Genomic DNA, 114,402 nt, shown 5'->3' with positions numbered 1-114,402 from the left:
GCCCGCGGCGACCCCGGTGACCTTGAGCGGGGCCACGTCGGGCAGCCGGAGGGGGTCGCTGGGGGCGGCGGGGCCGTCGACGAGGCCGAGGTCACAGTCCCCGGCGGCGGCGAGGGTGACCCGGCCGGGCGGGGCGGCGGCCAGGCGCAGCACGTCGGGGCGGGCGGCGTCGAGCCGCAGCAGGAGGGGGCCGGCGTGGGCGCAGCCGGGGGCGCTCGCGGAGTCCGTGCTCACCGCGCACGGACCGCGGCTGTCGGGCCGCGACGAGGAGGGACAGGTGCGGATGGCGGCCGGAGCTCGCCGGGGACGGATCGCGGCCGCAGCCGGTGGTGCGGGCCCTGGCCGGCGGCCGTCACGCCCGGCCGCGAGCCTGGCCGGCGGCCGGGCCGCCGGATATGGCGTCGCGGAACCACCCATCTGATCGGCTATGCTGTGCTTGCACGACGAACGGGTGGTCCGCCGCCCTTCGTGGTGGGTGTAGCTCAGTTGGTAGAGCACCTGGTTGTGGTCCAGGTGGCCGCGGGTTCGAGTCCCGTCACTCACCCTTCCGTTCCCGTAGGGGGTACGAGGTCCGCCTCGTACCCCCTACGGGCGTTCCCGGAGCCCGCCCCGCTCATCCGCGGAGGAAGGCCTCCACCTCCGTGACGAAGGCCACGGGGGTCTCGTGGGGCGGGTAGTGGCCGGCGCCGGGGATCGTGACGACCGTGCAGTCCGGGTACCAGACCTGCCAGGTGGCGCGCATCACATCGGCCGTGAGGGCGAGGTCGTACTCCCCGACGAGGACGAGGACCGGGACGGTGTTGCCCTTGACGGCGGAGGCCAGGTCGCGGGGCTGCCAGTCGGCGAGGTAGCCGGCGAAGGCCTCGGGGCGGGAGACGGCCTGGGAGTGGGCCACCATCCGGTCCAGCCAGTGGCGGCTCGCGCGGTGTCCGGTCACGAGGTCGAGGATCGCGCGGCGCTTGCCGGGGTCCTCGGCGGCGCCGTAGAAGAGGGTGTGGGTGGCGTCGTCCATCTCGTAGGGCGCCGCCGGGACGGGACAGAGCCCGATCAGCTTCTCGATCCGCTCGGGTGCGCGGACCAGGACCTGCTGGACGGCCTTGCCGCCCATGGAGTGGCCGAGCAGGGAGAAGGTGTCCCAGCCGAGTTCGTCGGCGAGTTCGAGGACGTCGTCGGCGATCTCGGGGAGGGTGTGGCGGCCGGGGACGTCGCGGCGTGCGCCGTAGCCGCGGTAGTCGAGGAAGGCGTACGAGAACCCTTCGGGGTCGAGGTAGTCGAGCACGGAGCCCCAGTTGGCGGAGGTCCCGAACCAGTCGTGCAGCACGATGACGCGGACGGGACCGGTGCCGATCCTGCGGTGGGCGATGGCCATGCGTTCTCCCTCGGTGACGGTGACGATGACGGTGACGGGGGAACCGCCGCCGTTCGTTCTGCCCACCGCGCCTACGATCACACCGCCCGACGTCACGCCACCGTGTACTCGGTGTCGCCGAAGTCCGCCACGACGCGCAGGTGTCCGCCGATCGCCTCCACGTAGGACCTCAACGTGGCGACCTCGGTCCGATCCATGTCGCCGTTCTCGATCGCCGACACCCGCGGCGCGGAAACACCCATGGTCTCGGCCACGTCCCGCTGTGTCAGTGCCTGTTCCTGCCGGATCTCGGCCAGCCGGTACGCCCGGACCTCGGCCAGGAGCCGGTCCATCGCCGCCCGCTTCTCGGCGGCAGACCTGACGGGCAGCCCCTCGGCGGCCCGACGCTCGCGCACCTGACGCTTCGCTTCCTCCCACCCGATGCCGTTCATTCGTACTCCCTGGTGTCGAGCTCGGCGAGGTGAGCCTGGTACCGCTTCTCCGCGAGCGGGATGTTCACCTCGTACCACCTCTGCCAGTTTCCCGCCCTGTCCCCGCATGTGGTGCTGCTCCGCGCTGTCCCAGTCCGTCCGCGCCAATTCGTCGAACCATGCGGCCACCTCGCCCACGAGGATCACTTCCCATTGCGCGACGCCCGCGAAGTTAACGCAAGCGTTAACCGCGCGGGCGCGATGCGGGCGGGTTCACCCGGAAGGGTCAGACGGTCTTGATCGCCGGGTCCGAGACGCCCGTGGCGCCCGTTTCGACGTGGCCCGCGAAGCGGCGCAGGAAGGTGGTGTCCGCGTCGGAGACCACCGTGACGTCGTACCAGCGGCCCGAGGCGCGCAGGTCGACCGTATAGGGGACGGTGGCGCCCGGGTTGACCTTGAAGGTCTGGGCGGCGCCGCCGTAGGCGTTGGTGACCGTGAGGTTGACGGCGGTGGTGCCGCCGTTGGTCATGCTCAGGGTCAGGTTGCCGGTGGCGTCCGCGTGGCGGGCCGTGACCTCGGGGCCGGCCTTCTTCGCCGGGCCCTTCCAGGTGCGCAGGAAGCCGTTGGGGCCCCAGACCGTGAGGTCGATCTTGTTGCCGGTGGAGCTGCTGGTGCTCCAGGTGTCCGACAGGGTCTTGCCCGCCTCGACCGAGTAGGGCCAGGGGCCGTCCGTGCGGTTGCCGGAGGTGCTGTGGAAGTGGGCGCCGAGCTTCGGGCCGGAGGAGAAGGTCAGCGTGAACTTGCCGGTGGAGACGGTGCGCGCGCCGTCCACGTAGGGGCTGTAGCCCAGGGCGCGGGTGGGCTTGGAGCCGGCCTCCTGCTTGGGCAGGGTGCCCGTGGCCGGCGGGACCGGGTGGTAGGAGGGGTGCGTGTTGTGGTCCGCCGGGACGTAGGCGCTGGTGGAGGGCAGGGACGCGGGGGTGGCGTCGGCCTGGGTGAAGTCGAACGCCGAGGTCAGGTCGCCGCAGACGGCCCGGCGCCAGGGCGAGATGTTGGGCTCCTGCACCCCGAAGCGCTTCTCCATGAACCGGATCACCGAGGTGTGGTCGAAGGTCTCGGAGCAGACGTAGCCGCCCTTGCTCCAGGGGGAGACCACGATCATCGGGACCCGGGGGCCCAGGCCGTACGGGCCGGCGGCGTAGCCGGCGCTCCCGGCGTACAGGTCGCGGGTGACGTCGGCGGTGGACAGGCCCCACGCGGAGGAGGCCGGCGGGTACGGGGGCACGACGTGGTCGAAGAAGCCGTCGTTCTCGTCGTAGGTGATGAAGAACGCCGTCTTCGCCCACACCGCCGGGTTGGCGGTCAGCGCGTCCAGGACCTGGGAGATGTACCAGGCGCCGAAGTTGACCGGCCAGTTCGGGTGCTCGCTGAACGCCTCGGGGGCGGCGATCCAGGAGACCTGCGGCAGGGTGCCGTTCACGACGTCCGCGCGCAGCTTGTCGAAGTAGCCCTCGCCCGCCTTGGCGTTCGTGCCGGTGCGCGCCTTCTCGTACAGGGCGTCGCCGGGCTGGGCGTTGCGGTAGCTGTTGAAGTAGAGGAGCGAGTTGTCGCCGTAGTTGCCGCGGAAGGCGTCGCCGATCCAGCCCCAGCCGCCGGCGGCGTTCAGGCCGTCGCCGATGTCCTGGTAGATCTTCCAGGAGACCCCCGCCGCCTCCAGGCGCTCCGGGTAGGTCTTCCAGCCGTAGCCCGCCTCCTGATTGCCGAGGACGGGACCGCCGCCGGTGCCGTCGTTGCCGGTGTGGCCCGTCCACAGGTAGTAGCGGTTGGGGTCGGTGGCGCCGATGAAGGAGCAGTGGTAGGCGTCGCACACGGTGAAGGCGTCGGCGAGGGCGTAGTGGAAGGGGATGTCGTCCCGCGTCATGTACGCCATCGTCGTGGTCGTCTTGGCGGGGACCCACTTGTCGTACTTGCCGTTGTTGTAGGCCTGGTGGCCGCCGGCCCAGTCGTGGTTGAGGCCCTCGACGAACTGCATGCCGAGGTCGTTGACCTGCGGGTGGAAGGGGAGGATGTCCTTCGTCCCGTTGGACTGGTAGAAGACCGACTTTCCGTTGTCCTGGAGCACGGGCCGCGGGTCCCCGAAGCCGCGGACGCCCTTCATCGAGCCGAAGTACTGGTCGAAGGACCGGTTCTCCTGCATGAGGACGACGATGTGCTCGATGTCCTGGATGGTTCCGGTGCTGCCCTGCGCCGGTATGGAGGCGGCGCGGGCGATGCTCTCGTTCAGCATCGCGGCGGCGGCGGTGCCGCCGGCGATCTGGAGGAACCTGCGTCGGTTCAGTTCAGCCATGGTGTGACGACCTCTGGGGGTGGAGGGGGGAGTCGGGCGCCCCAAGGACAGCGGCCCCGGGGTACCGGACGGAGATCCCTGTCTGACGTCGGGCCGTACAGCGGGCGAACGGAAGCCGCCGGCGGCGGAACTCCCGAACGGCCCGCACATCTGGTGGAATGACCTCCCACACACAGCACGGGGGGCGCGGGGCATGGCGGGGAACGGGGCCGGTCATACCGTGCGCTCCGGGGGCGGAACGGTTCTGGCAGCGGTTCGGGGAACGACGGTACGGGGAAGCGGGCCTCCCGCAACAGTCCCTGACGGACCGTCAATGGCCGGAACCCGCGGGACGGAGGGGGACGCGTGAGCCTTCCGCAGTTCCACTACGAGGGCGGGCCGGGCTTCGCCGCGGTGACGCCCGGGGTGTCCGAGGCGCTGCTGCGCGAGGCGGAGCCGCTCCTGGCGTACGAACCGCCGCCGGGCCCCGGGTGTCCCGAGGCGCTGAGCCTGAGCCTGCTCTCGGACGGCAGCCGGCTGCTGGCCCGGGCCGGGCGCACCGCCTCCGGGTTCCACACACACGCCGTCCACCTCCCCGGAGAGGCCACGACGGGCGCGCTCCCGGTCACCGCCTGGGGTTCGGCGGGGTGGCGGGAGCGGACCCCGGCGGACGGGCCGCCGCCGGCGCTCGACCGGATACCGCCGCCGGGGCCGTACGACCGGGCCGCCATGGCGGAGTTCGTCGCGGCCCGGGGGGCGTGGCTCGCCGCGTTCTTCGACGACGTGCGCCGGGTGGCGGAGGAGCCGGGCGCGCCGCGGGTCGTGCTGGTGGAGGCGGACCCCGCGGACGTGGCCCGCTGGGTCATGCTGGCGTGCGGGGTGCTGCCGCACGCGCGCGGGCGGCGGCTGAGCTTCACCACGTACACGCGGCGCCCGCTGTCCACCCCGCAGCAGCTGGTCGGGGTGCTGCCGGAGGACGCCGGTGTACTGGCCGGCGGGGGGCGGCGGCACCGGGTGTACGAGGCCGGCCGCGGGCCCGCCCCCGAGGCGCCGCGCGGTCCGGCGGCGCTGTGGGCGCGTACGGCCGCCGCCGTCTGGCGGGCCGGGCGGCCGGAGCTGTTCGCGGAGGTGCGCCGGCTGCCCGGGGAGCCGTACGGGGCGGGCCCGCTGGCCGCGCTGGCGCTGGCGGCCGGGATCCCGCTGGGGTCGGCGGCCCGGGCGGCGGCCGCCGAATGGGCGGCGGGGCGTCCGGACGCGCTGGACGGGATACGGCTGCACGCGCTGGCCGGGGTGCTGGTGCGGCCGGGCGGGGAGCCACGCGGGGCGGCGGAGGCGGCCGCGTCGCAGCGGCTGCTGGCGGCCCTGGACGCGGGGGCGCGGGGGGCGCTCGCGGCGGAGCTGGAGCCGGAGCTGCGGGCCGCGCTGGCCGACGCGGAGGCCGAACCCGCCGCTCTGGCGGGGCTGTTGTCGGGGGCCACCGCCCTCGGCGCCGACACCGCGGGGCTGCTGCCGCAGGCGGCCGGGAAGCTGGCGCGGGGCCTGCTCGCGGACCCGGAGGGGACGTACGGGGAGGAGATACGGGCGGCGCTGGCCCAGCTGCCGGCGCTGCGGGCCCTCGTACTCGACCGGCTGGACGCCCTCGCGGCGGGCGATCCGGCCGCCGGGGCCCGGCTGTTCGCCCGGACCGGGCTGCGCCTGGGCACGGCGGAGGCCCTGCCGCACCTGCGCATGTGCGCCCTGGGGCGGCCGGCGGGCGACGCGGTCGTCGCGCTGGACACCCTGCTGCGGGAGGCGGGCGTCTCCCCGTACGCGGAGCCGCTGGTCCTGCGGACCGGGATGCGCCTGGTGTGGGACGGGGCGCCCCCCACCCCGGTGGAGGCCCGGCTGCTCCTGGCCACGACCGGCGCCCCGGTCCACGGCCGGGCGGGCACCTGGCCCCTCCTGGCCCGGGCGGCCACCGAGGCGCCGCCCGGCGACCCGGACGCCCCGGAACTGGCGGCGGAACTCCTGCGCCACGCCGGGGAGGACCTCCCCCCGGACCTCCGGACCCGACTCCGCACCCGTGCGGACGCGCCCCTGGCGGCGGGCGCAGAACCCCCGGCGGCAAGCGCGGACGCGCCCCTGGCGGCCGACGCGGCTCCCCCGGCGGACCTCAGTGCCCGGCCGGAGGGCCCCGCGGCGGCTCACGAGGGGCTTCCGGAGTGGCTCTCGGACGGTTCCGCTTCCGACCCCGGCCGGGAACGGCCCGCCGAGGGGAAGCGTGACCCGGAGCCGGGCGCCTCCGGCATCATGGCCCGCCTGCGGAACCGCTTCGGCCCACGCCCGCGGGCCTGACCCGGGTCGCGACCGCCGCCCCGCGCAGCGGCAGCAGTGGCGGCGCCTGGGGCGTGGTACCGGGGGCCTACTCAGCACCCCCGCAAGGGATCTGAGCATCCGTACTCAGGCCCGCCCGCCGCCCGGGGGCCATCGTGGACGCATGCCCATACAGTCCTGCCAGCCGCAGCCGCAGCCGCAACCCCGCATCGGCATCACCGCCGTCGGCACCCTGTTGCCCGAGGACGTGCTGTCCTCCGACGACCTCCAGCGCGAGGTGACCCGGCGCAGCGGCATCGCGCTGCCCGACCGGATGCTGACCCTCGCCACCGGGATCGTCTCGCGCCGGGTCGCGGCCGAGGGGGTGTACGCGTCCACCCTCGCGGTGGGTGCCGCCCGCCGCGCGCTGGACGCGGCCGGGCTGGACCCGCTCGACGTGGACCTGCTGGTCTTCGCCTCCGCCTCGCGGGACCTCGTCGAGCCCGCCACCGCGCACATCGTGCAGGCGGAGCTCGGCTCCCGGGCGCACGCCCTCGACGTCACGAACGCCTGCAACAGCTTCGTCAACGGCATCGACCTCGCCCGGAGCATGCTCCTCGCCGGCCGCGCCCGCCGGGCGCTCGTCGTCACCGGGGAGACCCCGAGCCGCGCGGTGCGCAAGGACCCCGCCGACTTCGCGGAGTTCCGCGGCACCTTCGCCGGCTACACCTTCGGCGACGCGGGCGCGGCCGTCGTCCTCGAACCGGTGGAGCGCGGCGGGATCCTGGACGTGGACGGTGAGACGTACTCGGAGCACTGGGAGGTCGGCGGTATCCCGGGCGGCGGGTCGCGGCATCCGCGCGGGGACTCGTTCACCTACTTCCGGGGGGACGGGCACGAGCTGCGCGGGGTCTTCGAGAAGGCGGGCACCGCCGTCGTCGACCGGACGCTGCACCGCGCCGGGACGGGCTGGGAGGGTTTCGCGAAGGTGCTGGTGCACCAGGTGACGGTGCCCTACCTGGAGCGGTTCGCCGAGCTGACCGGGGTGCCGGAGGACAAGCTGGTGGTGACGGTGCCCGAGCTGGGCAACGTGGCGAGCGCGAGCATCGGCGTGCAGCTGGACCGTGTCTTCGATGAACTGGCTCCGGGCGAGCGGGTGTTGTTCGTCGGGCTGGGCGGAGGCATCAGCGTCATGACGATGGTCTGGGAGAAGTCGTGAGCGGGCCGCGCCTGTGGGTGGTGGTGCCCGCGCACGAGGAGGAGGCACGGCTCGGCGGGACGCTGCGGGCGCTGGCCGCGCAGCGGGACCGGGACTTCACCCTGCTGGTCGTCGACAACGCCTCGGCGGACGCGACGGGCGCCGTCGCGCGGGAGTTCGCGGCCGGGGCGCCGTTCCCGGTGGAGGTGATCGAGGAGCCGGAGAAGGGGGTCGGTTCGGCGGTGGACACCGGTTTCCGGTACGCCATCGCCCGCGGTGCGACCCTGCTGGCCCGGACGGACGCCGACTGTCTGCCGGGGCCCGGCTGGGCGGGGGCGGCGCGGGCCGCGCTGCTGGCGCGGCCGGGGCTGGTGTGCGGGCGGATCACGGCACGGCGCGACGAGCACGGGCCGCTGGGCCGGGCTGCGTTCACCGCACTGGTGGGGCTGGCCGCACTGTTCGGGCGGCTGCGGCCGCAGCACGCGCGGCGGCACGGCTACCGGGCCCCGTACCGGATGCACGCGGGGAACAACATGGCGATCACCGCCGAGCTGTACCTGGCGGTGGGCGGGATGCCGCGGCGGCCCTCCCCCACGGACCGGCTGTTCCTGAACGCGGTGCGCCGCCACACCGACCGGATCTCCCGCTGCCGGGGCATGGTCGTGGAGAACTCCACCCGGCGGCTGCGCGCCTACGGGCTCGCCGGAACCGCCCGCTGGTACCTGGACCAGGGCTGCGGCACGCACGGAACGGACGACCCCCGCTGATGCTGGACCGACTCGAACACGCGCTGCGCGCCCGGCCGGAGCGGCCGGCCGTGCTCACCGCCTCTCGCGGCGGGGCCACCCGGGTGCGTGCCACCGGGGGTGAACTCGTGGAGCTGGCCGACGCGTTCGCCGCCGCCCTGGACGCGCGCGGGCTGCGGGCCGGGGACACCGTCGGGGTGGCGGTGCGGCCGGGGCCGCGGGCGCTGGCGGTGCTGCTGGCGCTGTGGCGGCTGGGGCTGCGCGGGGCGGTGCTGGACCCCGGGGCCGGGGCCGAGGTGCTGCGGGCCCGGCTGGAGCTGGCCCGGCCGGCGCTGGTGCTGGCCGACGCGGCCGCGCAGGCGGTGGCGGGGTGGGCGGCGCCGCTGGCCCGGCGGGCCCGGCTGGAGCTGCCGGAGCTGGCCGCGCTGGGCCCGGTGGCCACCGTCGGGCCCCGGCTGCCGGGCTGTGCGCCCGCGCTGGACCTCGGGGCTTCGCGGGCGGGGGTGCCGGCGGGGTTCGAGGGGGACGGGGACGCGGTGGTGGTGTTCACCTCCGGGACCACCTCCCGGCCGCGTGCGGTGGTGCACACCCGGGCGGGGCTGGCGGCCGGGATGGAGACGGTGGCCTCCCTCTTCGACGCCCGCGGGGGCGCGCCCGTGCTGGGCGGGACCTTCTTCGTGCTGGTGCCCTCGCTGGCGCAGGGCGCGCCGGTGGCGCTGCCGGCCCGCTCCCCGGCCGTGCTGGCCCGGCAGCTGGCGCGGCTGGCGCCCCGGGACACGTACCTGACGCCGCCGCAGCTGCGGGACGCGCTCGGGGCGGGTGCGCGTTTCGGGGGCCGCGTGTGGACGGGTTCGGCCCCGGCGAGCGCGGAGCTGTTGGGGCGGGTGCGGGCGGCGGGGGCGCGGGAGGCGTGGGGGGTGTACGCGCTGACCGAGCTGTTCCCGGCGGCCGCCGTGGAGTCCCGGGAGAAGGCCGCCTTCGACGCGGCCGGGGACCTGGTGGGCGCCCCGCTGCCCGGGGTGCGTACGGCAGTGGACGCGCAGGGGCAGCTGCTGCTGACCGGCCCGGCCGCCCGGGACCGCTACCTGGGCGAGGAGCCCGACCCGTGGGTGCGTACCGGTGACCGGGCGCGGCTGGACGGGGCGGGGCGGATCGTGCTGGAGGGGCGGTGCAAGGACATGGTGCTGCGGCGGGCGGAGAACATCTACCCGGGGCTGTACGAGCCGGGCCTGCAGGTGCCGGGCGTGGAGCTGGGCGTGCTCGTCGGGGTGCCGGCGGGCGACGGGGACGAACGGCTCGTCGCGGTGGTGCAGCCGCGGCGCGGGGTGTCCGAACCGGCGTTGCGCGCGGCCCTGTCGGAGCCGCTGCGGGCGATGGGCGCGGCCCGGCCGGACGCGTTGCTGTTCGCGCGGATCCCGCTGTCGGGGCGCTCGCGCAAACCGGACCGGGCGGCGGTGTCGGCGCTGGCGGCGGCCCGGCTGGGCGGCGGTGAGCGGTGAGCCTGTGGGTGGTGGTCCCGGCGTACGACGAGGCGGGGTCGATCGGGGCGACCCTGGCGGCGCTGGCCGCGCAGGAGGACGCGGACTTCCGGCTGGTGGTCGTCGACAACGCCTCGACGGACGGCACGGCCGAGGTCGTGGCGGAGTTCGCGCGTGCGGCGCCGTTCCCGGTCGAGCTGGTCCACGAGCCCGAACCGGGGGCGGGGACGGCGGCCGACACGGGCTTCCGGTACGCGGCGGCCGCCGGGGCGACGCTGCTGCTGCGCACGGATGCGGACTGCCTGCCGGCCCGGGACTGGACGGCCGTGGCCCGGGCGGAGTTCTCGCGGGGGGCGCAGATGCTGTGCGGGCGGAGCGTGCCGCGCCGGGACGAGGGGCCCGGGTTCGCGGAGGCCCGGCTGCTGCCGGCGCTGGTGCGGCTGTCGGCGCTGTACGGCCGGTGGCGGCCCGCGCACCGCGACCCCCGCTTCCGGGCCCCGTACGTGCTGTGCCACGGCCACAACCTCGGCATCACGGCCGAGCTGTACCTCCGCTGCGGCGGGGCGCCGCGGGAGCGGCTGGAGGAGGGCTCGGAGGACGTCACCCTGCTCAACCGGGCGCGTGAGCACAGCGCGCGCGTCGTGCGCTGCGAACGGCTGGTGGCGGAGAGCAGCCTGCGGCGGCTGCGTTCCTGGGGTGCCCGGCGCACCCTGCTCTGGTACTGGGACCGGCGTTACCGGCCGGTCGACTCGAAGGAGGTCCACGTCCGATGACCACCCCCCGACCCCACCCGCACGCCCGCGCCCGCAGACGGGACCGGCGGGTCTACCTGGACGCCCATCCCCTCCTCTTCGGGCTGCTGGCCGCGACGCGCGGGCGCGGTGTGCGGCGGCTCGGCGGGACGGTGCTGGTGCACGACGCGGACGCGTTCCGGCAGGCGCTGACCCGGCTGCCGCTGGACCGGACGGCGGCGGGCACGACGGGCGGGGCGGCGCGGGAGGCGCTGGGCGGCGCCGGGGGCGTGCTGTTCGACCAGGAGGGCGGCGGGCACCGGACCGGCCGGCGGGGGCTCGCCGAGGGGCTGGGCGCGGCCGGGGTGGAACGGCTGCGGGAGGTGTGGCGGCCGCTGCTGGAACGGGGGCTGGCGCCGCTGGGGCGGGGCGGGGAGGTGGAGGTGGTGGCGCTGGCGCGGGAGTTGGCGGGGTCGGTGGTGTGCGCCCTGCTGGACTGCGCGGCCGATCCGCTGGTCCTCGCGCGGGCTTCGGCCGAGGCGGCGGCGGCCTCGGTACGGGACCACCTGCCGGGCCTTCGCCGGCCGGGCGCGGCGGCGGAGTCGGCGCGGGCGGCGGAGCGGCTGCGCGCGCTGCTGCCCGACGGGGACCCCCTGGCGGCGATGCTCGCGGTGGCGGCGGTGAACACGACGGTGGCGGCGCTGCCGCGGGCGGTGGCGTGGTGCGCGGACGCCGGGCTGTGGGGGCAGGCCGGGGACGCGGAGCTGCGGCCCCGGCTGGCGGAGGAGCTGCTGCGGGTGACGGCGGCCTCGCCGGTGCTGCCCCGGGTGGCGGCGGCGGACGGGGTGGTCGGGGGGTGCCCGGTGCGGGGCGGGGACCGGCTGCTGCTGGTGGCCCGGCACGCGGCGCAGGCCCACGGGCGCGACCCGGACGGCCGTCGCCCGGCGGGGCCGGGGGTGGCCCGGCTGGTCTTCGGCGCGGGCCCGCACGCCTGCCCGGGCGCCCGGCTGGCGACCGCCCAGCTGACCGACGTCCTGGAGGCCCTGGCCCCGTACCGCCCGGCGGTGACCCGCTCCCGCGCGGACCGGGGGGCGGCGCTGCCGGGCTGGCGCGAGCTGCGGCTGCGGGCGGGGGCCAAGGCCGCACCCCCGGACCCGGGCGCCTTCCGCCCCGGCCCCGCCACCGGCGCCCGTTCCCCGGCCGCGTCCGGGCCCGCGGCGGGTTGCCCGTACCGGACCGGAGCGGCGACGGGGGCCGGCGCATGAGGATCGCGATCACGGGTGCGAGCGGCTTCTGCGGCGGCCACGTCGCCCGCGCGGCCGTGGCGGCCGGCGCCTCGGTGGTGTGCCTGGGGCGCAGGCCGGGCCCGCTGGGCGAGCACCGGTTCTGGGACGCGGCGTCGGCCGTGCCGGACCTGTCGGGGGTGGACGCGGTGGTGCACTGCGCGGCGGCGGTGGGTGATCCGGCGCCGGGTTCGCGGGCGGAGGCGCAGATGCGCGCCGTGAACGTGGACGGTACGGCCCGGCTGCTGCGGGCGGCGGCGGGGCGGCCGGTGGTGTGGGTGAGCAGCGCGAGCGTCTACGACCCGCGCCGCGACCGGTCCCGGGTCACGGAGGACCATCCCCGTGCGCACCACCTCAACGCCTACGGGCGCACGAAGGCGGAGGGCGAGTCCCTGGCCCTGGCCGCGGGCGCGGTGGTGCTGCGCCCCAGGGCGGTCTACGGGCCGGGCGACACCCAGCTGCTGCTGCGGCTGCTGTCCCGGGTCCGGGCGGGCACCCTGTTCCTGCCGGGCCCGGACGTCCGCCTCAGCCTGACGGCGGTGGAGAACCTGGCGGCGGCCTGCCTGGCGGCGCCGGGCTGGCCGCCGGGCGCGTACAACGTGGCGGACGCCGTCCCGTACGGCCGGGACGCGGCGGTCACGGCGGTCCTGCGCGCCCACGGGGTGCGGGCCCGCATCCGCCACCTGCCGCTCCCGCTCGCCGTCGCGGCGGCCCGCGCGGCGGAGTCGGCGGCCCGGCTCACGGGCTCGGAGCCGGCCCTCAGCCGTTACGCGGTGGACCAGCTGGCCCACCCGGTGGTCCTGGACCTGGCCAGGGCCCGGTCCCGGGGCTGGACCCCGGACCGGACCCTGGAGGACTACCTGGCGGCCGAAAGCACGTTCAACTCCCGCTGCTGATGCTGCAGTTCCCGTCAGGTGCGTGTCCGGCCGGCCAGGCGATCCGGTCGAACGCCGCGGTCTTGGTCGCCGGGTCGAGATGGACGATGGGCACGGCCTTGTTGTGCGGGTTGCCGTACTGGTCGAGGCAGATCCAGCCGCTGGCGCCGTCGACCCGGTTGGTGCCGTGCAGCCGCAGCCAGCTGTCGCGGACGTCGGTGAGGCCGGGCATCTTCACGGCGCCGACCGTGTCGTTGCGGATGCCCGCGACGGCGGTGGTGACCGAGTCGTACGTGATCATGACGCGGCCGTCGGACAGCGAGGCGGGGCCGATCGAGGGCCCGGACGCGGGCTGGGCGTCGTGGAGGAGGGAGGCGAGTTCCCGCAGGGCGGCCTTGGAGCCGCCGGTCGCCTCGGTGCTCCCCTCGCCCCACGCGTCGGGGTGGGCGAGCGCCGCGTAGCGCACGGTGATGCCGGCGCCGTTGGTGAGGGCGGTCCACTGGTCCGCGAACTTCTCGTCGACGGTCAGTGTGGAGGCGTGCGAGCCGGTGATCACCGTGTAGTGCTTGTCGCAGTTGCGGTTGCCCAGCTCGACGAGGAACTGCCGCAGCTGGACGGGCCGGCCGGCGAAGTAGACGGTCTTCGCGTTGGACGAGCAGATGTCCGGGACCATCTGGTGGAAGTCGTTGGCGAGGTTGCCCTCTTCGGTGAAGTCCTGCGGCGAGCGGAAGGTCTCCGGGGCGTTGGGCGCGCCCGTGGCGAGCTTCTCGAAGGTCTCGCGCAGGGTGGTCAGGTAGTTGTCGCCCTCCCGGATGTCCTCGACGACCATGGTCTCGGCGGGTTTGATGTCCGCCCCGTACGAGCCGAGGGCCTTCGCCTGGTCGGTGTTGCTGGGGGCGATGCGGGCGAGTCCGGGGTAGGCGTTGTCGGCGCCGTTCTTGATGTCGTCGGCGGTCATGGGCCCGGCGACGACCGGGATGCCCTTGTCGCGGGTGAGGTAGCGGACGGTCTCCGCGGTTTCCTTGAGGCTGATGTTGATGCCCGCGACGGCCCTCAGGTTCTCCTTCTCGGAGGCCGCGGCCTTGGCCAGGGCGTCGGCGACGGGCCGCCAGTACGCGTAGTTCCGACCGGGGTTGGCGAGCAGCAGCCGGATCGGCGGCTGCTTGCCGTTGGCCCGGTGGTTGGCGCGGTACTGCGCGAGATAGGCGCCCTGGACCTGCTCGACGAACTCGCGCTGCTCGGCGGCGTTGTCGGAGGTCATCGGGATCATCAGGGCGATGGTGGCGGGGTTCTTGCCCGCGACGGCGTCGTTCTCCGCCTTGATGCGGCCGAAGACGGGGGCGAGGGTCTTGGCGAAGGAGTAGGCGCCGTCGGTGATGCCGGTGCACTCCTGGCGGGGTCCGCGCCGCTCGACTCCGGTGGCGCAGGACGGGTCGTCCCTGATGACTCCGGTGTAGACGAAGTAGCCGCCGGTGCCCAAGGCGACGGCGAGGGCGGCGATCACCAGGGCCTTGTAGAGCGGGCCGTCGGGAAGCAGCTTCATGGGGCGGACTCTCCGTAGGTGGGCAGGTGGGGCGCCTGGTGCCAGTGCCCCAGGAGCGTCGGCCACTCCTCGTGCGCCCGGTAGAAGATCTTTTGTGCCGCGGGGGCGCCGCTCTGGGCCATGGCCAGGGTGAGCAGTTGGAGCCTGACGGTGCCGATCGCGTCCGGCTGGGGTGCCACGAGGGGCGGGGACTGCGCCCACAGGGCGGACACGAGGAGCCGTACGGCCCGGTGGACCGGGTCGTTCTCGGGCGCGCAGGCCCGGCAGGCCGCGGTGAACTCGGGCGGCGGGGGCAGGGTCCGCGGGGGGTGGGGCGCGGCGCAGACCAGGTTGAGCGCGGCGAGCCAGTCGGGGGCGTCCTGCTCCGCGAAGCGGCGGTGCAGGGCGTGGACGACGAACTCCTTCTCGCCGAGGGCGAGCGAGTGGTGCAGGAACCGGGCGTCGGGCCGCTCCGCCGCGGTACCGCGCCCGTGGGGGTCGTAGAAGGACCGCAGCCGCAGGTGGAGGTGTTTCCACTGCTCGGCGTCGGGCGTCCGCTGGGTGAGGGCGGTGAGTTCGTGCAGGAGCAGGGCGCGCAGGACGGGGTCGCCGACGAAGGGGCCGTCCGTGCCGGGCCAGGGGTGGCGCCCCCAGCAGCCGTCCCGCAGCTCGGCCTCGGCCTCCAGTACGGGTACGCCGCCGGGGTCGCCCGGCGGGTAGGCGGCGCCGAGCCGGTGCACGGCCTCGTTGTCGAGGGCGGGAGAGTAGTACGTCAGGCGCCGCCGGGCGACTTCCCCGGGGAGCTGTGTCGCGAGGATCCGCTCGTTCACGGTCGTGGCGGACTCGGCGTCGGCCGGCAGGGCGAGCAGGTCGACCGGGTCGACGGTGCCGGCCCCGTCTTGGAGGCGCGGGTGCAGCCGGGCCGCCTGGACGAGGGCGTGGGCGATCCCGGCCCGTCCTGCGCTGATCCGGTGGATCACCTGGGCCGTCCGGGGGGCCGGTCTGTCCTCGCCGAACATCGCCTTGACCTCGTCGAGGGTCAGCGGCGCGAGGGGCAGGTGCGCCAGCCATCCGGCCGGCGCCGCCGGTCTGCCGACCCGCCAGAACGCGCCGGGGGCGCTGCGGGTGGAGGGCTCGGTGTCCTCGGGATCCGGAACCGGCGGGTCCTGGCTCAGCGCGGTGGCGACGACGGCCGGGCGCAGGGCCCGCTCCCCGGCGGCCTCCTCGTGCCAGACCCGCGCCAGCTCGTCCAGGAAGGCGGCACCGGTGGGGGTGTGGGCGTTGTCGAGGAGCAGCAGGGGGCGCGGCACCCGGTTCATCGTGTTCAGCCAGCCGTAGTGGTCCGCGATGTCCGCGAGGAGGGCCGCCAGCAGGTGCCGCTCCGCGTGCTCGCGGTCCTCCGGCTCGCCCCGGAAGCCCATGGCCAGCTCGGTCAGCTGGGCGAGCCCGTCCCCCTGGCGTCCCACCCGTCGGGCCCCCCACCACTTGAGCCCCTCCTTGTTGGCGCGGGGGCCGAGCAGCTCCGTGGCGACGATGCGCAGCAGGGCCCGCACCATCTCCTCGACGCCCGGCGGCATCCCCCCCACGGCCGGCAGCGCCCCCGCCACCTCGTCGATCCAGCCCAGGACCCTCTCGTTGCGCGCCTGCTGGTCCGGCTGGCTGGCCCGCTGGAGCTCCCCGAGGCGGTGCCGCGCGGCCGGCATCTCGGCGGGGCGCACCGGCTCCCAGCTGGTGATCGCGAGCAGCCCCTGGACCAGCCGGGGGAAGGACAGCTTGCCGCCGAACTCGCTCGGCTTCTGGCTCAGTCCGTCCATCAGGTAGAAGAGCAGGTCCGAGGTGTGCGAGGCGTTCCTCGGGGCGTCGCCGTCGGCCGGCGCGGCGAGCCCCGGCTGACCGAAGCGGTCCGCCCCGAGATCCGCGTACGCCTGCGGCACGCGTTGCGCGTACTGGTCGGACAGCGCTGCCAGCAGGGCGCTCTTCCCCGACCCCCGGCCGCCGGCGCACACGAGCAGGAACGGCGTCCCGTCCGGGACCCGTAAGCGCTTCGACCCCCTCGACTCCAGCCCGACCAAGGACGGAACCACGGTGTTCAGTACCGCAGAGCGTCCGTACAGCGCCACCGCGACCCCCCAGTCATCCGGCTCTCCGCGGTGCGAGGCACCGCCGCGATGGAAGGAGACTAGGCGAGTGGGCCGGCCTGCCGACGGCATATGGACACGGCCCTTGCCTCGGTTATCCATTCGTGACGCGGGGCCACGACGGGACGGCGGGGCCCGCGCCGCTCAGTCCCCGGTGGGGGTGAGGCGCAGGGAGATGCTGTTGATGCAGTAGCGCTGGTCCGTGGGGGTCGGGTAGCCCTCGCCCTCGAAGACGTGGCCCAGGTGGGAGCCGCACGTCGCGCAGAGGACCTCCGTGCGGACCATGCCGTGGGAGGTGTCCGCCCGCAGTTCCACCGCCTCGGTGTCCTTCGGGTCGAAGAAGGACGGCCAGCCGCAGTGGGAGTCGAACTTCTCCGAGGAGCGGAACAGTTCGGCGCCGCAGCCGCGGCAGGAGTAGACGCCCTCCGTCTTGGTGTCGGTGTACTCACCGCGGAAGGCCGGCTCGGTGCCCGCGAGGCGGAGTACCTGGTACTCGGACGGGGTCAGCTCCGCCTGCCACTGCTCGTCCGTCTTCTGAACCTCGTACGCCATGACGCTCCCGCTCCCTCAGTTCGACAGGCGGGCGAGGATCTGTGGTCCGAGATCCGTGACGTCGCCCGCGCCCATGGTGAGAACGAGATCACCGGGCTTGGCCATTCCCGCGATCACGTCGGCGACGGCGGCCTTGTCGTGCTCGGGGGTGACGTCGGCGCCGGCGGCGCGGGCGGCGGCGATGATGATCTCGCTGGTCACGCCGGGGACCGGGTCCTCGCGGGCCGGGTAGATGTCGAGGACGACGGAGGCGTCGGCGAGGGCGAGGGACTGGCCCATCTCCGTGCCGAGCTCCTGGGTGCGGGAGAAGAGGTGCGGCTGGAAGACGACCAGGATGCGGGAGTCTGCGGCCGCGCCGCGGATGGCCTCCAGGTCGGCGGTCATCTCGGTGGGGTGGTGCGCGTAGGAGTCGATGACCTGGACGCCGGCCGCCTCGCCCTTGAGCTGGAGGCGGCGCTTGACGCCGGTGTACTTGCCGAGGGCGGAGGCCAGGTTGTGCGCCGGGATGCCGAGGGCGACACCGGCGGCGAGGGCGGCGACGGCGTTGTGCGCGTAGTGGCGGCCGGGCACGGAGACGGTGAAGGTGAGCGGGCGGCCGTCGAGGAGGACGGTGACCTCGCTGGTCAGGCCGCGCGGGGTGATCTTGGTGATGCGGACGTCGGCGTCCTCGGCCTCGCCGTACGTGACGACGGTCAGGCCCGCGCGGCCGGCGACGCGGCGGGCGATCTCGGCGGCCCCGGCCTGGCCGTGGGCGACGACGAGGGTGCCGCCGGGGACGACCTTGCCGACGAAGGTCTCGAAGGACTCGTAGATCTCTTCCATCGACGCGTAGTTCGCGTGGTGGTCGAGCTCCGCGTTGAGGATGATCGCGACCTGCGGGGCGTACTTGTGGAAGCTGCGGTCGCTCTCGTCCGCCTCGGCCACGAAGATGTCGCCCTCGCCGTGGTGGGCGTTGGAGCCGGGGGCGTCCAGGTCGCCGCCGATGGCGTAGGAGGGGTCCAGGCCCAGGGCGGAGAGGGAGACCGCCAGCATGGACGTGGTGGTGGTCTTGCCGTGGGTGCCGGCGACCGCGATCGGGCGCAGGCCGTCCATCAGGGCGGCGAGGGCGTCGGAGCGGTGCACGACGGGGATGCCGAGCTCGGCGGCGCGGGCCAGCTCCGGGTTGTCGGCGCGGATGGCGCTGGAGACGACCACGCAGGTGGATCCGGGGGCGAGGTGGTCGGCGGCGTGCCCGATGTGGACCGTGGCGCCGTGGGCGCGCAGCGCCTCGGCGGTCTCGGAGTCACGGGCGTCGCTGCCGGCCACCCGCGCGCCGCGCTGGGCGAGGATCTTCGCGATGCCGGACATGCCGGCGCCGCCGATGCCGATGAAGTGGGGCCGTTCCATCGCGGTCGGCAGGCCGGGCTTCATTCAGGTCGCTCCAGGATCGAGTGCGGGGCCCGCGGGGGCGGGCCCGCGGGGTGTGTCCGCCCAGCCTATTCGTTGTGGGCGAAGAGCTTGAGCACCGGAACCCCGACCTTGTGCCGGGCGCGGGAGGCCCAGTCCCGGTGGAAGAACTCCTCGACGAAGTGGGGGGCGGTCAGGACGATCACCTCGTCGGCGCCGGTTTCGTCCACGACGTCCTTGAGGTGGTCGAGGGGGTGGTTCTCGACGATCCGGCCGACGGCCTTGGCGCCCTTCCCGCGCAGGGCCGCCAGGGAGTGTTCGAGTGCCTGGGCGGCGGGGCCCCGGGCGGCCTCGCCCTCGGGTACGTCGGCCTCGCGGAGGGCTTCGGGGAGCTCGCCGAGCGCTACGTCGTCGATGGCGCGGAGCAGTCGGTCCTGGTCGCCCCTGGGTTGCATCAGGACGACGAAGGAGACGGGGTCGTCTCCGTGCAGGGTGGTGACGAAGTCCACGTCCACCGTGGTCAGCGGCTGCTCGATCATCAATACGCTCGTGAACACGGACGCCCTCTCCTTCATGCGCCGGGGCCGGTCGGCCGGCCCCTGCGGAAACCATCCTGCCCCGCTGTGGCGCGGGGCGTGCGCAGGTATATGTGCCCAGCTACGTACCCGTCGGAAGCTAAGCGGAACGCGAAATTCCGCTCGCTTGTCAGATCCGACGGTAGCTCGTGAAGAGGAACCCGGCCTCTTCCAGCACGGAGGCCGGCGCGAGCCGGTGCGGAACCGTGACGGAGGGCCCGCCGGCGATCCGCTGGGCGTCGCCCGCGGTGAGCATCGGGGAGATCGTCAGGCACAGCTCGTCCAGCACGTCGGCGGCCACGAACTGCCCCAGCAGCCGGGGCCCGCCCTCGGTGAGCTGGCGGCCCAGCCCCCGCGCGGCCAGCTCGCGTACGGCCCGGTCCGGGTCCACCGCGGCCCCGTCGCCCGCCACCACGACCACAGCCCCGGCCGCCGCGGCCTCGGCGACCCGGTCGGAGGGGGCTCCGGCGCCGGTCAGCAGCAGGGTGGGCACCAGGGGGGAGGTGAACAGCGGCAGCGTGAAGTCCAGGTCCAGGCTCGCGCTGACCACGGCGATGGCCGGGGCGGGGCCCTGGCCGGCGGCCTCACGGCGGGCCGCGAAGGCCTCGCGGGCCCGGGCCGGGCGGTAACCCTCCTGGCGAACCGTTTCCGCGCCGGCGATCACCACGTCGGCCAGGGCCCGCAGGGTACCGAAGATCCGCATGTCCGTCTCGCCGGAGATGGGCTGCGAGCGCCCGTCGTGCTGGGCGGCGCCGTCCAGGGTCGACACCATGTTCGCCCGCAGCCAGTGCGCCCCGGGGGCCAGCTCGGGGTAGGCGTAGGCCTCCGCCAGCTCGTCCAGGGACCACTCGCGGTCGGCCGTGGCCCCGGCGGGCGCGGGTGTCTGATCGGTCACAGGGAACAGGCGTCGCATCGGTGCAGTGTGACACGCCCCGTAGAGTTAAGAGCTGTGTCAACATCACTCTCCACCTCCGGTCCTGCCTCCGGGCAGCCCCCGATAGCCGACGCGGGCCCGCTGGCCCTGTGCGCCCGCGAGCCGCGCGTGCCCGCCGAACGGCTGGTGGCCGAGATGGTCCCGCCGCCGCGCTTCGACTCGGTGCGCTTCGACACCTACAACCCGGACCCGGCCCAGCCGAGCCAGACCGAGGCCGTCACCGTGCTGAGCGGGTTCGCCGCCGGCCTCGGCGGGGCCCACGCCAGCGGCGCGGGCAAGCGCAAGTGGTTCCAGAAGAAGGCGCCCGCCCCGGCCGCCGGGCCGCGCGGGGTCTACCTCGACGGCGGCTACGGCGTCGGCAAGACCCACCTGCTGGCCTCCCTCTGGCACGCCACCCCGGCCGAGCCCGCGCTCAAGGCCTTCGGCACCTTCGTGGAGCTGACCAACCTGGTCGGCGCGCTCGGCTTCCAGCAGACCGTCCAGACCCTGGGCGGGCACCGGCTGCTGTGCATCGACGAGTTCGAACTGGACGACCCGGGCGACACCGTGCTGGTGTCCTCCCTGCTCAGCCGCCTGGTCGAGCAGGGCGTGGCGCTGGCCGCCACCTCCAACACGCTGCCCGGCAAGCTCGGCGAGGGCCGCTTCGCCGCCGCCGACTTCCTGCGGGAGATCCAGGGGCTGTCCGCGCACTTCCGGCCGCTGCGCATCGACGGCCAGGACTACCGCCACCGCGGCCTGCCCGAGGCCCCGGCGCCCTTCTCGGACGAGCAGGTCGCCAAGGCCGCGTACGCGACCCCCGGCGCGAGCCTCGACGACTTCCCGGGGCTGCTGGAGCACCTGGCCAAGGTCCACCCGAGCCGTTACGGCGCGCTCACGGACGGGATCACCGCGGTCTGCCTGACCGACGTCGTCCCGGTGCCGGACCAGTCGACGGCGCTGCGCCTGGTGGTGCTGGCCGACCGGCTGTACGACCGGGAGGTGCCGGTCCTGGCCTCCGGCGTGCCCTTCGACAAGCTGTTCAGTGAAGACATGCTCAACGGCGGATATCGGAAGAAGTACTTCCGAGCCATATCGCGGCTCACCGCGCTCGCCCGCGACGCAAAACCCCTGGTGTCCCAGTAGGTTGGGCACGGCCGGGCGCTCCTCGCGGCCCGGCCGTTTCCACTTCTGCGAAGGGATCACCATGGCCACCACGCGTACCGCGCACACCGACTGGAACGGCAACCTGCTCAAGGGCTCCGGTGTCGTCACCCTCGACTCCTCGGGTCAGGGCTCGTTCGAGGTCTCCTGGCCCTCGCGCGCCGAGGCCGCCAACGGCAAGACCAGCCCTGAGGAGCTGATCGCCGCCGCGCACTCCAGCTGCTACTCGATGGCGCTCTCGCACGGCCTCGACGGTGCGGGCACCCCGCCCACCCGCGTGGAGACCAAGGCCGACGTCACCTTCCAGCCCGGTGAGGGCATCACCGGCATCCACCTGACCGTGCGCGCCGAGGTCCCCGGCCTGGACGCGGAGGGCTTCGCCGCGGCGGCCGAGGACGCGAAGAAGAACTGCCCGGTCAGCCAGGCCCTGACCGGTACGACGATCACCCTGAGCGCCGAGCTCGTCTGATCACCTCGTCCGAAGGCACCGCCACCGGGCCCCGCGCGTACGCCGCGCCGGGGCCCGGTGGGGTGACGGGGACACCGGGGCGCACGCGTCGCGGGGGCGGCAGGGGTTCCGCGTGGTACCACGGGCCGGTCACATCTCCAGCCGCACCGGGGAGTTGCCGATGTCCGTCTCCCGACGCAGTCTGCTCGCGGCCGGCGCGGTCGCCTTCAGCGGCGCCCTCGGCCCGTTGTTCGCCTCCGGCGGCGCCCGGGCCTCCGCCCGCGGGTACGGGCCGCTCCTGCCCGACCCCGGCGGGCTGCTCGACCTGCCGGCCGGCTTCTCGTACCGGGTGCTCTCGCGGACCGGGGACCCGTTGCGCTCCGGGGAGGGCAGGGTGCCCTCCCACTGCGACGGCATGGCCGCCTTCGGCGCGGGCGGCGGCCGGGTGCGCCTGGTGCGCAACCACGAGAACCGGGCCGACGCCGCCCTGCGCGTCCCCGCCGTGGAGGGGCTGACGTACGACCCCGGGGCCCTGGGCGGCTGCACCGCCCTGGAGCTGGACCCCGGCGGCCGGGTCACCGCCGAGCGGGTCGCCCTGGCCGGGACGGCCGTCAACTGCGCGGGGGGCCGCACCCCCTGGAACACCTGGCTGAGCTGCGAGGAGACCGAGGACCGGGCCGGTGCCTCCGGGTACGCCCGCGACCACGGGTACGTCTTCGAGGTCGACCCCGCCGACCCGCACCGGCTGGGCGCCGTCCCGCTGACCGCGCTGGGCCGCTTCGCCCACGAGGCCGTGGCCGTGGACCCGTACCGGGGCGTGGTCTACGAGACCGAGGACGCCTTCGTCAGGCCCTTCGGCCTCTTCTACCGCTTCCTGCCCGCGCGCCCGCTCGGCGGCCCCGGCTCCCTGCGGGCCGGCGGCACGCTGGAGGCCCTGCGCGTGCCCGGGGTGCCCGACCTGTCGGTGGTGGACCGGCCGGGGGCGGAGTTCCCGGTGGAGTGGGTGCCCGTCCCGGACCCCTCGGCGGCCGGGACCCCGATCCGCTTCCAGGACTTCGGCCCGGGCGGGATCACCCACGCCCAGAAGTTGGAGGGCTGCTACTGGGGCGGGACGGGGGTGTACTTCGTCTCCAGTTATGCGCGCGGCTCGGAGGGCGCCGCCGCCGACCACCACGGGCAGGTCTGGTACCTCGACCCGGTGCGCGCCCGGCTCCGGCTGGAGGTGCGCTTCGGGCCGGCCGCCGACACCGGCCTTCCGGGGGACTCCCCCGACAACATCTGCCTGGCCCCGGACGGGGGGCTGATGGTGTGCGAGGACGGCGGCGGGGACCAGTACGTCTTCGGGGTGACCCCGGCCGGGGAGGTCTACCCGGTGGCGCGCAACGCCCAGGACGTCGGGAAGCCCGGGGCCCCCGCCTGGGGGGAGTTCGCCGGGGTCACCTTCTCCCCCGACCGGCGGACGATGTACGTCAACGCGTACACCCCCGGGACCACGTTCGCGGTGACCGGACCGTGGTGCTGACATGAGGGCGGACGGGAAGGAGCGCGCGGGCGGTGGCGCCGGCGGGGCCGCGGGCGGGCCCTCGCTGCGGGAACTGCTGCGGGTCCGCGGCGGTGGCGGCCGGGTCGACCTCGGGGCGTACGACCCCGCGGCCACCCCCGGCGGCCCGCCGGACAAGACGGCGGGGCGGGCCGCCGCGGCGGAGCTGGCGGAGCCGCTCGCCGGTCTGCAGGAACGGCTGTACGCCGCCGCCACCGCCGGGGACCGGCGCCGCCTGCTGCTCGTGCTCCAGGGCATGGACACGTCGGGCAAGGGCGGCACGGTGAAACACGTGGCGGCCCCGTTCAACCCCGCCGGCTGCCGCATCCGGGCCTTCAAGGCGCCCACGCCCGAGGAGCGGGAGCACCCCTTCCTCTGGCGCGTGGAGAAGGCGCTGCCCCGGCCGGGGGAGATCGGCATCTTCGACCGCTCGCACTACGAGGACGTCCTCATCGCCCGCGTCCGCGAGCTGGTGCCCCAGGACACCGTGGAGCGCCGCTACGGGGAGATCAACGCGTTCGAACGCTCCCTCGCCGAGGACGGCGTGACGCTGGTGAAGGTCTTCCTGCACATCGGCTACGAGGAGCAGCGCGAGCGGCTGCTGCGGCGGCTCGACCGGCCCGACAAGTACTGGAAGTTCGATCCCGGCGACATCGAGGAGCGCCGGATGTGGCCGGCGTACCGGAAGGCGTACGAGCTGGTCCTGGAGCGCTGCTCCACGGAGGCCGCACCCTGGTACGTGGTGCCCGCGGACCGCAAGTGGTACCGGAACTGGGCGGTCGGCAGGCTGCTGCTGGAGCATCTGGAGGAGATGGACCCGAGGTACCCGCCGGCCGCTTTCGACATCGAGGCGTGCCGCGCCCGACTTATTGCCGGATAGTCATATATTTTGCGTGAGTGACCCTTTCTGTACGCAAAGTGGCCGCCGTCGCCGCGCTCGGCGCCGCCCTCACGGGGTGCGCGGGCGGCTCCGGCGCCCCGCAGGGCGCCGGTCAGGCCCGCATGGGCACCCCCGCGGCCTCCGGCCCCGCCACCTCTCCCCCGCCCTCCCCGCCCACCTCCCCGCAGGCCGGCACGCCCGCCCGGGTCCCGACCCTGGCTCCGGGGCCGGGAGGCCTGACCCCCGTCTTCGAGCGGGCCCGGCAGCGGACCGAGAAGACCGTCGCCCTGACCTTCGACGCCGACATGACCTCCGACCAGGGGCCGCGCGCCGCCTCGGGCGAGCGCTTCGACAACCCCGAGCTGATCACGGCCCTGCGCCGGCTGAAGGTGCCGGCCACCGTCTTCATGACGGGCCGGTGGGCGGAGGAGTACCCGGACCAGGCGAAGGCCATCGGCACCGACCCGAACTTCGAGATCGCCAACCACTCCTACAGCCACCACGCCTTCAAGTCCCCCTGCTACGGGCTGCCCGCACTCGACGCGCCCGCCGCCCGGGCCGACGTGGAGCGGGCCTTCGCCGCCTTCAAGAAGGCCGGGGCCGTCAACACCGTGCCCTACTTCCGCTTCCCCGGCGGCTGCTACGACGAGCAGGCGCTGCGCGCGCTCGGCCCCGCCAAGGTGACCGCCGTGCAGTGGGACGTGGTCAGCGGGGACGCGTTCGCCAAGGACCCCGACGCGGTGGCGGAGCAGGTGCTGGCCGGGGTGAAGCCGGGCTCGCTGGTGGTCATGCACTGCACGCGCAGCGCGGCGCCGGTCACCGAGCAGGCCGTCGAGAAGATCGTGCCGGAGCTGCGCAAGCGGGGCTACCGGTTCGTGAAGGTGTCGGAACTGATGGGGAAGTAACGTTTCGTCAGGTAGGCCAGGGTGTCGATGCCCGCGAGGAGCCTCGGCAGGGTGGACTTGCCACCGCCGTTACCGCCCTCGATCCTCCCCCGGCTACCGCCGGGAGGTGCCCCCACAGCCCGCCGGGCGGCAGCTCCACAGCGACCCCGCGCAGCACCCAGGGCCGCCGCCTGCCGTAGCGGCGGCCCACTCCGCTGAGCCTCAGTGGGCCGCCGCCGTCGCCTCGGTGAGCTCGCTGGGCCGGACGATGACGAAGCCCTCGCCGCGCAGCATCAGCTGGACCGCCTCGCCGGAGCCGCCGCGGATCATCGAGCCGACGGACTGGGAGCGGTGCAGCCCGGTCTCCAGCTGGGCGCTCCAGCCGACGACCGCGTCCGTGTCCACGTACACCGGGGACTGCGCGGTGACCGGGATGATGATCGGGTTGCCGTCGCAGACGACGGCGAGCTTGCCGGTGCCGGTGAAGAGGCTGTTGAAGAGGCCGCCACCTGTCATCCCGGCGCCCTTGACCATCTTGATCTCGTACGACAGCGTCGCGTCGAAGCACAGCACGTTGCGCCCGTTGATGGTGAGGGCGTCGCCGGGTTCGAAGTCGATGATGAAGCAGTTGCCGGCCTGGTGCGCGAACCAGGCCTCGCCCTGCCCGCGCACGGACATCAGCGCGAGGCCCTCGCCCGTGACGGCCCGCTTGAGCATGCCGCCGATGCCCTGGCCCTTGCGCTCGAACTGGAGGTTGCCGCGGAAGGCGACCATCGAGCCCTGCCGGGCGAGCATCTCGCCGTTGACGGCGTACTTGACGGACTTGGCGTTCTGCAGGGACATGCCGGGCGCGGCGGCGGGCTGGGCCAGGTGCTCGCTCGCGAAAAGGTCACTCTTCATGGGCATGATCCTCGCCCGGGCCGGCCACCCGGGACATCCTCCTCAAGGCGGAGCCTGGCATCCTTGGAGGGATGAGCAGCGAGCACACGAACCAGACCTCAGAGGTACCCGCGGTGGGGGCCGACAGCCCCTTCCGGAGGGAGCACGTACTGCGCGACGAGGCCCCGCAGTTCGTCCTGCCGCTGGTCGTACGCATCGAGAAGGCCGAGCCGCCGGCCCGGACGGACGCGCTGGAGACGGCGGCCCGGGCGGTGCTGGTCCTCCTCACGGACGAGCGCGCGCACGGCGAGGGCGAGTGGGCGCGGGCGGTCCGCGACTGGCAGGACGCCCGGATCCGCAAGGTGGTCCGCCGGGCGCGCGGCGCGGAGTGGCGCAAGGCCGCCACCCTGCCGGGCGTCACGGTCCAGGGCGCCGCGTCCGAGGTGCGGGTCTTCCCGCCGGTGCCCCTGGACGGCTGGCCCAAGGAGCTGGCCAAGCTCCAGGTGTCGGGCACGGACCTGGACGACCCGGAGCCGGCGCCCGCGCCGGAGCCGGGCGTGCCGGTGCTGTGGCTCAACCCGGAGCTGGACATGTCGGCGGGCAAGGCGATGGCCCAGGCCGGGCACGCGGCGCAGCTGGCCTGGTGGGAGCTGACGGCGGCGGAGCGCGCCCTGTGGCAGGCCTCGGGCTTCCACCTGGCCGTCCGCACCGCCCCCCGCGACCGCTGGACGGAGCTGAGCACGAGCGGCCTCCCGGTGGTCCGCGACGCGGGCTTCACGGAGATCGCCCCCGGCAGCTGCACGGTCGTCTCGGACCACCCGGCCCTGCGGGCCCGGCTGTGAACTGGCGGGAACTGGTCCTCGGACTCCTGCCGGAGGCGGAGCTCGCCGGGCCGGCGGACGAGGCGGACCTCGCCGAGGTGGAACGGGCCCTCGGGCAGCCCCTGCCCGACGACCTCGCCGCCCTGCTGCGGGAGTGCGACGGGGTCGTCGGACGGCACGGCACCGACGTCGTCTGGAGCGCCCGGCGGATCGCCCGGGACAACGCGGAACTGCGCGGTACGCCGGGGTTCGCCTCCCTGTACATGCCCTTCGAGCCGCTGATGTTCTTCGGCGACAACGGCGGCGGAGACCTGTTCGGCGTCGTCCGGATCCCGGAGCGGTCCGACGTCTTCGTCTGGGACCACGAGTCCGACGGCCGCTCCTGGGCGGCGGGCGGGGTGGAGGACTACCTGCGCCGGGCCCTGCCGGCGGCCGGCGACTGGTACCGGTAGTGGCCGTGGCCGGATCGTTGCCTTCCGGGTGGGAACCTCAAATCCTCCTCTGAACGTCCCCTGCCGGTGGTTGGCCCGTTCGCGTCCGGGTCATGACATCGGCACGGAGTCCTTGGAAGGGGGCGAGGGGGACATGAAGCCCATGGCACGCCTGGGGGTGGGTATCGGCTGGCGGCCGGAGATCGCCGAGGCGGTCGAGCGGCTGGAGGGGCTGGACTGGGTCGAGGTGGTGGCCGAGAACGTGTGTCCGGGCCACCTGCCCGAGTCCCTGCTGCGGCTGCGCGAGCGGGGCGTGCGGGTCGTGCCGCACGGGGTCTCGCTGGGGATCGGCGGCGCCGAACGGCCCGACGCCGGGAGGCTGGCCGCGCTCGGGGAGCGGGCCGTGGCGCTGGGGGCGCCCCTGGTCACCGAGCACATAGCCTTCGTGCGCACCTCCTCGCCCGCGCTGGAGGCCGGCCACCTGCTGCCCGTGCCGCGGACCCGGGACGCGCTGGACGTGCTGTGCGAGAACGTGCGGATCGCCCAGGACGCGCTGCCGGTTCCACTGGCGCTGGAGAACATCGCCGCCCTGGTGTCCTGGCCCGGGGAGGAGCTGACGGAGGGGCAGTTCCTGACCGAGCTGGTCGAACGGACGGGCGTGCGGCTGCTCGTCGACGTGGCGAACCTGCACACCAACCGGGTCAACCGGGGTGAGGACCCGGCCGCCGTGCTGGACTCGATCCCGCTGGAGGCGCTGGCGTACGTGCACGTGGCCGGTGGTGTGGAGCGCGAGGGCGTCTGGCACGACACGCACGCGCACCCGGTGCCGCCGGTGGTGCTCGACGTGCTGGCGGGGCTGCGGGAACGGGTGGACCCGCCGGGCGTGCTGCTGGAGCGGGACGACGACTTCCCCGAGGGGGAGGAACTCGCCGGGGAGCTGGCGCGGATCCGCGCGGTGGTGGAGGACGGGCCGGGCGGCGCGGTACGCCTGCGCGCGCCCGTGGCCGTGCGGGAGGAGGCGCCGGGTCCCGTCGCCGAGGCCGTGCGGACGCGGCTGGGGCTCGGTCAGGCGGCGCTGCTGTCGGCGCTGGTCGCCGGGACGCCGGTGCCCGAGGGGTTCGACGGGCAGCGGGTGCGGATCCAGTCGCGGGCGCTGGCCGCCAAGCGGGCCTCGGTGGTGGCGAAGGTCGCGCCCGAGCTGCCCGGGATCCTGGGCGGGCCGGAGGCCTACCGCGGGGCGTTCCTGGCGTACGCGCGGCGGCGCCCGATGGCGGGCGGGTACCGGCGTGACGCACTGGACTTCGCGGAGCACCTGCTGATCCGGGACCTGCCCGAGGACCCGGCCGCGCGGCGCCGGCTCACCGCCTGGTGGCGGGAGCGGGCCGGGGCGCGGCCGCCCCGGCGGATCGTGCGCTGGGCGCGTGCGCTGGCGGGGCGGGGTGGCCGGTGAACGAGCTGGCGGTGGCGGTGTGGGCCGCCGTGCTCCTGTCGAGCCTCGGGCTGCTGCTCGGGCCGCGGCGGGTGCGGGTGTCCGGGATGCCCGAGGTGCACGACCTGTCCGAGGCGGCGTTCCTGGCGGGCGGGCCCGGGGCGGTGGTGGACGCGGCGCTCGTCGCGCTGCTCGGGGACGGCCGGCTGGTGGCGGGCGGCCCGGGCATCGTCCAGGAGGGCCGCGGGGTGCGGGGCGCGGACCCGGCCGAGCGGGCCGTGGTGGCGGCGCTGCGGGCCGCGCCGTCCGGGTGGCTGTACCAGGTGCGGTACGCCGCGATGGTGGACCCGGCCGTGCAGGAGGTGGGCGACGCCCTCGCCGCGCGGGGGATGGTCGCGGCCCCCGGGGCGGGGCGGGGGCGGCGGCGCTGGGGGCTGGTGCAGGCCGTGGTGTGCGCGGCACTGATCCCGGTGTCGCTGCCGGTGACGTTCGTGGCGATGGCGGTGAGCCGGGAGGCCCAGCTGCCGTTCGTGCTCAAGGTGCTGCCGGTGCTGGTGGCCGGCATCGTGGCGGGCGCGTTCGGCGCCCGGCGGGCGCGGCGGCGGGTGACCCCGGCGGGCCGGGCCGCGCTGCGGCGGGCCCGGGCGCGGCACGCCGCCGAGACGGCCCCGGCGGTGCGGACCGCGCTGTACGGGCTGAAGGGGCTGCGGGACCCGGGGCTGCGGGCGCAGCTGGTGCCCGCGGCGCGCGGTACCCGGCTGGCGGCGGCCCAGGCGCGGGGGCGGGGGCGGTCGTCCGGTGGGGGCTCCTCGCACTCCTCGCACGGGTGCGGTTCCTCGTCCGACTCCGTCGACCTGGTCCCCGTGGTGTGGTGCGCCTCCGGTGACGGCGGGTCCTCGGGGTCCGGCTGCGGGGGCGGTTCCGGCTGCGGGAGTTCCGGTTCGAGCTGCGGCGGGTCCTCCGGTTGTTCGAGCGGGTCCAGTTGTTCCAGCGGGTCGAGCTGCTCCAGCGGGTCCAGTTGTTCCAGCGGTTCGAGCTGCTCGAGCGGGTCGAGCTGCTCCAGCAGCACCTGACGCCGGGTGCGGGGGCCCCGTACCACCCACTGAAATATGCCATTCAAGATCTTGATGTTTGTACATCCCCATGCCAGATTCGGCGCAGCACCACCTGTGTCGACGGCGGAGCTCATCCCGGCTGCGCCGCAACTGCTGCGGGGAGAGGCCATCACCATGCCGGAAAGACGAGCGACCGGGGACCGCCTCGCGGTGGAGAGACGGACCGTCGAGGCGGTTCCGGACACGGAACGGCACGGCACGCCGCGCAGCCAGTTCACCCTCTGGTTCGGCGCCAACATGCAGATCACCGCCATCGTCGACGGGGCGCTGTCGGTCGTCTTCGGCGCCGACGCGCTCTGGGCGATACCCGCGCTGCTCCTCGGCAACCTGCTCGGCGGCGTCGTCATGGCGCTGCACTCGGCGCAGGGACCGCGGCTGGGCGTACCGCAGATGATCTCCAGCCGGGCCCAGTTCGGGGTGTACGGCGCGGTCCTGCCGCTGCTGCTGGTGATCTTGATGTACCTCGGCTTCGCCGCGACCGGCAGCGTGCTGGCGGGGCAGGCGATGTCCGCGATGCTGCACATCGGGACGGACGCCGGGATCCTGCTCTTCGGAGCGCTGACCGCCCTCGTCGCCGTGACCGGCTACCGCCTGATCCACATCGCGGGCCGCATCGCCACCGTCGTCGGGGCGCTCGGCCTCGGCTATCTGATGGTGCGGCTGTTCACGCAGTACGACGTCGGGGCGCACGTGGGCGTCAAGGGGTTCGAGGCGGCGACCTTCCTGCTCGCGGTGGGACTCGGGGCGGGCTGGCAGCTCACCTTCGGCCCCTACGTCGCCGACTACTCCCGCTACCTGCCCCGTGACACCAGTACCCGGGCGACGTTCTGGTCCACCTTCGCCGGCTCCGTCATCGGATCCCAGTGGGCCATGACGCTGGGCGCGCTCACCGCGGCCGTCGCGGGCCAGGCCTTCCTGCCCGACCAGGTGGGCTTCCTCGGCCGGCTGGCGGGACCGGCGTTCCTCGCGTTCCTCATCTACCTGGTCATCGTGGTCGGCAAGCTGACCGTCAACTGCCTGAACGCCTACGGCGGCTTCATGTCGATCCTGACGACCGTCACCGCCTTCGACCGCCGCTCGCGCGTCTCGCCGCCGGTGCGCGCCGCCTACATCGTCGGCTTCATCGCCGTGTCCATGGTCATCGCGCTCGCGGCCAGCGACGACTTCCTGACCAACTTCAAGAACTTCGTCCTGCTGCTCCTGACCGTGTTCACGCCGTGGAGCGCGATCAACCTGGTCGACTACTACCTGATCTCCCGCGAACGCGTGGACGTCCCGGCCCTCTACGACCCGGCCGGACGCTACGGCCGCTGGAACGCCGCCGCGCTGGCCTGCTACCTCCTCGGCATCGCCGTGCAGGTCCCGTTCCTCGCCACCAAGCTGTACACCGGGGCGATCACCGAGCGGCTCGGCGGCGCCGACATCTCGTGGATCGTCGGACTGGCGGTCACCTCGGCCCTGCACTGGCTCTGGGCGCGACGCACCGCCAACCCGCCCGCCGAGACCGTCCACCCCCCGGCGGCTTAGCGCAACCGGGCGTACCCCGGGCCGGCGTCCGGCGGTGCGGCTGTACAGCGGCGGGTTCCTGACATCTCATCAGACAGGACGATGAGACGAAGGGGTCGCCATGCGGACGACGCTCGCACGGTACGCGGTCGCCTCGGCGGCCCTATGCCTCACCCTGGGCGCCCCGGCCGTCCCGGCCCGGGCGAGCGGCCCGGACCCCGCGGCCGAACGACTCGCGGCCGAGGACGCCGGGGCCGAGCTGGTGGCCCGCCGGGCCGCCGCCGCTGCCGCCCTGCGGCCGGTCACCGGCGCGGCCGGGGCCCCGGCCCAGGGCCGGCCTCCGGCGGCCGGCACCCGCCCGACGCAGGGCAGCCGCCCGGTGACCCGCCCCATGCCCCGGCCGCCGGCGGCCGGGGGCGGCGGGCCGCTGGAGTTCGGGCCGTGCCCCGCCGCCGAGGAACTGCCCGATCCCGTCCGCTGCGCCGTCCTGCGGGTCCCGCTCGACTACGCCCGCCCCGACGGCCCGCAGATCTCCCTCACCGTCACCCGGGTCCCCGCCACGGGCCGGGGCGGCGCCGCCCGGCAGGGCGCGCTCGTGTTCAACCCCGGCGGGCCCGGGGCCTCCGGGGCGTACTTCCCGCTCCTGGCCGCACGGCCCGCCTGGAGCCGGATCGCCGCCGCCTACGACCTGGTCGGCTACGCCCCCCGCGGCGTCGGCCGGTCCGGCACGCTGACCTGCCAGGACCCCGCCGAGCCGGCGCAGGGGCCCACCCAGGTCCCGGCCGATCCCTCCCCCGCGTACCGGCGGGAGCGGCTGGCGGCCGCCCGGGCCTACGCCGAGGGCTGCGCCCGCCGCGCCGGGCCCGCCCTGGCGCAGTACACCACCCTGAACAACGCGCGCGACCTCGACGTGCTGCGGGCCGCCCTCGGGGAGCGGCGGCTGAGCTTCTTCGGGGCCTCCTACGGAACGTACCTCGGCGCGGTGTACGCCACCCGGCACCCGGACCGGGTCCGGCGCATGGTGTTCGACTCGGCGGTCGACCCCGACCCCCGCCGCGTCTGGTACCTCGACAACCTCGCCCAGGCCCCGGGGTTCGAACGCCGCTGGGCCGACTTCCGCGCCTGGACCGCCCGCCACCACGACGTGTACGGGCTGGGCGCCACAGCCCGGGCGGTGCAGCGGAGTTACGAGAAGGTCCGCGCGGCCGTGGCCCGCACCCCGGCGGGCGGGCTCGTCGGCACGGGCGAACTCCAGGCGGCCTACCTCAAGGCGGCGTACTACGACGACGTGTGGCCGGAACGCGCCGCGGCGCTGGCAGCGTACCTGCGCGGGAACCCGGCCCCGCTCGTCCGCCAGGCGGCCCGCGACCCGGAGTCGGCGGCGCGCGCGGCCAACGCGACGGCCGTCTACACGGCGGTGCTGTGCAACGACGCCCCCTGGCCGGCCGACTGGGAGACCTGGGAGCGGGACAACACCGAACTGGCCCGCCGGGCCCCCTTCGAGACCTGGGCCAACGCCTTCCTCAACCTGCCCTGCGCCGCCTGGCCGGTGCGCGAGCGGCAGCGGCCGGTCGCGGTCGGGGCGCCCCCGACGGCCCTGCGGCTGCCCGGCACGCTGATCGTGGCGGCGGAGCGGGACGGCGCGACGCCGTACACGGGCGCGCTGGAACTCCAGCGGCGCCTGGGCGCCGGGGCCGCGCTGGTGACGGAGCGGGCGGCGGGCGCCCACGGGGTGACCGGCGGGCGCAACGCGTGCGTGGACCGGCATGTGGAGCGGTATCTGCTGACGGGGACCACCCCGGGGTGGCGCGTGAGCTGTGCGCCGCATCCGGAGCCCGCACCGGTGACACTGGACGAGGGGGCGGGCAGCGCCCCCAGGGCGCTGCTGCCGCCGCTCGTCTGAACTTCCGGGCGGGATCTCCGGCTGCGTCGTTTCGGGGGCAGGGCCTCCCGATCCACCGGAGGCCGCTCATGTCGCGAGAGCGCGGTCGTCCTCCGGTCCTTCCCCCCAGGGGAGGTATCAGGCGAGCCCGGCCACCAGATCGGCGACGGACTTGCGGCGCCCGGTGTAGAAGGGCACCTCCTCACGGACGTGCATCCGGGCCTCGGAGGCACGCAGGTGACGCATGAGGTCGACGATGCGGTAGAGCTCGTCGGCCTCGAAGGCCAGCAGCCACTCGTAGTCGCCCAGGGAGAAGGAGGCGACGGTGTTGGCACGCACGTCCGGGTAGCCGCGGGCCATCTTGCCGTGGTCGGCGAGCATGCGGCGGCGGTCCTCGTCGGGCAGCAGGTACCAGTCGTACGAGCGCACGAACGGGTAGACGCTGACGTAGTCGCGGGCGACCTCGTCGGCCAGGAAGGCCGGGATGTGCGACTTGTTGAACTCGGCGGGGCGGTGCAGGGCCATGTTCGACCACACCGGCTCCAGCGCGCGGCCCAGCCTGGTGCGGCGGAAGAGGTTGTAGGCGGTCTGCAGCTCGTCCGAGGTCTCGGCGTGCCACCAGATCATGATGTCCGCGTCGGCGCGCAGGCCGGAGACGTCGTAGGTGCCGCGGACGGTGATGTCCTTGGCCGCCAGTTGGTCGAACAGCTCCTGGACCTCGTCGGCGTAGCCGCCGCGGTCCTCCGGCAGGACGTCCTTCAGCTTGAAGACGGACCACAGGGTGTAGCGGATGACCTCGTTGAGGTCCTTCGCCTTCTTCCCCGCATTGGGAATCTTCTCTGGTGCAGTCATGTGTCCATTGTCCCGTGTGCTGATCAGTGCTCGGTGCCAGGGGTGGCCATCGAGGCGGTGACCGCCTCCGCGGCCTTCCCGGCGCCGGCGATGCAGGCCGGGATCCCGACCCCGTCGTAGAGGGCGCCGCAGACCGCGAGGCCGGGCAGGGCGGCCACGGCGGTCCGGATCCGGCCGGCGCGGGCGAGGTGGCCGACGGGGTACTGGGGCAGGCCGCCGTCCCAGCGGGTGACGGTGGAGGCGACCGGCCGGGCGGCCAGCCCGACGGCTTCGCCGAGGTCGGCGAGGGAGACGTCGACGAGCTCGGAGTCCTCCCGCCCCAGGTCGCCCTCGTCGCCGTGGCGGCCGACGGAGGTGCGCAGCAGGAAGAGGTCGGGGTCGGCGCCGGCCCAGGCCCACTTGTTGCTGGAGAAGGTGGACGCCTTGATCGTGCGGCCGTCCACCGGCGGTACGAGGAAGCCGCTCGCGGTGCCGTCGGCGACGGCCGGGGGCAGGTCCGAGCGGCGGAAGGCCATCGTGACCAGGGCCATGGAGGCGTACTCCACCTCGCGCAGCTCCGCGGCGGCCGCGGGGGCGAGGGCGTCGAGCAGCCGTGCGGCCGGGGCCGCCGGGACGGCCAGGACGACGCCGTCGGCGTCGAGGGCCTCGCCGTCGGTGGTGATCCGCCAGCCCTGCGGCGTACGGGCGAGGCCGCGCGCCGGGGTGCCGGTCAGGATGCGGGCTCCGGCGGCCCGGCAGGCTTCTGCGACGGCGAGCGGGAGGCGGCCGATGCCGCCGGAGATCCCCGCGAAGAAGGCCCCCGACGCGGCCGCGCCGGTGACGGTGGTCCGCTCGGCGGCCGCGCGGGCGGCGGCCCCCTCCTGGAGGGCGCGGACGGCGCCGGTCAGGGTGGGGTGGGTGCGGGCGGCGTCGAAGAGGGCCGGGACGGCGGCGCGCAGCGAGATCCGGTAGGCGTCGCCGGCGTAGACCCCGCCGAGCAGGGGCTCGACCAGCCGGTCCACGACCTCGCGGCCCATCCGCGCGGCCACGTACTCGCCGACGGCGACGTCCTCGCCGACCTCGGTGGGCGGGAGTTCGGTGTCGGCGGCGATCCGGGCGAGGCCCTCGGCGGAGAGCACGCCGGAGGCGGCGAGGGCGGCCGCGTCGCCCGGGACGCCCATGACGTGGCCGCGGGGCATGTCGCGCAGGGCGCCGCGGGTCCAGAGCCGGGCGGTGGCGGTGGCCGGGGGCTGGAGGTCGTCGCCGAGGCCGACGGCGCGGGCCAGCTCCAGGGCCTCGGGGCGGCGGGCGAGGACGGACTCGGCGCCGAGGTCGACGGGGGCTCCGGCGAGCTCACCGGCGTACAGCTTGCCGCCGAGGCGCCCGCCGGCCTCCAGGAGGGTGACGCGCAGGCCGTCGGCGAGGAGCCGGTGGGCGGCTGCGAGGCCCGCGATGCCGCCGCCGATGACGACGACATGGCGGGACGGCCCCGGCCGTCCCGCCCCGTTCGTACGCGTGTCCGCTTCGTCCATGGACCCATCGTCTCAGACCGTCCGCCGAGGCCCGAACGTGACCGCATCGGAACCGGGTCGGGATCCGCGGGACGAAACCCGGGGCGGCCGTGCGCACGTCGAAGCGGTGACATCTGCCGAACCCCCGGGGGTACTTGACGATGCACACGCTCAGCAGACAGCACCGCGCGGCGGCCGCCCTGGCGGGCCTCTCCCTGGCCGGGGGCCTCGTGCTCACCGGCTGCAGCGCCGGCGGGGGGACGGCCTCGTCCGGCGACCGGGCGGCCGCGGCGGCCCCCCGGGAGGGCGCGCAGGGCAAGCCGGGGGCCGGGTCGGCCGCCGCCCCGGCCGCGCCGGACGCCAAGGGGCAGCCGCAGGCCCCGGTCCGGCCGAACGTCATCCGAACGGGGAGGCTCGGCATCGAGACGGCCGAACCGCAGAAGGTCATCGCGGCGGCCCGGACGGCGGCCGAGGGCGCGGGCGGTTACGTGGGCGCCGAGACCACCGACCGCGGCGGCGACGGGCGGATCACCTCCACGCTGACCCTGCGCGTGCCCGGGGACCGGTTCGACGCGGTGATCGCCTCCCTGGAGGGCAGCGGGAAGCTGCTGAACCGGAAGGTGGAGGCCCAGGACGTCACCGAGAAGGTCGCCGACGTCGACAGCCGGGTGAAGTCGCAGCAGGCCAGCGTGGCGCGGGTGCGGGAGATGATGGAGAAGGCCTCCGCGCTCAGTGACGTGGTCATGCTGGAGAGCGAGCTGAGCCGGCGCCAGTCCGACCTGGAGTCCCTGCTGGCCCAGCAGAACGCGCTGAAGGACCAGACCTCGATGGGCACGGTCACGGTGTCGGTCTCGGAGCCCGCTCCGGCCCCGGTGGAGAAGGAGAAGAAGGAGCGGGAGCCCGGCATGGGCGACGCTCTGGCCGGCGGCTGGAAGGTGTTCGCGCGTCTCGTCGGCTACCTCGGGCTCGCGCTCGCCGCCGTGCTTCCCTTCGTCCTCGCCGCGGCGCTGGTGGCCTTCGGGTTCCGGCTCTACCGCAGGTTCCGTCCGGCGAAGCCGAAGGCGGGCCTGCGGCACACCCTGGTACCCCGGCAGGCCGCCGCTCCGGGCACCGCCCCGGCCCCGGGCCCGGCGGGCGGTGCGCCCGAGGACGGGGCCTGACGGGCCGTCCGCCCGTAGCGTGTCCCCGTAACGGAGGCGACGGCGCAGGGCGCGGAGGGCGGGCAGGGCGATGGCGACGGAACGACTGGTGGTGGTCGGCGGTGACGCGGCGGGGATGTCCGCCGCGTCCCAGGCCCGGCGGCTCAAGGGGCCCGGGGAGCTGGAGATCACCGCCTTCGAGCGGGGGCACTTCACCTCGTACTCCGCGTGCGGGATCCCGTACTGGGTGGGCGGGCAGGTCGCCGAGCGGGACGAGCTGATCGCCCGCACCCCCGAGGAGCACCGCGCCCGGGGCATCGACCTGCGCACCCGCACGGAGGTCCTGGAACTGGACCTGGCGGGCCGCCGGGTGCGCGCCCGGGACCTGGACAGCGGGGAGGAGTCCTGGACGGGGTGGGACAAGCTGGTCCTGGCGACCGGCGCCCGCCCCGTCCGGCCGAAGCTGCCGGGGATCGGCGCCCACGGGGTGTACGGGGTCCAGACGCTGGACGACGGCCAGCGGCTGATGGACGGCCTGGAACGGACGGAGGGCCGCCGGGCGGTGGTGGTCGGCGCGGGCTACATCGGCGTGGAGATGGCCGAGGCCCTGGTCCACCGCGGGTACGGGGTGACGGTCCTGCACCGGGGGCCGCAGCCGATGGCGACCCTGGACCCGGACATGGGCGGCCTGGTCCACTCGGCGATGAACGCCATGGGCATCTTCACGGTCTCCGGCGCCGAGGCGGTCGAGATCCTCACCGACGAGGAGGGCCGCGCCCGGTCGGTGGCCACGGCCTCGGGCGAGGAGTACCCGGCGGACGTGGTGGTGCTCGGCATCGGCGTGGAGCCCCGTACGGCCCTGGCGCGGGCGGCGGGGCTGCCGCTCGGGGAGTCGGGGGGCCTGCTGACGGACCTGTCGATGCGGGTCCGGGGCCACGAGGACGTCTGGGCGGGCGGTGACTGCGTGGAGGTCCTGGACCTGGTCGCGGGCCGCGAGCGGCACATCCCGCTGGGCACCCACGCCAACAAGCACGGCCAGGTCATCGGCACGAACGCGGGCGGCGGCTACGCGACGTTCCCCGGGGTGGTCGGGACGGCGGTGAGCAAGGTCTGCGACCTGGAGATCGCCCGGACGGGACTGCGCGAGAAGGACGCCCTGGCGGCGGGGCTGCGCTTCGTGACGGCCACGATCCGCTCGACGAACACGGCGGGGTACTACCCCGGGGCGGCGGAGATGACGGTGAAGATGCTGGCGGAGCGGCGCACGGGGCGGCTGCTGGGCGTCCAGATCGTGGGCGGGGCCGGGTCCGCGAAGCGGGTGGACGTGGCGGCGGTGGCACTGACGGCCGGGATGACGGTGGAACAGGTCGTCGCCCTGGACCTGGGCTACGCCCCGCCGTTCTCTCCCGTGTGGGACCCGGTCCTGGTCGCGGCCCGCAAGGCGGTCTCCGCGGTACGGGCGGCGGGGGTGTAGCCCCGGGGGGCCGCGCCGCCGGCGGGGCTGGGTTCAGCCCCGCCGGTGTGTCCCTAGCGCCGCGTGCGGGTGTGGACGTAGTCCACCAGGCGGGTCAGCGCGTCGGGGTCGGTCGTCGGCAGGACGCCGTGGCCGAGGTTGAAGACGTGGCCCTCCAGGCCCGCCGCGGCGGCGAGGACCTCGTCCGTCTTGGCCTCGACCGCCTCGGTGGTGGAGAAGAGGACCGCGGGGTCCAGGTTGCCCTGGAGCGCCTTGCCGGGGCCGACCCGGCGGGCGGCCTCGTCCAGGGCGACCCGGTAGTCGACGCCCACGACGTCCGCGCCGGCCTCGCCCATCAGGCCGAGCAGCTCGCCCGTGCCCACGCCGAAGTGGATGCGCGGGACCCCGTACGCGGCGACGGACTCCAGGACCTTCGCCGACGCCGGCATGACCGATCGGCGGTAGTCCGCCGGGGGCAGGGCGCCGACCCAGGAGTCGAACAGCTGGACCGCGGAGGCGCCGGCCTCGATCTGGACCTTCAGGAAGGCGGAGGTGATGTCCGCGAGGCGGTCGACGAGGTCCGCCCAGAGCTCCGGGTCCCCGTACATCAGGGCCTTGGTGTGCTCGTGGTTCTTCGACGGGCCGCCCTCGACGAGGTAGCTCGCGAGGGTGAAAGGCGCGCCGGCGAAGCCGATCAACGGCGTGCCGCCGAGTTCACCCGTGAGCATGCCGATCGCCTCGGTGACGTACGGGACGTCCTCGGGGGTGAGGTCGCGCAGCTGTGCGAGGTCCTCGCGGCGGCGGATGGGCTGGGCGACGACCGGGCCGATGCCCGGCTTGATGTCGAGGTCGACGCCGATGGCCTTGAGCGGCACGACGATGTCGGAGAAGAAGATCGCCGCGTCCACGCCGTGCCGGCGCACCGGCTGCATGGTGATCTCGGTGACCAGGTCGGGGCGCATGCAGGACTCGAGCATGCCGGTGCCCTCGCGGACCTTGCGGTATTCGGGGAGTGAGCGGCCGGCCTGCCTCATGAACCACACCGGGGTGTGCGGCACCGGCTCGCGCCGGCAGGCCTTCAGGAAGGCGGAATCGTACGTCTGACTCGGCTGGCCCTGGGGGCGGTCGTTGGCGCTCACGACCCAAATCTTCGCACGTATGAAGAAGTGCCCGGCCCGGCGCGGGTGTCCCTGCGCCGTACGGGCGCCCGTTCCGCCTAGTCTTCCCGGCATGGCTGCGGCTCAGGGACGATTTTCAGATGGCGCTGACGGCGTGGACGGCGCGAAGGAGAGCTCGGTCCCGCTCCCGTTCCGACGGGCGGTCGACGGCTTGCGCAAGGCGCGGCTGAGGTCCGGGATCGAGATCGACCCCGTGAAACCGCCCCAGCGGCTGGCCCCGTACGCGTACGCGCTGGAGGCCGCGGTCGTGGACGGCGAGGAGGACCTGGCCGACGGCCGGCTGATCCTGCTCCACGACCCGTCCGGGCACGACGCCTGGCAGGGCACCTTCCGGCTGGTCACGCTGGTGCGGGCGGAGCTGGAGCCGGAGATGGCGGCGGACCCGCTGCTGCCTGAGGTGTGCTGGTCCTGGCTGACCGGGGCGCTGGAGGCGCGCGGGCTGGCGTACGGGGAGCCGAGCGGGACCGTGACCCGGGCGAGCTCGCACTACTTCGGGGGGCTCGGGGACCGGCGTCCGGCCACGCAGATCGAGATCCGGGCCTCCTGGACCCCCCGGGAGGGGGTCGGCGGGGTGCCGGACACCGCCGCGCACCTGGCGGCCTGGTGCGAGCTGCTGTGCCAGATCGCGGGGCTGCCGCCGGTGTCCCCGGCGGAGGGGACGCCGGGCGTGGTGTCCCTGCCACAGCGGCGCGGTCCGCACCACCCGTAGCGGGCGGCCCGCGGGGGCCGTCCGGAGCGGGCGGGGGCGGCCGGACGGGGGTGTCCGGCGGCGGGGGGCGATCGTTCAGTGTCGTGACGGAGCGTCAAAGCCGTGCGGTCATGGCGGGCTTCTGATCATCCCTTGATCGATCGTGCGTCCGAATTGCCCGAATTGTTACTCACCAAATCGTGATCATTCCCTAAAGCCGGGCGGGTGACGTGCCGAAGGAGTCAGTGACCATCCGCACGGTGCGCACCGGCTTCCTTCCCCGAGCCGGCCCGTCCCGCCACTCCCCCAGGAGGCCTAGGTGTCCGTTCTTCTCGAGCAGCCCGCAAGCCTGGTCGCCTACCGCCCGAACAAGCCGACGGCCATGGTCGTCGTGGCCGACCCGCGCGTCCGTTCCACGGTGACCCGCCATCTGTGGGCCCTCGGAGTCCGCGACGTGATCGAGGCGTCGTCCATCGCGGAGGCCCGCCCCCGCGTCGGCAGCCCGCGCGACATCTGCGTGGCCGACGTCCACCTGCCCGACGGTTCCGGTCTCACCCTGCTCTCCGAGACCCGCGCCGCCGGCTGGCCGAACGGCCTGGCCCTGTCCGCCGCCGATGACATCGGAGCCGTGCGCAACGCCCTCGCGGGCGGTGTGAAGGGCTACGTGGTCACCGGCACCCGCACCAACATCGGACTCCCCACCCGGCCCGGCGCCGCCCCCATCGGTGCCGCCGCCGCCCGTATGCACCGCCGCCCCCCGGGTGCCCCGAGCCACCCGGGCGGCTACCGGGAGCTGTCCGGCCGCGAGGTCGAGGTCCTGCGCCTCGTCGCGGAGGGGCAGTCCAACAAGGCCATCGGCGTCTCGATGGGCCTGTCCGCCCTGACCGTCAAGTCCCACCTCGCCCGGATCGCCCGCAAGCTCGGCACCGGCGACCGGGCCGGGATGGTCGCCGTCGCGCTGCGGACGGGGATCATCCACTGACCGCGCCCTGAGCCCGCCGGGCCGACCGCCGGGCAACCCCGGCAGGGCCCGCACCTCTCCCTTCGCGCCCGTCGACGGAACGTTCCGGCGACGGGCGCGTCACATACACGGATACCCTTGACCGGTGACCGACGCCCAAGAGACCGCAGCACACCTGCGCACCACCACCGGGGGCGGCCCCCCGGACGAAGAGGTTTCGTCCGATGGGCTGCCGATTCCCCTGCTGGAGCCCCGCGAGGGCATCCCACCCGTCGTGGCCGAAGCCGAGGCGCTCGCCGAGGTCGTCGCGGCCTTCGCGGCGGGCACCGGCCCCGTCGCCGTCGACGCCGAACGCGCCTCCGGGTACCGCTACGGCCAGCGCGCCTACCTGGTGCAGCTGCGCCGCGAGGGCGCGGGCTCCGCGCTGATCGACCCGGTCGGCTGCCCGGACCTGTCCGCCCTGGGCGAGGCCCTGTCCGACGCGGAGTGGATCCTGCACGCCGCCACCCAGGACCTGCCCTGCCTGCGGGAAATAGGCATGGCCCCCACCACCCTGTTCGACACCGAGCTCGCGGGCCGGCTGGCCGGCTTCCCCCGGGTCGGGCTCGGGGCGATGGTCGAGAGCGTGCTCGGCTACCAGCTGGAGAAGGGGCACTCCGCCGTCGACTGGTCCACCCGCCCGCTGCCCGAGCCCTGGCTGCGCTACGCCGCGCTGGACGTGGAGCTGCTGGTGGACCTGCGCGACGCGCTGGAGAAGGAGCTGGACCGGCAGGGCAAGCTGGAGTGGGCCCGCCAGGAGTTCGACGCCATCGCCTCCGCCCCGCCCGCCCCGCCGCGCAAGGACCCGTGGCGGCGCACGTCGGGCATGCACAAGGTGCGCCGCCGCCGGCAGATGGCGGTGGTGCGGGAGCTGTGGGAGGCCCGCGACCGGATCGCGCAGCGCCGAGACGTCTCCCCCGGCAAGGTGCTGGGCGACGCGGCGATCGTGGAGGCCGCCCTGGCCGTCCCCGCGAACGTGCACGCGCTGTCGGCCCTGCCGGGGTACGGGCAGCGGATGGGCCGGCGGCAGCTGGACCAGTGGATGGCCGCCGTGGACCGGGCGAAGGCCCTGCCCGAGAGCGAGCTGCCGCAGCCCGGAGCGGCCCCCTCGGGCCCGCCGCCGCCGCGTTCCTGGGCGGACAAGGACCCGGCCGCCGCGGCCCGGCTCTCCGCGGCCCGTGCGGCCGTGTCGGAGCTGGCCGAGGGGCTGAACCTGCCCCAGGAGAACCTGATCTCCCCGGACACCGTCCGCCGCCTGTGCTGGGAGCCGCCGCGCCCCGCCGACGCGGGCTCGGTCGCCGAGGCCCTGTCCGGCTACGGCGCCCGCCCGTGGCAGGTCGAACAGGTCACCCCGGCCCTGGTGGCGGCCCTGCGGTCGGCCGCCTCCTGACCCGTACCGCCCCGAGAGCCCCCGTCCCGCGCCCGCGGACGGGGGCTCTCGGCGTTCCCGGGGGCGGCCGTCCCCCGAGGCGGTGCGGTGTGACCTTCGCCGCTGTTCGGGGAGGGGGTGTGCACATGAGTTACCCGCAAGTAGCATGGGCCGGGTGAGCGGGCGCTCAGTTCGGAAGGAGCGCTCCGCCGCGCAGCAGTGCACACCCGCACCTGGAGGAGAGCCAACGTGCCTCGTACCGTCAGGGACGTCGTCTTCGTCGACGGCGTCCGCACCCCGTTCGGCAAGGCGGGCCCGAAGGGCATCTACCACGAGACCCGCGCCGACGACCTCGTCGTGAAGGCGATCCGGGAGCTGCTGCGCCGCAACCCGGACCTGGACCCCAAGAAGATCGACGAGGTCGCCATCGCCGCGACCACCCAGATCGGCGACCAGGGCCTGACGCTGGGCCGCACGGCCGGCATCCTCGCGGGCCTCCCGCAGTCCGTCCCGGGCTACTCCATCGACCGCATGTGCGCCGGCGCGCTGACCGCCGTGACCGCCGTCGCGGGCGGTGTGGCCTTCGGTGCGTACGACGTCGCCCTCGCCGGCGGTGTCGAGCACATGGGCCGCCACCCCATGGGCGAGGGCGTCGACCCGAACCCGCGCTTCGTCTCCGAGAAGCTGGTCGACGAGTCCGCCCTGTTCATGGGCATGACCGCCGAGAACCTGCACGACCGGTACCCGACGATCACCAAGCTCCGCGCCGACGAGTACGCCGTGCGCTCGCAGGAGAAGGCCGCCAAGGCGTACGCCGACGGCAAGATCCAGCAGGACCTGGTCCCGATCTCGGTGCGCAACACCAACGAGGCGGTCGGTGAGACGGGCTGGGGCCTGGTCACCTCCGACGAGCCGATGCGCCCGGGCACCACGCTGGAGAACCTGGCCGGCCTGAAGACCCCGTTCCGTACGCACGGCCGGGTCACCGCGGGCAACGCCGCCGGTCTCAACGACGGCGCCACCGCCGCGATCATCGCGTCCGAGGACTTCGCCCGCGAGAACAACCTCCCGGTCAAGATGCGCCTCGTCTCCTACGCCTTCGCCGGCGTGGAGCCGGAGGTCATGGGCTACGGCCCGATCCCGGCCACGGAGAAGGCCCTCGCCCAGGCCGGCCTGTCCATCGAGGACATCGGCCTCTTCGAGATCAACGAGGCCTTCGCGGTCCAGGTCCTCGCCTTCCTGGAGCACTACGGCATCGCCGACGACGACGCCCGCGTGAACCAGTACGGCGGCGCGATCGCCTTCGGCCACCCGCTGGCCTCCTCCGGCGTCCGCCTGATGACGCAGCTGGCCCGCCAGTTCGAGGAGCAGCCGCACGTCCGCTACGGCCTGACCACCATGTGCGTCGGCTTCGGCATGGGCGCCACGGTCATCTGGGAGAACCCGAACTTCGACGCCGAGGGAGACTCCAAGTGAGCACCACCGCTGAGCTCCTGAAGGGCGCTGCCGAGCTGTTCCCGGACGAGGTCGTCACGTCCGCGCACGTCCGCCACCTGGACCTGCCGTTCGGCGCCGGGCGCTTCGCGCTCATCACGCTGGACAACGGCTTCGACCACACCAAGCCGACCACCTTCGGCCCGCAGTCGCTGGCCAACCTGAACGCGGCCGTCGACCAGGTCGAGCAGGAGGCCACCGCCGGCACCATCGTCGGCGCGGGCATCACCGGCAAGCCGTTCATCTTCGCCGTCGGCGCCGACCTCAAGGGCGTCGAGCTGCTGAAGAAGCACGACGAGGCGCTCGCCATCGGCAAGGGCGGCCACGACGTCTTCAAGCGCCTCTCCGCGCTGGCCGTCCCCACCTTCGCGTACTACAACGGCGCGGCGATGGGCGGCGGTGTCGAGGTCGGCCTGCACTGCTCGTACCGCACCGTCTCGAAGGCCATCCCGGCCTTCTCGCTGCCCGAGGTCTTCCTCGGCCTGGTTCCGGGCTGGGGCGGCTGCGCCATCCTCCCGAACCTGATCGGCGCGGAGCGCGCGGTCTCGGTGATCATCGAGAACTCGCTGAACCAGAACCGCCAGCTCAAGGGCAAGCAGGTCTTCGAGCTCGGCATCGCCGACGCGATCTTCGAGGGCGCCGACTTCCTGGAGCAGTCGCTGATCTGGACCGCGAAGGTCCTGAAGGGCGAGACCGAGGTCGTACGCGCCGAGGTCGAGCGCGGCGAGGCCTGGGACGCGGCCGTCGCCAAGGGCCGCGCCATCGCGGACTCCAAGGTGCACGGCGCCGCTCCGGCCGCCTACCGCGCGCTGGACATCATCGCCGCGGCCAAGGACGGCGACCTCCAGGCCGGCTTCGACGCCGAGGACAAGGCCCTGGCCGACCTCATCATGGGCGGCGAGCTGCGCTCGGGCATCTACGCCTTCAACCTGGTCCAGAAGCGCGGCAAGCGCCCGGCCGGTGCCCCGGACAAGTCCCTGGCCCGTCCGGTCACCAAGGTCGGCGTGGTCGGCGCGGGCCTGATGGCCTCGCAGCTGGCGCTGCTGTTCCTGCGCCGCCTGGAGGTGCCGGTGGTCCTCACCGACATCGACCAGGAGCGCGTGGACAAGGGCGTGGGCTACGTCCACGCCGAGATCCAGAAGCTGCTCGGCAAGGGCCGCATCAACCAGGACAAGGCCAACCGCCTGACCGCCCTGGTGACCGGCGTCCTGGACAAGGCCGAGGGCTTCGCGGACGCGGACTTCATCATCGAGGCCGTGTTCGAGGAGATGTCCGTCAAGCAGAAGGTGTTCGCGGAGGTCGAGGCGGTCGCCCCGGCGCACGCGATCCTCGCCACCAACACCTCCTCGCTGTCGGTGTCGGAGATGGCCTCGAAGCTCCGGCACCCGGAGCGCGTGGTCGGCTTCCACTTCTTCAACCCGGTCGCGATCCTCCCGCTGCTGGAGATCGTCCGCGGTGAGCAGACGGACGACGCCTCGCTGGCCACGGCCTTCGGTGTCGCCAAGAAGCTGAAGAAGACGGCCGTGCTGACGAAGGACGCCCCGGCGTTCGTCGTGAACCGCATCCTGACCCGCTTCATGGGCGAGATCCAGAACGTCATCGACGAGGGCACCCCGGTGGCCACGGCGGAGAAGGCCATCGAGCCGCTCGGCCTGCCGATGTCCCCGCTGGTCCTGCTGGAGCTCGTCGGTCCGGCGATCGGCCTGCACGTCTCCGAGACGCTGAACCGTTCCTTCCCGGAGCGCTTCACCGTCTCCCCGAACCTCAAGCGGGTCGTCGAGGCCGGCAAGCGCGGGTTCTACGTCTACTCCGCCGAGAACGGCTTCAAGCCGGAGCTGGACCCCGAGGTCGCCGCCCTCCTGGTGCAGGGCGACTCCGTCCTGACGGAGGAGCAGGTCCGCGACCGCGTCCTGGACGCGGTGGCGCAGGAGATCGGCCTGATGCTGGAGGAGGGTGTCGTGGCCGAGGCCCAGGACATCGACCTCTGCCTGATCACCGGTGCGGGCTGGCCCTTCCACCTGGGCGGCATCACCCCGTACCTGGACCGTGAGGGCGTCTCGGAGCGGGTGAACGGCAAGAAGTTCCTCGCCCCCGGCGTCGCCAGCGTCCCGGCGTAAGGCGCAGGGCACAGAGGAGGGCCCCGTCCGCACCTGGTGCGGACGGGGCCCTTCCCGTTGTCCCCGGGTTCAGCGGCGGCCGAGCCGGCCGCTCTTGACCAGGCGCTGGGCGGCCGGCGAGGCCGGGTTGAGGGTCAGGGCCCGCCGGGCGGCGTCGCGGCGCAGGTCGTCGCCGTGCTTGCCGAGCTTGGCCGCGGTCTCGGCGATCCGCAGCCAGACCAGGGCGCGCCCGCTGTCCGCGGAGATCTGCGCGGCCCGCTCGATCCGCCGCCTGGCCTGGTCGGTCTCCTTGCGGCGGATGTGGGCCTGGGCCATGCCGAGGAGCAGGTCCAGGTTCTCCTGCTCGGCGAGCAGCCGGGCGCCGACCTCCAGGATCCCGTCGTCGTCCTTGGCCTCGACCAGCGAGGCGAACCCGCCGAGCGTGATGTCGGTGACGGGCAGTTCGTCCGGCGCGGTGCGCTCCCCGGCGCCGCGCAGGGTCCAGCCCAGGCCGCGCCGCCACTTCCAGGTGCGCGGGCCGGGCAGTTCCAAGCGGGTGCGGGTGCGCTCGTTGAAGTGCATGGACAGCTCGGGGCGGGCCTCCCACCCGTCGACGGCCGCGGCGACGTACTCCTCGGCGACCGGGCGCAGGAAGGCGTACCGCTTGGGCTGCATGCAGTAGCCGACGGCCTGGACGTAGGGGGTGACCTCGGTGCGGATGTGCTCGACGTCCAGGATCCGGTCGGCCGGGACGGCGGCCGGTGCCTCGGGGACGGCGTCCAGGTCGGGGACCAGGGCGTGGGTGAGGGTGGCGGGGATGCGGTTGCTGTTGGCGTAGGGCCGCATGCGCCGGATGACCTCCAGGGCGCCGATCTGGGCGACGGGGATCCCGTACAGGGCGCGGGCGGTGAACAGGCCGGTGGAGAAGCAGCCGATGACCTGGCGGGGGCGCAGGTGGGCGAAGACCGTCTCGGCGAGGACGGGGACGTCCAGGACGAGGAAGGGGACGCCGGCCTCGCGGGCCGCCGCGGCGAGGGTGTCGGAGAGGCTGGAGGGGGCGCTGGGGTGCGGTTTGAAGACGACCGCGCCGTGGCCCAGCCGTACCGCGTGCTCGAACATCCGCCGGTGCAGCTCCTCCTCTTCCTCCTCGGTGAGGATGCCGAGGGGGGAGAGGTACTGGCCGAGGAGGAGGGCGGTCTGGGGGCCGCTGCGGGCCAGCTGCGGCGGGATCACCCGGTCGAGGAGGGGGCGGCACTCCTCGGTGAGCTCCGCCATCAGCGCGAGGACGGCGTCGGTGCGGACCGGCTCGGAGGGGATCCCGTACTCGGTGAGGAGCATGGGCAGCAGGGTGGGGACCAGGTCGAGGTAGAGGACCCGCTCGATCCGGCCGTGGAGGGGGCGGGGCAGGTCGTTGCGGGTGGGTCCGTAGCTCATGACCCCGTCGGCGTACACGGCGAGGGTGGCGTCGGAGAAGATCTTGCACAGCGTCTGGGCGGGCTTGACCTGGATGGACTCGACGACGAGGTCCAGGGGGCCGGGCCGGATGCCCATCTTCTCCCCCATGACGGTGCGCCAGAGGGGGGCGTCCTCGTCGCGGGGGCCCCACAGCGAGGGGTGGAAGGGGTAGATGAGGTCGTTCCAGTAGACGACGCGGTGGAAGCGGGCGAGGACGGCGGCGGAGCCCGGCATGCGGTGCAGCGGGGTGGCGACCTCGGGGATGTCGACGTTGTTGCAGACGAGCAGGATGCGCTCGCGGTCGTCCCGGCCGAACTGGCCGGCGTCGATGGCGGCGGCCACCGTCATGGCGCCGTAGAGGGTGGAGGCGGCGAATATCCGGGTCATCGGGCGGCGGCACCCTGGTGCTGCGACATCTGCTGCGGCATCTGCTGGGACATCTGTTGGGACATCAGCGCTCTGAGCTTGTTCACGCGTGCGGAGTCCATTCCTGCCAGGGTCCCCTCCAGGATGTCCTGGGGAAGGTCGAAGAGGGTCCGCGCGCTGCGTTCCAGGAGCAGGGCCCGGGTGAGTTCGTCGTAGTCCTGGGCGCGGTCCATGTGAATGACGATGAGCGCACACAGAGTTCGCATGGCCTTGAACGAGAGTTCATATCCGCGCGGATGGCCGGCGAGCTCGTCGAAAACGAGCCGGAAGGCGGGAAGGAAGTCGAGCTGGCGTTCGTCCGGGATCCTGGTGAGCGAAGTGGACACATCGCGACGGTAGAAGACGCCGTGGAGGTCGACCACTCCGAAGGAGCGCATCCGCAGGTGCAGCTGGTAGAACCAGTGCCGGTCCTCGGCGGTCCGCAGCCTCTCCTCGAAGAACAGCGCTCCCGCCGCGTGCAGCCGCTCACGGTCGTAGACGCCGGCCCAGACCGACGGGTAGTCGATGAAGGTGGAGGCGTCCACCGGGCCCATGTAGTCCAGCGGATCGAGGGGAAGGGCCCGCGGCGCGAGCGGGGGCATGACGATCTTGCGCTTTTTCCCATGGACGCGGACATGGCCGGTGCGCAGGAAATCGACGCCCGACTGGCTCATCCAGCCGACCAGTTGCGCGAGATATCCTGGGGCGTACCAGTCGTCCCCGTCGAGGAAGGTGAAAAAGCGTCCGCGGGCGGCGGCAAGTCCGATGTTCCGGGTCGCCGATATTCCCCTGTTCCGCTCGTTGCGGATGAGTACGGCTCCGGGAATCCCGGGTACCATCTCCCGCAGGATCTCTGATGTCCCGTCAACGGACGCGTCGTCCACCACGATGAACTCGAAGTCCTCCCGGGCATTCAGGGCCAGGGACTTCAGCGTGGTCCGGCAGAAGTCGCGGACGTCACACATCGCGACGATTACCGAAAGCGTCACCATCGTCGGCACTCACCTTCTCCCCATTCATCGACACCGGGCCATCATGTCAGAGCCCGCGGGAGAGCCCGAACGGTGCTCGGCGTGTGACGTACAACTCCCCCGGCGGTCGAGGCCTTTCCGTGACACATAAGGCTCAGGTGAGGATGTAAGGTCTAACGGGCCGCGCGGCCAGCCCGCCCGAGCCCGCGTCCAGCTGCGGGCCCGCCGACAGCAGTTGGGCTCCGCCGACCGACCGGGAATCCACCAGTGCGCATCCACGTGCTCGCCGACTCCGACACCCGCTGGAAATGGGGTGCGGGGCTGGCGGTGGGCCTGGCGCCGGGCAGCGAGGTCCACGCGCACATGCTGCGCGGCCGGAGCACGCCGACCGCGCGCCAGCTGGCGGAGGTCGGCATCACCCCCTCCTCCATCGCCGAGGCCACGCTCGCCGAGTTCGCGGCGGACCCCGCCCTCGACACGGCCGACGTGATCATCCTGGGCACCGTCGGCGGCGCCACCCACGCGGCCCTGCACGCGCTGGCCCGCCGCTTCGCCGGGGCCCCGCGGCGGCCGATCCTGATGACCGGCTACGTCGGCGTCGTCTACGAGAAGATGGCCGACGGCCTCCTCCTGCGGGCCGGCGCCGATATCGTCCTCGCCAACAGCCCTTTCGACCGGCGCCGTTTCACCGAGGTGTACGAACCCCTCGGAATTCCGGCGTCCAGCATCGTCCAGACGGCGCTCCCCTTTCTCGACCAGCGCCCTTACGACCCGGCCCGGACTTTCGCCGAACACCCTTATACGGTGTGCTTCGCCGTCCAGCCGTCGGTACCCGCCGACCGCAGCGGCCGGCTGTACATGCTGCGCCGTGCGATATCCCATGCCCGGCTGCGCCCGGGTCGGGACGTGCTCGTGAAACTCCGCAGCAAGCCGGGTGAGGCGACCACGCACGTGGAGGCGTTCCACTACCAGGTCCTCGCGGAACAGCTGGACGAACCGCTGCCGCCCAATCTGCATTTCGTGTACGGCAACATGTCGCAGACCCTCGACCGCACCGATCTCCTGGTGACCGTCAGTTCCACGGCCGCCCTCGAATCGATGCACCGGGGAATGCCGACCGCCATCCTGAGCGATCTCGGAGTGCGCGAAATCCACGGGAACCACTACTTCACCGGCTCCGGCTGCGTCACCGACTGGACCGCGATAGACGAGGGTGCGGCCCCGATCGCGCACGAAGCGTGGACGGTCGACCAGGGAATCCGCTCCCATGACCCCTTCGGTGAACTCCGCGCCCGTATTCTCGAATTGCGCGGGAGCCGGCTCCCGGCGATCACCCCGTACTACACGGCCGCGAGCGCGCCCGAATACGTCGGTACGCTGCTGCGGCGCCGGGGGCTGAATCCCGACGGCTCACCGGGCCCGGGCGCCGCCGCGGCCCGTTCCCGCGGCCCGATGAAGCGCACCTCGCGGCGCGTGCTCAAGGTCGCCTACCAGTTCGGGGTCCAGCGCGTGGCCCCGAAGATCCAGCAGTGGGGCGGCGTATGACCGCCCCCGCCCCCGCCCCCGCCCCCACCAGGAGAGCAGCCCTGTGAACGTCACCGCCGTCATACCCGCCCGGGGCGGCTCCAAGGGCATCCCCGGCAAGAACGTGGCCGAGGTCGGCGGGGTGCCGCTGGTGGCCCGCGCCGTACGGGCCTGCCTGGGCGCCGCCCACGTGAGCAGGGTCGCCGTCTCCACCGACGACGCGGCGATCGCCCGCGCCGCCCGCGCGGCCGGCGCCGAGGTGGTGGAGCGGCCGGCCGAACTGGGCTCGGACCGGGCGTCCAGCGAATCGGCGCTGCTGCACGCGCTGGACGCGCTGGAGGAACGCCACTCCGAGGCCGTGGACGTGCTGGTCTTCGTCCAGTGCACCAGCCCCTTCATCACCTCCGAGGAGGTGGACGAGGCCGTCCTGGCCATCGTCCGCGACGGCGCCGACTCCGCCTTCACCGCCGTGCCCTTCCACGGCTTCCTGTGGACCGCCGACCCCGGCCACGGGCCCGGCCACCGGGCGCGGGGCGTCAACCACGACAGTGCGGTGCGGCTGCGCCGCCAGGACCGTACGCCCGAATACCTGGAGTCCGGCGCCGTCTACGCGATGCGCGCCGAGGGCTTCCGCCGCAGCGGCCACCGCTTCTTCGGCCGGACCCAGCTCGTCCCCACGGCCCCCGAGCGGGCCATCGAGCTCGACGAACCCGGCGACCTCGACCGGGCCCGGGCCCTGGCCCCGCTCCTGGACCCCCAGCAGACTTCGGCGACCCCGTCGCCGCAACCCGAGCAGTACCCCGGAAAGGAACTCTGAACAGTGGTGCACAGCAACCGGATCCGCCGGATCGGAAACAGGGAGGTCGGCGCGGGCCGGCCCACCTATGTGATCGGCGAGATCGGGATCAACCACAACGGTGAGCTGGCCAACGCCCTCGCGCTCGTCGACGCGGCCGCCGACGCAGGCTGTGACGCGGTGAAGTTCCAGAAGCGCACCCCCGAGATATGCACCCCGCGCGACCAGTGGGACATCGAACGCGACACCCCCTGGGGCCGGATGACCTACATCGACTACCGCCACCGCGTGGAGTTCGGCGAGGACGAGTACCGGGCCATCGACGAGCACTGCGCGAAGCGCGGCATCGACTGGTTCGCCTCCCCGTGGGACACCGAGGCCGTCACCTTCCTGGAGAAGTTCGACGTGCCCTCGCACAAGGTGGCCTCCGCCTCCCTCACCGACGACGAGCTGCTCCTGGCCCTGCGCGCCACCGGCAAGACGGTGATCCTGTCCACCGGCATGTCCACCCCGCAGCAGATCCGGCACGCCGTCGAGGTGCTCGGCAGCGAGAACATCGTCCTGCTGCACGCCACCTCCACCTACCCGGCCAAGGCCGAGGAGCTGAACCTGCGGGTCATCAACAGCCTGGAGGCGGCCTACCCCAACGTGCCGATCGGCTACTCGGGCCACGAGACCGGCCTGCAGACCACCGTGGCCGCCGTCGCCATGGGCGCCTGCGCCGTCGAGCGGCACATCACCCTCGACCGCGCGATGTGGGGCTCCGACCAGGCCGCCTCCGTCGAGCCCGGCGGCCTCGCCCGCCTCGTGCGCGACATCCGCACCATCGAGACCGCCCTCGGCGACGGCGTCAAGCGGGTCTACGACTCCGAGCTCGCCCCCATGAAGAAGCTCCGCCGCGTCCAGGGCACCCCCGCCGCCGAGGGCGTGACGGCCTCGGCATGAGCGAGACCCTCGCCCTGGTGGAGAGCCCGGCTCAACTACTGAATGTCCTGGAGTGGGCCCACGCCCACCCGGGCGAGGCAGCCTCCCTCACCATCGCCGTGCTCCAGCCGGTGGACCCGCGCTCGCGCGCGCAGGTCCGCCGGCTGTGCCGGTACGCGTCCCAGGCCAAGGTGGTCTGGCGACGCTACGAGGTCCGCGCGGGCTACCTGGGGCGGGCCGGCGAACTGGTCCGGCTGGGCCGGGCGGTGGCGGCGGCCCGGCGGCTGGTGATCGGGGACCTGTTCTCCCGCACCATCCAGCTGCTGCTGCCGCGCTCCCGGGCCCGCGAGGTGGTCGTCGTCGACGACGGCACCGCCACCACCGAACTGGTCGCCCTACTGGCGAGCGGGCAGCAGCTGACCCGCTGGCACCAGGGGGACGCCAAGTCCGCCAAGGGCGGCCCGGTGAACCGGTGGCTGGCCCGGGAGGAGCTGGAGCGGGCCGTCTTCTTCACCTGCATGCCGGTGGCCGCGCCGCCCGGCGCCGAGGTCCGGCCCAACGAGTACGCCTGGAGCCGGGCCACCTTCGGCCCTGCCCGCCCCCGGCCCGGGACGGACCTGGCGGGCAGCTCCCTGGTGGAGACCGGGGTGATCGACGAGGACCGGTACATCGAGGCCGTCGGCTGGATCGCCCGTACCCGGGCGGCCGGCCGCTATCTGGCGCACCGCCGGGAGAGCGCGCGGAAGCTGGACCGGATCTCCGCCCTGACCGGCATGGAGATCGTCCACCCCGAGCTGCCGCTGGAGCTGACCGCGCTGACCGAACCCATCGGGCTGTCCCTGCTGACCTTCGCGTCCACCATCGCCTACACCCTGCCGATCGTGCTGCGCGGGGCGCCGGTACGGGTCGAGCTGTGCGAGCTCGACGACGCCTGGATCACCCCGGACACGGCCGCCCGCTCGGTGGAGTTCCTGCGGCGCATCTCCAGCCTGGCCATCGCCCGGCACGGCCTGGCCAGCATCCCGCCACAGGGACGGCGGCGCACGGGCGACCGGTCAGAAGCGCTGCCAGCGGCCCAGTGAGAGGCCGGAGCTGACCTTCTGCCGGTTGACCAGCAGTTCACCGCGGGCGCTGATCGAGGCGATGACGACGAGGCCGCGGGCGTCGACGGCGAGGGCCGGGGAGTCCGGGCACTCCTCGCCGATCCCGGTCCACCAGAGCCCGGCCGCCTCGTTCTCCGTCGGGTACGCGGCCAGTGCGGTACGGCCGTCCAGGGCTCGGTGGGCCAGCACCGTGCAGTCGTAGCCGTCGACCAGGGCGCGCACGGCGGCCACCGCCCCGTGCCCGGGACCGCCGCCCAGGGACATCACCCCGGCGCCCTCGCGGTGGGCGAACACCCCGCTGCCGTCCGCCGCGTGCCAGAACCGGGTGACCCGGCCCGGGGCCGTCTCCAGGAGGGCGAGCGAGCCGTCGCGGGCGAGGTAGGGGACCACCTCGGCCATCTTCAGGGGGCCGCCGGGAGCGGACTGCGCCCAGAAGGTGAGCCCCTTGTCACCGGGGGCGGCGAAGGCGGTGAGCCCGTCGGCGGTGGAGGTGGCGCAGCCCGCCTCGAAGGTCATGCTGCCCTTGAGGTCCTCCCAGCGGCCCCAGTCGCCCTTCTTGTCCTGGCGCTTCATGTGGATGCCGCGCCCGTTGTTGCGGACGAAGACGTGGGCCGCGCCCCGGCCGTCCACCGTCACGGTCGGCGGGCCGCCGCGCAGGGACATCTCGACGTTCTGGTAGAGGGTGCCCAGGGATTCCCAGGGGCCGATCGGGCGGCCGCTCTGGTACTGCACGGCGTGGTGGTAGGTCAGCGTCTCGGTGTCGCCGTTGGGGGCGCGGCGCCGGCCGGTGAAGTGGGCGTACCCGTCGGGGCCCTGACCCACCGACAGGTCGGTCAGGCCGTCGGCGGGGAAGAAGTCCGGGCCGCTCCAGCCGGGGCCGCCGGGGGTCTGTTCGGTCCAGCGCAGGAGGCCGCCGCCGGTGCGGGCGTACGCGCTGAGCCGGCCGTCCGTGCCGGCGAGGACCCAGCGTCCGGTCAGCGGGCCCAGGGCCGCGGGGCCGCCGTCACGGGCGGAGGGCGGTGCCGGGGGGCGCTGGGGGGATTTGTTCGGACTGCGTCTGGATCGCGTCGCCATGGGACCGCAAGCAACCCTTTCCCCTTCACGATTCGAACAGAATCAGGATACCCCGGGGGTCCTCCGGCGGGCCCCTGCGTCTATGTTGCGGGCATGACCTCAGACGCCACCGCCGCCGACACCGCCACGACCACGCCCGAGCCGGAACCGGAGCCCGGGCCCGGGGCGGCGCCGGAGCCCGGGCGGACCAGGTCGCGGGCGAGCCGGATCCGCCGGGGGCTGGCGTGGACGGCGGCCGTGCTCGTCCTCGGCTCGGCCGGGGCCGGCTGGTGGGTCTACAGCCACCTCGAAGGCAACATCGACAGCGTCGACCTGGACCGGGCGATCGGTACGGACAACCGCCCCCCGAAGGTGGTGGAGAAGGCCCAGAACGTCCTGGTGCTGGGCTCCGACTCGCGCGCCGGGGCCAACGGCGAGCTCGACCACGGCAACGTCAGCGGGGCCCGTTCCGACACGGCGATGCTGGTGCACATACCCGAGGGGCGGTCCCGGGCCACCGCGGTGAGCATCCCCCGCGACACCCTGATCACCCGGCCCGAGTGCAAGGACCAGGACGGCAAGACCGTCCCCGGAGCGAACCGGGTCATGTTCAACTCCGTCTACTCCGTGGCCGGTCCGGCCTGTGTGGTCAAGACGGTCGAGCAGCTGTCGGGGATCCGCGTGGACCACTTCGTGGAGGTGGACTTCGCCGGTTTCAAGGGGCTGGTGGACGCCCTCGGCGGGGTCACCGTCACCCTGGACCAGCCGATGACGGGCGCGAAGGGCGGCCTGAAGCTCGACGCGGGCACGCACCGGCTGAACGGCACGGACTCGCTGAAGTTCGTCCGCACCCGCTACGGCTACGGCGACGGCAGCGACCTCGGACGCATAGGCCTCCAGCAGCAGTTCATGCTCGCCCTGCTCGCCGAGATCAAGAAGCAGGACGCCCTCGGCAACCCGGCCCGGCTCTACAAGCTCGCCGACGCCGGCACCAAGTCCCTGACCACCGACTCCGACCTGGCCTCGCTCACCGCGCTGGCCGACTTCGCACAGAGCATGAAGGGCGTGGACCCGTCCACGATGGAGACCATCATGCTGCCGGTGGCGTACGACAAGGTGGACCCCAACCGGGTGGTCGTCGCCCAGGAGCAGGCCTCCCAGTTGTGGGAGGCCCTGCGCACCGACCAGAAGGTGCCGCCCTCGGCGAAGGACTCGCCCGCCAAGGGCGGCGGCAAGGGCACCAAGTCCTAGAGTTCCGCGTCCCGTCCCGCCTGGGCGAGGCGGCTCTTGCGGATGCCGTACAGGAAGTAGACGACGAGTCCGATGAGCATCCAGGCCCCGAAACGGACCCAGGTCTCGGCGGGCAGGTTGAGCATCAGCCACAGCGAGGCCGCCATCGACAGGATCGGGACCACCGGCACCCACGGGGTGCGGAAGGACCGGTGCAGCTCGGGGCGGGTCTTGCGGAGGATGATCACGCCGAGGGCGACGATGACGAAGGCGAACAGGGTGCCGATGTTGACCAGTTCCGCGAGCTTCTCCAGCGGGATGACCCCGGCGACGACGGCGATGATCACGCCGAGGAGCAGGGTGGCCCGGTAGGGGGTGCGGAACTTCGGGTGGGTGACGGAGAAGAGGCGCGGCAGCAGCCCGTCACGGCTCATCGCGAAGAACACGCGGGTCTGGCCCAGCAGCAGGATCATGGACACCGTGATGAGGCCGACGGCGGCACCGAGGCTGATGGCGCCGGAGAAGAAGGGCTGGTCCACGGCCCGGAAGGCTTCGGCGAGCGGTGCGGACGGCGACATCTCCTTGTAGTACTGCATACCGGTGACGATGATCGTGACGGCGACGTACAGCAGGGTGCAGATGAACAGCGAGCCCAGGATGCCGCGCGGCATGTCCCGCTGGGGGTTCTTGGTCTCCTCGGCCGCGGTGGCCACCACGTCGAAGCCGATGAAGGCGAAGAAGACGAGGGAGGCCGCGGTGAAGATGCCCATGACGCCGAAGTTGGTGGGCGTGAAGCCGAACATCAGCTGCACCAGTGGTGCCTTCGCCCAGCCCCCTCCCCCGGTCTGCGCCTCGGCGGGCGGGATGAACGGCGAGTAGTTGTCGGCCTTGACGAAGAACGCACCCGCGATGATGACCAGCAGCACCACGGTCACCTTGATCGCGACGACGATCGCGGTGATCCGGGCCGACAGTTTGGTCCCGATGACGAGGATCGCGGTCAGCACCAGGACCAGCAGGAAGGCCAGCAGGTCGAAGCTGCCGCCCTCATCGCGCCCGGTGAGGGCGGCGGGCATGTCCCAGCCGAGGTTGGTGTGCATGAGGTGGCGCACGTACCCGGACCAGCCGACGGCCACGACGGCGGTGCCGAGGGCGAATTCTAGGACCAGGTCCCAGCCGATGATCCAGGCGGGCAGCTCCCCGATGGAGGCGTACGCGAAGGTGTACGCCGAGCCCGCCACCGGGACGGTGGACGCGAACTCGGCGTAGCAGAGGGCCGCGAGGGCGCAGACGACGCCCGCGACCACGAAGGAGAGGGCGGTGGCGGGGCCGGCGTTGTTGCGGGCGGCGATGCCCGTGAGGACGAAGATGCCGGTACCGATGATGACGCCGACGCCGAAGACGGTCAGGTCCCAGGCGGACAGCGATTTGCGGAGCGCGTGCTCCGGCTCCTCCGTGTCACGGATGGACTGTTCCACCGTCTTGGTACGGAACGGGCTGTTGAGATCCGAGCTCACCGACGCACCTCCCAAGAAGTACGCGAACGGGCCGGGAGGCCCACCCTTCAAGGGTGATCTCCCGGCCCGTGTGGTGCAACCGCGCGATCCGGCCGCCGTGCGGCTAGTCGACGGTGGCGGCCGGCTCGCTCTCGAAACGGCCGTCCAGCTTGGCCACCAGGCCGGTGACCTGGCGGGCGATGTCCGGGGCCGTCAGGCCGATCTCGGCCATGATCTCCTTGCGCAGCGCGTGGTCGAGGAAGCGCTGCGGGATGCCGAAGTCGCGCAGCGGCACGTCCACGCCCGCGTCCCGCAGGGCCTGCGAGACGGCGGCGCCGACACCGCCGGTGCGGCCGTTGTCCTCGACGGTGACGACGACGCGGTGCCGGTCGGCGAGCGGGGCCATGGCCTCGTCCACGGGCTTGACCCAGCGGGGGTCGACGACGGTCGAGGAGATGCCCTGCTTGTCGAGCAGGTCGGCGATCTCCAGGCACATCGGGGCGAGCGCGCCGACCGAGACGATCAGTACGTCCGGCCGGGTGACTTCGGGGGCGGGCAGGCGGAGCACGTCCATGCCGCCGACCTTCCCGACCGCCGGGACGGCCGGGCCGACGACGCCCTTGGAGTAGCGCACGACGGTCGGGGCGTCCTTGACCTCGACGGCCTCGCGCAGCTGCGCGCGCAGCTGCTCGGCGTCGCGCGGGGCGGCCAGGCGCAGGCCGGGAACGACCTGGAGGATGGACATGTCCCACATGCCGTTGTGGGAGGCGCCGTCGTCGCCGGTGACGCCGGCGCGGTCCAGGACGAAGGTGACCCCGCACTTGTGCAGGGCGACGTCCATGAGGACCTGGTCGAAGGCGCGGTTGAGGAAGGTCGCGTAGACCGCGAAGACGGGGTGGACGCCGCCGGTGGCGAGGCCCGCGGCCGAGGTGGCGGCGTGCTGCTCGGCGATGCCGACGTCGTAGACCCGGTCCGGGAAGGCCTCGGCGAACTTGTTGAGACCGACCGGGTGGAGCATGGCCGCGGTGATGCCGACGATGTCCGGGCGCTCGTGGCCGAGCTTGACCATCTCGTCGGCGAAGACGGAGGTCCAGCTGGCGGCGGAGGTCTTGACCGGCAGGCCGGTGTCCGGGTGGATCACGCCGACCGCGTGGAAGCGGTCCGCCTCGTGCTCCAGGGCGGGGGTGTAGCCGCGGCCCTTCTGGGTGAGGCAGTGCACGATGACCGGGCCGCTGAAGCGCTTGGCGCGCTGGAGGGCGGACTCCAGCGCCTCCATGTCGTGGCCGTCGATGGGGCCGATGTACTTCAGGCCCAGGTCCTCGAACATGCCCTGCGGGGCGATGAAGTCCTTGAGGCCCTTCTTGGCGCCGTGCAGGGTCTCGAAGAGCGGCTTCCCGACGACGGGGGTGCGCTCCAGGATCTCCTTGCCGCGGGCCAGGAAGCGCTCGTAGCCGTCCGTGGTGCGCAGGGTGGCGAGGTGGTTCGCGAGGCCGCCGATGGTGGGGCCGTAGGAGCGCTCGTTGTCGTTGACGACGATGACGAGCGGGCGGTCCTTGGCGGCGGCGATGTTGTTCAGCGCCTCCCAGGCCATACCGCCGGTGAGGGCGCCGTCGCCGATGACGGCGGCGACGTGGTGGTCCTCGCGGCCGAGGACCTCGTTGGCCTTGGCGAGGCCGTCGGCCCAGCCGAGGACGGTCGAGGCGTGCGAGTTCTCGATCACGTCGTGGTCGGACTCGGCGCGCGAGGGGTAGCCGGAGAGGCCGCCCTTGGAGCGCAGCCCGGCGAAGTCCTGGCGGCCGGTGAGCAGCTTGTGGACGTAGGCCTGGTGCCCGGTGTCGAAGAGGACCTTGTCCTTCGGCGATTCGAAGACCCGGTGCAGGGCGATCGTCAGTTCGACCACGCCGAGGTTGGGGCCGAGGTGCCCGCCGGTCTTGGAGACGGCATCGACCAGGAAGGACCTGATCTCGGCGGCGAGCTGGATCAGCTCCTCCTGGCTGAGCCGGTCCAGATCGCGCGGTCCCGTGATGCGGGTCAGCAGCACCCGTGCCTCCTTGCAGTTGCTGGCTGGTCTGTCGAGTCTAATGTTCCGCTCTCGGGCGGAATCATCGGGCGGTGCCGGGAGGGGTACGCCCTTTGTCATACCTGTACACCCCGCGGGGGAATCACACCTCCCAAACGGACGTATGACCGCACAACCGTACGTACATATGTACGCACAGGTGCCCGGTGCCACACGGAGTGGCACCGGGCACTGTGACGGGTCTTACCGTCCGGGCGACGCCCCGGGCGCGCGCTCAGGCGCGTCCGGCGGTCTTCTGGGTCTTGCGGGTGACCGAGTCGATGACCACGGTGGCGAGCAGTACCGCACCGGTGATCATGTACTGGATCGGAGTCGCGATCCCCTCCAGGGCCAGACCGTACTGGATGGAGGTGATGACCATGACGCCGAGGAGGGCGTTCCAGGTGCGGCCGCGGCCGCCGAAGAGGCTGGTGCCGCCGATGACGGCCGCCGCGATGACGTTCATCAGCAGGTCGCCGGCGCCGGCGCTCTGGTTGGCCGCCGCGATCTTGGAGGCCCAGAAGAGGCCGCCGATGGCGGCGAAGGTGCCGGCGATGGCGAAGACGGCGATGCGGATGCCGTTGACGTTGATGCCGGCGCGGCGGGAGGCCTCGACGCTGCCGCCGAGGGCGAAGACGTTGCGGCCGAAGGTGGTGCGGCGCAGCACGAAGTCCGTGCCGACCAGGGCCAGGACGAAGAGGACGACCGCGAGCGGCAGGCCCTTGTACTGGTTGAACACGACGGCGGGGCCGAAGGTGAACACGGCCAGCAGGCCCGTGCGCAGCAGGACCTCGCTCAGCGGCCGCGAGGGGACGCCCGCGGCCTCCCGGCGGCGGTTGTCGGTCCAGGAGGCGAGGAAGTACGCCGCCACGGCGACCGCCGCGAGGCCGTAGCCGGCGGCCACGTCGGAGAAGTAGTACGTGGTGAGCTTGCCGACCACGCCGTCCGGGTCGAGGTTGACGGTGCCGTTGCTGCCGAGGATCTGGAGCATGGCGCCGGACCAGAACAGCAGGCCGGAGAGGGTGACCGCGAAGGCGGGGGCGCCGATCTTGGCGAAGAAGAAGCCGTGGAGGGCGCCGATCAGGGCGCCGCCGGCGACTGCGGCGAGGATCGCGAGCCATTCGTCGACGCCGTGGGTGACGGCCAGGACGGCGACGATCGCGCCCGAGACGCCGCTGACGGAGCCGACCGAGAGGTCGATCTCGCCGAGCAGCAGCACGAAGATGATGCCGACGGCCATCATGCCGGTGGCGACCATCGTGATGGCGATGTTGGAGAGGTTCTCCGGGGAGAGGAAGTTCGAGTTCAGGCCCTGGAAGATGCCCCAGATGATGATCAGGCCGAGGACGACCGGGATCGAGCCCAGGTCGCCGGCCTTCATCTTGCGGCCGAACTCGCTCAGGTAGCCGGACAGGCCCCGCTCGCGCACGAGGAGGCGGGGGTCCACCACGGGTATCGCGTCCGCCGGGGCGGCCGGGTTGGCCAGCTTGGCCACGTCCTCCGCCGCGGTGTGGTGTTCGGTGCTCACTTGCGGGCCTCCCCGGTGCGGGCCGCCCGGCGGGTCACGGCGTTGTCCGTGGCCCCGGTGATGGCGGAGATGATCTCTTCCTGCGAGGTGTCGGCGACGTTGAAGACGCCGTTGTTGCGGCCCAGCCGCAGCACGGCCACCTTGTCGGCCACGGCCTTCACGTCGGCCATGTTGTGGCTGATGAGGATGACGGCGTGGCCGCGCTCGCGCAGCCGCTCGACCAGGTCGAGGACCTGGGCGGTCTGCTCGACGCCGAGGGCGGCGGTGGGCTCGTCGAGGATGACGAGCTTGGGCTCGCCGAGCATCGAGCGGGCGATCGCCACGGTCTGGCGCTGGCCGCCCGAGAGGGAGGCGATGGGAATCCGGACGCTGGGGATCCGGATGGACAGGGTGGTCAGGAGCTCGCGGGCGCGGCGCTCCATCTCCACCTCGTCGAGCACGCCGTAGCGCTTGAGTTCGCGGCCCAGGAAGAGGTTGCCGACGACGTCGATGTTGTCGCACAGCGCGAGGTCCTGGTAGACGGTCGCGATGCCGAGGTTCTGGGCGTCGTGGGGCTTGCCGATGGAGACCGGGCGGCCCTCCCACTCGATGACTCCGTCATCGATGGGGTGCACGCCGGCGATCGTCTTGACCAGCGTGGACTTGCCGGCGCCGTTGTCGCCGACCAGGGCGACGACCTCACCGGAGTGGATCTCGAGTTCTACGTCGGTCAGGGCCTGGACGGCACCGAACCGCTTCGAGACCCCTCGCAACGCCAGCACGGGCGCAGCGGACACATGAACCATCTCCTTCGCCGCCTGACCGGCGGGGATGTCGTGCAAAAGAGCAGGAGCGGGGTGGACGGGGATAGGGAAAAACGTTTCTGCCCGGCGCCCTGCGGCTGGCGGGGGCATGAGGGGCGGGGCGCCGGGCAGGGCAGGGGGGCCGGGTCGCCGCGGGGGCGGCGAGGGGGCCGGGGGCCTTACTTGAGGCCGAGGGCGGCGCAGGCGGCCGCGTACTTGTCGGTGCAGATCTCGTCGACCGTGTAGACGCCGTCCTTGATGACGGTGTCCTTGATGTTGTTCTTGGTCAGCGAGACGACCGGGATCAGCACGGAGGGGACGCCCTTGGTGGTCGGGCTGTCGACCTTGTTGTTGATGATGTCGTCGGCCTTCTTGCCCTGGGCGAGGGCGACGGCCATCTCGGCGGCGGCCGAGGCCTCGGGGGCGTACGGCTTGTAGACGCTCATGAACTGCTCGCCCGCCACGATGCGCTGGACGCCGGCGAGTTCGGCGTCCTGGCCGGTGACCGGGGGCAGGGGGTTCAGGCCGGCCGCCTTGAGGGCGGTGATGACGCCGCCGGCCATGCCGTCGTTGGCGGAGTAGACGCCGACCACCTTGTCCTTGCCGAGCGCGGAGAGGGCGCCCGCCATGTTGGTGTTGGCGTTCTCCGGCTTCCACTCCTTGGTGTCGTACTCCTTGCCGATGTTCACCTTGCCGTCGAGGACGGAGTGCGCGCCCTTCTTGAACAGCGCGGCGTTCGGGTCGGTGACGGAGCCGTTCATCATGACGATCTGGCCGTCCTTGGCCTTGTCGCCCAGGGCCTCCAGCAGGGCCTTGCCCTGCACCTTGCCGACCTCTTCGTTGTCGAAGGAGGTGTAGCCGTCGATCGGGCCCTCCGCCAGGCGGTCGTAGGCGACGACCGGGATGCCGGCGTCCTTGGCCTTCTTGACCGAGCCCGCGATGGCCTTGGCGTCCACGGCGTCGACGATCAGCACGTTCACCTTGTTGGTGATCATCGTGTCGACCTGGGAGTTCTGCGTGGTGGCGTCCTGCTTGGCGTTCGCGTAGACCACCTGGGCCTTGCCGTTGGTCAGATCGGAGATCTTCTTCTCGATCAGCGGCTTGTCGAACTTCTCGTAGCGCGCGGTCTGGTTCTCCGGCAGGAGCAGACCGACCTTGATCGCCTCACCGGCGGCAGCGGGGCCCGAGGGCTTCTTCTCGCCCCCCGCCTCCTTGGCGCTGCCACAGGCGGCCAGCGAGACGGCCATGGCGCCGGCGGCTACGGCAACGGCGGCTCTACGCATACGCGTGTTCATGAAGTGAACCTCCCTGACGAGGCCGCAACACTGCGGCCGAGGTGGGTGTGAGTCAACCCCGGCCGCGAGTTTGCCGTCAAGGAGTGAATCCTTAACGAGATGACAACGGAGTCATCCGTTATCTAAATGAAGACACGGCGGCGGGGGCACGCACTCCCATTCCATTTTCTGCCAAAAGCGTCGAATCGCCCATCTCGCTGAGTACGAGGGCGAGTGCGCCGAGTACCTCCGCACGGCTGCCCAGGGAACCGGTCAGCACGGACAACTGCCGGGCCGCGCTGGGGATCGCGTAGCGCCCCACGGATTCCCTGATCGGGGCCAGGACCAGCTCCCCGGCCTCCGCCAGCGAGCCGCCGAGCACGATCCGGCTCGGGTTCAGCAGGTTGCAGAGGCTGGCCACGCCGCTGCCGACGTGCCGGCCCACGTCGCCGATGACCCGGCGGCAGCCCGGGTCGCCCTCCCGGGCCAGCTCGACCACCTTCTCCATCGTCAGCTCCGGCCCGTGGCTGCCCTGGAGCAGGGGCAGCACGTAGCGGGCGGCGGCGAAGGTCTCCAGGCAGCCGCGGTTGCCGCAGCGGCAGACCGGGCCCGACTCGTCCAGGGTGATGTGCCCGATCTCCCCGGCGGTGCCGCCCGGACCCCGGTAGATCTGGCCGTTGATCACCAGGCCGGCGCCCACACCGCTGGCGACCTTGATGTACGCCAGGTCGCGCACCCCGCGCCCGCTCCCCCACACCAGCTCGCCCAGCGCGCCGAGGTTCGCGTCGTTGTCCACGTAGACGGGCACGCCCAGGCGCCGCGAGAGCTCCTGGCGCGGATTGATCCCCGCCCAGCCCGGCAGGATCGCGGTGGAGCCGAGGGTTCCGGACTCCACGTCAATGGGTCCGGGGACGCCGAGCCCGACGCCGATGACCTTGTCGCGGGCCACGCCGACCTGCTGCACCAGCCGTCCGACCAGCGCTTCCGCCCGGTCGAAGCCGTCCACCCAGGAGGCGTCCACGTCCAGCGGCTCGGATTCCTCGGCCAGCACCTGGTGGGCGAGGTTGCCGACGGCCACCCGCAGGTGGGCGTGGCCGAAATCCACGCCGATCACGATGCCCGCGTCCCCGCTGAGCGAGACGCTGCGGGCCCGCCGGCCGCCCGCCGAGGTGTCGGTGACCTCGACGGTCCCGCCCTCCTTGAGCTCACGGACGATGTTGGAGACCGTGGCCGCCGACAGTCCGGTGGTGCGGGCGATCTCCGCCTGGGTCAGCGAACCCGCGAGGCGCACCGCCCGCACGACCCGTTCGAGATTCGCGCGATGCAGTGAGGACTGCGATCCGGGAGTCTGCACGACTCATCCACTCCTGCCCATAAGCGACGGCCATCCGTCGCCCCCCGGCCGGTCGTCAAGGCTGTCTGCTCCGAGACCCCGGCGTCTCTCCAACTTGTGAACCTTAAGTCGAGCGTTTGGCCCCTCTGACGTCAAGGGCCGGAGACATCCCGAAATGGACACACCCGACCAAAAGGATGAACACCACCCTCCGGGATCGTGTTACGGTCGCCGAGGCGCCGGTCCTCTGCGGCCTCCAGGCCGGACCTGGCGCCGCGTACTGACGGCGCGACGCGAGGAGGTGTTCGGGATGAGTCCCGATCGAAGTCTTCGCCGCGCTCTCGTCGGCTGACCGTTCCGTACAGGAACGCTCGTTTCGTTTCCTTCTTTCCGCATGCCCCTGACTCTCCTGTCAGGCATACGTCATCCATGCCCTCGGCGCACCCCGTGGCGGCTCCCGCCACCGCGCGCCGACCCATGACCACTCCACGTGACCGCGCGGCCGCGCGCTGCCCGGACGCGGTGGAGGGAGGTATTCGTCATGACCATGCTCACCCCCCGTACCCCGGCCAAGCTCGCACCGCCGGGCCGGACCCGCCGCGAGCGCAAGGCCGCCGAGCTGGAGTCCGCCACCCGCCTGGCCGGCGAGCGCCTCGTCGCCGTCAGCGCCAGCCCGGCCGCCCGGGTCCTCCAGGACGTGGACACCTCCCACGGCGGCCTGACCCACGGCGAGGCCGTGCGCCGCCTGGGACTGCACGGCCCCAACACCGTCGCCCAGGAGCGCGCGCCGCACTGGACGGCCCAGCTCGCGAAGGCGTTCTGCAACCCCTTCATCGGCGTGCTCGTCTTCCTGGCCGCCGTCATGTTCTGGCAGGACCCCGCGGACCCCGGCGTCCTCATCCTCTCCGTGATGGTGGCGGTCAGCGGGCTGCTGCGGTTCTGGCAGGAGTACCGCTCCGGGCGCGCCGCCGACGCCCTGAAGAAGCTCGTCACCACCACCTGCGCGGTGCGGCGCCGGGCCGGCAGCGGCTCGGTCCCGACCACGCTGGAGATCCCGATGGACCAGGTGGTCCCGGGTGACCTGGTGCGGCTGGCCGCCGGCGACCTGATCCCGGCCGACCTGCGGCTGATCACCTCCAAGGACCTGATGGTCAACCAGGCGGCCCTGTCGGGCGAGTCGTTGCCGGTGGCCAAGGCGGACAGCCGAATCGAAGACCTCGGCCGGCACACGACGACCGACCCGGTGGAGGCCGACAACCTCTGCCTGATGGGCACCTCCGTCACCTCCGGCACCGCCACCGGCGTGGTCGTCGCGACCGGCTCCCACACCTACTTCGGGTCCATGGCCGGCACCCTCGTCGGCGAGCGCCCGCAGACCAACTTCGACACCGGGGTGCGCAAGGTCAGCTTCCTGCTGATCCGCTTCATGCTGGTGATGGTCCCGGTCGTCTTCATGATCAACGGCCTGACCAAGGGCGACTGGCAGGAGGCCTTCCTGTTCGGTGTCGCCGTCGCGGTGGGTCTGACCCCCGAGATGCTGCCGATGGTCGTCTCCGCCAACCTGGCCCGCGGCGCGGTGGCCATGGCCCGGCGCAAGGTCGTCGTCAAGCGGCTCAACGCCATCCAGAACCTGGGCGCCATGGACGTCCTGTGCACGGACAAGACCGGCACCCTCACCGAGGACCGCATCGTCCTGGACCGCTACCTGGACGTGCACGGCGCCGAGGACGGCGAGGTCCTGGAGTACGGCTACCTCAACGCGCACTTCCAGACCGGCCTGCGCAACCTGCTGGACCAGGCGGTCATCGACCGGGTGGACGAGGCCGAGGAGGTTGTCGTCGACGCACGGTTCACGATGGTCGACGAGATCCCCTTCGACTTCGCCCGCCGGCGGATGTCCGTGGTCCTGGCCCGCAACGCGATGACGGACGGCCCCGGCCGCCCCGAGCACGTGATGATCACCAAGGGCGCCGTCGAGGAGGTCCTGGACCTCTGCACCCACCTGACGGACCGGGGCGAGCACGTCGCGCTCACCGACGAGCTGCGGCGCCGCGCCACGGCCGTCGCCGCCGACCACAACCGGGCGGGCCTGCGCGTCCTGGCCGTGGCCACCCGGCGGATCGCCGCCCCCCGCGACACCTACACCGTCGCGGACGAGGAGCGGCTGACCCTGGTCGGCTTCCTCGCCTTCCTCGACCCGCCGAAGGCCTCCGCCGCCCGGGCCCTGCGGGGCCTGGCCGACAAGGGCATCGCGGTGAAGGTGGTCACCGGCGACAACGAGCTGGTCGCGGCCCGGGTCTGCGCCGACGTCGGCATCGAGGTGGGCCGTGTGGTGCCCGGCTCCGAGGTGGACGCCCTCGACGACACGGGGCTGCGCGCGCTGGCCGCCCGTACGACGGTCTTCGCCAAGGCCAACCCGGTGCAGAAGGCCCGGATCGTCCGGGCCCTGCAGGCGGACGGCCACACGGTCGGCTTCCTCGGGGACGGCATCAACGACGCGGCCGCGCTGCGGGACGCCGACGTCGGCATCTCCGTGGACACGGCCGTGGACATCGCGAAGGAGTCCGCGGACATCATCCTGCTGGAGAAGGACCTGACCGTGCTGGAGCAGGGCGTGGTCCAGGGCCGCACCACCTTCGGCAACACGGTCAAGTACATCAAGATGACGGCCTCGTCGAACTTCGGCAACGTCTTCTCGGTGCTGGTGGCGAGCGCGTTCATCCCCTTCCAGCCGATGCTCGCGATCATGCTGCTGGTGCAGAACCTCGTCTACGACATCGCCCAGCTGGCGACGCCCTGGGACCGGATGGACGAGGAGTACCTGCGCAAGCCGAGGAACTGGGACGCCAAGGGCATCTTCCGCTTCATGGTGACGATCGGCCCGATCAGCTCGATCTTCGACATCGCCATGTTCGTGATCATGTGGAACGTGTTCGCCGCCGACACCGTGGGCGAGGCCTCGCTCTTCCAGACCGGCTGGTTCGTCGAGGGCCTGCTCTCGCAGACCCTCGTCGTCCACATGATCCGGACCCGCAAGATCCCCTTCCTCCGGTCCCGCGCCTCCTGGCCGGTGATGGTGATGACGGTCCTGGCGGTACTGACCGGCCTCTGGCTGCCCTTCTCGCCCCTGGCCCCCGCCCTGGGCTTCACGGCCCTGCCGGCCGGCTACTTCCCCTGGCTGATCGGCGTCCTCCTCGCGTACTGCACACTGACCCAGCTGGTGAAGACCTGGTACATCCGCCGCTTCGGCACCTGGCTGTGAGGAGGCGCCCTACTTGAGGGTGGCCGAGGTCAGGCCCGCCTGGATCTGGCGTTGGAAGGAGAGGTAGACCACCAGCATCGGGATCATCGCGATGGTCACGCCGGCGAAGAGGACCGGCAGGTCCGTCTGGTAGCCCATCTGGTACTGGAGCTGGATCAGGCCCTGGGTGAGCATGTAGCGCTCGGGGTCCGATCCGCTCTGGGGCTGCATCAGCACGGAGGGCAGGATGTACTGGTTCCACTGGCCCAGGACGTTGAATATCCCCACGCTGATCAGGCCCGGCTTGGCCATCGGCAGCATCACCTGGAAGAAGATCCGGGTGTCGGAGGCCCCGTCGATGACCGCCGCCTCGTGCACCGCCGTGGGCAGGGTGCGGAAGAAGGAGTGCATGAAGAAGACGGTGAAGGGCATCGAGTAGGCGACGTAGACCAGGATCAGACCCTGGTAGGTGTTCAGCAGGTCGAGCCGTTTGACCATGAAGAACAGCGGCACGAGCGCCAGGAACACCGGGAACATCGCCCCGCTGACGAAGAAGTAGTAGATGATCCGGTTCCCCGGGAAGGGGTAGCGGGCCAGGACGTACGCGGCCATCGAGCCGAGCAGCATGGTCAGCGGGACGGAGAAGGCCAGCACGATCAGGGTGTGGCCGAAGTAGCCGCCGATGCCCTTGTCCCAGGCCCGGCCGAAGGCGTCGAAGTGCCAGTTGGTCGGCCAGCTCAGGGCGGAGGAGCCGATCTGGGAGTCGGTCTTGAAGGAACCGAGCGCCAGCCACACCAGCGGCAGGACGATCAGTATCGCCCAGACGGCCAGGAAGCCGTGGGAGAAGACGTTCAGCACCATGCCGTCGGAGCGGGTCCGGCCGGCGCCCTCGGGGCGGCCGCTCCCCCGGGACCGCTCGGCGGCCGACTCACCGGGTGCCTTGATCACTGTGGTCATCGGGTCTCCCGCTCAGAACTCGATGCGCTCGCGGCGGGTGGCGCGCAGCGTGACGACGGAGAGGATCATGGTCAGCAGCAGCATCACGACGCCCATGGCACAGGCGTAGCCGCTCTTGCCGAAGTAGAGGAAGTTGCGCATCAGCACGGTCGCCATGACCTCGCTGTGGTGGTCCGGGCCGCCGCCGAACTGGCCGGAGGTCATGGTGGACACCAGGACGAACATGTCCATGGCCGCGATGCCCAGGTAGACCGCCGAGGTCTGCACGGAGTCCCACAGGAGGGGCAGCGTGACCCTGAGGAAGGTCTGGCCGCGGCCCGCGCCGTCGAGCAGGGCGGCCTCGTAGATGTCCCTGGGGACCGACTGCATGGCGGCGGAGAAGAGGACCAGGTAGAAGCCGACCCCGTGCCAGACCACCACGAGCAGCAGGCACCACAGGACCAGGTTCGGCTGGTTGAGCCATTCGACGGGGCGGGCCGGGTCGACCAGGCCCAGCTTGGCGAGGAACGCGTTCAGCAGGCCGCCCGTGTCACTGCGGTACACCGCCCCGAAGAGGACGGCGAGGATGGCGAGGGACAGGACCTGCGGGAAGAAGTAGACGATCTTGTAGAAGGCCGACCCCCGGACGCCCCGCACCCCGCCGGCCCCGCTGCGCCCTCCCGCGTTCACCATGAAGGCGAAGAAGAGGGCGAGCAGGATGGTGATGACGGGGACGAACACCAGGAGCAGCAGGTTGTGCCACAGGGCGCTGCGGAAGACCTCGTCCTCCATCAGGGCCGCGTAGTTCTCCAGGCCGACGAAGTCGAACGTCGGGGACTGGCCGGACCAGTTGGTGAAGGAGTAGCCGAACGTCTGCACGTACGGCCAGATGACGAAGGTCAGGTACAGCGCGAGCGGCAGGATGAGGAAGCCGGCGATGAAGCCGGCCCTTCCCTTGCTCCGGGCTACGGGGCTCATGGTGTCCGTCCCTGGTGGTGGCGCCGGTGGACGTGGGGTCAGCTGCGGTGGTTGTTCTTCGCGTTGGGATCCTTGGCGGCCTTGTCCACCGCGGCCTGGGCCCGCTTGATCCACTCCTTCGGCTGGATGCGCTGGGCCATCAGCTCGTTGGACGCGTTCTGGATGTCGGAGTCCATCTCGCTGTACCAGTCGGGGTACAGGTAGTTGAAGGTGTCGGTCCCGGCGGCCTTGACCGCGGCGACGGCGGACTGGGTGCCCGGCCGGAGCTTGACGGAGGGGTCGACGCCGTCCTTGACGACGGTGAGGGAGTTGGCCTGCTGGGCGAAGGTCGTCGACCATTCGCGGGAGAGCATGGTGCGCAGGAACTCCAGGCCGCCGGCCTTGTTGGCGGCCTTCTCCGGGACGACGAAGGCCTCGTTGGCGCCCGCCCGGATGGCGGTGAAGGGCAGCTTGCTGTCGGCGAGCACCGGCACCGGCAGGAACTTCATGTCGAAGTCGTCCGGGGTCTGCTTGAGCTGCTCGTTCTCCAGCCAGGAGCCGGAGGGGATGAAGGCCGCCTTGTACTGGTTCCAGGCGGTCTGCGCCTCCGTGTGGGTGAGGCCGTTGGTGCCGGGCATCAGGTAGCCCTTCTCGACCACCTCGTAGACGGCCTCGATGGCGGCCAGGGCGGCCGGGTTGCCCTCGAAGGCGTTCGGGGAGAGGTTGTCGATGGCCTTCATGGCCTCCAGACCGCCCTTCTTGGCGATCAGGTCCATGATCACGACGTTGATGTAGTACGGGTACTTCCCCTGGTGGGCCAGGCCGCCGATGCCGGCCTCCTTGGCCTTGGCGCAGATGCCCAGGAACTCGTCCCAGGTCTTGGGCTCGGTCCAGCCCTTCTCCTTGAAGAGCTTGCCGGAGTACCAGAACCCGAAGACGGTGTAGACGTAGTTGAGGGCGACGAACTTGCCCGCCTGGGTGCCCTGTTCGACGGTGCCGGCGATCAGGGTGTCGCGGACCTTCTTGTTCGGGTCGTCGATCGAGGGGGCCTCGAGGACGGCGGTCAGGTCGGCGAGCTGGCCGCCCTTGGCGAGCACGTCGATCTTGATCATCTGGGCGCCGGAGTCGTTGAGGACGTCCGGCGGGTTGCCCCCGTTGAACCGGGGCTGGAGCTTGGCCGCGATCTCCTGGGTGCCCAGGTGGGAGCTGGTGGTGCCCCACTTCTTGTCGAACGCCGCCTCCCAGGCCTTGGCGTAGTCGTCACCGAACCCGCCCTTGAAGATGACCACGTCGAGCTTGCCGCCTTTGGCGAGGCCGAAGGGGTTCTCCTTGGAGACGAGCCCCTTGTCGGGGCCCTTCGTGGAGGTGTCCCCGCCCCCGGAGGCGCAGGCGGACAGGAAGCTCATCGTCGGCACGGCGATCAGTCCGAGCGCTGCGGAGCGCTTGATCAGATCACGGCGGCCGAGGCCCTCACCGGTGGATCCCATGCTCAAGTCCTCGCCTTCGTCAGGATTGGGGCACAGGTATAGTCCACTTCCGCTTTGCTCAGCAAGATCGTGCACAAGGATCGTTCCCGGCTTTTCCGAGTTGAGACCTGTCCGTCATCTGATTCCGCCGCCCCGAAAAGCGGAAGGGCCGCACCCCCTTTTCGGGGGTACGGCCCTATGGTGCCGACTGCCGGCGGATCGCTCCGCCTGGCGCGCCCTTAGCCGCGGATCAGGTTGCGCAGGACGTACTGCATGATGCCGCCGTTGCGGTAGTAGTCCGCCTCACCCGGCGTGTCGATGCGCACGACCGCGTCGAAGGAGACACCGGTGTCGGTGGTGACCTTGACCGTGCGCGGGGTGGTGCCGTTGTTCAGCTCCTCCACACCGGTGAAGGAGAAGGTCTCCTCGCCGGTGAGGCCCAGGGAGGCCGCGGTGGCGCCCTCGGGGAACTGGAGCGGGAGGACGCCCATGCCGATCAGGTTCGAGCGGTGGATGCGCTCGTAGGACTCGGCGATGACGGCCTTGACGCCGAGCAGCGCGGTGCCCTTGGCGGCCCAGTCGCGGGACGAGCCCGAGCCGTACTCCTTGCCCGCCAGGATGACCAGCGGGATGCCGGCGGCCTGGTAGTTCTGCGAGGCGTCGTAGATGAACGCGACCGGCGCGCCCTCGACGGTGAAGTCGCGGGTGAAGCCGCCCTCGGTGCCCGGCGCGATCTGGTTGCGCAGGCGGATGTTGGCGAAGGTACCGCGGATCATGACCTCGTGGTTGCCGCGGCGGGAGCCGTAGCTGTTGAAGTCGCGGCGCTCGACGCCGTGCTCCGTGAGGTACTTGCCGGCCGGGGTGTCGGCCTTGATCGCACCCGCCGGGGAGATGTGGTCGGTGGTGACCGAGTCGCCCAGCTTCGCCAGCACGCGGGCGCCGGCGATGTCGGAGACCGGGGTGGTCTCCATCGTCATGCCCTCGAAGTAGGGGGGCTTGCGGACGTAGGTGGACTCGGCGTCCCACTCGAAGGTGTTGCCGGTCGGGATCGGCAGCGCCTGCCACTGGGCGTCACCCGCGAAGACGTCCTGGTAGGACTTCGAGAACATGTCCTCGCCGATGGCGTTGGCCACGACGTCGTTGACCTCGGCCTCGGAGGGCCAGATGTCCTTGAGGAAGACCGGGTTGCCCTCGGTGTCGGTGCCGATGGCCTCGGTGGTGACGTCCACCTTCATGGAGCCCGCGATGGCGTACGCGACGACCAGCGGCGGGGACGCCAGGTAGTTCATCTTGACGTCGGGGTTGATGCGGCCCTCGAAGTTGCGGTTGCCCGAGAGGACCGAGGTGACCGCGAGGTCGTGCTCGTTGATCGCCTTCGAGATCTCCTCGTCCAGCGGACCGGAGTTGCCGATGCAGGTGGTGCAGCCGTACCCGACGAGGTTGAAGCCCATCTTGTCGAGGTACGGGGTCAGGCCGGCCTTGTCGAAGTAGTCGGTGACGACCTTCGAGCCCGGGGCGAGGGTGGTCTTGACCCACGGCTTGCGGGTCAGGCCCTTCTCGACCGCCTTCTTGGCCACGAGCGCCGCGGCGACCATGACGTAGGGGTTCGAGGTGTTGGTGCAGGAGGTGATCGCGGCGACGGTGACGGCGCCGTGGTCGATCTCGAAGGAGGAGCCGTCGGCCAGGGTGACCAGGGTCGGACGGGTCGGCACGCCGTTGGTGGCGGCCGGGGCGTCGGAGGCCGGGAAGGACTCCTTGCCCGCCTCGTCGTCGTCCTCGACGTAGTTGCGCACGTCCTGGGCGAACTGCTGGGCGGCGTTCGCGAGGACGATGCGGTCCTGCGGGCGCTTCGGGCCGGCGATGGACGGGACGACCGTGGAGAGGTCCAGCTCGAGCTTCTCGGAGAAGTCGGGCTCGGCCTTCGGGTCCAGCCAGAGGCCCTGCTCCTTGGCGTACGCCTCGACGAGGGCGACCTGCTGGGCGTCGCGGCCCGTCAGGCGCAGGTACTTCAGGGTCTCGTCGTCGATCGGGAAGATCGCGGCGGTCGAGCCGAACTCCGGCGACATGTTGCCGATGGTGGCGCGGTTCGCGAGGGAGGTGGCGGCGACGCCCTCACCGTAGAACTCGACGAACTTGCCGACGACGCCGTGCTTGCGCAGCATCTCGGTGATCGTGAGCACCAGGTCGGTGGCGGTGGTGCCGGTCGGCAGCTCGCCGGTCAGCTTGAAGCCGACGACGCGCGGGATCAGCATGGAGACCGGCTGGCCGAGCATCGCGGCCTCGGCCTCGATGCCGCCGACGCCCCAGCCGAGCACGCCGAGGCCGTTGACCATGGTGGTGTGCGAGTCGGTGCCGACGAGGGTGTCGGGGTACGCCTGGCCGTTCCGGACCATGACCGTGCGGGCCAGGTGCTCGATGTTGACCTGGTGGACGATGCCGGTGCCCGGGGGGACGACCTTGAAGTCGTCGAAGGCGGTCTGGCCCCAGCGCAGGAACTGGTAGCGCTCCTTGTTGCGGCCGTACTCCAGCTCCACGTTCTGGGAGAACGCGTCCTTGGTGCCGAACTTGTCGGCGATGACCGAGTGGTCGATGACCAGCTCGGCCGGGGAGAGCGGGTTGACCTTGGACGGGTCGCCGCCGAGCTCCTTGACGGCCTCACGCATGGTGGCGAGGTCCACGACGCAGGGGACGCCGGTGAAGTCCTGCATGATCACGCGGGCCGGCGTGAACTGGATCTCCTGGCTGGGCTCCGCCTGGGAGTCCCAGCCGCCGAGCGCCCGGATGTGGTCGGCGGTGATGTTCGCGCCGTCCTCGGTGCGGAGCAGGTTCTCCAGCAGGACCTTCAGGCTGTAGGGAAGGCGCGCGGCGCCCTCGACCTTGTCCAGCCGGAAGATCTCGTACGACTCGTCGCCCACCTGCAGCGTGCTGCGGGCGTCGAAGCTGTTCGCCGACACGACAGTCTCCTTCATGCATGATTCGCGCGTATTACCGCAATCCTGCCGCCACGCCCTGTGGCCAATCCGCTAAGGTAAGGCTAAGTTAGGTAGCCCTTACTCGCGGGGGCGGCTGCGGTACGCCTTCGGCAGATATCTCGATGTCGAGATAACTCTAGTACATGGCCGCACCTCGGGTCAGCACGCCTCCGTGTCCGTCTCGGCACGTCGCGCCGCCCCGCACTCACCGTCCACTGCTGCCGCACATCTCGTCACGACGCCCTCAACGGCGGGACGAGGCCCGGTGGAGCAGGGTCGCCGGGACGGTGAGCCCGCCGGGCGCCGCCGCGGCGCCCCGCTCCACCAGCGCGACCAGGGCCGCCACGGCCGTCTCGGCCAGCGCCTCCGGATGGAGGGTGAGCGTGCTGACCGGAGGGTCGCAGTCCGTGTATGCCGGGTCCTCGCTCGCGCAGACCAGCAGCAGCTCCCGCGGTACACGGAGGCCGTGCCGGGCCGCGGCCGCCAGGGCCTGGCGGCCGCCCGGGTCGTACAGGGAGTACACGGCGTCGGCCCCGCCGGCGGCGAAGAGCCGGTCGAAGGCGTGGCCGGGGCCGTCGTGGGGGTCGAAGCGGACCGGCAGCGGGGTCCGGCCGCGCCGGGCGCACCAGTGCTCGTACGCCTCGGTGACGGCACGGGTGTAGTGCTCGTCACCGAAACCGGTGTGCAGGGCGATGCGGCGGGCTCCGGCGGCGGCGAGGTGGTCGAGGACCTCGTGGGTGGCGGCGGTGTGGTCGTTGTCCACCCAGACGTCGCCCGGGCGCGGGTCGGCCGGGCGGCCGTCGAAGACCAGCGGGATGCCCCGGGCCCGCAGGGCGCGCAGCACCGGGTCGTCGTACGGGCTGTCGAGCAGCAGCATCCCGTCCACCGCGAGGTGGTGCCAGTCCGTCCCGGCGCCCCGGTCGGCGGGCAGGGTGGTCAGGGCGTAGCCGTGGGCGTGGGCGGCGGAGGTGGCGGCGGTCAGCCAGCGGGAGAAGTAGGCGACGGCCACGAAGTTCCAGGGGGCCCCGGCGAAGGTGGTCACGGCCAGGCCCAGGGTGCGGGTGCGGGGCGCGCGCGGGGCTCCGTAGCCCAGGCCGGTCGCGATCTCGCGGACCCGGCGGCGGGTGCCCTCGCCGAGCCGTCCGGTGCCGTTGAGGGCGTGCGAGACCGTGGCGGTGGACACCTCCGCGGCGCGGGCGATGTCGGCGAGGGTCGGTCCGGGCGGCACGCGGGTCATCGTACGGATTCCGCGGGCGGCGGGGTACGGGAAGCCGTGCGGAATCCGTCGCCGGGGGCGGGTTCTGGTTAAGGGGTTAATCACCGAGTGTCCTGGCCACAGCCAACGGTTTGGAGTGGTCATGACGTCTTCTGTTTCCCGGCGCGGGCTCCTCGCGGCGGCCGGCGCCGCCGGGGCGGCGGGTCTGCTGGGCGCCGGCGCCGCCGACGCCTCGGCGTCCCCCTCGCGCGGCTCCGCCGCGCTGGTGGTGCACGGAGCGCGGGTCTTCACGGGCACCCCGGGCGGCGCGCCGGCCACGGCCGTGGCGGTCGGCCGCGACGGGCGGATCCTGGCGGTGGGCGGCGACTCCGAGGTGCGCCGGCTGGCGGGGCGGGACACCGAGGTGGTCGACGGGCGCGGCGCCACCCTGATGAGCGGCATCCACGACGGGCACGTGCACCCGCTGGGCGCGGGCGACCGGTCGCTGCGGCCCTCACTGGAGGGAGCCGAGACCACGGCCGCCGAGCTGACGCAGATCCTCACGGGCTTCCTCGCCGACACCGGCGGCGCCGGGGCCGAGCCGGACACCTGGCTGGTGGTGGAAGACTGGAACCCGGTGGGGCTGCTGCCCGCCGGCACCCTGCCGCACCACGCGCTGCTGGACGCGCTCCCGACCCGCCGGCCGGTGGTCCTGGTCGGCGGCGACGGGCACAACCTGTGGGCGAGTCAGCGGGCCCTCGACATCGCCGGCATCACGGCCGCCACGCCCGACCCGGCGGGCGGCAGGATCGTCAAGGGCGCCGACGGGCAGCCCACGGGCGTGCTCAAGGACGACGCCCAGGACCTGGTCAAGCGGCACGTCCCCGAGCCCACCCGGGCCGCGCTGGTGGAGGCGTGCGCCAAGGTGCTGGCCCAGGCGGCGGCCTCCGGGGTGACGACGATGATGGACGCCCTGGTCGGACGGCACGAACTGGAGCTCTACCAGGCCCTCTCGGCGGCCGGGCGGCTCCCGCAGCGGATCGTGCCGGCCATCCGGCTGGACGTGGGGCAGACGAAGGACCCGGCGGCATCGAAGGCCTACGCGCTGGGGCTGGAGCGGGAGTTCCGGGGCGTGGCCGGGCTGCGCTTCGGCACGGTGAAGGTGTTCCTGGACGGGGTCATCGAGTACCCGGCGCAGACGGCCGCGCTGCTGGAGCCGTACCTCGACGGCCAGGGCCGGCCCACCGCCAACCGCGGCGAGCTGTACACCTCGGCCGCCGACTACGGGCGGCTGACCGCCGCGTTCAACGCCATCGGCTGGCAGATGCACGCCCACGGCCTGGGCGACCGGGCGGTCCGCACCGCGCTGGACGGGTACGAGGCCGCCCTGCGCACCACCGGCAGGCGCGACCTGCGCAACACGGTCGCGCACCTCCAGCTGGTGGACCCGGCCGACCTGCCGCGGTTCGCCCGGCTCGGGGTGGCCGCCTGCATGCAGCTCCAGTGGGCCACCGCCGACACCTGGACGATGGAGGCGCTGCTGCCGTACATCGGGCCCGAGCGGCACCGGCGGATGTACCCGGCGCGCAGCCTGGAGCGGGCCGGCGCCCGGCTGACGGGCGGTTCCGACTGGCCGGTGGACGCCCTCCAGGTGTGGAACCAGCTCCGTACCGCCGTCGACCGCCAGGGGGCGTACGGGGCGGGCGCCCTGCACCCGGAGCTGGAGGCACTGGGCCGGACCTCCACGCTGCGGATGCACACCCTGGGCACCGCCTGGCAGCTGCGCCAGGACGGGCTGACCGGGACCGTGGAGCGGGGCAAGGCGGCGGACCTGGTGCTGCTGGACCGGGATGTGACGCGCTGCCCGGTGGCCGACATCAGCGGGACGCAGGTACGGATGACCCTGGTCGGCGGACGCGTGGTGCACGACGCCGGCTCGGCGGCGGGCCGCGCGGCCGCGGCCGGCCTGGCCCGCCGGGCGGCGGCACCGCGCCCGGCCGCGTACGCGGCGGTCCACGGCGGCCGCCACCGCGCCTGCGGGTGCACGGACCACTGAGCCGGCGGCGGGCCCGGGGCGGGGGTGAGGCGGGGGTGCTCCACGCCCCCGCCACGGGCCGGAACCTGACGGCCGGCAAACCCGATATGGGCGACAACACCCGCCTATCACCCATCTGTACCACCCGATGCGATCACCATCTCATATCTGAGATACCGTGCCCCCATGGCAGACGACTACCTCGTACGCATCGGCAAGCTCATCCGTGACGCCCGGCAGCACCGTGGCTGGACCCAGACCCAGCTCGCCGAGGCGCTCGGCACCAGCCAGAGCGCGGTGAACCGCATCGAACGCGGCAACCAGAACATCAGCCTTGAGATGATCGCCCGTATCGGTGAAGCGCTCGACAGCGAAATCGTCTCCCTGGGCTACGCCGGCCCGATGCACCTGCGCGTGGTCGGCGGCCGCCGACTGTCCGGCGCCATCGACGTCAAGACGAGCAAGAACGCCTGCGTCGCCCTGCTGTGCGCCTCGTTGCTCAACAAGGGCCGCACGGTGCTGCGCCGGGTGGCGCGCATCGAGGAGGTCTACCGGCTCCTCGAGGTCCTCAACTCCATCGGCGTCCGCACCCGCTGGATCAACGACGGCGTGGACCTGGAGCTGATCCCGCCGGCCGTCCTGGACATGGACGCCATCGACGCGGAGGCGGCCGTCCGCACCCGCAGCATCATCATGTTCCTGGGCCCCCTGCTCCACCGCATGGACCACTTCCGCCTGCCCTACGCCGGCGGCTGCGACCTCGGCACCCGCACCATCGAGCCGCACATGATCGCCCTGCGCCGCTTCGGCCTGGACATCACCGCGACCGAGGGCATCTACCACGCCAAGGTCGAGCCCGGCGTCTCCCCCGGCCGCCCGATCGTCCTGACCGAGCGCGGGGACACCGTCACCGAGAACGCCCTGCTGGCCGCGGCCCGCCACGACGGCGTGACCGTCATCCGCAACGCCTCGTCCAACTACATGGTCCAGGACCTGTGCTTCTTCCTGGAGGCGCTGGGCGTCAAGGTCGAGGGCATCGGCACCACCACCCTCACGGTGCACGGCGTGCCGGTCATCGACGCGGACGTGGACTACTCCCCCTCCGAGGACCCGGTCGAGGCCATGAGCCTGCTGGCCGCGGCGGTCGTCACCGAGTCCGAACTCACCATCCGCCGGGTGCCGATCGAGTTCATGGAGATCGAGCTGGCCGTCCTGGAGGAGATGGGCCTGGACCACGACCGCTCCGCCGAGTACGTCGCCGACAACGGCCGCACCCGCCTGGTCGACCTCACGGTCCGCCCGTCCAAGCTCGAAGCCCCGATCGACAAGATCCACCCGATGCCCTTCCCCGGGCTGAACATCGACAACGTCCCGTTCTTCGCCGCCATCGCGGCGGTGGCCCAGGGCCAGACCCTGATCCACGACTGGGTGTACGACAACCGCGCCATCTACCTGACGGACCTCAACCGCCTGGGCGGCCGCCTCCAGCTCCTGGACCCCCACCGCGTCCTGGTCGAGGGCCCCACCCGCTGGCGCGCGGCCGAGATGATGTGCCCGCCGGCCCTGCGCCCGGCGGTGGTCGTCCTCCTGGCGATGATGGCGGCGGAGGGCACCTCGGTGCTGCGCAACGTCTACGTCATCAACCGCGGCTACGAGGAACTGGCCGAGCGCCTCAACTCGGTGGGCGCCCAGATCGAGATCTTCCGGGACATCTAGGGAGCGACGAGGCCGGCATCGCCTGCGACAAGTGGCCGGCCGGCCACGGCGGGGTCGGTATTCGGACGTCGGGTGGGCGGGGCTCGCCCTGAGGGCGGGCGGGCGGCAGAATCCCCTGGTCGGTACGGGCGTACGAAGTCGAGGGGGCGGCCATGGCAGCGGGTACGGGGGTTGGTGCGGGGGCGGGGCTCCCCGTCCTGGAGGGGGTGCCGCTGCTCGGGTCGCTGCCGGCCCTGAAGGCCGATTCGCTCGGCACCTATCTGCTCGCCCGGCGGCGCCACGGTGACGTCGTACGGATCGACGCCGGGCCGCCCGGGCTGCGCATGGAGCTGTACTGCGTGTTCTCCGCCGAGGGGGCCCAGCAGGTGCTCGCCTCGGAGTCGGCGAACTTCCGCAAGGACAACCCGTTCTACGGGGAGATCCGGGAGTCCTTCGGCAACGGCCTGCTGACCGCCCAGGACGCGGACTACCTGCGCCAGCGCCGGCTGGTGCAGCCGCTGTTCACCCGCAAGCGGGTGGACGGCTACGCCGGGGCGGTCGCGGAGGAGACCTCCGGCACCCTGGCCTCCTGGGCGGGGGCGCGGGACGGGATCGTCGACGTCTCGGACGCGATGACGCACCTGGCGCTGCGCGCGGTCTCCCGGATCCTGTTCGGGGCCGATGTGGACGCCACCGCGGACGTCGTCCACCGCTGCTTCCCGGTCATCACGGAGTACGTCCTGCGCCGCGGCTACTCCCCCCTCAACGTCCCGCGCAACTGGCCCACCCCGGGCAACCGGCGGGCGGCCGCCGCGATGGAGGAGCTGTACGGGGTCTGCGACCGGATCATCGCCGAGCGGCGGCGGACGGGCGGCGAGGGCGAGGGCGGCGCCGAGGACCTGCTGACCCTGCTCGCCGGGGCGCAGAGCTCGGACGACGCGGCCTTCGACGACACCGAGCTGCGCGACCAGGTGCTGATCTTCCTGCTGGCCGGGCACGAGACGACGGCGACCTCGCTGGCCTTCGCCCTGCACCTGCTGGGCCGCCACCCCGAGGAGCAGGCCCGGGCCCGTGAGGAGGTCGTCCGCGTCCTGGGCGACCGTACGCCGCAGGCCGCCGACCTGGAACGGCTGCCGTACCTCACGCGGGTGCTCAAGGAGGCGATGCGGCTGTATCCGGCCGCGCCGGTGATGGGCCGCAACGCGGTGGCCGCCACCGAGATCGACGGGTACGCCGTCCCCGCGGGCGCCACGGTGATCCTGGCCCCCTGGGTGACGCACCGCCACCCCGACTACTGGAGCGACCCGGACCGCTTCGACCCCGACCGCTTCACGCCGGAGGCGGAGGCGGGCCGGCCCCGCTACGCCTGGTTCCCGTTCGGGGGCGGGCCGCGGGCCTGCATCGGCCAGCACTTCTCGATGCTGGAGTCGGTGATCTCGCTGGCGATGCTCCTGCGGGCGTACGAGATCGAGACCGTGGACACGGAGGTGCCGCTGAGCGCCGGCATCACCCTGCGGGCCACGGGCCCGATGCGCTGCCGGATCCGCCCCGTGGAGCGGTAGGGGTCAGCGGTAGTCGTCGGGGTGGTCCTGCATCCAGGTGTTGATCTCGTCCCGGGCGCCGAACACCGAGGGCTGGTGCCGCTTGAGGTTCTCGACGCCGTGGTCGGCGCCCAGCTCCTGGTCCAGCCGGGCGATCAGGGCGATCGGCTCGGGGAAGTGGCCGGGGCCCTTGGGGTCGGCCTTCATCGCGCGGTCGACGCGGTGGAGTTCGTCGTGGACCCGGCCCAGGAGGTACGCGCAGTTGGCCGGGGTGCAGGAGTCGCCGAGGGTGGCCTGGAGGGCGGCGAAGGCGTCCCGGACCCTCTCCGGCTGCGGGGACGGCGCGACCGGGCCCGGGCCGGAGGCGTCGGAAGGGACGGGGGGACCGGAGGGGTCGGAGGCAGCGGCGGCCAGGGCGGCCGCGGCGGCCTTCGGACGGTGACCGCCGTCGTCGCCCCCGCCGCCGCAGGAGACGGTGAGGGCCGCCAGGGTGACGGTCACGGCCGTCACGGCGGCGCCGCGCAGGATGGGTCGGAGCATCGGTTTCCCCCCGGTGTTCGATGACCAGGCGACACTACCCGCCGGATTCCCCCTGGATTCCTGCCGGGGTGTGGTTGCCCTGGAGGCGTTGCAGGTCGGACGGCCGGACCTGGATGGCGAACACCGCGATGAGCGCCCCGAGGAGGGTGAAGGCCGACGCCGCCACGAAGGCGGCGCCGACGCCGGAGGTGAGCACCAGGTCCGACCAGGGCTTGGGGAACTGGTGGGTGCGGGCGAAGAAGGCCTTCTGCTCGGGCGTGGAGCCGCGGACGAACGACAGCGCCTGGTCCTTGGCCTCGTGGCGGCTGGCCGTGCCGAAGACGGTGACGAGGATCGACAGGCCGAGCGAACCGCCGACCTGCTGCATGGAGTTCAGCAGGCCCGACGCCGCGCCCGACTCGCGGTCGGGCACGTCGGACAGGGCCATCAGGGTCAGTGAGACGAACTGCATGCCCATGCCGGTGGCGAACACGATGATCGGGCCGAGGATGCTGCCCGGGTAGGTGGAGTGGACGTCGACCCGGGTCAGCCAGGCCAGTCCGGCGGCGCAGCACAGCGCGCCGCAGACCATGAAGGGTTTGGGGCCGAACCGGGGCAGCAGCCGCGAGGTGAAGGTGGCCGAGAGGGCGACCATGACGCTGACGGGCAGGAAGGCCAGTCCGGCCCGAAGCGGGCTGAAGCCGAGGACGTTCTGCACGAAGAGGGTCAGGAAGAAGAACATGCCGAAGATCGCGCAGGCGAGGAAGAGCATGATCCCGTAGGTGCCCGCCCGGTTGCGGTCCGCGAACATGTGCAGCGGGGTGATCGGCTGCGGGGAGCGCCGTTCGTTGCCGAGGAACAGGGTCAGCAGCACCACGGCCGCACCGAAGGAGCCGAGGGTGTAGGGGTCGGACCAGCCGTCCTGGGAGGCGCGGATGAACCCGTAGACCAGCGCGACCATGCCGCAGGTGCCGAGCAGCGCGCCCGTGAAGTCGAAGTGTCCGGCGTGGCGATCGGACTCGCGCAGGACCCGGCGGGCCATGACGGCGATGAGCACGGCGATGGGGACGTTGACGAAGAGCACCCAGCGCCAGTTGAGCCATTCGACCAGCAGGCCGCCCGCGAGCAGTCCGATGGCGCCGCCGCCCGCGGAGACGGCGGCGAACACGCCGAAGGCCCGGTTGCGGGCGGGCCCTTCGCGGAAGGTGGTGGTGATCAGGGCCAGGGCGGTGGGGGAGGCGATGGCGCCGCCGACGCCCTGGAGGGCCCGCGCCGCCATCAGCTGGCCGGCGTTCTGGGCGAGTCCGCCGAGCAGGGAGGCCAGGCCGAAGAGCAGGACCCCGAAGATGAACACCCGCTTGCGGCCCAGGATGTCCCCGGTGCGGCCGCCGAGCAGGAGCAGCCCGCCGAAGGTGAGCGTGTAGGCGTTGACCACCCAGGAGAGGCTCTCGGTGGAGAAATTCAATGCCGTCTGGATGTGCGGCAGGGCTATGTTCACGATCGTGATGTCGAGGACGACCATGAGCTGGCAGGAAGCGATGACGAACAGGGCGATCCCGTTCCCCTTGCCGTTCCCGCCGCCGTTGCCTCGGACCGTGCCGTCGTCGGTCCCGGTGCTGTGCGGCGTTGCGTTCGGGTCCACCCGTCGACGCTACGCCCGCGCCCCAAGGGTCACCACTCGAATGGGCTAGGCCATGTGACATTTCACATGGCAGACTTTCGCCATGGACGACTTCCTCAGGCGATCAGCCGCGACGGCGCGGTTCACCCACGGCGCACCCCGTGCCTTCTCCTTCGGCGACTCCGGCCGCCTCCTGTGGTTCCTGCGCTCGACGGGACCCGCCGACGCCTTCGACAGCCTCTGGGTCCTGGACACCTCCACCGGCACGGAAACCCTCCTCGCCGACCCCCGCGCCCTCTCCCCCGAACCCGGCGAACTCCCCGTCGCCGAGCGCCGGCTGCGCGAGCGCACCCGGCTCGTCGCCGCCGGGATCGGCACCTACGCCCTCTCCGGTGACGGGCGGCGCGCCGTCTTCCCGCTCTACGGCCGCCTCTACGAGGTGACCTGCGAGGGCGGCTCCGCGCCCGCCCCGCTCCCCACCGCCGGCCCCGCCTTCGACCCGCGCCCCAACACCGACGGCTCGCGCACCGCGTACGTGGCGGACGACGTCCTGTACACCGTCCCCGGCGGCCGGATCAGCCCCGACGACGGAGCCCGCTGGGGCGTCGCCGAATTCGCCGCCGCCGAGGAGCTCGACCGCACCCGCGGCCACTGGTGGTCCCCCGACGGGGTCACCCTGCTCGCCGCCCGCGTGGACGAGAGCGCCCTCCAGCGGCGCCACTTCACCGACCCCGCCCACCCCGAGCTGCCGGCCGAGGACTTCGCCTACCCCGAGGCGGGCGGCCCCAACGCCGACGTCCAGCTGTGGGTCCTGGGCCCCGACGGCGGCCGGGTCCGGCTCGACTGGGACGCCGAGGCCTTCCCCTACGTCTCCGACGCGGGCTGGGAGTCCGAGGACGAGATCCTGCTGACGGTCCAGGACCGCCTCCAGCAGAACGTCCTCCTCCTCACCGCCGACCCCGCCACCGGCCGCACCCGCGAGCTCTCCCGCACCACGCACCCGCTGTGGGTGGACCCCCTGCCCGGCACCCCGGCCCGCCTCCCCGACGGGCGCTTCCTCACCTCCACCGACGTCGCCGACGGCGCCGCGCGCGGCCTCGCCGTCGACGGCAAGCCGCTCACCGGCGAGGGGCTCCAGGTCCGCTGCGTGGCCGGCACCCACCAGGACCGGCTGCTGGTCGAAGGCGCCCTGCGCGACCCCGCCGAGCAGCAGGTGCTCCTGCTGGACCCGGCCACCGGCGAGCTCACCGCGCTCGCCGACGGCCCCGGCGTGCACCTGGTCTCCGCCGCCGCGGCCGGGTCCCTGCTGCTGACCTCCGCCGACGCCGACGGCGTCCGCCGCACCCTGTACACCGCCGACGGCCGCGAGCTCAGCCCCCGCGACCTGTCCGCGCCGCTGCCCTACCGGGTCAGGCCGGCCCTGGAACGGGTCACCGAACGGGGCATCCCCACCGCCCTCGTCCTGCCCCGCCACCACGTCCCCGGCCTGCGCCTGCCCGTCCTGATGGACAGCTACGGCGGACCCGGCGCCCAGGACGTCAGCGCCGAGCCCCGCCGCTGGCAGGCCCGCCAGTGGTGGGCCGACCAGGGCTTCGCCGTCGTCACGGTCGACAACCGGGGCACCGCGAACGTCTCCCCCGCCCACACCCACGCCATGTACCGCGGCTTCTCCGAGGTCACCCTGGACGACCAGGTCGCGGCCCTGCGGGCCCTCGGCGCCCGCCACGCCGACCTCGACCTCGGCCGGGTCGGCATCCGCGGCTGGTCCTACGGCGGCTACCTCTCCGCCATGGCCGTGCTGCGCCGCCCTGACGTGTTCCACGCGGCGGCCGCCGGCGCCGCGCCCACCGACTTCCGGCACTACGACACGGCGTACACCGAGCGCTACCTGGGCCTCCCCCAGGACCACCCGGAGGTGTACGAACGGGACTCCCTGATCCCGGACGCGCCCCGGCTCACCCGCCCCCTGCTCCTGATCACCGGCCTGGCCGACGACAACGTCCACCCCTCCCACACCCTGCGCCTCTCCCAGGCCCTCATCGACGCCGGCCGCCCCCACCAGCTGCTGGCACTCCCCGGCGTCACCCACATGACCCCGGGCGGAACCCGCGAGAAGCTGATGGCCCTGGAACTGGAGTTCTTCCGCCGCGAACTGGCCTAGGCCGTCTCTTCCGGATCTTGCTCCCCCAGCTACCGCTGGGAGGGGCCCCCAGACCCGCGCCGCCCGGCACCGCACCTCGCCGCCTTGGCAGGGCACCAAGTACGTCCAGTACGGCGGCGCCCCGCCAAGGCGCCGATGCACGGCACCGGACAACGCGGGCTTGACCGGCAAGATCCGAAAGAGACGCCCTAGCCGTGGCCGAGCGGCCCCGGTCCGGCGATCAAGGCCGCGGGGCGAAGACCATACGCATCAGGGCCGTGCCGATCAGGGCGGCGGCCGGCGCGTACCACCAGCGACGCAGCCCGCTCGTCGCCACGCCGGCCGCCGTCGCCGCGACGGCCCCCAGCTCCACCACCAGCCCGAGCCCCGCCATGAGGCGCACGGTGTCCGTGACCGTGTGGTCCCAGGGCCCCTCGGACTCGGTGAGCAGTGCGTTGAGGACGAAGAAGCCCGCCACCGCGTGCAATCCGAGCAGGACCACCGCCCAGGCGGCCGCCGCCACCGGATGAGGTCGGGCAGACCCCGCCATCCGCTGCTCAGCCATCCAGCGCCCGCCTCGCGTCGTCGATGTTCCTACCGAAACCACCACCGTAGGCGGCCTGGGCCTCGTCCTACGACACACGGCGCCGCTCGGACGATGCGAGAGCGGGAGGACCCGGGTCGGTTGTGCCGGCCCGGGCCCTTCCCCTTCCCCGAGATCCCCGTCAGTCACCGGGGAAGTGACAGGCCACCTCTCGTGAGGCGGCGAGCTGGAGGAGCGGGCGCTCCGTGCGGCAGAGGGGCTGCGCCTTGGGGCAGCGGGGGTGGAAGGTGCAGCCCGGGGGTGGGGCGGCCGGGCTCGGGGGGTCGCCGAGGAGGACGATCCGTTCGCGCCGGCGCTCCGCCGCCGGGTCGGGCAGCGGGACGGCGGACAGCAGTGCCCGGGTGTACGGGTGCTGGGGGTTCTCGTAGAGGGACTTCTTGTCCCCGATCTCCACGATCCGGCCGAGGTACATCACCGCGACCCGGTCGCTGACCCGCTTGACCACCGACAGGTCGTGCGCGATGAACACGTAGGCCAGGCCCAGTTCGGCGCGCAGCCGCTCCATCAGGTTGACGATCTGCGCCTGGACGGAGACGTCCAGGGCGGAGACCGGCTCGTCGGCGATCACCAGCCGGGGGTTGGTGGCCAGCGAGCGGGCGATGCCGATGCGCTGGGCCTGGCCGCCGGAGAACTCGTGCGGGTAGCGGTCGATGTGCTCGGGGATCAGCCCGGTCAGCTCCATCAGCTCGGCGGCCCGGCGCCGGGCGTCGGCCGCGCTCCAGCCCTGCACCAGCAGCGGGTCGGAGATGATCCGGGCCACGGTCTGGCGGGGGTTGAGGGAGGAGTGCGGGTCCTGGAAGACCATCTGGATGTTCTTGCGCAGGGGCCGCAGGGCGCCCTGGGAGAGCCGGCTGATGTCGCGGCCCTCGAACTCGACGCTGCCGGCGGTGGGTTCCAGCAGCCGCACCAGCATCCGGCCGGTGGTGGACTTGCCGCAGCCGGACTCGCCGACCAGGCCGAGGGTCTGCCCGGCCTCCAGGTCGAACGAGACCCCGTCGACGGCCCGCACGGGCGCCGAGCGGCGCCCGGTCAGGGTGCGCTTGCCCGGGAAGGTCATCGTCAGGTCGCGGACGCGCAGCAGCGGTGCGGACGGCGGGCCCTCCCGTTCGGCGGCGGGGTTGGGTCGGGTGGCCGGGGCCGTCATCGGGACACCTCCGGGGCAGGGGCGGCGGCAGCGGGCGCCGCGCCGGCGAAGTGACAGGCCGCCAGCCGGTCCGCCGAGCCGTACGGGAGCAGCTCGGGCCGCTCCCCGGCGCAGCGGGCCGCGTCGTCGGCCGGGGCCGCGGCGGCGACCGCGCAGCGCGGGGCGAAGGCACAGCCGGGGGCCGGGTGGAGCAGGGACGGTGGGGAGCCGGGGATGGACGGCAGCGGGACGTCGTCGGCACTGTCGAGGCGGGGCAGCGAGTCGAGCAGGCCCCGGGTGTAGGGGTGGGCGGGGTCGGCGAACAGGGCGTCGGCCGAAGCCTGTTCGGTGGCCCGGCCGCCGTACATGACCAGCACCTCGTGGGCGACCCGGGCCACGACCCCCAGGTCGTGGGTGATCATCACGACGCCGAGGCCGCGCTCCTGCTGGAGACGGGCGATCAGCTCCAGGATCTGCGCCTGGACGGTGACGTCGAGGGCGGTGGTGGGCTCGTCCGCGATGAGGAGGTCGGGTTCGCAGGCCAGGGCCATGGCGATCATCGCGCGCTGGCGCATGCCGCCCGAGAACTGGTGCGGGTACTCCCCCGCCCGGCGGGCGGGTTCGGGGATGCCGACTTCGCCGAGCATGTCGACGGCCCGTCTGCGGGCGGCGGCGCGGCCGGCCCGGAAGTGGACGCGGAAGTGCTCGGCGATCTGTTCGCCGACCGTGTAGTACGGGTGGAGGCTGGAGAGCGGGTCCTGGAAGATCATGGCCATCTTGCGGCCGCGGACCTTGGCGAGCTCCTTGTCGGGGAGTCCGGTGAGCTCCTGTCCGGCGAGCCGCACGGAGCCCCGCACCTCGGCGCCGGTCCGGTGCAGGCCCATGACGGCGAGGGAGGTGACGGACTTGCCGGAGCCGGACTCGCCGACGATGCCGAGGGTGCGTCCGGCCTCGACGGTGAAGCCGAGGGAGTCCACGGCGCGTACGGTGCCGCGCGGGGTGGAGAAGGTGACGCCGAGGTCGCGCACTTCGAGGAGGGGGGCAGGGGTGGTCATCAGTACCTCACCCTCGGGTCGATGACGGCGTAGAGGAGGTCGACGACGAGGTTGGCGACGACGATGAAGAAGGCGGCCAGCAGGGTGACCCCGAGGACCACGGGCTGGTCGGAGCTGACGAGCGCCCCGTAGAACAGCCGGCCGATGCCGGGGAGTCCGAAGATGGACTCGGTGATCACGGCTCCGGCGAGCAGGCCGCCGAGGTCCATGCCGAAGATGGTCAGGATCGGGGTCATCCCGGAGCGCAGCCCGTGCTTGACGACGACGGTCCGCTCGGGCATGCCCTTGGCGCGGGCGGTGCGGATGTACGGCTCGGCCATCGCCTCGATCATCGAGCCGCGGCTCTGCCGGGCGTACATGGCCGCGTAGAGCAGGGCGAGCGCGGTCCAGGGCAGCAGCAGGTTGCCGGCCCAGCCGAGCGGGTCGGAGGTGAGCTCGTGGTAGCTGGGGTAGGGCAGCAGCCCGGCGATGCGGATCACCCCCCAGATGAGCATGACGGAGGTGAAGTAGACGGGCAGGGAGGCGGCGGCGACGGCGCCGACCATCAGGGCCTTGTCGGTGGCGGTGTCCTTGCGCAGGGCGGCGGTGACCCCGGCGCCCAGGCCGAGCAGCAGCCACAGCACGGCGGCGCCGAAGGCGAGGGAGGCGGAGACCGGGAGCCGGTCCATGAGCAGGTCCCAGACGGGCAGCGAGTTCTCGTACGAGTAGCCCAGGCAGGGGAAGTCGCACTGGACGGCGAACTGGCCGGTGCCGAGGGTGCGGCCGGTGAAGATGCCGGTGAGGAAGTGGGTGAACTGCTCCCAGAGCGGCTTGTCGAGGCCGAGGTAGGCGCGGACGTCGGCGAGCCGCTCGGGGCTGCAGGTCTTGCCGCAGGCCGCGGCGGCCGGGTCGGTGGGCAGGACGTAGAAGATCAGGAAGGTGACGGCGGCAATGGCGAGGAGCACGCCGGCCAGCGCGAGGAGCCGGCGCAGGAGGTAGAGGATCAACTGCGGCCGCCCCTCGGGTCGAGGATGTCGCGCAGGGCGTCGCCGAGGAGGGTGAAGGCGAGGACCGCGAGGAAGAGGAAGACGCTCGGGATGACGAAGTACATCGGGTCGGTCTCGTAGAAGGCCACGGACTCGGCGATCATCTGGCCCCAGGAGGGGGTCGGCGGGCGGACGCCGACGCCGAGGTAGCTGAGGGCGGCCTCGGTGCTGATCATTCCGGGGATCAGCAGGGTGGTGTAGGCGATGACCGGGCCCGAGACGCCGGGGAGGATGTCGCGGGTCAGGATCCGCCAGGCGCCGGATCCGCCGACGCGGGCGGCGTCGACGTACTCGCGGTGTTTGAGGGAGAGGGTCTGGCCGCGGACGACGCGGGCGACGCCGGGCCAGCCGAAGAGTCCGATGACGGAGGTCATCAGCACGATCCGGTTGACGTCCTTGGCCACCGACAGCATCGCGATCATGAAGATGAGGGAGGGGAAGGACATGGTGAGGTCCATGAGCCGGGACAGGACCGCGTCGGTGCGGCCGCCGAAGTAGCCGGCCGCGATGCCCGCGGCGGTTCCGGCGAGGACCACGATGGCGGTGGCGGCGAAGGCGATGAGCAGGGAGACCTGGGCGCCGTGGACGACGCGGGCGAACAGGTCGCGGCCGGTGACGGGTTCGACGCCGAGCCAGTGCTCGGGGCTGATCCCGCCGAAGGAGCCGAGCGGCTGGCCGCCGAGGTAGGGGTCGATGGCGGCCTTGTCGAACTCCTCGGGGGACCAGCCGCCGAGCGCGCCCAGCCAGGGGGCGGTCAGGGCCATCAGGACGAAGAGGAGGACGACGCCGAGGCTGACGCGGACGGCGGGGCGGCGGCGCAGTTCCCGCCGGGCGAGCTGCCAGGGGCTGCTGCCCGGCGGGACGTCCTTGGCGGGCGCCCCGGCCGGGGCCGCCTCGGGGGCGGCGCCGGGTGCGGTGGTGGTCATGGTGTCTTCCGGTCCCGGCTCCCTCAGCCCTGGCTCTTCGAGGGGTCCTTGAGGCCGACGGTCCCGTAGTCGACGGTGCCGGTCCACACGGGGTGCCCGTAGGCGCCGGCGATGTTGGGGCCGACGAGCAGCGGCTTGCGCTCCAGCAGGACCGGGATGGACGGGGCCTTCTTCATGACCTCGGCGTCGAGGTCGATCCACGCCTGGTTGGCCTGCTTGGCGTCGGCCATGGCGTTGATCTCGTCGATCCGCTTCATGACGGCGTCGTCGCGGAACTGGGAGTAGTTGCCCTGGTTGCCCTTGTCCTTGATGGTGCGGCCGTCGAAGACGAAGGGCATCCAGGTGGAGCCGGAGGGGTAGTCGGGGCACCAGCCGGTGTAGGTCATGTCGGGGGTGGTGGAGAGGTCGCCGATGACGTCGTAGTAGGCGCCGGGGTCGACGGTGTCGATGACGACCTCGATCCCCGCCCGGGCCAGGCCCTGCTGGAGTGCCTCGGCCTTGGCCTTGTCGCCGGTGGAGACGGAGAGGGAGACCTTGAGGTGCTCCTTGCCGGCGGCCTTGAGCAGGTCCTTGGCCTTGGCGGGGTCGCCGGTGGCGGGGATCTTGAGGGTGTCGGCCTGCTTGCCGCCGGTGAGGGCCGGGGGCAGGTAGGCGGTGGCGACCTCGTTGAGGGCGGGGCCGCCGGCGGCGGTGATGACGGCGTCCTTGTCGACCGCGTACTGCATGGCCTCGCGGACCTTGGGGTCGTCGAAGGGGGCGCGGGAGTTGTTCAGGTGGAGCATGGTCGTACAGCCCTGGGACTCGGCGAGGAGGCGGGACTTGACCTCGGGCTTGGGCAGGACCTTCGGGGCGCTCTCGGGGCGCATGTTGAAGTACTCGATGGCGGAGGCGTCGGCGCCCTCGCCGGCGATGAGCCGGTCGTCGATCTGGCCGCCCTTGAGGCCCATCACGACGACGAACTTGTCCGGGTAGGCCTTGCGGACCGAGTCGGTCTTCTGGTCCCAGTGCTCGTTGCGGACGAGGACCAGCTTCTTGTCCCGCTCGTAGGACTCGATCTTGTACGGGCCGGAGGAGAACGGGCGGGCGTCGTACTGGGTGCCCTTCTCCTGGGACTGCGGGACCGGGGCGAAGGTGGGGAGGGTGACGGTCTGGGAGAACTCGGCTACGGGGCGCTTGAGTTCGAAGACGATCGTCCGGTCGTCGGGGGTCTTGACCGAGTCGAGGTGCTGTCCCTGGAGGGGGCCCTTGTAGCCCTCGGTACCGGCCAGGTACTGGGCGGCGTAGTCGGGGCCGCCGGTGAGGTCGGGGGCGAAGGAGCGCTCGACGTTGTACTTGACGTCCTGGGCCTTGATCGGGCTGCCGTCCTCGTACTTCAGGCCCTCCTTGAGGGTGAAGGTCCAGGTGCGGCCGCCGTTGGAGGGGGTGCCGAGGTCGGTGGCGAGGTCGGGGACGAGCTCGCTGCCGCCCTTGCCGGGCTCGGCCTTGAAGGTGACGAGCGTGCGGTAGAGAAGGCGGGTGCCGAAGTCCATGGCCGGCATCACCCAGTTGCGCGCGGGGTCCAGGTGGGAGAAGTCCTGGTTGGACAGGACGGTGAGGGTGCCGCCCTTCACCGGGGTGCCGCCGATGGTCTTGCCGGCGTTGGCGGCGACCGGGTTGGCGCCGCCCTTCCCCTCGGATCCCTTCTTGGGGTCGGAGCAGCCCGAGGCGCCGAGTGCGAACGTCGCCACCAGGGCGGTGGCGAGGGCGAGTTGCATGCGCTTGGTCATGGGTCACTCCAGTGAAGGGACGCGCTTTAGGATGTGACCGGTAACATAGTAATGTGAAATTGTACTGACAACCCTTTGTCGCCGACGTTATCCAGCCGTGTCCAAATCCCGGGTGGATCGGGCGAGTTGGGTCAGGGTGGAAATCGATCCGCTGCCGGACGAGGTGCGGGCGCGGAGGCCGGACGACGCGAACCCGCGCGTGCGGTTGCTCGCGCCGGCCGGGCTCGGGAAGGTGGACCTCGACGTGGCCCAGGAGCTCGACCGGCGGCAGGGGTGCAGGGTCAAGCACGGCGGCCGGCCCGCGACCTCGTCACCTTCCCGCCCGAGACCCTGCGCCGGTTCGCCACCGATCCGGACGCGTGGATCCGCGTGCTCGCCCTGCGCGACCCGGAGTTGCCTGCCGAACTGCTCGAACGCCTCGCGGTCGACCCGGAGGAATCGGTGCGGTGCGCCGCCGCCGGGCACCCGCGGGTGCCGGTGGGGGCCCTGGGGCGGCTGCTCGGGGACCCGGCGAGGGAGGCGTCGAGGTGGCCGCGGCCTCGCCGGTGCTGCCGGTCGAGGTGATGCGGGCGCTCCTCGACGCGGCCGGCGGGCCGCCGGTCGCACCGGCGGTGCCGGCCGCCTGCGACGGCAACTGCCGGTAGGGGCGGCCGCCCGGCTGCGCGCCGCCGCCTTGGGGCCGCCCGGCTGCGCGCCGCCGGCTTGAGGCTGCCGGCTCGGGGCCGTTCGACTGCGGGCCTCCGGCCTGGGGCCGCCCGGCTGCCGGCCGCCGGGCGCCCGCGGCCGGATCCGCGGCGTGGGGCGGGCGCGTCGCCCGGCCGTTACAGGCCCGAGCCCAGGCCCCCCGCCGGGCGGCCCACCGGCTCGTCGCGGCCCTGGGCCCACAGGGAGCGCACATGGCCGAGGTGGCGGACCATGCAGGCCTCCGCCGCCTCCGCGTCGCCGGTCAGCATCAGGTCCAGCAGTTCCAGGTGCTCCTCGGCGGAGGAGACCAGCTTGCCGGCCTCGTCCAGGCCGGTCAGCCCGTAGAGGCGGGAGCGCTTGCGCAGGTCGCCGACGGTCTCGACCAGGCGCTCGTTGCCCGCGAGGGAGAGCAGGCTGAGGTGGAAGCGCCGGTCGGCTTCCAGGTAGCCGATGAGGTTGTGCTCGCGGGCGCTGGTGACGATCTCCTCGGCGATCGGGCGCAGCTCCTCCAGCTGCTCGCGCGTGGCCGTGCGGGTGATCCGGCCGATGGTCGGGACCTCGATCATCGTGCGCAGCTCGGTGTACTGGTCGAGGTCGCGCTCGCTGACCTCGGTGATCCGGAAGCCCTTGTTGCGGACCGGCTCGACCAGGCCCTCGCGGGCGAGGTCGAGCATGGCCTCGCGCACGGGCGTGGCCGACACGCCGAGCTCGGCGGCGAGGCCCGGCGCCGAGTAGACGCTGCCGGGGCGCAGCTCGCCCGCTATCAGCGCGGCCCGGAGGGCATGGCCGACCTGGTCGCGCAGCCGCTCCTGGGCCTTGATGAGACTGTGCTGCTTCAGGTCACCCATTGCTCTTCCTCCGAGACCCCGCACACCACCGACGTGCGGAGGAACAGCGTACAATGTCACGTTTCGCTGTTCGCTCCGGTCGCGTGGTAGATCGCCACCGCGACGGCAAGATCCTCCCAGGCCATGCCCACGCTCTTGAAGAGCTGTGGACAACTCTGCCGCCCCGCGGGGGAATTGCGTCCCGCGACCAGGTCGGCCAGGGTGGCGCTGATATGACCGGGACCGATCGCCCCCTCGGCCTCCGGGATCAGCAGGTCCCCCGCCTCGCGCAGCGCCGCCGCCCGCGACTCCACGTACACCGCCGCGCGTCGCACGAGGGCGGTGTCCGTCTCCCGGGCATCCGGCTCGTGCGAGCCCACCGCGACGACCACCGCCCCCGGCGCCACCAGACGCCCGTCGAACAGCGGCTCGCGGGCGGTGGTGCAGCACAGCACCAGGTCGGCGCCCGCCACGTCCTCGGGCGTCCCGGTGCGGGCCGGGACACCCAGGGCCCGGGCGTGCGCGGCCAGCTCCCCGGCGCGCCCGGGGTCGCGGGCCACGACCACCGCCTCGGCGAGCTCCCGCAGCTCCAGGACCGCTTCGAGGTGCCCGTACGCCTGCGGGCCCGCGCCGAAGACCACCAGCCGCAGCGGGCGCCCCGGTGCGGTGAGGTGGCGCAGGGCCAGGGCGGAGACCGCCGGGGTGCGCAGGGCGGTCAGGGCCGCGCCGTCCAGGAGGGCCAGCGGGCGCAGGGTGGGGCCGTCCAGGAGGAGGTAGCTGCCGGTGATCCGGGGCAGCCCGCGCGCCGGGTTGCCCGGGGCCACCCCGGCGATCTTCACCCCGGCGTACGCGCCCGACGCGGCCGGCATGAGCAGGAGTTCGCCGCCGGGCGCGGGCACGCTGGTGCGCTGCGGGCAGGCCTCCGGGTCCAGCCCGTCACGCAGGGCGCCGGCCAGGGCGTCGGCCGCCTGCGCGGTGGTGAGCAGGCCCGCCGTCCGGGCGGCGTCCAGCTGGAGGATGCCCTCGGGGGTGCCCGTCACAGCAGGAAGCCCGCGCCGAGGGCGTCGTACGGGTCGGCCGTGAAGGCGTGCTCCCCCGTGCGGTAGGCGGTGCCCGTGACCTCGGTGACCCCGCCCTGGAGGATCCGGCCGGTGAAGACCGTGCCCGTCACCGACTCGTGCAGCAGGTCCTCCCCCGCCCCCAGCCGGCCGTCCTCCGCCAGCAGGGCGAGCCGGGCGGAGGTGCCGGATCCGCAGGGCGAGCGGTCGATCTGCCCGTCGGCGAAGACGGTGACGTTGCGCTGGTGCGGACCGAAGGGGGTGTCGGGCAGCTCCTCGTAAAGAACCACCCCGTAGACGCCGGAGAGCAGCGGGCCGTCCGGGTGCCAGGTCGCCGGGTGGGTGGCGAGGGCCGCGCGGATCTCCCGTCCGGCGCGGACCAGTTCGGGCAGGGCGGCGCGGGTCACCTCCAGGCCGAGGTCGCGGGCGCGGACCGAGGCGTAGCAGGCCCCGGCGTGGGCGATGTCCACCTCGGCGATGCCCAGGGTGGTGGCCACGGGGACCTTGCGGGCGCCCACCCGGGCCGGGACGTTGCGGAAGGTGACCCCGCTGGTGCGGCCCTGGGCCCGGTGGACGGTGGCACAGACCCGGCCCGAGGGCACGTCGATCCGTACCTGGACGTCGCCCTCGTCGGGGGCCGCGACCCGGCCGGAGTCCACGGCCCAGGCGCCCAGGGCCATGGTGCCGTGGCCGCAGGCGGTGGAGTAGCCGTCCTTGTGCCAGAACAGCACCCCGAAGTGGGCCCCGTCGTCGTCCGGGGGCACCACGAAGCCGCCGTACATGCCGGCGTGCCCGCGCGGCTCCTGCACCAGCAGGCGCCGTACCTCGTCCAGCGGGCCGCGCCGGGGCGCGGTGCCGGAGCCTCCGGGGCCGATGACGGTGGCGCAGCGTTCGGCGACGGTGTCGCCGGGGACGGGCGGCAGGCCCTCCGCGACGATCCGGAAGGGCTCGCCGGCGGTGTGGTAGTCCACCGTGCGGACGGTGGTGGGGGCGGTCACAGGAGGAACCCTCCGGGGAAGGGGTCGGACGGGTCGAGGAAGTACTGCGCGGTGCCGGTGATCCAGGCCCGGCCGGTGACCGTGGGGACGACGGCCGGGCGGCCGCCTACGGTGGTGGAGGCGGTCAGGCGGCCGGTGAACTCGGTGCCGATGAAGGACTCGTTGACGAAGTCGGTGTCCAGCGGCAGCAGGCCCCGCGCGTGCAGCTGGGCCATGCGCGCGCTGGTCCCCGTACCGCAGGGCGAGCGGTCGAACCAGCCGGGGTGGATGGCCATCGCGTGCCGGGAGCGGCGGGCGTCGGAGCCGGGGGCGGCGAGGTAGACGTGCTTGACGCCGGCGATGGAGGGGTTCTCGGGGTGGACCGGCCGGTCCGGGGAGGCGTTGACCGCGTCCATGACCGCCAGTCCGGCGGCGATCAGGTCGTCCTTGCGGGCCCGGTCGAAGGGCAGGCCCAGGGCGTCCAGTTCGACGAAGGCGTAGAAGTTCCCGCCGTAGGCGAGGTCGTAGGTGACCGTGCCGAAGCCGGGGACCTCGGCCTTCAGGTCGAGGCCGACGCAGAAGGAGGGGACGTTGGTGAGGGTGACGGCGGTGGCGGCGCCGTCCTCGACGCGTACGTCCACGCTCACCAGCCCGGCCGGGGTGTCGAGCCGTACCGTGGTGACCGGCTCGACGACCGGGACCATGCCGGTCTCGACCAGGACCGTGGCCACCCCGATGGTGCCGTGCCCGCACATGGGCAGCAGGCCCGACACCTCGATGTACAGCACGCCGTAGTCGGCGTCGGGCCGGGTGGGCGGCTGGAGGATGGCACCGCTCATCGCCGCGTGACCGCGCGGCTCGTACATGAGCAGCGTGCGGAGGTGGTCCATGTGCTCGATGAAGTGGAGCCGCTTCTCCGCCATGGTGGCGCCGGGGATCACCCCGACTCCCCCGGTGATCACCCGGGTCGGCATGCCCTCGGTGTGGGAGTCCACCGCGTGGTAGACGTGGCGTGTGCGCATCAGGTCGCCCCTCCGGCCGGTCGCTGGTTCGTGCTGGGTGGCTGGTTAGCCCGTTAGCCGGGTGGCTAGTTGAGGCCCTCGGCGAGCGCCTTCTCGGTGGCGGCGCGCACGGCGGCCTCGATCTCCCCGGTGAGCGGGAAGCGCGGGGGCCGGGTGGCGCCGCCGGGGCGGCCGGCCAGGTCCATGGAGAGCTTGATGGCCTGGACGAACTCGGTCTTGGAGTCCCAGCGCAGCAGCGAGTGCAGGGACTTGTAGAGCGGCAGGGCGGTGGCGGTGTCACCGGCGACGGCGGCCCGGTAGAGGTCGGCGCAGGAGCGCGGCAGGGCGTTGGGGTAGCCGGCGATCCAGCCGACGGCTCCGGCCAGGGCCAGTTCGAGGAGGACGTCGTCGGCGCCGATGAGCAGGTCCAGGCCCGGGGCGAGTTCGGCGATCTCGTAGGCGCGGCGGACGTCCCCGCTGAACTCCTTGACGGCGACGATGCTGCCGTCGGCGTGCAGGCGGGCGAGGAGCGAGGGGACCAGGTCCACCTTGGTGTCGTACGGGTTGTTGTACGCGACCACCGGGAGGCCGGAGCGGGCCACCTCGGCGTAGTGGGCCCGGACGGTCTCCTCGTCGGCGCGGAAGGCGTTGGGGGGCAGGAGCAGGACGGAGCCGGCGCCGGCCTCGGCGGCCTGGTCGGCCCAGCGGCGGGCCTCGGCGCTGCCGTACGCCGCCACGCCGGGCATGACACGGGCGCCGTCGCCGGCGGCCTCGACGGCGGTGCGGACGACGCGGGCGCGCTCCTCGTCGGTGAGGGTCTGGTACTCGCCGAGGGAGCCGTTGGGGACGACGCCGTCGCAGCCGTTGGCGATGAGCCAGGCCACGTGTTCGGCGTAGGCGTCGTAGTCGACGGAGAGGTCCTCGCGCAGGGGAAGGGCGGTGGCGACCATGATGCCGCGCCAGGGGCGCGTGCGGGTGTCGGGGCCGGGGGTGGTGGAGGGCGCGGGGGTGGGCGCGTCGGTCATGAAGGACTCCCTAGTGTGGTGTGTGACATTTTACTAGTGGGTGTGGATCGGCCACAAGGGGCCGGTCAGGGGTTGATGGAGGGGAGTTGGTCCGCGGGCCGCGGGCCGCTCAGGGGGTCGGCGGGGCCGGCTCCGCCGGGGGCAGTGCGGCCAGGTGTCCCAGCGGGACGGGGCAGGAGAGCGGGCGCCGGTCCGGGGCGGGGGCCTCACCGGCCAGGGCGGCCACCGCCGGGCCGCACATCCGGCCCTGGCACCAACCCATGCCGGCCCGGGTGAGGAGCTTGGCCGTGCGGGCGTCCCGCGCGCCGAGCTCCTCGACCGCCTCGCGGATCCGGCCGGCCGGGACCTCCTCGCAGCGGCACACGTCCGTGTCCTCGCGCAGCCAGCCGGTCCAGCCGGAACCGGGGCGGTGCGCGGCGGCCATCGCCCCGGCGAACGCGCGCAGCCGGGCGCGGCGGCGGGTCAGGGCGGCGGGGACCGGCCGGCCGGCGATCGCGTGGGCGGCGATCTCGCCCTCGGTCAGCGCCAGTTGGGCCCCGCCGATGCCGCCGGTCTCACCGGCCGACCAGATGCCGGGGACGGAGGTGCGCTGGGCGGCGTCCAGTTCGAGGGCGACCGTGCCGTCGGGGGCCTGGCGGGTGACGCAGCCGAGGCCGGTGGCCAGCTCCAGCTGGGGCACGAGGCCGTGGCCCACGGCCAGGGCGTCGCAGGGGATCCGGCGGGCGGTGCCCGGCAGCGGGCGCCAGTCCTTGTCGAGGCGGGCGACGGTGACGGCCTCCACGCGGGTGGTGCCGTGGGCCTCGGTGACGGCGTGCCGGGTGAGCAGGCGGACGCCGTGGCGCAGCAGGGCCCCGCCGTACGTGGCGCCTTCGGCGAGTTTGGCGGGGTTGCGGAGCAGGGCGGGGGTCTGGGGGGCGTACGCGGTGTACGAGGCGGCCTCGACGACGGCCGGGACGGTGGCCCCGGCGGCGGCGAGGGAGCCGGCGACGGCGAGGAGGAGGGGGCCGCTGCCGGCCACCACGACGCGGTGGCCGGGGAGGACGAGGTTGTTCTTCAGCATGGCCTGGGCGCCGCCGGCCCCGACCACGCCGGGGAGGGTCCAGCCGGGGAAGGGGAGCTGGCGTTCGTAGGCGCCGGTGGCGAGCAGGACGCGGCGGGCGCGGAGGGTCGTCTGCGTTTCGTCGGGGGTGTGGCCGGTGAGCGCGTGGAGGGTCCAGGTGGGGGGTGTGTTGTGCGGGTGCGGGTTGGGGCTCGGGTGCGGGTTGGGGACCACCGTCCACACGTGGTGGCCGGGGAGGTAGGTGATGCGGCCCGCCCTCTCGTGGGCGCGCAGGGCCGCCTCGCGGGCGGTGAAGGCCCGCCAGTCGTGGTGCAGGGCCTGGGGGCGGGTGGCGCCGAGGGAGGCGGCGGGGTGACGGTAGTACTGGCCGCCGGGGCGCTCCGCGGTGTCGAGGAGGGTGACGCGCAGGCCGAGCCGCGCGGCGGTGACGGCCGCCGCGAGGCCGGCGGGGCCGGCGCCGATGACCGCCAGGTCGGTGGTGGCGGTGGAGTCAGACGGCGAGGTCGGCATGGCCGGTGCCTTCCTGGGTGGTGACGGTGTCTCCGGGGCGGGCCGGGACGAGGCAGGCGCGCTGGTTGGGGCGGCCGTTGACGGTGACGAGGCAGTCGTAGCAGGAGCCGATGCCGCAGAAGGCGCCGCGGGGGGTGCCGCCCTGGCGGGTGGTGCGCCAGGCCAGGATCCCGGCCGCCCAGAGGACGGCGGCGATGGTCTGGCCCTCCTGGGCGGGCAGTTCGCGGCCGTCGAACGCGATGGGGTACGTGGCCGCCGGGCTGCCGCCGACCAGCTCGCGGGGGCTGCGCATCGTGGGCTCCTCGGGGGTGGGGGGTTACGGGGTCGGGGGTGGCCGGGGTCGGGGCCGGGGCGGGGTGCCGTCCGGGGCGGGCTTCGATGTTCGGCGCTCCGGGCCGGATCACTGTCGTGGAACTCCCCAGGGCGCCGAAGTCATCTCGTTTTAGCCCCGGACGACACCCCACCCCGCCCCCGCCCCCGACCGCCGTCTCACGGGCCGAAGCGGTCCGGGCGGAAGGGGGTGGGGGCGAGGGGTGGTTCGGTCTGCGTGAGGGCCGCTGCGATGAGGGCTCCTGTTGCCGGGGCCAGGCCGATGCCCGCGCCCTCGTGGCCGCAGGCGTGGAGGAGGCCGGGGGCGCGGGGGTCCGGGCCGATGGCCGGGAGGTGGTCCGGGAGGTAGGGGCGGAAGCCGTGGTACGTGCGCATGGCGCGGATGTCCGCCAGGACCGGGAAGAGGGCCGCGGCTTGGGCGGCCAGTCGGCGCAGGGCGTCGGTGGAGAGGGTGCGGTCGAAGCCGACCCGTTCGCGGGTGGCGCCGATCAGGACCGGGCCCGAGGGGGTGCCCTCCACCACGGCGGAGGACTGGAGGGCCGCCGAGTCGCTGGCCACGTCCGCGATGTAGTCCGCCGCGTAGACCTTGTGGCGGATGAGCGGGGGCAGGGGTTCCGTGACGAGGACGAAGCCTCGGCGGGGGAGGACGGGGAGGGTGGTTCCGGCGAGTTCGGCGATGCGGGCCGCCCAGGTGCCCGAGGCGTTGACGACCGCGGGGGCGTGAAGGGTGCGGCGTGTGGTGCGTACGCCCTGGACGGTGCCCGCCTTCAGGAGGAGTCCGGTGACCTCCTCGTTCAGGTACACCGCGGCGCCCGAGGCCTTCAGGAGGTGGGCCGCCGCGAGGGCCGGCTGGACCTGGGCGTCCTGGGGGTAGTGGAAGCCGCCCGCCAGGCCCGGGGCCAGGTGGGGTTCCAGGTCGTGCAGGGCCGTGACCTCCGTGGCGACGACGCCCGCGGCGCGCTGTCCCTCGGCGAAGTGGCGCAGGGCCTTGAGGGTGGTCTCGTCGGGGGCCACCACCAGGCCGCCCTTGGGTTCGTACTCGACGGTGTGCGGCAGCTCGGCCGAGAGGTCCTGCCAGAGGCGGGCGGAGAGGAGGGCCAGGTCGAGCTCCGGGCCCGCCTCCTTGTCGGAGACGAGCAGGTTGCCCTCGCCCGCGCCGGTGGTGCCGCCGGCCACGGGGCCCCGGTCCACCACTGCCACGGAGAGACCGGAGCGGCTCGCGTAGTACGCGCACGCGGCTCCGACGACGCCGGCGCCGATGATCACGACGTCCATGTCAGTAATATGTCACATTCTTTTGGTGGTGCCTAGGGCCGGTTCCGCCCCCCGCCGGAACCGGCCCCGGGCGCGGGGTCAGCTGCGGAGGGGACCCTCACAGCTGTAGGAGGAGGTGCCCGCCGTCTTGTTGTCCCAGATCTGCACGGGCCCGAAGGAGCAGTTCATGTCCGCCAGGTTGTTGGAGGCCGCGCCGGCCCGGTCGAGGATGAAGTAGTCGACCGTCTCGGACATGTCCTTGAAGTTCTGGTCGTCGCTGCGCCAGTTCTTCAGGTTCGCGGTGATCCGGCCCGTACAGGTGAAGCGGCGCTTGCCGGGGTCGCCGTTCTCCACGCAGTCCGGGGTGTTGTACGTCGCCGAGGCGAAGGAGGACTTGACCGAGGTGAGGGCGGAGTCGCGCAGCTGGTCGTTGGCCGTGAAGGCGGTGTTGGGGACGTAGAGCTGGTCCACCTTGGCGATCTGGGCGTCCAGGAAGCGGTTGTAGTCGCGCTGGAGGTAGGTGTCGGCGCCCATGCGGTTGCGCCAGGCGTCGAAGCCGGCGACGTCGTTGGCGCGCTGGTAGCCGTACATCTCGCGCAGCAGGGAGGGCTTCTCGGTCCAGAGGAACTCGAAGAAGGTGCCCGCGTAGTTGTAGAAGCGGAAGCCGTCGCCGTCGTAGGTGGCGTGCAGGAGCTGGTCGACGCTCATGCGCGGGCCGCCGCCGGCGGTGTCGTTGATGATGCCCTTGACCAGGGACTTGCGGACGGCGATGCCGTTGTCGCGGGTGGAGCCGTCGAAGAACTCGGCGGTGCCCTCGTCCATGGCGGTGGTGCGGTCGCCCTGGTACCAGTCGCCCTGGCCGAAGGTGCCGGGGACGGCGAAGCGGCCGTTGAGGTAGTGCGTGTACTCGTGGCGGAAGAGCTCTTCCAGGGTGAGGGAGGAGTCCTGGGGGACGCGGCGCTGGTAGGTGTAGAAGGTGGCGCCGTTCTCGATGTAGATGCCGCCGTTGTTGGTGCCGTACCCGGTCAGGATCGGGTGGTAGTTCTCGTAGTCGGCGCGGGAGGCGTAGAGCACGATGTTCAGCGTGCTGTTGGGGTCCCCGGCGAGCGGCTGGTCGGTGCCCAGGACGCGGTGGAACTGGGTCTTGACCTGCTTGCTCGCGTAGTAGAGCTGGTCGACGGTGGCCCGGTCGAGGGCGGTGCGGACCTTGATGCCGCCGTTGTCGTAGGTGTAGGTGTTCGGGAACAGCTGCTTCTCGATGTCCTCCTTGCACACCCCGTACGGCTTGCAGGCCTCGTAGAAGTTGAGCCAGGAGACCAGCTTGGCCCACTGCTCGCTGCCGTTGCCCCAGCGGGACTTGACGGTTTCGAGGAGGGCTCCGAGGTCGGCGACGACCTGGTCCTTGAGGCCGTCGACCTGGCCGAAGCGGCCGTACTCGCCGAGGGCGTCGCGGGCGGCCCAGGCGTTGGCGCCGCCCTTGAGGTGGGTGTAGTCCGCGAAGGCCTTGAAGGAGGCCCGGTACGCGGGGTCGGCCTTGACCGCGGAGTGGAAGGCCGCGTCCTGGTTGCCGGGGTAGATGCCCAGGTAGTTGACGGAGAGGGCCGCGAGGGCGGCGCCGCCCCAGGAGGCGTCCTGGCTGGTGGCCGGGTGGGAGGCGTCCAGGGTGGCCAGGACCTTCTTGATCAGGCCGAGCTGGTGCTGGCGCAGGCCGGGGGCGCTGCCCGCGTAGAGGGCCTCGCGCAGGGTGCGGGCGTTGGAGGCGGTGGCGTCGAAGGTGTGGGCGGCGCCCCCGAAGTCGGCGATGGCCTGGCGCATGGCGTCGACGGTGGGGGCGTCGGTGACGTCGATCTCGGTGCGCGAGTAGTCGTGGTAGGCCACGGCGTGCAGGTAGGTGAACATCTCCTCCAGGTGGGAGGAGTTCCGGCCGTCGTGGGCGGCGGCCAGGCTGGATATCCGGCGGGAGACGGCCTGGACGTGGGCGTCGGACATGACGGGCGCGAGGCGCGCGTCCCAGGTCCATATGAGGGTGCGCAGGCAGCCGTCGGCGGTGACGGCCGGGTCGGCGAGGAAGTCTGCGAACTTCTCCGGGCTGAGGCCGGTGATCCCGTCAAGGGTGCAGGGGACGCCCGCGGCGACGCTCTTGGCGGTGGGCGCGGCCTGGGCGGTGGCCGCCTTGCGGCTCTTGTCGGCGCCGGGGGCCGGGTCGGCGGCGCCGGGGACCCGGTTGTCGGCGACGGACTTGCCGCCGGGGGCCGGGGCGGGGGCCGGGGCGAGCTGCTTGGCGTCGGCGAGGCGGTCGACCTCGTCGAAGGGGTTCGGCGCGGCGGCCGGGCCGGCGGCGAAGGCGGCGGGCGCCGACGCGGCGGGTACGGCGGCGGGGGTGCCCCGCTCGGCGGCCTGGGTCACTGCCTGGCCGGCGGTGGCGAGGAGGGTGACCGTGACGGCGGCGGAGAGGAGAGACGTACGCACAGCTCTGTGCTGGGACACCTTGATGCTCCTGTGGGAAGGGAGGTGGGGGTAGTGGTGCGTGAACTGCCCTGCGTCACACGGCGTTTGACGGGGATTAACGTGCCGCGGTGTGAGCTGTAACATAGTAATGTGAAATTGCACTGACAAGACCTGTGCGCACACCAGTTCAGTCCTTCTCGAGGGAGCCTCCGTGACCGACACCCCCTCCCGCCTGAACACCGGCAGCCACGACCTTCCGGTATCGGCAGAGTTGTCCCGCTTCATGGCCGGGAATTGGGCACCCTCACCGCTGCCGGCCGGCTCCCGGGTGACCGCGTACGAGGTCACCCCCGCCCGGCGCGCCCGGCTGTCCGCCCGCTTCCCCGGCGAGCGGCTGATCGTCCCGGCCGGTGAGCTGAAGGTCCGCTCCAACGACTGCGACTTCCGCTTCCGGCCGCACAGCGCCTACGCCTGGCTCACCGGCCTGACCGGCGAGGACCAGGTGGGGCACGTCCTGGTCCTGGAGCCCGCCGGGGCGCACGGGCACGAGCCCGTCCTCTACCTGCGCCCCCGCTCCGACCGCTCCGACGGCACCGAGGAGTTCTACCGGGACCGCCGCTACGGCGAGTTCTGGGTGGGCCGGCGCCCCGACCTCGCCGAGGCCGAACGGCTCACGGGGCTGCGCTGCGCCCACCTCGACGCACTGGGCTCCCCCACCGGACGCAACGCCGCCACCGACGCCGAACTGGCCGCCGCCCTCTCGGAGCTGCGACTCGTCAAGGACGCCTGGGAGGTCGACCAGCTCCAGCTCGCCGTGGACCACACCACCTCCGGCTTCGAGGACGTCGTACGGGCCCTCCCCGCGGCCCTCGCCCACCCGCGCGGCGAACGCTGGATCGAGGGCGTCTTCAACCTGCGGGCCCGCGCCGAGGGCAACGGCCTCGGCTACGAGACCATCGCCGCCTCAGGCGCGCACGCCTGCGTGCTCCACTGGATCCGCAACGACGGCCGCCTGCACCGCGACGAACTGCTGCTGCTGGACGCGGGTGTGGAGACCGACAGCCTCTACACCGCCGACATCACCCGCACCCTGCCGCTGTCCGGACACTTCTCCCCCGTCCAGAAACAGGTCTACGAGCTGGTGCTCGCCGCCCAGGAAGCCGGCATCGCCGCGCTCCGGCCCGGCGCCAGCTTCCGCGACTTCCACCGGGCCGGCATGCGCGTCATCGCCGAGGGACTCGCCGAGTGGGGCGTGCTCAAGAACGCCGAGGGCGACCTGCACCGGCGCTACACCCTCTGCAGCAGCGGCCACATGCTCGGCCTCGACGTCCACGACTGCGCGAAGGCGCGGGCCGACGCCTACCTGGACGGCGTCCTGGAGGAGGGCCAGGTCCTCACGGTCGAGCCGGGCCTCTACCTCCAGCCGGACGACGAGACCCTCCCCGCCGAACTGCGCGGCATGGGCGTGCGCATCGAAGACGACCTCGTCATCACCTCCGACGGGGCCCGCCTGATGTCGGGAGCCCTGCCCCGCACGGTGGCCGGCATCGAGGAGTGGATGGGCACCCTCCTCGACTCCGCCTCCTAGACCGTCCCCTCCGGGGTCACGGGAGCACCGCGATCCCGTCCATTTCCACCCGGGCCTCGGTGTCCCAGAGGCGGACCACGCCGACCACGGCCATCGCCGGGTAGTCGCGCCCCGCCAGCCGGCGCCAGATCCGGCCCAGCTCGGGGGCGTGGGCACGGTAGTCCTCCACGTCCACCGCGTACACCGTCACCCGGGCCAGGTCCGAGGGGCCGCCGCCCGCCGCCGCGAGGGCCGCCAGCAGATTGGACAGGGCGCGCTCGAACTGTTCCGGCAGGGTGTGGCCCACCACCTTGCCCGAGCCGTCGAGCGCGGTCTGGCCGGCCAGGAACACCAGCCGGCCCCCGGTGACGGCGACGGCGTGGGAGAAGCCCGTCGCCGGGGAGAGCTCCGCCGGGTTGATCCGCTCCGGGCGGCCGGCGCGGTCGGGGCTCATCGGGCCGCCACCCCCCGGTAGAGCTCCTTGGCGATGATGCCGCGCTGCACCTCGCTGGCCCCCTCGTAGATCCTGGGCGCCCGCACCTCCCGGTACAGGTGCTCCAGCAGATGGCCCCGCCGCAGGGCGACCGCCCCGTGCAGCTGGACGGCGTGGTCGACCACGTACTGGGCGGTCTCCGTCGCGAGGAGCTTGGCCATCGCCGCCCGCCCCGGCACGTCCGGCGAACCGCTGTCGTAGGCGCCGGCCGCCGCGTACACGAGCAGCCGGGCGGCCTCGGTGCGGGTGGCCATCTCCGCCACCCGGTGCCCGACCGCCTGGAGGTCGGCCAGTACCCCGCCGAAAGCGGTCCGGCCGGCGGTGTGGGCCAGCGTGGCGTCCAACGCGGCCCGCGCCATGCCCACCGCGAAGGCCCCCACGCTCGGCCGGAACAGGTTCAGGGTCTCCATCGCCACCCGGAACCCCTGCCCCGGCTCGCCCAGGACGTCCTCCCGGCCCACCGGCACCCCGTCGAAGGCCAGGGAGCCGATCGGATGCGGCGAGAGCATGTCGAGGGCCTCGCCCGTCAGCCCGGGCCGGTCCCCCGGGACCAGGAAGGCGGTGATGCCCCTGGCACCCGGCGCCTCACCCGTCCGGGCGAAGACGGTGTAGAAATCGGCCTCGGGGGCGTTGGAGATCCAGCACTTGGCCCCCTCCAGCCGCCAGCCGGTCCCGTCCGGGGCGGCCGCCAGGGCCAGCGCCGCCGCGTCCGACCCGGCGCCCGGCTCGCTCAGCGCGAACGCCGCCACCAGCCGCCCCGCCCGGACCCCCGGCAGCCACTGCTCCCGCTGGACGTCACTGCCCGACCGCAGCACCGGATGACCCCCGAGCCCCTGGAGGGCCAGGGCCGTCTCGGCCTCGGTACAGCCGTAGGCGAGGGACTCCCGCAGCAGGCACAGCTCCAAGGCACCCGAGGAGAAGACCCGCTCCAGCAGACCCAGTTCCCCCAGCTCGGCCAGGAGCGGCCGGTTCACCCGGCCGGGCTCGCCCTTCTCCGCGAGCGGCCTCAGCCGCCGCTCCGCGAGGGCGCGCAACCGCCCGCACCATTGCTCTTGTTCCACTCCGAGCGCGAATCCGGCCATCCGAAGGCCCCCAAGTCCCGTCGTGTTCCTCTATCGCGTCCTGTTGACTGCCGTCACCATCACGATACGCTCTGGACAGATCAGCACGGCCGGCTCCACCCCAATCCGGACGTCGCAAGGGGGCGAACCCGCCTTGGAGCTCAAGCCTTCCGCCCACACCGACACCTTCGCGCGAGACCACCTGCCACCCGCCCACGCCTGGCCGGAGCTCGTCTTCGAGCTGCCCGAACTGGCCTATCCGGACCGGCTGAACTGTGGCGCCGAGCTGCTCGACGCCACCATCGGACGCTTCGGGCCGCAGCGGCCCGCCTTCCGCAGCGGCTCGGGCGAGGTGTGGTCCTACGGAGAGCTCCGCGAACGGGTGGACCGCCTCGCCCACGCCCTGACCACCGACCTCGGCGTGGTCCCGGGAAACCGGGTGCTCCTGCGCGGGCCCACCGGGCCCTGGCTCGCCGCCTGCTGGCTGGCCGTGATGAAGGCGGGCGCGGTGGCCGTCACCGTACTGGCCCAGCAGCGGGCCCAGGAACTGGCGACGGTGTGCGCCATGGCCCGGGTCCGGCACGCCGTCTGCCACACCGACGCCCTCGACGACCTGGCCAGGGCCGCCGTGCCGGGCCTGCGCATCACCCCCTACGGCGGCGACTCCCCCGACGACCTCCTGCGGCTGGCCGAGGCCCACACCGCCCCCTACCCCGCCGTCGAGACCTCCGCCGACGACGTGGCCCTCATCGCCTTCACCTCCGGGACCACGGGCCGTCCCAAGGGCTGCATGCACTTCCACCGCGACCTCCTCGCCGTCGCCGACACCTTCTCCCGCACCGTCCTCAGACCCCGCCCCGACGACGTGTTCGCCGGCAGTCCGCCCCTCGGGTTCACCTTCGGCCTCGGCGGACTGGTCGTCTTCCCGCTGCGGGCCGGGGCCTGCGCCCTACTGCTGGAGGAGGCCGCACCCCGCCGCCTGCTGCCAGCCCTCGCCGAACACCGGGTCAGCGTCCTGTTCACCGCCCCCACCGCCTACCGCTCGATGCTGGACACCCTGGGCCCCTACGACACGGGGGCCTACGACCTGTCCGCGCTGCGCCGCTGCGTCTCCGCCGGCGAGAACCTGCCCGCCGCCACCTGGCAGGCCTGGTACGAGCGCACCGGACTGCGGATCATCAACGGCATCGGGGCCACCGAGCTGCTGCACATCTTCATCTCCGCCGCCGACGAGGACATCCGCCCCGGCACCACCGGCAGGGCCGTCCCCGGCTGGCAGGCCCGCGTGGTGGACCCCTCCGGCCGGCCCGTGCCCGACAACGAGCCCGGACTGCTGGCCGTCCGCGGCCCGGTCGGCTGCCGCTACCTCGCCGACCCCCGCCAGGGCGAGTACGTCCGCGACGGCTGGAACCTGACCGGCGACACCTACGTACGCGACCCCGACGGCTACTTCCGCTACGTCGCCCGCGCCGACGACATGATCATCTCCTCGGGCTACAACATCGCGGGCCCCGAGGTGGAGGAGGCGCTGCTGCGCCACCCCGACGTGGCCGAGGTCGCCGTCGTCGGCCGGCCCGACGAACGGCGCGGGCAGGTCGTGGTGGCCTACACCGTGCCGCGCGAGGGCGCCGTGCTCACGGAGGAGGAACTGCGGACCTTCATGAAGGAGGAGCTGGCCCCCCACAAATGCCCTCGGTCCTTCGTCTTCCTGCCCGCACTGCCGCGGACTCCCACCGGCAAGCTCCAACGCTTCCGGCTGCGCGATCTAGAGTGAACCCGTGGCCGAGCAGCACACTCCGCGATCCCTGATCGTCACCTTCTTCGGCGCCTACGGGCGGTCCTTCGAGGGCGGCGCCGTACCGGTGTCCGCGCTGGTCCGCCTGCTGGGCGCGGCCGGGGTGGACGCGCCCTCCGTCCGCTCCTCGGTGTCCCGGCTCAAGCGGCGGGGCTTCCTCGTGCCCGCTAAGGCCGCGGACGGCTCGGCCGGATACGAGCCCTCCGAGGAGGCCCGGCTGCTCCTGGAGGACGGCGACCGGCGGATCTACGGAGCCGTGCCGGCCTCGACGGAGTGGCTGGTCGCCGTCTTCTCCGTCCCCGAGCAGGAGCGGCACAAGCGGCACCTGCTGCGCTCGCGCCTGGCCCGGCTGGGCTTCGGCGCCGTCGCCCCGGGGGTGTGGATCGCCCCGGCCCAGCTGGCCGAGGAGACCGGACACACCCTGGAGCGGCTGCACCTGACGGCGTACGTGGAACTCTTCCGCGGCGCCCACCTCGGCTTCGCCCCGACGGCCGAGGCCGTGGCCCGCTGGTGGGACCTCGCCGCCCTGGCCAAGCAGCACGAGGAGTTCCTCGACCTGCACGAACCCGTCCTGCGGGCCCTGCAGGCGGGCCCCGAGCCCACCCCCGAGGCCGCCTACCGGGCCTACCTGCCCGCCCTGGACACCTGGCGCCGGCTGCCCTACGCCGACCCGGGGCTGCCACGGGAACTGCTCCCGGCCGACTGGCCGGGCGACCGGGCCGCGGCGGTCTTCTCCGAACTGCACGCCCGGCTGCGCGACACCGGCGCCCGTTTCGTACAGCCCTCGTAGAGTGCTCATGCTTCCTCCTCGTCCGACGGCCCGCCACGGCGGCGGAGCCCGAGTCCTGCTCGCACTCCCAAGATCCCAGCGGCCCGCCGCCCCTTCCTCCCCCGTGCGGGGGGATCGCCTCCCCCGTGCGGGGGGATCGCCTCCCCCGCCCGGGGGAGCGCACCCGTCGCCCCGCACGCCCCCGGCGGCCCAACCCCCGGCCACCCCCGCGAAAACCCGGTGCGGGCCCGCTCCCCGGCCCGCCACGATGGGACATGACCTGGACCTTCAGCACCGATCTGGCGGCCTGCCTGGCCGCCGCGCGCCCGGCCGTGGCAGCGCACCCCGTCGTCAACACCACCCTGCTGAGCGTCATCGACGCCTTGGAGCGGCGCGGCCCGCAGGCCTACGGGGACGCCGAACCCGTCTTCGGCTGGTGGACCGGAGCCGACGGGACCGTCGCCGGAGCCGTCCTGCACACCCCGCCGTTCCCGCTGCTGCTCGGCGTCCTGCCCCCGGAGGCGGTCCGCGCCCTGGGCGCCGCGCTCACCACCGAGCCCCTGCTCTCCCGCGTCACCGACTTCAACGCCCGCCGCGCCGACGCACTGGCCCTGGCAGGGGCGTGGGGCACGCCGACCCGCGTCGCCGAGGAGCTCCGCCTGTACCGGCTGGGCACCCTGACGGCCCCCGACCCGGCCCCCGGCGGCCGGGCCCGGCCGGCCACCGAGGCCGACCTGCCGCTGCTGGCCCGCTGGACCGCGGAGTTCAGCCGGGAGTGCGGCACCCCCGTCGCCCCCTCCGAGGCCTCCCTGCGCGACCGGATCTCGTACGGCGGGTTCCTCCTCTGGGAGCACGACGGCAGACCGGTGTCGCTGGCCGCGTTCTTCCGCCCGATCGGCTCCGCCTCCCGCATCGGCCCCGTCTACACCCCGCCCGCCGAGCGGCGCCGCGGCTACGCCGCCGGGGTGACGCACGCGGCGAGCGAGGCGGCGTACGCGGCCGGGGCCACCGAGGTCCTCCTCTTCACCGACCTCGCCAACCCCACCAGCAACAGCGTCTACCAGCGCCTCGGCTTCACCCCGGTCGAGGACCGCGTCGAGCGGGTCCGCGTCTGAGGCGGTCCGGCCCGGGAACCGCGCACCCCCTCACCCCTTCCCGGTCGGCGGCTTGCGGCTGCCCGCCCGGTAGGGGGCGGGCCAGGGCGCGCCCGGGCCGGCGTACTCCTGGTCGGCGGCCGCGTGCAGGGTCCAGTGCGGGTCGTACAGGTGCGGGCGGCCCAGCGCGCACAGGTCGGCGCGGCCGGCCAGCAGCAGGGAGTTGACGTCGTCCCAGGAGGAGATCGCGCCGACGGCGATGACGGGGATCCCGAGCGCGTTGCGGATCCGGTCGGCGTACGGGGTCTGGTACGAGCGCCCGTACTCCGGGGCCTCGTCCGCGACCACCTGTCCGGTGGAGACGTCGATCGCGTCGGCGCCGTGGGCGGCGAACGCGGCGGCGATCCGCTCCGCCTCCTCGGGTGTGGTCCCGCCGGGGGCCCAGTCCGTCGCGGACAGCCGGACGGTCATCGGACGGTCCTCGGGCCAGACCTCGCGGACGGCGTCGAAGACCTCCAGGGGGAAGCGCAGCCGGTTCTCCAGGGAACCCCCGTAGGCGTCGTCGCGTTGGTTGGTGAGGGGGGAGAGGAAGCCGGACAGCAGGTAGCCGTGGGCGCAGTGCAGTTCGAGCAGGTCGAAGCCGCAGTCGGCGGCCCGTGCGGCGGCCGCCGTGAAGTCGGCGCGGACGGCGGCGAGCCCTGCGGCGTCCAAGGCGCGGGGCACGGCGGAGACGCCGGGCTTGTAGGGCAGTGCGGAGGCGGCGACCAGGGGCCAGTTGCCGTCCGGGAGGGGGTCGTCCATGCCCTCCCACATCAGCCGGGTCGAGCCCTTGCGACCGGAGTGGCCGAGCTGGACGCCGAGGGCGGTGCCGGGCGCCGAGGTGTGGACGAAGTCGGCGATCCGCCTCCAGGCTGCCGCCTGCTCCGCCGTCCACAGCCCCGCGCAGCCGGGGGTGATCCGCCCTTCGGGGCTGACGCAGACCATCTCGGTCATGACCAGCCCGGCCCCGCCCAGGGCCCGCCCGCCCAGGTGCACCAGGTGGAAGTCGCCCGGGACCCCGGCCTCGGCGGAGTACATGTCCATCGGCGAGACGACGACCCGGTTGCGCAGGGTCAGCCCGCGCAGGGTGAACGGGGTGAACATGGGCGGGGTCACCAGCCCGTCGGGCCCCTCCTGCGGGCAGCCGAAGTCGGCCTCGACCGCGCGGGTGAAGCGGGGGTCGCGCAGCCGCAGGTTCTCGTGCGTGACCCGGCGGCTGCGGGTGAGCAGGTTGAAGGCGAACTGCCGGGCGGGCTGGCCGACGTAGCCGCCGATCTCCTCGAACCAGCGCATGCTGGCGGCGGCGGCCCGCTGGGTGCTGGCCACGGCGGGCCTGCGTTCGGCCTCGTAGGCGGCGAGGGCCTCGGGGACCTCGGGGTGGGCGGCGACGGCCTCGGCGAGGGCGAGGGCGTCCTCGACGGCGAGTTTGGTTCCGGAGCCGATGGAGAAGTGGGCCGTGTGGGCGGCGTCGCCGAGGAGGACCACGTTCCCGTGCGACCAGCGTTCGTTGACGACGGTGTGGAACCGGGTCCAGGCGGAGCGGTTCCCGCGCAGCGGCCTGCCCCGCAGCGCCTCGGCGAAGATCTTGGCGCAGCGCGCCGCGGACTCCTCCTCGTCGCAGAGGTCGAGGCCGGCGGCCCGCCAGACCTCCTCGCGCATCTCGACGATGGCGGTGGAGGAGTCGGCGGAGTAGGGGTAGGCGTGCAGCTGCATGATGCCGTGCTCGGTCTCGGCGATCTCGAAGCGGAAGGCGTCGAAGGCGAAGTCGGCGGCGAGCCAGACGTAGCGGCAGCGGCCCGGGGTGACGGTGGGACGGAAGTGCTCGGCGCCGCTCTCGCGGGTGGCGCTGTGCACCCCGTCCGCCGCGACGACCAGGTCGTGGGAGCGGGCCAGGGTCCAGGCGTCGGGGGCCCCGGCACGGAAGCGGAGCCGCACGCCGAGGGCCTCGCAGCGGGCGTGCAGGAGCTCCAGGAGGCGGCGCCGGCCGAGGGCGGCGAAGCCGTGGCCGCCGGAGGTCAGCAGCCGGCCGCGGTGGACGACGTCCACGTCGTCCCAGCGGACGAACTCGGCGGCGAGGGCGGCATGGACGACCGTGTCGGCCCGTTCGATGCCCCCGAGGGTCTCGTCGGAGAGGACGACGCCGAAGCCGAAGGTGTCGTCGGGGGCGCCGCGCTCCCACAGATCGACGGCGTGACCCTGGCGGGCCAGCAGCGCGGCGGCGTAGAGCCCGCCCGGCCCCCCGCCGACGACGGCCACCCGCAGGGCGGGCGGGGCGGAACCGGGCGCGGGGCGGGACGGGGACACGGCGCTACCTGCCCTTCCACTGCGGCGGCCGCTTCCCGGTGAAGGCGGCGTGGAACTCGGCGTAGTCCTGGCCGTGCATCAGCAGGGCCTGGGTGCTGGCGTCCAGCTCGACTGAGGCGGCCAGCGGCATGTCCAGCTCGGCGGTGAGCAGGGCCTTGGTCTGGGCGTGGGCGAGGGCGGGTCCGGCGGCGAGGCGGGCGGCGAGTTCGGCGGCCCGAACGTCGGCCTTGCCCTCGTCGACCAGCTCGCTGAGCAGGCCGATGCGTTCGGCCTCGGGGGCCCGTACGGGCTCTCCGAGCATCAGGATCCGGGTGGCGTGGCCGAGGCCGACGACCCGGGGCAGCAGGTAGGCGGCGCCCATGTCGCCGCCGGAGAGGCCGACGCGGGTGAAGAGGAAGGCGAAGCGGGCGGTGGGGTCGGCGATGCGGAAGTCGGCGGCGAGTGCGAGGACGGCGCCGGCGCCCGCGGCCACCCCGTGGACGGCGGCGATCACGGGGAAGGGGCATTCGCGGACGGCGCGGACCACCTGTCCGGTCATCCGGTTGAAGTCGAGGAGCTGGGAGGTGTCCATGGCGAGGGTGGCGCCGATGATCTCGTCCACGTCTCCGCCGGAGCAGAAGCCGCGGCCCTCGCCGGCCAGGACGAGGGCGCGTACGGAGCGGGTGCGGGAGAGTTCGGCGAGCAGATCGCGCAGGTCGGCGTAGGCGCCGAAGGTGAGCGCGTTCAGCTTCTCGGGGCGGTCGAGGGTGACGGTGGCGATGCCGTCCTGCCGGGTCACCCGCAGGTGGCGCCACCGTTCGGTCGCTGGTGTGGAACCGGTGAAGGGGCTCACGCGTACGACGCTATCACCGACTTGTGACTGCCGTCACGAAAACGCGACAGATGGGGGACGGCAGGTGGGGGCGGAAGCGCGGCCCGAGCCGAAGGTCCCGCCGGGCGCGGCCGTGGGTCCGCCTCCTTCACCCCGGGGTGCCCTACGGGTCGCGCGCGGCGCTCCGTATCGTTGAAGTTGAATCCGGGAGTTCCTGGGGTGCCCCCGGACCTCACACCCCCACCCGACGGAACGGAACGGACGGACCGGTCATGCCCGACGCCTCCGCCTGGCGGCTCGCCCTGCCGCACACGGCCGCCGCCGTACCCATGGCCCGCGCCCTGGTCCGCACCGCCCTGACGGAAACGGAACCGTCCGCCGACCGCGACACCGCGGAGCTGCTCACCGCCGAACTGGTGGCCAACGCCGTCGAGCACACCACCGCGGGGGCGCCGATCGAGCTGGTCGTGGAGATGCTGGCGGACGGCTGCCAGGTGGAGGTCCACGACGGCGACCCGCGGCCGCCGCAGGACCTCGTTACCCGCCCCCACGAGGCAAACCCGGACCCCTGGCAGGAGCACGGCCGCGGCCTGCTGCTGCTCCGGGCCCTGAGCTCGGCCTGTGGCCACCGCCCCACGGAGCACGGCAAGGCCGTCTGGTTCACCCTGTCGGCCTGCGCGACGAGCGCCTGACCGACGGGGCCGGGGGGAGTGCCCGTATGACTATGCGGCGGGCTTCGCCATCGTCGCGACGAGCACGGCCTTGATCGTGTGCAGCCGGTTCTCCGCCTCGTCGAAGACGACGGAGTGCGCCGACTCGAACACCTCGTCCGAGACCTCCAGCCACTCCAGCCCGTGCCGCTCGTGCACCTCCCGCGCCACCTCGGTGCCGAGGTCGTGGTAGGCGGGCAGGCAGTGCAGGAACCGCACGTCCGGGTTGCCGGTGGCGCGCAGCACGTCCATGGTGACGGCGTACGGGGACAGGGCCGCGATCCGCTCGTCCCAGACCTCCTTCGGCTCGCCCATCGAGACCCACACGTCCGTGGCGACGAAGTCGGCCTGCGCCACGCCCTCCGCGACCTCCTCGGTCAGGGTGATCCGCGCCCCGCTGGACGCGGCCAGCTCGCGGGCGCGCGCCACGACGGCCTCGGCCGGCCAGTACTCCTTCGGCGCCACGATCCGTACGTCCATGCCCAGCAGCGCGCCGGTCACCAGGTAGGAGTTGCCCATGTTGAAACGGGCGTCGCCGAGGTAGGCGAAGGCGATCCGCTCCAGCGGCTTCGCGCAGTGCTCGGTCATGGTCAGCACGTCGGCCAGCATCTGGGTGGGGTGCCAGTCGTCGGTGAGGCCGTTGAAGACGGGCACGCCGGAGGAGGCGGCGAGCTCCTCGACCGCCTGCTGGCTGTCGCCCCGGTACTCGATGCCGTCGAACATCCGGCCGAGCACCCGCGCCGTGTCCCGGACGGTCTCCTTGTGGCCGATCTGGGAGCCGGAGGGGTCGAGGTAGGTGGTGTGGGCTCCCTGGTCGGCGGCGGCGACCTCGAAGGCGCAGCGGGTGCGCGTGGAGGTCTTCTCGAAGATCAGCGCGATGTTCCTGCCCTGGAGGCGGCGCTCCTCGACGCCCGCCTTCTTGGCCGCCTTCAGTTCGGCGGCGAGCTCGACCAGGCCGCGGAACTCGGCGGCGGTGAAGTCGAGCTCCTTGAGGAAACTGCGGCCGAAGAGGTCGGTGGACATCGGGACTCCAGGGGGACGCTGACAGGGGATTGCGGAAGTCTATACGATCCCCTGCATTGATATGCAGTCTGGTGGATCACATGTGCGACATCCGCACCTGTGATCACCAGCCCGTCCCCCTCAGCCTGCGCTCAGCCCGCGTCCCGTTCCACCGGGCAGCTCATGCAGCGCGGCCCGCCGCGGCCCCGCCCCAGCTCGCTGCCGGGGATCTCGATCACCTCGATGCCCTCCTTGCGCAGGTGCGTGTTGGTGGTGACGTTGCGCTCGTAGGCGACGACCACCCCGGGCTCCACGGCCAGCACGTTGCACCCGTCGTCCCACTGCTCGCGCTCCGCCGAGTGCACGTCCTGCCCCGCGGTCAGCACGCGCACCTTGTCCAGGCCCAGCGCCGCCGCGATCGCCTGGTGCATCTGCTCCGGCGGGTGGTCGCTCACCTGGAGCTCGCTCGCCCCCCGCCCCGGCCGGATCGTGTAGGAGCGCAGCATGCCGAGGCCCGCGTACTGGGTGAACGTTTCCTCGTCGACCATCGTCATCACCGTGTCCAGGTGCATGAACGCCCGCCGCTTGGGCATGTCGAGCGCCACGATCGCCGAGGCCGACCCGGCGGCGAACAGGCCACGGGCGAGCATCTCCACCGCCTGGGGGGTGGTCCGCTCGCTCATCCCGATGAGCACCGCGCCGTTGCCGATGACCAGCACGTCCCCGCCCTCGATGGTCGAGGGGTAGTCCGACTGCCCCTGCGACCAGTAGTGGAAGGGGCCCGAGCCGGTGAAGAGGGGGTGGTGCCGGTAGATCGCCTCGAAGTGCACGGTCTCGCGCTGACGGGCCGGCCAGCGCATGGCGTTGATGGACACCCCGTCGTAGATCCAGGCGGAGGTGTCACGGGTGAAGAGGTGGTTGGGCAGCGGCCCCAGCAGGAAGCCGTCCGTCTCCAGCGCGTGGAAGCGCACCGACACCGGCTCGCTGTGCCGCTCCAGGAACTCCCGTTTCGTCATGCCGCCCACCAGCGCCTCCGCCAGCTCGGCCGAGGTCAGTCCGTCGAAGACCGAGCGCAGGTGGTCGGTGGCGAGGGGTCCGTACTCCTTCTCGTCGAAGACCCGGTCCAGGACGAGGTGGCGGGCCTCGGTGATGTCGAGGACCTCGCGGAGCAGGTCGCCGAAGAGGTGGACGGCCACGCCCCGGTCGCGCAGCACGTCGGCGAAGCCGTCGTGCTCCTGGCGGGCCCGGCGCACCCACAGCACGTCGTCGAAGAGCAGGGCGTCCTTGTTGCTGGGTGTGAGGCG

92 protein-coding genes, 1 tRNA gene and 1 pseudogene (2 of these 94 only partly in view) are annotated in these 114,402 nt (G+C 73.2%); 42 read left to right on the top strand and 52 right to left on the bottom strand.

What is annotated here, in order from left to right; genetic code table 11:
- Positions 1 to 95, bottom strand: the start of a protein-coding gene (locus ACFY0O_RS18810) for a hypothetical protein (RefSeq protein ID WP_388947757.1). Its footprint begins 235 nt before the window's first position; 95 of the gene's 330 nt are visible here — the first part of the coding sequence; the start codon lies at positions 93 to 95; its stop codon lies off the left edge, out of view.
- 376 nt (positions 96 to 471) lie between these two features.
- Here ACFY0O_RS18810 and ACFY0O_RS18805 point away from each other — a divergent pair.
- Positions 472 to 544 (top strand) — tRNA-His (locus tag ACFY0O_RS18805).
- 69 nt (positions 545 to 613) lie between these two features.
- Here the strand turns inward: ACFY0O_RS18805 and ACFY0O_RS18800 are convergent.
- From ACFY0O_RS18800 to ACFY0O_RS18790, 3 genes are all read right to left on the bottom strand, one after another.
- The gene (locus ACFY0O_RS18800; protein WP_388947756.1) at positions 614 to 1,435 is read right to left on the bottom strand and encodes an alpha/beta fold hydrolase; all 822 of its coding nucleotides are present in this window, start codon (positions 1,433 to 1,435) and stop codon (positions 614 to 616) included.
- 26 nt (positions 1,436 to 1,461) lie between these two features.
- On the bottom strand, positions 1,462 to 1,800 hold the full coding sequence (locus ACFY0O_RS18795) for an XRE family transcriptional regulator (protein WP_079430306.1): 339 nt from the start codon (positions 1,798 to 1,800) through the stop codon (positions 1,462 to 1,464).
- 265 nt (positions 1,801 to 2,065) lie between these two features.
- Entirely contained in the window at positions 2,066 to 4,126 is a 2,061-nt protein-coding gene (locus ACFY0O_RS18790; RefSeq protein WP_388947755.1) for a phosphocholine-specific phospholipase C, read from the bottom strand.
- A 345-nt stretch (positions 4,127 to 4,471) separates the two neighbouring features.
- Here ACFY0O_RS18790 and ACFY0O_RS18785 point away from each other — a divergent pair, with 345 nt between their 5' ends.
- From ACFY0O_RS18785 to ACFY0O_RS18755, 7 genes are all read left to right on the top strand, one after another.
- Entirely contained in the window at positions 4,472 to 6,439 is a 1,968-nt protein-coding gene (locus tag ACFY0O_RS18785) for a GTPase-associated protein 1-related protein (protein ID WP_388947754.1), read from the top strand.
- Between the two features lie 142 nt (positions 6,440 to 6,581).
- Complete coding sequence (locus ACFY0O_RS18780) at positions 6,582 to 7,616, top strand: 3-oxoacyl-ACP synthase III family protein (RefSeq protein ID WP_388947753.1); 1,035 nt, start codon at positions 6,582 to 6,584, stop codon at positions 7,614 to 7,616.
- Positions 7,613 to 8,362, top strand: coding sequence for a glycosyltransferase family 2 protein (locus ACFY0O_RS18775; protein ID WP_388947752.1), 750 nt, complete (start codon positions 7,613 to 7,615; stop codon positions 8,360 to 8,362). The genes ACFY0O_RS18780 and ACFY0O_RS18775 overlap by 4 nt, the downstream gene beginning before the upstream one ends.
- On the top strand, positions 8,362 to 9,840 hold the full coding sequence (locus ACFY0O_RS18770) for an AMP-binding protein (protein ID WP_388947751.1): 1,479 nt from the start codon (positions 8,362 to 8,364) through the stop codon (positions 9,838 to 9,840). The genes ACFY0O_RS18775 and ACFY0O_RS18770 overlap by 1 nt, the downstream gene beginning before the upstream one ends.
- A complete protein-coding gene (locus ACFY0O_RS18765) occupies positions 9,837 to 10,592 on the top strand; it encodes a glycosyltransferase family 2 protein (RefSeq protein ID WP_388947750.1) in 756 nt (251 codons plus the stop codon). Before ACFY0O_RS18770 ends, ACFY0O_RS18765 begins: the two co-directional genes overlap by 4 nt.
- Positions 10,589 to 11,815: a cytochrome P450 gene (locus ACFY0O_RS18760; protein ID WP_388947749.1), complete on the top strand. Its 1,227-nt coding sequence runs from the start codon at positions 10,589 to 10,591 to the stop codon at positions 11,813 to 11,815. Before ACFY0O_RS18765 ends, ACFY0O_RS18760 begins: the two co-directional genes overlap by 4 nt.
- The gene (locus ACFY0O_RS18755; protein WP_388947748.1) at positions 11,812 to 12,729 is read left to right on the top strand and encodes an NAD-dependent epimerase/dehydratase family protein; all 918 of its coding nucleotides are present in this window, start codon (positions 11,812 to 11,814) and stop codon (positions 12,727 to 12,729) included. Before ACFY0O_RS18760 ends, ACFY0O_RS18755 begins: the two co-directional genes overlap by 4 nt.
- On the opposite strand, the gene ACFY0O_RS18750 is transcribed toward ACFY0O_RS18755, so the two are convergent.
- From ACFY0O_RS18750 to ACFY0O_RS18725, 6 genes are all read right to left on the bottom strand, one after another.
- Entirely contained in the window at positions 12,713 to 14,251 is a 1,539-nt protein-coding gene (locus tag ACFY0O_RS18750; RefSeq protein WP_388947747.1) for an ABC transporter substrate-binding protein, read from the bottom strand. The two genes, ACFY0O_RS18755 and ACFY0O_RS18750, sit on opposite strands and share 17 nt — an antisense overlap.
- Positions 14,248 to 16,314, bottom strand: a complete 2,067-nt coding sequence (locus ACFY0O_RS18745; protein ID WP_388947746.1) for a hypothetical protein — start codon at positions 16,312 to 16,314, stop codon at positions 14,248 to 14,250. The genes ACFY0O_RS18750 and ACFY0O_RS18745 overlap by 4 nt, the downstream gene beginning before the upstream one ends.
- 198 nt (positions 16,315 to 16,512) lie before the next feature.
- Positions 16,513 to 16,920 carry a peptide-methionine (R)-S-oxide reductase MsrB gene (gene msrB, locus ACFY0O_RS18740; RefSeq protein WP_358897413.1) on the bottom strand — a complete coding sequence of 136 codons (408 nt, stop codon included), beginning with the start codon at positions 16,918 to 16,920 and terminating at the stop codon, positions 16,513 to 16,515.
- Positions 16,921 to 16,935: 15 nt separating this feature from the next.
- A complete protein-coding gene (gene murC / locus ACFY0O_RS18735; protein ID WP_388947745.1) occupies positions 16,936 to 18,330 on the bottom strand; it encodes a UDP-N-acetylmuramate--L-alanine ligase in 1,395 nt (464 codons plus the stop codon).
- A 65-nt stretch (positions 18,331 to 18,395) separates the two neighbouring features.
- Positions 18,396 to 18,863 carry an indole-3-glycerol phosphate synthase gene (locus ACFY0O_RS18730; protein ID WP_388947744.1) on the bottom strand — a complete coding sequence of 156 codons (468 nt, stop codon included), beginning with the start codon at positions 18,861 to 18,863 and terminating at the stop codon, positions 18,396 to 18,398.
- 148 nt (positions 18,864 to 19,011) lie between these two features.
- On the bottom strand, positions 19,012 to 19,794 hold the full coding sequence (locus ACFY0O_RS18725) for a pyrimidine reductase family protein (protein WP_388947743.1): 783 nt from the start codon (positions 19,792 to 19,794) through the stop codon (positions 19,012 to 19,014).
- Positions 19,795 to 19,830: 36 nt separating this feature from the next.
- Here ACFY0O_RS18725 and zapE point away from each other — a divergent pair, with 36 nt between their 5' ends.
- The 5 genes from zapE to ACFY0O_RS18700 all read left to right on the top strand — a co-directional run bounded on the left by zapE (position 19,831) and on the right by ACFY0O_RS18700 (position 24,728).
- A complete protein-coding gene (zapE, locus tag ACFY0O_RS18720) occupies positions 19,831 to 20,937 on the top strand; it encodes a cell division protein ZapE (RefSeq protein WP_388947742.1) in 1,107 nt (368 codons plus the stop codon).
- A 61-nt stretch (positions 20,938 to 20,998) separates the two neighbouring features.
- Positions 20,999 to 21,424: an OsmC family protein gene (locus ACFY0O_RS18715; protein WP_388947741.1), complete on the top strand. Its 426-nt coding sequence runs from the start codon at positions 20,999 to 21,001 to the stop codon at positions 21,422 to 21,424.
- Positions 21,425 to 21,584: 160 nt separating this feature from the next.
- Positions 21,585 to 22,925, top strand: a complete 1,341-nt coding sequence (locus ACFY0O_RS18710; RefSeq protein ID WP_388947740.1) for an alkaline phosphatase PhoX — start codon at positions 21,585 to 21,587, stop codon at positions 22,923 to 22,925.
- Position 22,926: 1 nt separating this feature from the next.
- Positions 22,927 to 23,823, top strand: a complete 897-nt coding sequence (locus tag ACFY0O_RS18705) for a PPK2 family polyphosphate kinase (protein ID WP_388947739.1) — start codon at positions 22,927 to 22,929, stop codon at positions 23,821 to 23,823.
- A gap of 17 nt (positions 23,824 to 23,840) precedes the next feature.
- Positions 23,841 to 24,728, top strand: coding sequence for a polysaccharide deacetylase family protein (locus ACFY0O_RS18700; protein ID WP_388947738.1), 888 nt, complete (start codon positions 23,841 to 23,843; stop codon positions 24,726 to 24,728).
- Positions 24,729 to 24,751: 23 nt separating this feature from the next.
- On the opposite strand, the pseudogene ACFY0O_RS18695 reads toward ACFY0O_RS18700, so the two are convergent.
- A pseudogene (locus tag ACFY0O_RS18695) lies at positions 24,752 to 24,933 on the bottom strand (hypothetical protein); the annotation flags it as partial.
- Positions 24,930 to 25,607: an AIM24 family protein gene (locus ACFY0O_RS18690; protein ID WP_388947737.1), complete on the bottom strand. Its 678-nt coding sequence runs from the start codon at positions 25,605 to 25,607 to the stop codon at positions 24,930 to 24,932. The gene ACFY0O_RS18690 and the pseudogene ACFY0O_RS18695, both read right to left, overlap by 4 nt.
- Positions 25,608 to 25,678: 71 nt before the next feature.
- On the opposite strand from ACFY0O_RS18690, the gene ACFY0O_RS18685 reads away from it, so the two are divergent.
- From ACFY0O_RS18685 to ACFY0O_RS18660, 6 genes are all read left to right on the top strand, one after another.
- Positions 25,679 to 26,428 (top strand): peptidyl-tRNA hydrolase, encoded by a 750-nt coding sequence (locus ACFY0O_RS18685; RefSeq protein WP_358897393.1) that lies wholly within the window; start codon positions 25,679 to 25,681, stop codon positions 26,426 to 26,428.
- Complete coding sequence (locus tag ACFY0O_RS18680) at positions 26,425 to 26,859, top strand: SMI1/KNR4 family protein (protein WP_388947736.1); 435 nt, start codon at positions 26,425 to 26,427, stop codon at positions 26,857 to 26,859. The genes ACFY0O_RS18685 and ACFY0O_RS18680 overlap by 4 nt, the downstream gene beginning before the upstream one ends.
- Positions 26,860 to 26,992: 133 nt before the next feature.
- Positions 26,993 to 28,288 carry a DUF692 domain-containing protein gene (locus ACFY0O_RS18675; protein WP_388947735.1) on the top strand — a complete coding sequence of 432 codons (1,296 nt, stop codon included), beginning with the start codon at positions 26,993 to 26,995 and terminating at the stop codon, positions 28,286 to 28,288.
- On the top strand, positions 28,285 to 29,340 hold the full coding sequence (locus ACFY0O_RS18670) for a TIGR04222 domain-containing membrane protein (RefSeq protein ID WP_388947734.1): 1,056 nt from the start codon (positions 28,285 to 28,287) through the stop codon (positions 29,338 to 29,340). Before ACFY0O_RS18675 ends, ACFY0O_RS18670 begins: the two co-directional genes overlap by 4 nt.
- A 156-nt stretch (positions 29,341 to 29,496) precedes the next feature.
- On the top strand, positions 29,497 to 30,909 hold the full coding sequence (locus ACFY0O_RS18665) for a purine-cytosine permease family protein (protein WP_388947733.1): 1,413 nt from the start codon (positions 29,497 to 29,499) through the stop codon (positions 30,907 to 30,909).
- A gap of 100 nt (positions 30,910 to 31,009) precedes the next feature.
- Positions 31,010 to 32,791: an alpha/beta fold hydrolase gene (locus ACFY0O_RS18660; RefSeq protein WP_388947732.1), complete on the top strand. Its 1,782-nt coding sequence runs from the start codon at positions 31,010 to 31,012 to the stop codon at positions 32,789 to 32,791.
- Positions 32,792 to 32,908: 117 nt separating this feature from the next.
- Here ACFY0O_RS18660 and hemQ read toward each other — a convergent pair whose 3' ends face one another.
- Together hemQ and hemG are read right to left on the bottom strand one after the other, a co-directional pair.
- Entirely contained in the window at positions 32,909 to 33,622 is a 714-nt protein-coding gene (gene hemQ / locus ACFY0O_RS18655; RefSeq protein ID WP_388947731.1) for a hydrogen peroxide-dependent heme synthase, read from the bottom strand.
- Positions 33,623 to 33,645: 23 nt separating this feature from the next.
- On the bottom strand, positions 33,646 to 35,133 hold the full coding sequence (hemG, locus tag ACFY0O_RS18650; protein ID WP_388947730.1) for a protoporphyrinogen oxidase: 1,488 nt from the start codon (positions 35,131 to 35,133) through the stop codon (positions 33,646 to 33,648).
- Between the two features lie 140 nt (positions 35,134 to 35,273).
- Between hemG and ACFY0O_RS18645 the strand changes: the two genes are divergently transcribed.
- Both ACFY0O_RS18645 and ACFY0O_RS18640 read left to right on the top strand, forming a co-directional pair.
- Positions 35,274 to 36,272, top strand: coding sequence for a DUF4349 domain-containing protein (locus ACFY0O_RS18645; protein WP_388947729.1), 999 nt, complete (start codon positions 35,274 to 35,276; stop codon positions 36,270 to 36,272).
- Between the two features lie 70 nt (positions 36,273 to 36,342).
- Complete coding sequence (locus ACFY0O_RS18640; protein WP_388947728.1) at positions 36,343 to 37,725, top strand: FAD-dependent oxidoreductase; 1,383 nt, start codon at positions 36,343 to 36,345, stop codon at positions 37,723 to 37,725.
- A 53-nt stretch (positions 37,726 to 37,778) separates the two neighbouring features.
- On the opposite strand, the gene hemE is transcribed toward ACFY0O_RS18640, so the two are convergent.
- Positions 37,779 to 38,843 (bottom strand): uroporphyrinogen decarboxylase, encoded by a 1,065-nt coding sequence (hemE, locus tag ACFY0O_RS18635; protein WP_388947727.1) that lies wholly within the window; start codon positions 38,841 to 38,843, stop codon positions 37,779 to 37,781.
- 91 nt (positions 38,844 to 38,934) lie between these two features.
- Between hemE and ACFY0O_RS18630 the strand changes: the two genes are divergently transcribed.
- The 5 genes from ACFY0O_RS18630 to ACFY0O_RS18610 all read left to right on the top strand — a co-directional run bounded on the left by ACFY0O_RS18630 (position 38,935) and on the right by ACFY0O_RS18610 (position 45,550).
- Complete coding sequence (locus ACFY0O_RS18630) at positions 38,935 to 39,591, top strand: DUF3000 domain-containing protein (RefSeq protein WP_388947726.1); 657 nt, start codon at positions 38,935 to 38,937, stop codon at positions 39,589 to 39,591.
- A 298-nt stretch (positions 39,592 to 39,889) separates the two neighbouring features.
- A complete protein-coding gene (locus ACFY0O_RS18625; protein WP_007267191.1) occupies positions 39,890 to 40,552 on the top strand; it encodes a response regulator transcription factor in 663 nt (220 codons plus the stop codon).
- A 124-nt stretch (positions 40,553 to 40,676) separates the two neighbouring features.
- Positions 40,677 to 41,960: an HRDC domain-containing protein gene (locus tag ACFY0O_RS18620; RefSeq protein WP_388947725.1), complete on the top strand. Its 1,284-nt coding sequence runs from the start codon at positions 40,677 to 40,679 to the stop codon at positions 41,958 to 41,960.
- Positions 41,961 to 42,188: 228 nt separating this feature from the next.
- The gene (locus ACFY0O_RS18615) at positions 42,189 to 43,415 is read left to right on the top strand and encodes an acetyl-CoA C-acyltransferase (RefSeq protein WP_344166202.1); all 1,227 of its coding nucleotides are present in this window, start codon (positions 42,189 to 42,191) and stop codon (positions 43,413 to 43,415) included.
- Entirely contained in the window at positions 43,412 to 45,550 is a 2,139-nt protein-coding gene (locus ACFY0O_RS18610; protein WP_388947724.1) for a 3-hydroxyacyl-CoA dehydrogenase NAD-binding domain-containing protein, read from the top strand. The genes ACFY0O_RS18615 and ACFY0O_RS18610 overlap by 4 nt, the downstream gene beginning before the upstream one ends.
- A 69-nt stretch (positions 45,551 to 45,619) precedes the next feature.
- Here ACFY0O_RS18610 and ACFY0O_RS18605 read toward each other — a convergent pair whose 3' ends face one another.
- Together ACFY0O_RS18605 and ACFY0O_RS18600 are read right to left on the bottom strand one after the other, a co-directional pair.
- Positions 45,620 to 47,371: a polysialyltransferase family glycosyltransferase gene (locus tag ACFY0O_RS18605; protein ID WP_388947723.1), complete on the bottom strand. Its 1,752-nt coding sequence runs from the start codon at positions 47,369 to 47,371 to the stop codon at positions 45,620 to 45,622.
- A complete protein-coding gene (locus tag ACFY0O_RS18600) occupies positions 47,368 to 48,381 on the bottom strand; it encodes a glycosyltransferase family 2 protein (RefSeq protein WP_388947784.1) in 1,014 nt (337 codons plus the stop codon). Before ACFY0O_RS18600 ends, ACFY0O_RS18605 begins: the two co-directional genes overlap by 4 nt.
- Positions 48,382 to 48,627: 246 nt before the next feature.
- Here ACFY0O_RS18600 and ACFY0O_RS18595 point away from each other — a divergent pair, with 246 nt between their 5' ends.
- Genes ACFY0O_RS18595 through ACFY0O_RS18580 form a run of 4 tightly spaced genes read left to right on the top strand, consistent with a single transcriptional unit; the run spans position 48,628 to position 52,686 of the window.
- Positions 48,628 to 49,905, top strand: a complete 1,278-nt coding sequence (locus tag ACFY0O_RS18595; protein ID WP_388947722.1) for a DUF6716 putative glycosyltransferase — start codon at positions 48,628 to 48,630, stop codon at positions 49,903 to 49,905.
- Between the two features lie 43 nt (positions 49,906 to 49,948).
- Positions 49,949 to 50,701 carry a cytidylyltransferase domain-containing protein gene (locus ACFY0O_RS18590; protein ID WP_388947721.1) on the top strand — a complete coding sequence of 251 codons (753 nt, stop codon included), beginning with the start codon at positions 49,949 to 49,951 and terminating at the stop codon, positions 50,699 to 50,701.
- A gap of 3 nt (positions 50,702 to 50,704) precedes the next feature.
- Positions 50,705 to 51,625 (top strand): N-acetylneuraminate synthase family protein, encoded by a 921-nt coding sequence (locus ACFY0O_RS18585; RefSeq protein WP_388947720.1) that lies wholly within the window; start codon positions 50,705 to 50,707, stop codon positions 51,623 to 51,625.
- Entirely contained in the window at positions 51,622 to 52,686 is a 1,065-nt protein-coding gene (locus ACFY0O_RS18580; RefSeq protein WP_388947719.1) for a hypothetical protein, read from the top strand. The genes ACFY0O_RS18585 and ACFY0O_RS18580 overlap by 4 nt, the downstream gene beginning before the upstream one ends.
- Here the strand turns inward: ACFY0O_RS18580 and ACFY0O_RS18575 are convergent.
- Positions 52,660 to 53,781: a hypothetical protein gene (locus ACFY0O_RS18575; RefSeq protein WP_388947718.1), complete on the bottom strand. Its 1,122-nt coding sequence runs from the start codon at positions 53,779 to 53,781 to the stop codon at positions 52,660 to 52,662. The genes ACFY0O_RS18580 and ACFY0O_RS18575 overlap by 27 nt on opposite strands.
- Positions 53,782 to 53,874: 93 nt before the next feature.
- Here ACFY0O_RS18575 and ACFY0O_RS18570 point away from each other — a divergent pair, with 93 nt between their 5' ends.
- Complete coding sequence (locus ACFY0O_RS18570; RefSeq protein ID WP_388947717.1) at positions 53,875 to 55,011, top strand: LCP family protein; 1,137 nt, start codon at positions 53,875 to 53,877, stop codon at positions 55,009 to 55,011.
- Here the strand turns inward: ACFY0O_RS18570 and ACFY0O_RS18565 are convergent.
- From ACFY0O_RS18565 to ACFY0O_RS18540, 6 genes are all read right to left on the bottom strand, one after another.
- Positions 55,008 to 56,507, bottom strand: coding sequence for an amino acid permease (locus tag ACFY0O_RS18565; protein WP_388947716.1), 1,500 nt, complete (start codon positions 56,505 to 56,507; stop codon positions 55,008 to 55,010). The genes ACFY0O_RS18570 and ACFY0O_RS18565 overlap by 4 nt on opposite strands.
- Before the next feature lie 103 nt (positions 56,508 to 56,610).
- The gene (dxs, locus tag ACFY0O_RS18560; RefSeq protein ID WP_388947715.1) at positions 56,611 to 58,527 is read right to left on the bottom strand and encodes a 1-deoxy-D-xylulose-5-phosphate synthase; all 1,917 of its coding nucleotides are present in this window, start codon (positions 58,525 to 58,527) and stop codon (positions 56,611 to 56,613) included.
- Positions 58,528 to 58,780: 253 nt separating this feature from the next.
- Entirely contained in the window at positions 58,781 to 60,040 is a 1,260-nt protein-coding gene (locus tag ACFY0O_RS18555; protein ID WP_388947783.1) for a sugar ABC transporter permease, read from the bottom strand.
- A 29-nt stretch (positions 60,041 to 60,069) separates the two neighbouring features.
- A complete protein-coding gene (locus ACFY0O_RS18550; RefSeq protein WP_042818391.1) occupies positions 60,070 to 60,858 on the bottom strand; it encodes an ATP-binding cassette domain-containing protein in 789 nt (262 codons plus the stop codon).
- A 176-nt stretch (positions 60,859 to 61,034) separates the two neighbouring features.
- The gene (locus ACFY0O_RS18545; protein ID WP_358891703.1) at positions 61,035 to 62,150 is read right to left on the bottom strand and encodes a substrate-binding domain-containing protein; all 1,116 of its coding nucleotides are present in this window, start codon (positions 62,148 to 62,150) and stop codon (positions 61,035 to 61,037) included.
- Positions 62,151 to 62,268: 118 nt separating this feature from the next.
- The gene (locus tag ACFY0O_RS18540) at positions 62,269 to 63,483 is read right to left on the bottom strand and encodes an ROK family protein (protein ID WP_388947714.1); all 1,215 of its coding nucleotides are present in this window, start codon (positions 63,481 to 63,483) and stop codon (positions 62,269 to 62,271) included.
- Between the two features lie 520 nt (positions 63,484 to 64,003).
- Between ACFY0O_RS18540 and mgtA the strand changes: the two genes are divergently transcribed.
- A complete protein-coding gene (gene mgtA, locus ACFY0O_RS18535; protein ID WP_388947713.1) occupies positions 64,004 to 66,724 on the top strand; it encodes a magnesium-translocating P-type ATPase in 2,721 nt (906 codons plus the stop codon).
- A gap of 9 nt (positions 66,725 to 66,733) precedes the next feature.
- Here the strand turns inward: mgtA and ACFY0O_RS18530 are convergent, their stop codons facing one another.
- The 5 genes from ACFY0O_RS18530 to ACFY0O_RS18510 all read right to left on the bottom strand — a co-directional run bounded on the left by ACFY0O_RS18530 (position 66,734) and on the right by ACFY0O_RS18510 (position 74,271).
- A complete protein-coding gene (locus ACFY0O_RS18530; protein ID WP_358891706.1) occupies positions 66,734 to 67,660 on the bottom strand; it encodes a carbohydrate ABC transporter permease in 927 nt (308 codons plus the stop codon).
- 12 nt (positions 67,661 to 67,672) lie between these two features.
- Complete coding sequence (locus tag ACFY0O_RS18525; protein WP_358891707.1) at positions 67,673 to 68,617, bottom strand: sugar ABC transporter permease; 945 nt, start codon at positions 68,615 to 68,617, stop codon at positions 67,673 to 67,675.
- A 38-nt stretch (positions 68,618 to 68,655) separates the two neighbouring features.
- Complete coding sequence (ngcE, locus tag ACFY0O_RS18520) at positions 68,656 to 70,083, bottom strand: N-acetylglucosamine/diacetylchitobiose ABC transporter substrate-binding protein (RefSeq protein WP_358891708.1); 1,428 nt, start codon at positions 70,081 to 70,083, stop codon at positions 68,656 to 68,658.
- A gap of 218 nt (positions 70,084 to 70,301) precedes the next feature.
- Entirely contained in the window at positions 70,302 to 73,016 is a 2,715-nt protein-coding gene (acnA, locus tag ACFY0O_RS18515) for an aconitate hydratase AcnA (RefSeq protein ID WP_388947712.1), read from the bottom strand.
- Positions 73,017 to 73,278: 262 nt separating this feature from the next.
- Positions 73,279 to 74,271, bottom strand: a complete 993-nt coding sequence (locus tag ACFY0O_RS18510) for a LacI family DNA-binding transcriptional regulator (RefSeq protein ID WP_388947711.1) — start codon at positions 74,269 to 74,271, stop codon at positions 73,279 to 73,281.
- Positions 74,272 to 74,392: 121 nt separating this feature from the next.
- Here ACFY0O_RS18510 and ACFY0O_RS18505 point away from each other — a divergent pair, with 121 nt between their 5' ends.
- The 3 genes from ACFY0O_RS18505 (at position 74,393) to ACFY0O_RS18495 (ending at position 79,521) form a co-directional block, all read left to right on the top strand.
- Positions 74,393 to 76,285, top strand: a complete 1,893-nt coding sequence (locus tag ACFY0O_RS18505; RefSeq protein ID WP_388947710.1) for an amidohydrolase — start codon at positions 74,393 to 74,395, stop codon at positions 76,283 to 76,285.
- Positions 76,286 to 76,450: 165 nt separating this feature from the next.
- A complete protein-coding gene (locus tag ACFY0O_RS18500; protein WP_362140513.1) occupies positions 76,451 to 77,980 on the top strand; it encodes a UDP-N-acetylglucosamine 1-carboxyvinyltransferase in 1,530 nt (509 codons plus the stop codon).
- Between the two features lie 152 nt (positions 77,981 to 78,132).
- Complete coding sequence (locus tag ACFY0O_RS18495; RefSeq protein ID WP_388947709.1) at positions 78,133 to 79,521, top strand: cytochrome P450; 1,389 nt, start codon at positions 78,133 to 78,135, stop codon at positions 79,519 to 79,521.
- A 3-nt stretch (positions 79,522 to 79,524) separates the two neighbouring features.
- Here the strand turns inward: ACFY0O_RS18495 and ACFY0O_RS18490 are convergent, their stop codons facing one another.
- Together ACFY0O_RS18490 and ACFY0O_RS18485 are read right to left on the bottom strand one after the other, a co-directional pair.
- Positions 79,525 to 80,040, bottom strand: coding sequence for a hypothetical protein (locus ACFY0O_RS18490; protein ID WP_388947708.1), 516 nt, complete (start codon positions 80,038 to 80,040; stop codon positions 79,525 to 79,527).
- A 34-nt stretch (positions 80,041 to 80,074) separates the two neighbouring features.
- Positions 80,075 to 81,661, bottom strand: coding sequence for an MFS transporter (locus ACFY0O_RS18485; protein ID WP_388947707.1), 1,587 nt, complete (start codon positions 81,659 to 81,661; stop codon positions 80,075 to 80,077).
- 82 nt (positions 81,662 to 81,743) lie between these two features.
- On the opposite strand from ACFY0O_RS18485, the gene ACFY0O_RS18480 reads away from it, so the two are divergent.
- Complete coding sequence (locus ACFY0O_RS18480; protein WP_388947706.1) at positions 81,744 to 83,801, top strand: prolyl oligopeptidase family serine peptidase; 2,058 nt, start codon at positions 81,744 to 81,746, stop codon at positions 83,799 to 83,801.
- Between the two features lie 220 nt (positions 83,802 to 84,021).
- Here the strand turns inward: ACFY0O_RS18480 and ACFY0O_RS18475 are convergent, their stop codons facing one another.
- The 6 genes from ACFY0O_RS18475 to ACFY0O_RS18450 form a co-directional block, all read right to left on the bottom strand.
- Complete coding sequence (locus ACFY0O_RS18475) at positions 84,022 to 84,345, bottom strand: hypothetical protein (protein WP_388947705.1); 324 nt, start codon at positions 84,343 to 84,345, stop codon at positions 84,022 to 84,024.
- A gap of 160 nt (positions 84,346 to 84,505) precedes the next feature.
- Complete coding sequence (locus tag ACFY0O_RS18470; protein WP_388947704.1) at positions 84,506 to 85,528, bottom strand: ABC transporter ATP-binding protein; 1,023 nt, start codon at positions 85,526 to 85,528, stop codon at positions 84,506 to 84,508.
- Positions 85,525 to 86,562 carry an ABC transporter ATP-binding protein gene (locus tag ACFY0O_RS18465; protein ID WP_388947703.1) on the bottom strand — a complete coding sequence of 346 codons (1,038 nt, stop codon included), beginning with the start codon at positions 86,560 to 86,562 and terminating at the stop codon, positions 85,525 to 85,527. The genes ACFY0O_RS18470 and ACFY0O_RS18465 overlap by 4 nt, the downstream gene beginning before the upstream one ends.
- Positions 86,562 to 87,548, bottom strand: coding sequence for an ABC transporter permease (locus tag ACFY0O_RS18460; protein ID WP_358891716.1), 987 nt, complete (start codon positions 87,546 to 87,548; stop codon positions 86,562 to 86,564). The genes ACFY0O_RS18465 and ACFY0O_RS18460 overlap by 1 nt, the downstream gene beginning before the upstream one ends.
- A complete protein-coding gene (locus ACFY0O_RS18455) occupies positions 87,545 to 88,513 on the bottom strand; it encodes an ABC transporter permease (protein ID WP_388947702.1) in 969 nt (322 codons plus the stop codon). The genes ACFY0O_RS18460 and ACFY0O_RS18455 overlap by 4 nt, the downstream gene beginning before the upstream one ends.
- A gap of 23 nt (positions 88,514 to 88,536) precedes the next feature.
- Positions 88,537 to 90,279 (bottom strand): ABC transporter substrate-binding protein, encoded by a 1,743-nt coding sequence (locus tag ACFY0O_RS18450; protein WP_388947701.1) that lies wholly within the window; start codon positions 90,277 to 90,279, stop codon positions 88,537 to 88,539.
- 273 nt (positions 90,280 to 90,552) lie between these two features.
- Between ACFY0O_RS18450 and ACFY0O_RS18445 the strand changes: the two genes are divergently transcribed.
- Positions 90,553 to 90,843, top strand: a complete 291-nt coding sequence (locus ACFY0O_RS18445) for a hypothetical protein (RefSeq protein ID WP_388947700.1) — start codon at positions 90,553 to 90,555, stop codon at positions 90,841 to 90,843.
- 257 nt (positions 90,844 to 91,100) lie between these two features.
- Here ACFY0O_RS18445 and ACFY0O_RS18440 read toward each other — a convergent pair whose 3' ends face one another.
- The 9 genes from ACFY0O_RS18440 to ACFY0O_RS18400 form a co-directional block, all read right to left on the bottom strand.
- Positions 91,101 to 91,811, bottom strand: a complete 711-nt coding sequence (locus ACFY0O_RS18440) for a GntR family transcriptional regulator (protein WP_388947699.1) — start codon at positions 91,809 to 91,811, stop codon at positions 91,101 to 91,103.
- A gap of 56 nt (positions 91,812 to 91,867) precedes the next feature.
- A complete protein-coding gene (locus ACFY0O_RS18435; RefSeq protein WP_388947698.1) occupies positions 91,868 to 92,830 on the bottom strand; it encodes an ornithine cyclodeaminase family protein in 963 nt (320 codons plus the stop codon).
- On the bottom strand, positions 92,827 to 93,846 hold the full coding sequence (locus tag ACFY0O_RS18430; RefSeq protein ID WP_388947697.1) for a proline racemase family protein: 1,020 nt from the start codon (positions 93,844 to 93,846) through the stop codon (positions 92,827 to 92,829). Before ACFY0O_RS18430 ends, ACFY0O_RS18435 begins: the two co-directional genes overlap by 4 nt.
- Positions 93,843 to 94,847 (bottom strand): proline racemase family protein, encoded by a 1,005-nt coding sequence (locus ACFY0O_RS18425; protein WP_388947696.1) that lies wholly within the window; start codon positions 94,845 to 94,847, stop codon positions 93,843 to 93,845. The genes ACFY0O_RS18430 and ACFY0O_RS18425 overlap by 4 nt, the downstream gene beginning before the upstream one ends.
- A gap of 65 nt (positions 94,848 to 94,912) precedes the next feature.
- Positions 94,913 to 95,851: a dihydrodipicolinate synthase family protein gene (locus tag ACFY0O_RS18420; protein WP_388947695.1), complete on the bottom strand. Its 939-nt coding sequence runs from the start codon at positions 95,849 to 95,851 to the stop codon at positions 94,913 to 94,915.
- Positions 95,852 to 95,960: 109 nt separating this feature from the next.
- On the bottom strand, positions 95,961 to 97,421 hold the full coding sequence (locus ACFY0O_RS18415; protein ID WP_388947694.1) for an NAD(P)/FAD-dependent oxidoreductase: 1,461 nt from the start codon (positions 97,419 to 97,421) through the stop codon (positions 95,961 to 95,963).
- Positions 97,402 to 97,713: a (2Fe-2S)-binding protein gene (locus tag ACFY0O_RS18410; protein WP_358891725.1), complete on the bottom strand. Its 312-nt coding sequence runs from the start codon at positions 97,711 to 97,713 to the stop codon at positions 97,402 to 97,404. The genes ACFY0O_RS18415 and ACFY0O_RS18410 overlap by 20 nt, the downstream gene beginning before the upstream one ends.
- A gap of 197 nt (positions 97,714 to 97,910) precedes the next feature.
- On the bottom strand, positions 97,911 to 99,026 hold the full coding sequence (locus ACFY0O_RS18405) for an NAD(P)/FAD-dependent oxidoreductase (RefSeq protein WP_388947693.1): 1,116 nt from the start codon (positions 99,024 to 99,026) through the stop codon (positions 97,911 to 97,913).
- A gap of 78 nt (positions 99,027 to 99,104) precedes the next feature.
- Entirely contained in the window at positions 99,105 to 101,492 is a 2,388-nt protein-coding gene (locus ACFY0O_RS18400; RefSeq protein ID WP_388947692.1) for a collagenase, read from the bottom strand.
- 172 nt (positions 101,493 to 101,664) lie between these two features.
- Between ACFY0O_RS18400 and ACFY0O_RS18395 the strand changes: the two genes are divergently transcribed.
- The gene (locus ACFY0O_RS18395; RefSeq protein ID WP_388947691.1) at positions 101,665 to 103,041 is read left to right on the top strand and encodes an aminopeptidase P family protein; all 1,377 of its coding nucleotides are present in this window, start codon (positions 101,665 to 101,667) and stop codon (positions 103,039 to 103,041) included.
- Positions 103,042 to 103,057: 16 nt separating this feature from the next.
- Here the strand turns inward: ACFY0O_RS18395 and ACFY0O_RS18390 are convergent, their stop codons facing one another.
- Positions 103,058 to 103,474: a RidA family protein gene (locus ACFY0O_RS18390; protein ID WP_388947690.1), complete on the bottom strand. Its 417-nt coding sequence runs from the start codon at positions 103,472 to 103,474 to the stop codon at positions 103,058 to 103,060.
- Positions 103,471 to 104,595, bottom strand: a complete 1,125-nt coding sequence (locus tag ACFY0O_RS18385) for an acyl-CoA dehydrogenase family protein (protein ID WP_388947689.1) — start codon at positions 104,593 to 104,595, stop codon at positions 103,471 to 103,473. The genes ACFY0O_RS18390 and ACFY0O_RS18385 overlap by 4 nt, the downstream gene beginning before the upstream one ends.
- Positions 104,596 to 104,728: 133 nt before the next feature.
- On the opposite strand from ACFY0O_RS18385, the gene ACFY0O_RS18380 reads away from it, so the two are divergent.
- The 3 genes from ACFY0O_RS18380 to ACFY0O_RS18370 all read left to right on the top strand — a co-directional run bounded on the left by ACFY0O_RS18380 (position 104,729) and on the right by ACFY0O_RS18370 (position 108,253).
- On the top strand, positions 104,729 to 106,348 hold the full coding sequence (locus tag ACFY0O_RS18380) for an AMP-binding protein (RefSeq protein WP_388947688.1): 1,620 nt from the start codon (positions 104,729 to 104,731) through the stop codon (positions 106,346 to 106,348).
- A 4-nt stretch (positions 106,349 to 106,352) separates the two neighbouring features.
- Entirely contained in the window at positions 106,353 to 107,159 is an 807-nt protein-coding gene (locus tag ACFY0O_RS18375) for a PaaX family transcriptional regulator C-terminal domain-containing protein (RefSeq protein WP_388947687.1), read from the top strand.
- Between the two features lie 254 nt (positions 107,160 to 107,413).
- Positions 107,414 to 108,253: a GNAT family N-acetyltransferase gene (locus tag ACFY0O_RS18370; protein ID WP_388947686.1), complete on the top strand. Its 840-nt coding sequence runs from the start codon at positions 107,414 to 107,416 to the stop codon at positions 108,251 to 108,253.
- 30 nt (positions 108,254 to 108,283) lie between these two features.
- Here the strand turns inward: ACFY0O_RS18370 and ACFY0O_RS18365 are convergent, their stop codons facing one another.
- Both ACFY0O_RS18365 and ACFY0O_RS18360 read right to left on the bottom strand, forming a co-directional pair.
- The gene (locus ACFY0O_RS18365; RefSeq protein WP_388947685.1) at positions 108,284 to 110,575 is read right to left on the bottom strand and encodes a bifunctional salicylyl-CoA 5-hydroxylase/oxidoreductase; all 2,292 of its coding nucleotides are present in this window, start codon (positions 110,573 to 110,575) and stop codon (positions 108,284 to 108,286) included.
- 4 nt (positions 110,576 to 110,579) lie between these two features.
- Complete coding sequence (locus ACFY0O_RS18360) at positions 110,580 to 111,407, bottom strand: enoyl-CoA hydratase family protein (RefSeq protein WP_358891735.1); 828 nt, start codon at positions 111,405 to 111,407, stop codon at positions 110,580 to 110,582.
- 251 nt (positions 111,408 to 111,658) lie between these two features.
- Here ACFY0O_RS18360 and ACFY0O_RS18355 point away from each other — a divergent pair, with 251 nt between their 5' ends.
- Complete coding sequence (locus ACFY0O_RS18355) at positions 111,659 to 112,078, top strand: ATP-binding protein (protein ID WP_388947684.1); 420 nt, start codon at positions 111,659 to 111,661, stop codon at positions 112,076 to 112,078.
- Positions 112,079 to 112,108: 30 nt separating this feature from the next.
- On the opposite strand, the gene argF is transcribed toward ACFY0O_RS18355, so the two are convergent.
- Positions 112,109 to 113,119, bottom strand: a complete 1,011-nt coding sequence (gene argF, locus ACFY0O_RS18350) for an ornithine carbamoyltransferase (protein ID WP_388947683.1) — start codon at positions 113,117 to 113,119, stop codon at positions 112,109 to 112,111.
- 131 nt (positions 113,120 to 113,250) lie between these two features.
- A protein-coding gene (locus tag ACFY0O_RS18345; protein ID WP_358891738.1) for an arginine deiminase crosses the window boundary here: on the bottom strand, positions 113,251 to 114,402 show its 3' portion. The gene runs 75 nt beyond the window's last position; 1,152 of the gene's 1,227 nt are visible here — the last part of the coding sequence; the start codon falls outside the window, past its right edge — the gene reads right to left on this strand; its stop codon occupies positions 113,251 to 113,253.

It is taken from the genome of Streptomyces sp. NPDC001594 (genome assembly GCF_042893675.1).
GTDB lineage: Bacteria > Actinomycetota > Actinomycetes > Streptomycetales > Streptomycetaceae > Streptomyces.
Note: the sequence above shows the minus strand (reverse complement) of the source record. Positions and strands in the feature narration are given on the sequence as shown.

What these genes read in the sequence shown, in the direction of transcription:
- ACFY0O_RS18530 (WP_358891706.1), bottom strand. Translation starts at nt 67,660, where the DNA reads ATGACCACAGTGATCAAGGCACCCGGTGAGTCGGCCGCCGAGCGGTCC.
- ACFY0O_RS18455 (WP_388947702.1), bottom strand. Translation starts at nt 88,513, where the DNA reads ATGACCACCACCGCACCCGGCGCCGCCCCCGAGGCGGCCCCGGCCGGG.
- ACFY0O_RS18710 (WP_388947740.1), top strand. Translation starts at nt 21,585, where the DNA reads ATGTCCGTCTCCCGACGCAGTCTGCTCGCGGCCGGCGCGGTCGCCTTC.
- argF (WP_388947683.1), bottom strand. Translation starts at nt 113,119, where the DNA reads ATGTCCACCGACCTCTTCGGCCGCAGTTTCCTCAAGGAGCTCGACTTC.
- ACFY0O_RS18645 (WP_388947729.1), top strand. Translation starts at nt 35,274, where the DNA reads ATGCACACGCTCAGCAGACAGCACCGCGCGGCGGCCGCCCTGGCGGGC.
- ACFY0O_RS18600 (WP_388947784.1), bottom strand. Translation starts at nt 48,381, where the DNA reads ATGGTGACGCTTTCGGTAATCGTCGCGATGTGTGACGTCCGCGACTTC.
- ACFY0O_RS18750 (WP_388947747.1), bottom strand. Translation starts at nt 14,251, where the DNA reads ATGAAGCTGCTTCCCGACGGCCCGCTCTACAAGGCCCTGGTGATCGCC.
- ACFY0O_RS18355 (WP_388947684.1), top strand. Translation starts at nt 111,659, where the DNA reads ATGCCCGACGCCTCCGCCTGGCGGCTCGCCCTGCCGCACACGGCCGCC.
- ngcE (WP_358891708.1), bottom strand. Translation starts at nt 70,083, where the DNA reads ATGGGATCCACCGGTGAGGGCCTCGGCCGCCGTGATCTGATCAAGCGC.
- ACFY0O_RS18525 (WP_358891707.1), bottom strand. Translation starts at nt 68,617, where the DNA reads ATGAGCCCCGTAGCCCGGAGCAAGGGAAGGGCCGGCTTCATCGCCGGC.
- ACFY0O_RS18770 (WP_388947751.1), top strand. Translation starts at nt 8,362, where the DNA reads ATGCTGGACCGACTCGAACACGCGCTGCGCGCCCGGCCGGAGCGGCCG.
- ACFY0O_RS18450 (WP_388947701.1), bottom strand. Translation starts at nt 90,279, where the DNA reads ATGACCAAGCGCATGCAACTCGCCCTCGCCACCGCCCTGGTGGCGACG.
- ACFY0O_RS18715 (WP_388947741.1), top strand. Translation starts at nt 20,999, where the DNA reads ATGGCCACCACGCGTACCGCGCACACCGACTGGAACGGCAACCTGCTC.
- ACFY0O_RS18605 (WP_388947723.1), bottom strand. Translation starts at nt 47,371, where the DNA reads ATGACCCGGATATTCGCCGCCTCCACCCTCTACGGCGCCATGACGGTG.
- ACFY0O_RS18550 (WP_042818391.1), bottom strand. Translation starts at nt 60,858, where the DNA reads ATGGTTCATGTGTCCGCTGCGCCCGTGCTGGCGTTGCGAGGGGTCTCG.
- hemG (WP_388947730.1), bottom strand. Translation starts at nt 35,133, where the DNA reads ATGGACGAAGCGGACACGCGTACGAACGGGGCGGGACGGCCGGGGCCG.
- ACFY0O_RS18545 (WP_358891703.1), bottom strand. Translation starts at nt 62,150, where the DNA reads ATGAACACGCGTATGCGTAGAGCCGCCGTTGCCGTAGCCGCCGGCGCC.
- hemQ (WP_388947731.1), bottom strand. Translation starts at nt 33,622, where the DNA reads ATGACTGCACCAGAGAAGATTCCCAATGCGGGGAAGAAGGCGAAGGAC.
- ACFY0O_RS18660 (WP_388947732.1), top strand. Translation starts at nt 31,010, where the DNA reads ATGCGGACGACGCTCGCACGGTACGCGGTCGCCTCGGCGGCCCTATGC.
- ACFY0O_RS18665 (WP_388947733.1), top strand. Translation starts at nt 29,497, where the DNA reads ATGCCGGAAAGACGAGCGACCGGGGACCGCCTCGCGGTGGAGAGACGG.
- ACFY0O_RS18690 (WP_388947737.1), bottom strand. Translation starts at nt 25,607, where the DNA reads ATGAAGAGTGACCTTTTCGCGAGCGAGCACCTGGCCCAGCCCGCCGCC.
- ACFY0O_RS18630 (WP_388947726.1), top strand. Translation starts at nt 38,935, where the DNA reads ATGGCTGCGGCTCAGGGACGATTTTCAGATGGCGCTGACGGCGTGGAC.
- mgtA (WP_388947713.1), top strand. Translation starts at nt 64,004, where the DNA reads ATGACCATGCTCACCCCCCGTACCCCGGCCAAGCTCGCACCGCCGGGC.
- ACFY0O_RS18780 (WP_388947753.1), top strand. Translation starts at nt 6,582, where the DNA reads ATGCCCATACAGTCCTGCCAGCCGCAGCCGCAGCCGCAACCCCGCATC.
- ACFY0O_RS18755 (WP_388947748.1), top strand. Translation starts at nt 11,812, where the DNA reads ATGAGGATCGCGATCACGGGTGCGAGCGGCTTCTGCGGCGGCCACGTC.
- msrB (WP_358897413.1), bottom strand. Translation starts at nt 16,920, where the DNA reads ATGGCGTACGAGGTTCAGAAGACGGACGAGCAGTGGCAGGCGGAGCTG.
- ACFY0O_RS18760 (WP_388947749.1), top strand. Translation starts at nt 10,589, where the DNA reads ATGACCACCCCCCGACCCCACCCGCACGCCCGCGCCCGCAGACGGGAC.
- ACFY0O_RS18725 (WP_388947743.1), bottom strand. Translation starts at nt 19,794, where the DNA reads ATGCGACGCCTGTTCCCTGTGACCGATCAGACACCCGCGCCCGCCGGG.
- ACFY0O_RS18470 (WP_388947704.1), bottom strand. Translation starts at nt 85,528, where the DNA reads ATGACGGCCCCGGCCACCCGACCCAACCCCGCCGCCGAACGGGAGGGC.
- ACFY0O_RS18490 (WP_388947708.1), bottom strand. Translation starts at nt 80,040, where the DNA reads ATGCTCCGACCCATCCTGCGCGGCGCCGCCGTGACGGCCGTGACCGTC.
- ACFY0O_RS18415 (WP_388947694.1), bottom strand. Translation starts at nt 97,421, where the DNA reads ATGCCGACCTCGCCGTCTGACTCCACCGCCACCACCGACCTGGCGGTC.
- ACFY0O_RS18675 (WP_388947735.1), top strand. Translation starts at nt 26,993, where the DNA reads ATGAAGCCCATGGCACGCCTGGGGGTGGGTATCGGCTGGCGGCCGGAG.
- ACFY0O_RS18685 (WP_358897393.1), top strand. Translation starts at nt 25,679, where the DNA reads ATGAGCAGCGAGCACACGAACCAGACCTCAGAGGTACCCGCGGTGGGG.
- ACFY0O_RS18425 (WP_388947696.1), bottom strand. Translation starts at nt 94,847, where the DNA reads ATGCGCACACGCCACGTCTACCACGCGGTGGACTCCCACACCGAGGGC.
- ACFY0O_RS18390 (WP_388947690.1), bottom strand. Translation starts at nt 103,474, where the DNA reads ATGAGCCCCGACCGCGCCGGCCGCCCGGAGCGGATCAACCCGGCGGAG.
- ACFY0O_RS18505 (WP_388947710.1), top strand. Translation starts at nt 74,393, where the DNA reads ATGACGTCTTCTGTTTCCCGGCGCGGGCTCCTCGCGGCGGCCGGCGCC.
- murC (WP_388947745.1), bottom strand. Translation starts at nt 18,330, where the DNA reads ATGAAGCCCGGCCTGCCGACCGCGATGGAACGGCCCCACTTCATCGGC.
- ACFY0O_RS18405 (WP_388947693.1), bottom strand. Translation starts at nt 99,026, where the DNA reads ATGGACGTCGTGATCATCGGCGCCGGCGTCGTCGGAGCCGCGTGCGCG.
- ACFY0O_RS18385 (WP_388947689.1), bottom strand. Translation starts at nt 104,595, where the DNA reads ATGGCCGGATTCGCGCTCGGAGTGGAACAAGAGCAATGGTGCGGGCGG.
- ACFY0O_RS18440 (WP_388947699.1), bottom strand. Translation starts at nt 91,811, where the DNA reads ATGGGTGACCTGAAGCAGCACAGTCTCATCAAGGCCCAGGAGCGGCTG.
- ACFY0O_RS18370 (WP_388947686.1), top strand. Translation starts at nt 107,414, where the DNA reads ATGACCTGGACCTTCAGCACCGATCTGGCGGCCTGCCTGGCCGCCGCG.
- ACFY0O_RS18795 (WP_079430306.1), bottom strand. Translation starts at nt 1,800, where the DNA reads ATGAACGGCATCGGGTGGGAGGAAGCGAAGCGTCAGGTGCGCGAGCGT.
- ACFY0O_RS18705 (WP_388947739.1), top strand. Translation starts at nt 22,927, where the DNA reads ATGAGGGCGGACGGGAAGGAGCGCGCGGGCGGTGGCGCCGGCGGGGCC.
- ACFY0O_RS18500 (WP_362140513.1), top strand. Translation starts at nt 76,451, where the DNA reads ATGGCAGACGACTACCTCGTACGCATCGGCAAGCTCATCCGTGACGCC.
- ACFY0O_RS18410 (WP_358891725.1), bottom strand. Translation starts at nt 97,713, where the DNA reads ATGCGCAGCCCCCGCGAGCTGGTCGGCGGCAGCCCGGCGGCCACGTAC.
- ACFY0O_RS18510 (WP_388947711.1), bottom strand. Translation starts at nt 74,271, where the DNA reads ATGACCCGCGTGCCGCCCGGACCGACCCTCGCCGACATCGCCCGCGCC.
- ACFY0O_RS18465 (WP_388947703.1), bottom strand. Translation starts at nt 86,562, where the DNA reads ATGACCACCCCTGCCCCCCTCCTCGAAGTGCGCGACCTCGGCGTCACC.
- ACFY0O_RS18475 (WP_388947705.1), bottom strand. Translation starts at nt 84,345, where the DNA reads ATGGCTGAGCAGCGGATGGCGGGGTCTGCCCGACCTCATCCGGTGGCG.
- ACFY0O_RS18580 (WP_388947719.1), top strand. Translation starts at nt 51,622, where the DNA reads ATGAGCGAGACCCTCGCCCTGGTGGAGAGCCCGGCTCAACTACTGAAT.
- ACFY0O_RS18495 (WP_388947709.1), top strand. Translation starts at nt 78,133, where the DNA reads ATGGCAGCGGGTACGGGGGTTGGTGCGGGGGCGGGGCTCCCCGTCCTG.
- ACFY0O_RS18640 (WP_388947728.1), top strand. Translation starts at nt 36,343, where the DNA reads ATGGCGACGGAACGACTGGTGGTGGTCGGCGGTGACGCGGCGGGGATG.
- ACFY0O_RS18790 (WP_388947755.1), bottom strand. Translation starts at nt 4,126, where the DNA reads ATGGCTGAACTGAACCGACGCAGGTTCCTCCAGATCGCCGGCGGCACC.
- ACFY0O_RS18420 (WP_388947695.1), bottom strand. Translation starts at nt 95,851, where the DNA reads ATGACCGACGCGCCCACCCCCGCGCCCTCCACCACCCCCGGCCCCGAC.
- ACFY0O_RS18570 (WP_388947717.1), top strand. Translation starts at nt 53,875, where the DNA reads ATGACCTCAGACGCCACCGCCGCCGACACCGCCACGACCACGCCCGAG.
- ACFY0O_RS18575 (WP_388947718.1), bottom strand. Translation starts at nt 53,781, where the DNA reads ATGGCGACGCGATCCAGACGCAGTCCGAACAAATCCCCCCAGCGCCCC.
- ACFY0O_RS18480 (WP_388947706.1), top strand. Translation starts at nt 81,744, where the DNA reads ATGGACGACTTCCTCAGGCGATCAGCCGCGACGGCGCGGTTCACCCAC.